The organism is Pseudomonas sp. PDM31 (genome assembly GCF_019218965.1).
Taxonomy (GTDB): domain Bacteria; phylum Pseudomonadota; class Gammaproteobacteria; order Pseudomonadales; family Pseudomonadaceae; genus Aquipseudomonas.
The window spans coordinates 230,687-346,029 of record NZ_JAHUWS010000006.1; the positions used below are offsets into that span (position 1 = coordinate 230,687).

Here is a 115,343-nt window from a genome sequence, read left to right on the forward strand (position 1 = left end):
GCTTTTTTGAAGTTTATTTTTCAGAATGACCAATAACACTTGGCGGACCGCCACCACCCGTTTACAGTCGGAAGTCAACCTGCAACGAATCCCCTCCAAAATTCACCCCAAGCCCAATGTTTCCGGGCTTTTGGCGTTTTCAGCGAAAACCGTCCTGACAGTCTTCCCAGCCGATCCCCATGGGTGCCGTTTGCGTGAGCAGCCAGGGTAGCGCCGCTTTCACCGCATCCTGCTTCACATTGAAATTGATCACGCCGTGGCGCCACAGCAGCATCAGGGTCAGCACCCGTTGCGCACTCTGGTTGCCCTTGAGCTTGCCGGCTCCGTCCTGGGCGTCGATGTCCCATAGCGCCACTTGCACACCCTGGGACTTGAAGAAAGGTTCGGCATCGGAGCGGCGTTGTCCATCGGGCGGGCGAAACAACGGCACGAAGTTCTCCGGCAATTTGCTTTTCACCAGTTCGACACTGCGTCGCACCGAATCCTGCCAGTCCTGCCAGTGGCTGTGGGAGCGATACTCCCAGCCCTGTACGCCAACGCACTGGGTCGAGTAAACCGATTGCAGGCTGCTTACAGAGTACTCGGTCAGTCGACTCTGGATATCCTTGCCGAGGACAAAGAAGGTGCCGCTCAGGTTCGACTTGCGCAGGTAGTCGGTGGCCCATTCGGTGTTGTCCGGTCTGACGTTGGCGGCACTGTCGAAGGTCAGCAGAAACAGCCGGTCATGCATCTGTTCGCCGTTACGCTCATAGTCGCCAAAATGATCGACTTCGCTGCTGGTTTGCGGAAACAGCGCAGCCTTGCGCAACTGTTCGTCCAGGTACTGGCTATGGAACAGCCGACTCGGTTCGGCCCATTTCATGTAATAGCTGTCATTGCCGACCTGAAACTTGCCGGCCTGCTCGCGCAAGGTGGCAATGTCCTCGACCAGAAAACAGAAGGACGCGTCCTGGTCGCAACTCTGCTGGGCGAAGTTGTAGTTGCTCAGCAGGCGTTGCCACATGCGCTGACGCACGCGATTGACCGACTCCATGTTGACCGTGCGCAGGCCCAGGCGCAGGGCCAGGGCGGGCTCGTCAAGGGATTCACTGGCCAGCAGACCACGGGCGAACATGAGGATTTCGGCGCGTGAAGCGACGTCGAACAGCGTCGGGTTGCTGATTTGTTCAGGCCAGCTGTTGCGATCAAGGGTCGCCACATCACCCGGTGACGCCATGGCCCCGAAGCTCAGGAGCCAGGCTGAGAATAGAAAAGCGATACGCAATGGGATGTCTCCATAACAAAACCCGCGCGGCACTATAGCTGATCCGCTACCAACTCCCGCAGCAACACCGAACCACTGTGGAAGCGGGCTTGCTCGCGAAAGCGGTGTATCAGTCGACGTTTTTGTTGAAGGTCATAGCGCTTTCGCGAGCAAGCCCGCTCCCACGGGTTTGTGGTGAACCGGTCATCACCTATAGACTTGATAGCTGGAGTCGTCACCGACAACCCCCTAGAATCGCCGCCACGATTAAAGGAGACGACTTCATGCTGATGGTGATTTCCCCCGCCAAGACCCTCGACTACGAAACACCGCCGGCGACCCAGCGCTTCACGCAGCCGCAATACCTCGACCATTCCCAAGAGCTGATCGAACAATTGCGCGAGCTGACCCCGGCGCAGATCAGCGAGCTGATGCACGTCTCCGACAAGATCGGCGGGCTCAATGCCGCGCGCTTCGGCAGCTGGACCCCAGCCTTCACCCCGGAAAACGCCAAACAGGCACTGCTGGCCTTCAAGGGCGATGTGTACACCGGCATGAATGCGCAAACCCTCAGCGAAGCCGATTTCGACTACGCCCAAAAACACCTGCGCATGCTCTCGGGCCTCTACGGCCTGCTGCGTCCGCTGGACCTGATGCAACCCTATCGCCTGGAAATGGGCACCAAGCTGGCCAATGCCCGGGGCAAGGATCTGTATGCCTTCTGGGGCACGCGGATCAGTGAATGGTTGAACGAAGCCTTGACCGACCAGGGTGATGACGTGCTGCTCAACCTGGCTTCCAACGAGTACTTCTCAGCGGTCAAACGCAGCGCCCTGAACGCACGCATCATCAATACCGAGTTCAAGGACCTGAAAAACGGCCAGTACAAAATCATCAGCTTCTACGCGAAAAAAGCCCGCGGCCTGATGAGTCGCTTCGTCATTGAAGAGCGCATCAACGACCCGGCCGCACTGACGCAGTTCGATGTGCAAGGCTATCGCTACAGCGCCGAACAGTCCAAACCGGACAATCTGGTGTTTTTGCGCGACCACGCACCGCAGTGATGCAAAGCATCGGCGCATGGGAATGAACCCTCATGCGCCACCCATTGATCGTCCGACAATCCCCCGCCTGATCGCCATTCTATTGGCGTCAAAAAATCATCACCGATTTTCCTTAAATTAGTTTCACTCGACTTCAATCATTTTTTTCCGTAGTGGCACTGACATTTTTTAACAGTAGTGGCAAAAAACTATCCGCCGCAATTCTCCGCCTATATATAAAGGGCCAAACGCCCAGTGCTATCAATTTGAGAGCAGTGCCATCTTCATCAATATTTCAAGAAATTTCAGATTCACCGATGGATGGGCTGGAACTTCGTCCTGATGCGCAGTTCATACCACCGGTAACGATTATCGCCGAGGCTGTACGAGATAACTTACGAAGAGAAGTGATTGAGCCAGCAAAGTTGCGGCGCAAACTAACGCTGACTAATCCCTGATTTGGTCAACACAGGAAAGACTGGAGATATGCATTAATGCCTATCCCCTAAAAGGCCAAGGCCGCGCCCCTATAACGTGCTCGCCTGAGCACCCAACCGCTTGATTCACGGGCTTTAGGCCTGACATCGAGCGTGCAGTACCTTTGCGCCTGGAACTTCTTCCAAGAAGTCTGGCTGCATAACAGGGCAAATCATAATAACAAGGCCTGGTTACGCACATCTTGAGTGCATCGATTTAGACACTCGGAACTTTGTATGCCTGCACACGGCATTGCGACGCCTGCAAGTCGCACTTGCGAGTGCACTATTACCGCTGAACACCATTAACTCCGGCCATTTAATGGCCTGATAAAGACAGGCTTGATAATAGAGAGGTAAATGCGATGCGCATCAGCATATTTGGTTTGGGTTACGTTGGCGCGGTATGTGCCGGCTGCCTGTCTGCACGGGGCCATGACGTCGTTGGCGTCGATGTTGCCAAAGACAAGATCGACATGATCAATGCCGGTAAATCGCCGATTGTTGAACCCGGCCTGGGCGAACTTCTGGCGCAAGGTATCCAGAACGGTCGTCTGCGCGGCACCACCAACTTCGCCGAGGCGATTCGCGACACCGACCTGTCGATGATCTGCGTCGGTACGCCGAGCAAGAAGAACGGCGACCTGGAACTGAACTACATCGAGGCCGTGTGCCGCGAAATCGGTTTTGTCCTGCGTGACAAGACCACCCGCCACACCATCGTGGTTCGCAGCACCGTGCTGCCGGGCACTGTGGCCAACGTGGTGATCCCGATTCTCGAAGACTGCTCCGGGAAGAAGGCCGGTGTTGATTTCGGTGTTGCCGTGAACCCTGAGTTCCTGCGCGAAAGCACTGCCATCGCCGACTACGACCAGCCGCCAATGACCGTCATCGGCGAGTTCGACAAGGCGTCGGGCGACGTCCTGCAATCGCTGTACGAAGAACTCGACGCGCCGATCATCCGCAAGGACATCGCCGTTGCCGAGATGATCAAGTACACCTGCAACGTCTGGCACGCCACCAAGGTGACCTTCGCCAACGAGATCGGCAACATCGCCAAGGCGGTCGGCGTCGACGGTCGCGAAGTGATGGACGTGGTCTGCCAGGACAAGACCCTCAACCTGTCCCAGTACTACATGCGCCCGGGTTTCGCGTTCGGCGGCTCGTGCCTGCCAAAAGACGTGCGCGCCCTGACCTACCGCGCCGGTTCCCTGGATGTCGAAGCGCCGCTGCTCAACTCGCTGATGCGCAGTAATGAGTCCCAGGTGCAGAACGCCTTCGACATCGTTGAAAGCCACGACAAACGCAAAGTTGCCTTGCTGGGCCTGAGCTTCAAGGCCGGCACAGACGACCTGCGCGAAAGCCCGCTGGTTGACCTGGCGGAACTGCTGATCGGCAAGGGCTACGACCTGAGCATCTACGACAGCAACGTCGAATACGCCCGTGTCCACGGCGCGAACAAGGATTACATCGAGTCGAAGATTCCCCATGTCTCGTCCTTGCTCAACGCCGACTTTGACGCCGTGATCAACAACTCCGACGTGATCATCCTAGGTAACCGTGACGAGAAATTCCGCGCCCTGGTGAAGGACGTACCGCACGGCAAGCAGGTGATCGACCTGGTCGGCTTCATGTCCAAGGCCACCAGCGTCAGCGGTCGCACCGAAGGCATTTGCTGGTAACCGGCGGGTTGTAAGCGCTTCGCGCTGATCGCCGGCAAGCCGTAGCGGGCGCCGGCTCCTACAGGATCACCGCAAACCTGCAGGAGCTGGCTTGCCAGCGATGGCTTACCTGAGATCGCCATCGCCGGCAAGCCGGTCCCTGCTGGGGGCGCGAGACTTGCAACTGACTTTAGGATTCCGATTATGCACAGGCTAAAACACGGCCTACTCCAGGCCGCCGGTTGGCTGTTTTATTTGAGTTTACTGATGGGCATCGCCATGGCGTTGCCTGTGTCCACGTTCGACTCCGAGTCGAAGGACTTTATTTTCCTGATTGGTATCGTCGGCATCTGGCGCTACTCGATGGGTGCCACGCACTTCCTGCGCGGCATGCTGTTCCTCTACGTGGTCTACCCGCACCTGCGACGCAAAGTACGCAAGCTGGGCAAAGCGGCTGACCCATCCCATGTGTTTTTGATGGTCACCAGTTTCCGCATCGACGCCCTGACCACCGCACAGGTCTACTGCTCGGTGATCCGCGAAGCCATCGACTGCGGCCTGCCGACCACCGTGGTTTGCTCGATCGTGGAAATGTCCGATGAACTGCTGGTCAAGAGCCTGTGGAAGCGGATGAACCCGCCACCGCACGTAAAGCTCGACTTCGTGCGCATCCCCGGCACCGGCAAGCGCGACGGCCTGGCCTTCGGTTTCCGCGCCATCTCCCGTCACCTGCCGGATGACCGCGCCGTGGTCGCCGTGATCGATGGCGACACCGTGCTCGGCGAAGGCGTGGTGCGCAAGACCGTGCCGTGGTTCCAGCTGTTCGGCAACGTCGGCGGCCTGACCACCAACGAATTCTGCGAAGTGCGTGGCGGCTACATCATGAGCGAATGGCACAAGCTGCGTTTTGCCCAGCGTCACATCAACATGTGCTCGATGGCCCTGTCCAAGCGCGTGCTGACCATGACCGGACGCATGTCGGTGTTCCGTGCCACCGTGGTGACCAACCCGGAATTCATCGCCGACGTGGAAAGCGACTCGCTGCAACACTGGCGCCTGGGTCGTTTCAAGTTCCTGACCGGCGACGACAAGTCGAGCTGGTTCAGCCTCATGCGCCTGGGCTACGACACCTTCTACGTGCCTGACGCTGCGATCAACACCGTCGAACATCCGCCGGAAAAGAGCTTCATCAAGGCCAGCCGCAAGCTGATGTTCCGCTGGTACGGCAACAACCTGCGGCAGAACTCCCGGGCCCTCGGCCTTGGGGTCAAACGCCTCGGTGCGTTCACCTCGGTGGTGCTGTTCGATCAGCGCGTGTCGATGTGGACCTCCCTGCTGGGCCTGACCGTGGCACTGATCGCCAGCTTCAAGTACGGCACCGCGTTCATCCTCGTGTACCTGCTGTGGATCGGCATCACTCGCCTGATCCTGACCCTGTTGCTGTCCTGCTCCGGTCACCGGATCGGCCCGGCCTACCCGGCGATTCTCTATTACAACCAGATCGTCGGCGCGCTGGTGAAGATCTACGTGTTCTTCCGCCTCGACCAACAGTCCTGGACCCGCCAGCCCACTGCCCTGACCCGTGATCTCGCCAGCTTTCAACGTTGGTTCAACACCTGGTCGTCTCGGACCATGACCTTCTCCGCCGGCAGCATTTTTGTCGCCGTGCTGCTGATGATGGTCTGACCGCACCCTTTTTGAATTAACCAGGAAATCGCCCTTATGAATACCGCCGTCAACGCCAACGTAGTGCATGAATCCGAAGCCCAGCGCCAGCACGCCCGCGTGAAAATCCCGGCCAAGCTGCGTTTCTTCGGCCCTGACCGGACTCCGGTCGAAGCCCGGGTGATCGACCTGTCCGCCGGTGGCCTGGCGTTCAATGCCGGTCAGCTGCCATTGAAGATCGGCGACAAGTACAAGGCCCGTCTGCAATTCGTCATCGACAACCTCGGCCTGGCCATGGACGTGGAGTTGCAGGTGCGCTCCTACGATCGCGAAACAGGTCGTACCGGATGCCAGTTCCAGAACCTGGAACCGCAGGACATCTCGACCCTGCGCCACCTGATCACTTCGCACCTGGCCGGCGACATCGTCACCATCGGCGAAGTGCTGGCGACCCTGCAGCGCGACAACTTCACCAAGGCGCGCAAGATCAAGGACGGCGGCCACGGCATGACCGCCTTCGGACGCATGAAAGCCGTGACGTTCAGCCTGGGGATTTTCGTGGTGGGCCTGGCCGCGTTCGGCTTCATCTTCAAGTCGGTGTACGGCATGTACTTCGTCAGCCACGCTCAGGCTGGTCTGGTCAGCGTGCCGGGCGTGAACATCACCATGCCGCGCGACGGCACCGTGCAGAGCCTGGTGAAAGCCGACGGCGTGGCCGCCAAGGGCGCACCGCTGGCGACCTTCAGCACCAGCATGCTCGACGTGCTCAAGGGTCATCTGGAAGACGATCAACTGGCCCCTGCCAAGGTTGAAGAACTGTTCGGCAAGCAAATGACCGGCACCTTGACCTCGCCGTGCGACTGCACCGTGGCCCAGCAAATGGTCGCCGACGGTCAGTACGCCAGCAAGGGTGACGTGATCTTCCAGTTGGTGCCACGCAACAGCGAAGCCAACGTTGAAGCACGCTTCTCGTACCGCCAGTTCGGTGACGTGCGCCCGGGCACCGCCGTGCGTTTCCAGATCGCCGGCGAAGACCAGACCCGCACCGGCAAGATCGTCAGCAGCACCAGCCTGAAAAGCGCCGACCTGTCCTCCGACATCCGCGTCCTGATCCAACCGGACGACGCCCTGGACAGCACCCTCGCCGGCCGCCCGGTGGAAGTGAGCAGCGACCGTGGCCCGAACCTGAACTGGCTGATCGACAAAGCCATGGCTGCTGGTCTGTAACCGGAGGAGATGCACGTGACGACGCCAGATCTTGTGAACACACCACATCCCCTGTGGGAGCGGGCTTGCTCGCGAATGCGGTTCAACATTCAAAATCAATGCCGGCTGACACACAGCTTTCGCGAGCAAGCCCGCTCCCACATGGGTTCACTGTGTGCAGTTGCATTGGCGGTGAGCCTCGCCGGTTGCGCCGGCCTGCCCGACCAGCGCCTGGCCAATGAAGCCCTCAAGCGTGGCGATACCGCGCTGGCGGCGCAGAACTATCAGCAACTGGCAGACCTGGGTTACAGCGAAGCCCAGGTTGGTCTGGCCGACATTCAGGTCGACAGCCGCGACCCGGCGCAAATGAAACAGGCCGAGGCGACTTACCGCGCAGCGGCCAGCGTTTCACCGCGGGCCCAGGCGCGTCTGGGTCGTCTGCTGGTGGCCAAGCCCGGCTCCACCGAAGCCGAACAGCACGAAGCCGAGACCTTGTTGAAAAAAGCCTCGGCCGCTGGCGAAGGCAACACCCTGATCCCGTTGGCGATGCTGTACCTGCAATACCCGCACAGTTTCCCCAACGTGAATGCCCAGCAGCAGATCAGCCAATGGCGCGCTGAAGGCAAGCCGGAAGCGGGCCTGGCGCAGGTGCTGCTGTATCGCACCCAGGGCACTTACGACCAGCATCTGGATGACGTGGAAAAAATCTGCAAGGCTGCCCTCAACACCACCGACATCTGCTACGTCGAACTGGCCACGGTCTACCAGAAAAAAGCCCAGCCTGAACAACAGGCCGAGCTGATCAAGCAGATGCAGGCCGGTCACGCCCTCGGCAAAGTTTCCGCTCAGCGTGTGGATAGCGTCGCCCGCGTCCTCGCCGATTCGACCTTGGGTACGCCTGACGAAAAAACCGCAAAGTCGCTGCTCGAACCCATCGCTCCTGGCTACCCGGCATCCTGGGTCACCCTCGCACAACTGCTCTACGACTTCCCTGAACTGGGCGATGTCGACCAGATGATGAAGTACCTCGACAACGGCCGCGCCGCCGATCAGCCGCGCGCGGAGCTGTTGCTGGGCAAGCTCTACTACGAAGGCAAAATGGTCCCGGCCGATGCCAAGGTCGCCGAAGAACACTTCCAGAAAGCCGTCGGCCGCGAAGTCGCCGCCGATTATTACCTCGGCCAGATCTACCGCCGTGGCTACCTGGGCAAAGTCTATCCGCAGAAGGCACTGGATCACCTGCTGACCGCTGCGCGCAACGGCCAGAACAGCGCCGACTTCGCCATCGCCCAACTGTTTTCCCAAGGCAAAGGCACCAAGCCTGACCCACTCAATGCGTACGTCTTCAGCCAATTGGCCAAGGCGCAGAACACCCCGCAAGCCACCGAGCTTGCACAAACACTCGAAGCCCAACTGCCGCCTGCGCAGCTCGCCGAGGCCCAACGCCTGTTGAAACAAGAACAGAGCGTTCGTGGTGCCTTGAGCCAGAACACGCTGCAACTGCACGCCCTGCAAGAAGAAGACGGCGAGGAATCCCTATGAAATTGAATCCATTCATGAAGGCCGGTATCGGCCTCACCTTCGCGCTGATCTGGTCTTGCCCGACACTCGCTGCGATGACGGAAGAAACCAAGAATTTCGGCCTGGACGTGAAGATCACCGGCCAGTCCGAAGACGACCGTGACCTCGGCACCCAGAGTGGCGGCGACGTCAACGGCGTCGGCCTCGACCTGCGCCCGTGGGTCTATGGCGAAAGCGGTGCGTGGAGTGGCTATGCGATGGGTCAGGCGGTGACGTCCACCGACATCATCGAGACCGACACCCTGCAGCAAGCCGGCAGCGACGGCACACAGAACACCGAAAACGATGACCGCAAGACCAAGAAGAACTACCTGGCGATGCGTGAGTTCTGGGTTGGCTACAGCGGCTTCACGCCTTACCCTGGCGAGATCCTGAAGTTCGGTCGTCAGCGCCTGCACAACGACGACGGTCAATGGCGCGACACCAACATCGAAGCCCTGAACTGGACCTTCGACACCACCCTGCTGCGCGCCAACGCTGGTATCGCCGAACGTTTCAGCGAGTACCGCACCGACCTGAAAGAGCTGGCACCCGAAGACAAGGATCGCCTGCACGTCTACGCCGATGCCGAGTACCAATGGACCCCGGGTCACTGGGCCGGCATTCGCGGTCATCACACCCACGATGACGGCAAACTCGACTATGCCGAACCCGGCGTTCCCGCCGATTCGCTGGACAAAAAACAGAACGGTGACATCAGCTGGCTGGGCCTGCAGGCCAACAGCGACGCCTATAACTGGCGCAACACCAACACGGTCAACTACTGGGGCAGCATCACCGGCATGAGCGGTGATCGCGATACGGTCAACCCGCTGAACGCCGATGGCACGGCTCCCGCGCAAGCCAAGCGTAGCGGCGATGTCGATGGCTGGGCCACCGATATCGGCGTGCGCCTGCGCCTCGATCCGCAATGGCAAGTCGGTGCCGCCTATGCCCGCGCCAGCGAGGATTACGAGCAAAATGGCCTGGAAAGCAACCGTTCGAACTACACCGGTACCCGCTCGCGGGTGCACCGTTTCGGCGAAGCCTTCCGTGGCGAAATGAGCAACATGCAGAGCGCCACGCTGTTCGGTTCGTGGATGCTCAACGACGAATACGACGCCAGCCTGATCTATCACAAATTCTGGCGCGTCGACGGCAACAAGCCGGTCGGCAGCAATGGCATCGACGCCGTGCAGAACAACACCGACGACGTCACTGGCGCCGTACTGTCCAGCACCTCCCTGCCGCTGGCCGATGGCGAAAAAGACCTCGGTCAGGAAATGGACCTGGTGGTGACCAAGTACTTCAAGCAAGGCCTGTTGCCAGCGTCGCTGAGCCAGTCGATCGATGAGCCAGCGGCCCTGGTGCGCTTGCGCGGCGGCGTGTTCAAGCCCGGCGATGCCTACGGCAAGGATGTCGACTCGTACATGCACCGCGCGTTCATCGACGTGATCTGGCGCTTCTGATGCACATTGCGAAGGGAGTCCCCCAGATGAATCATCAAGCCAGAAAAGGCTCGATCAGCCTGTTGGCCGGCGCGATGCTGCTGGCCAGCGCGACTGCCTTCGCCAATGTGGAGCCGGCAGCTCCTCAACCAGGCAAGCAGGCGACCGTGGCCAAGGAGCTGCAACAGGCCAAGACCTACACCGTCAGCAGCGCACCTATCGCACCGCTGGAACTGGCCACGCCAAAACTGCCGGATGTGTCCGGCTACACCGCCGAAGCTGTCGCAGCAAAAGTGGTGCGCAGCAAGGCCGGCAAGATCAGCGTGCGCCGGATGATGCAGGAAGACGCCCTGAAGGACTTCATCGGCGGCGACAACAAGATGGCCGAGTGGGTGGTGCGCCAGCACGGCATTCCGCAGGCGATCTTCATCGACGACGGCTACATGAACCTCAAGGACTTGGCGAAGAAGCTGCCCAAGCAGTACTTCAGCGAAACTTCGCCGGGGGTGTTCCTGGCCAAGTTGCCGATCGTGGTCGGCCAACACGGCATACTCGAAATCGACCAGCAGACCCAGGAGTTGCGCCTGTCCCAGGAGGCCGGTTCGTTCCTGGTCAACGACGGCCAGTTGTTCGTGCGCGATACCAAAATCACTGGCTGGAGCGAGAAGGCAAACGGCCCGGCGGCCTTCAAGTCGGCCAAGGAATTCCGTCCTTTCCTGCTGTCCTGGGGCGGTACCGAGACCTACATCGCCAACAGCAAGATCGCCAGTTTCGGTTACGCCAACAGTAAGTCCTATGGCGTGAGTATTTCCCAATACACACCGAACATGGCCAAGGTACTCAAGCGTCCCGAGCCGACCGGCTGGATCGTCGGTTCCGAGTTCTCGGACATGTGGTACGGCTTCTACTGCTATGAAACCCGCGACTTCGTAGTCAAGGGCAACACCTACAAAGACAACATCGTCTACGGCATCGACCCACACGACCGTTCCCACGGTCTGATCATTGCCGACAACACGGTGTTTGGTACCAAGAAGAAGCACGGGATCATTATTTCCCGTGAGGTCAACGACAGCTTCATCTTCAACAACCGCAGCTACGACAACAAGTTGTCGGGCCTGGTGATCGACCGTAACAGCGTCAACAACCTGATCGCTCACAACGAGATCTACCAGAACCACACCGACGGCATCACCCTCTACGAGAGTGCCGACAACCTGCTGTGGGGCAACAAGGTCGTCAGCAACCGCCGCCACGGCATCCGCATTCGTAACAGCGTGAACATTCGTCTGTACGAAAACGTCGCCATGGCCAACGGCCTGACCGGGGTCTACGGCCACATCAAGGACCTGAGCAACACCGACCGTGACATCAAGCTCGACCCGTTTGACGCCCAGGTGTCGCTGATCGTGGTCGGCGGTGAACTGGCAGCCAATGGCAGCGGCCCGCTGTCCATCGACTCGCCGTTGAGCGTCGAGCTGTATCGCGTGTCCATGCTCGCCCCGACCAAATCCAGCGGCATCAGCTTCTCGGGAATTCTCGGTGAGCGCCAGGATGAAATTCTCGACCTGCTGGTGCGCCAGCAGAAAGCCGTGCTGATCGACCCTGTCGAACGCCAGACCGAAATGCAGGACTGAGGATAATTTTATGCACCCACACCTGATCAAATTTCTCAGCCTGTCGGCCCTGACCGCCGGCATTCTCGCAGCCAGCGGCGGCGCCCGCGCCGATGATATCCAGGCACCGAAGTTCAGCGCCGAACCCTGCTGCAGTCTGTGCCCAGCGGCCCACGACGCGAAGAACTACACCACGCGTTATCAGCAGAACTTCACCACACTGGTGCAGGCCCAGGGTGACTGGTTGTTCCGTACGCAAGAAGACTTGCGCACCGAATTCGACACCACCCCCGCCGGCTACAAGCGCATGAAGCAACTGCACGATGCGTTCAAGAGCAAAGGCGTGGAACTGGTGGTCGTTTACCAGCCGACCCGTGGCCTGGTGAACCGCAACAAGTTGAACCCGGCGGAAAAAGCCAGCTTCGATTTCGACAAGGCACTGAAGAACTACAAGACCATGCTCGGCCGTTTTGCGCAGATGGGTTACGTGGTGCCGGACTTGTCGCCGCTGACCAACGAGTCGCTGCCCGACACCCTGCCCGCCCACGATTTCTACTTCCGTGGCGATCAGCACTGGACGCCGTACGGCGCCCAGCGCACAGCGAAAATCGTCGCTGAGAAGGTCAAGCAGATCCCGGCTTTCGCCGACATTCCCAAGCGTGAATTCGAGACCCACAAGTCGGGTCGCATGGGCAAGACCGGAACATTGCACAACATGGCCGGTCAACTCTGTGGCACCAGCTACGCGATCCAGTACATGGATCAATTCACCACCGAGCCCAAAGGCGAAGCGGGCGATGGCGACCTGTTCGGCGATTCCGGCAACCCGGAAATTACCCTGGTCGGCACCAGCCACAGCGGCAAGAACTACAACTTCGCCGGTTTCCTCGAAGAGGCCATCGGCGCCGACATCCTCAACGTGGCATTCCCTGGCGGTGGCCTGGAAGGTTCGATGCTGCAGTACCTGGGCAGCGAAGAGTTCCAGAAAAACCCGCCGAAGATTCTCATCTGGGAATTCTCGCCCCTGTATCGCCTCGACCAGGAAACCATCTACCGCCAGATGATGGCGCTGCTGGACAACGGTTGCGAAGGCAAGGATGCGCAGATGTCCGGCAGCACCACCCTGAAGCCGGGCAAGAATGAACTGATGGTCAACAGCAAAAACCTGAACCTGCAAAACGGCAACCACCAGGTCGACATCCGCTTCGCCGACACCTCGGTGAAAACCCTGCAAGCCACCCTCTGGTACATGAACGGACGCCACGAGGACATCAAGATCGACAAACCGGAAACCTCCGACACCGACGGGCGTTTCGCCTTCGAGTTGCGCACGGATGAAGACTGGGCCTCGCAGAACCTGCTGGCCGTCGAAATCCAGGGGCCTGAAAACGCCACCACGCCACAGAAAGTCGAAGCGAAAATCTGCAAACGCAACGTATTCCCGGGCGCGGAGCAACGTACCGCTTCGGCCGGGCAATGAGGTCTGCCATGCGAAATCCGAAACTTGCAAATCTGTTGGCTCCGACGTTACTGAGCCTGGCGATGTTTGCCGGCGCTACGCAAGCTGCTGCGCCACTGCGTCCGCCACAGGGCTATTTTGCGCCGATCGAGAAAGTCAAAACCGGCGACAAGAGCGAAGGCTGCGATGCAGTGCCGACGCCGTACACCGGCTCGCTGCAGTTTCGCAGCAAGTACGAAGGCTCGGACAAGGCCCGTTCGACCCTGAACGTGCAGTCGGAAAAAGCTTTCCGCGACAGTACTGCGGACATCACCAAAATGGAGCGCGGCACCAGCAAGCGGGTGATGCAGTTCATGCGTGACGGTCGCCCGGAACAACTGGAGTGCACCCTGACCTGGTTGACCGCTTGGGCCAAGGCGGATGCATTGATGTCCAAGGACTTCAACCACACCGGCAAGTCGATGCGCAAATGGGCGTTGGGCAGCATGGCGTCGTCCTACATCCGCCTGAAGTTTTCCGACTCCCATCCGCTGGCCAACCATCAGCAAGAGTCGCAGCTGATCGAAGCGTGGTTCAGCAAGATGGCCGATCAGGTGGTCAGCGACTGGGACAATCTGCCGCTGGAAAAAACCAACAACCACTCGTACTGGGCCGCCTGGTCGGTGATGGCAACTTCCGTCGCCACCAACCGCCGCGACCTGTTCGACTGGGCCGTGAAGGAATACAAGGTCGGCGCCAATCAGGTCGATGCCGAAGGCTACCTGCCGAACGAACTCAAGCGTCAGCAACGAGCGCTGGCCTACCACAACTACGCCCTGCCGCCGCTGGCGATGATCGCCAGTTTCGCCCAGGTCAATGGTGTGGACTTGCGCCAGGAAAACAATGGCGCCTTGAAACGCCTGGGTGATCGCGTACTCGCCGGGGTAGAAGACCCGGATGAGTTCGAGGAAAAGAACGGCAAGAAACAGGACATGACCGACCTGAAAGTCGACTCGAAATTTGCCTGGCTCGAACCGTTCTGCACCCTCTACACATGCGCGCCGGAGGTGCTGGAGAAGAAGCATGACATGCAGCCGTTCAAGACCTTCCGCCTGGGCGGGGATTTGACCAGGGTCTACGACCCGGCGAATGAAAAGGGGAAGGGCTCGTGAAAGGCGAAAGGCAAGAGCCCCTCACCCTAACCCTCCCGAAACGTCGGACCGCCCACAGGGAGAGGGGACTGACCGAGGGGGATGTGCAAGCTCCGCCGACCTGAAAGATCGAGGCGATCTCAGGTTCTGAAAACGACCGGGATCAGACGCCTCCTTGAGGAAAGGCTGCCCGTTTTAGCTGAGGCAATTTACCGCGACACGAAATACCGAGCCGGTCTCAATTTTTGCAGCAACCGGGATCAGGCTCCCTCTCCCTCCGGGAGAGGGCGGGGGGTGAGGGTAAGGTCTGAAGGCCACCCACAACCTTCAAGGAAACACCGTTTCACCCCTCCACTACCACGGGGGGTTTGGGGGGGCTATGGCCCTTGACTGTTGGTTAAACATGGAGAGATCGGGATGGTATTTTCATCCAACGTGTTCCTGTTCCTGTTCTTGCCGATCTTTCTCGGCTTGTACTACCTGAGCGGGCAACGCTATCGCAATCTGCTACTGCTGATCGCCAGCTACGTGTTCTACGCCTGGTGGCGTGTGGACTTCCTCGCACTGTTCGCGGCGGTCACACTGTGGAACTACTGGATCGGCCTGAAAGTCGGCGCCGCCGGGGTCAGGACCAAACCGGCGCAGCGCTGGCTGCTGCTCGGCGTGGCCGTCGACCTGTGCATCCTCGGCTACTTCAAGTACGCCAACTTCGGCGTCGACAGCATCAACGCCATGATGACCTCGGTGGGCCTGGAGCCCTTCATTCTGACCCACGTGCTGTTGCCGATCGGTATCTCGTTCTACATCTTCGAGTCGATCAGCTACATCATCGATGTCTACCGTGGCGACACCCCCGCGACCCGCAACCTGATCGACTTCGCGGCCTTCGTGGCGATCTTCCCACACCTGATCGCCGGTCCCGTGCTGCGTTTCCGCGACCTCGCCGACCAGTTCAACAACCGCACCCACACCCTCGACAAATTCTCCGAGGGCTGCACGCGGTTCATGCAGGGTTTCATCAAGAAAGTCTTCATCGCCGACACCCTCGCGGTGGTGGCCGACCACTGCTTCGCCCTGCAAAACCCGACCACGGGTGATGCCTGGCTCGGCGCCCTCGCCTACACCGCGCAGTTGTATTTCGACTTCTCCGGATACAGCGACATGGCCATCGGCCTGGGCCTGATGATGGGTTTCCGCTTCATGGAAAACTTCAAGCAGCCGTACATCAGCCAGTCGATCACCGAGTTCTGGCGCCGCTGGCACATCAGCCTGTCGACCTGGTTGCGTGACTATCTGTACATCACGTTGGGCGGCAACCGCAAAGGCACGCTGATGACCTATCGCAACCTGTTCCTGACCATGCTGCTCGGTGGTCTGTGGCACGGCGCGAACATCACCTACATCGTCTGGGGTGCATGGCACGGCATGTGGCTGGCGATTGAAAAGGCCCTGGGCCTGAACACTTCGCCGCGCAGCATCAACCCGATCCGTTGGGCACTGACCTTCCTGCTGGTGGTGATGGGCTGGGTGATCTTCCGCGCGGAAAACCTGCACGTTGCCGGCCGCATGTACGGCGCAATGTTCAGCTTTGGTGACTGGTCACTGTCGGAACTCAACCAGGCCAGCCTCACCGGCCTGCAGATCGCAACATTGGTTGTGGCCTACGTGACCCTGGCGTTCTTCGGTCTGCGCGACTTCTACAGCAACCAGCCACCGGTGAAGACCAAAACCGCCGTGAACGTCGACAGCGACGGCCCGGCCGCCACCGAACCTGGCCTGATCAAGGCAGCACCTGGGGATAACCCGGCGAGCATCCACCAGCCTGGCTACACCGTCGGCGTCGAAGCCCAGGTGCAACCAGCCTACTGGACCGCCGACTGGTCGCGCTACGTGATGCGTGCGCTGGTGCTGCTGCTGTTCATCGCCTCGATTCTCAAACTCTCGGCGCAAAGCTTCTCGCCGTTCCTTTACTTCCAGTTCTGAGGGATCTGACCATGACCCGCTCATTACGCATCTTCTACATCGCCCTGTTCCTGGTGACCCTGCTGGTCCTGGGCCTGTGGTCGGTTCGCAGCTTCTTCGGCTTCAGCACCAACGCCGACGCGACGGTGCTCAACGGTCGCTGGACCAAGGCCGTGGAGACGCACTACGACGAAGAGTTTCCGATCAAGCGCCTGGGCACCAATCTCTGGGCGGCGCTGGACTTCAAACTGTTCAACGAAGGTCGTCCGGGCGTAGTGCTCGGTCGCGACCAGTGGTTGTACAGCGATGAAGAATTCAACCCGATCGTCAACGAAGAGCTGAACCTGCAAGGCAACTACGCGCTGGTCGAAGGCGTGCGCCAGACCCTCAAGGCCAAAGGCGTGCAACTGGTGATGGCGGTGGTGCCGGCCAAGGTACGCCTGTACCCGGAACACCTCGGTGAGGTGAAACCGGCCAGCATCCACGCCAATCTGTACCAGGACTTCCATCAGCGCCTGGCGGCCGAGCGGATTCCGGCTCCGGACCTGCTGGGCCCATTGCAGGCCGCCAAGAAAAACGGCCAGCAAGTGTTCCTGCGCACCGACACCCACTGGACCCCGGAAGGCGCCGAAGTCGCCGCCAACCGCCTGGCCAGAGTCATCGCCGACCAGTACCCGCTGAGCGGCGAACCGCAAAGCTTCGTCACCGAGCCGGCCGAGCAAGTCACCCACAAGGGCGACCTGCGTCTGTTCCTGCCGCTGGACCCGCTGTTCGAAAACCTGATGCCGGCGCAAGAGCCACTGCGCAAGCGCAACACCGTCGCCGCCGGCGACCCGCCTGCCGGTGATGACGCGCTGTTCGCCAACACCGAAGTGCCGGTGGCCCTGATCGGTACCAGCTACAGCGCCAACCCGAACTGGAACTTCGTCGGTGCGCTCAAGCAAGCGCTGCACAGCGACGTGGTCAGTTACGCCGAAGACGGCCACGGCCCGATTCTGCCGATGCTCAGCTACCTGAAAAGCGATGCCTTCAAGAACAGCCCGCCACAGGTGCTGATCTGGGAGTTTCCTGAACGATATCTGCCTGTGAACAACGAAATCGGCGACGCCGACCCGCAGTGGGTCGCAGAGCTTAAACAAGCCGGCGCGCGCCAGCAAAACGTCGCAATCAACACTAAATCCGAGACGCCCGACCGGGCGCAAAACTGAAAGAGAGGTACACCATGACTTTCACTACAACTCCTCGTCGTCTCGCAAAACGCATTGCTCTGGTCGCTGGCCTCAGCGTGCTGTCAGTCCAGGCTTTCGCCGCTGGTGACTCGGCGCTGTACGGCCCGACCGCACCGAAAGGCTCGACCTTCGTGCGCATCTACAACGCCAGCAACGCCGAAGTCAGCGCCACTGTCGGCAGCACCAACCTGAGCGACGTCGCGCCACTGTCCAGCAGCGACTTCAGCTTCATGCCGGGCGGCGACTACAGCGCCAAGGTCGGTAGCCAGAGCCTGCCGGTGAAACTGGCCGGCGACCACTATTACACCCTGGTCAACAACGCTAGCGGCGCACCGCAATTGATCGAAGAGCCGCCGTTCAAGAACAAGCAGAAGTCCCTGGTACGCGTGCAAAACCTGAGTGACAAGGCGCTGACCCTGAAAACCGCCGATGGCAAGACCGACGTGGTGCCGAACGTTGCGCCCAAGGGTCGCGGCGAACGTGAAATCAACCCGGTGAAAGTCAGCCTGGCGCTCTATGACGGCGCCACCAAAGTCGGCGACGTGAAACCCGTCGCCCTGGAACGTGGTGAAGCCGCCGTGCTGTACGTCACCGGCAACGGCAGCAGCCTGTCGCCGGTCTGGGTAAAACGCCCGGTATCGACGCGCTAACAAATTTCCCGGTTTGACCCCGATCTCCTTGTGGGAGCGGGCTTGCTCGCGAATACGGATTCACATTCAACGATGATGTTGACTGACCCACCGCTTTCGCGAGCAAGCCCGCTCCCACCTGGACCGAGGTGTCAGTCCGGACACGAAACAAGAACAAGAGTGAAACGACACAGCGTTCGTAGCTCTAACCAATCGATTTTATGGAGTAAACAATATGATTCCGGTGATCTTGTCAGGTGGTAGTGGCTCACGTCTTTGGCCGCTTTCCCGTAAGCAGTTCCCTAAACAGTTCCTCGCCCTGACCGGCGAACACACCCTGTTCCAGCAGACTCTGGAGCGCTTGGTGTTCGAAGGCATGGATAGCCCCATCGTGGTCTGCAACAAGGACCACCGTTTCATCGTCAGCGAGCAGTTGGCCGCGCGCAAACTGGAAACCCAGCGCATCCTGATGGAACCGTTCGGTCGCAACACCGCGCCGGCCGTGGCCTTGACTGCGATGATGCTGGTCAGCGAAGGACGTGACGAGTTGATGCTGGTGCTGCCAGCCGACCACGTGCTGGAAGACCAGAAAGCCCTGCAGCGCGCCCTGGCACTGGCCACCGTCGCTGCGGAAAACGGCGAAATGGTGTTGTTCGGCGTACCGGCCACCAAACCGGAAACCGGCTACGGCTACATCAAGTCGACCAACGATTCGCTGCTGCCGGAAGGCGTCAGCCGCGTCTCGCACTTCGTCGAAAAGCCCGACGTGAAACGCGCTACCGAGTTCGTCCAGTCCGGCGGTTACTTCTGGAACAGCGGCATGTTCCTGTTCCGCGCCAGCCGCTTCCTCGAAGAGCTGAAAAAGCACGATCCGGACATCTACGACACCTGCCTGCTGACCCTGGAACGCAGCCCGCAGGACGCCGACAGCATCACCCTCGACGAAGCCACCTTCGCGTGCTGCCCGGACAACTCCATCGACTACTCGGTCATGGAAAAAACCCAACGCGCCTGCGTCGTACCGCTGACCGCGGGCTGGAGCGATGTCGGTTGCTGGTCGTCGCTGTGGGAGGTGAATGCCAAAGACGCCAACGGCAACGTCACCAAGGGCGACGTGGTGATCCAGGACAGCAAGAACTGCATGATCCATGGCAACGGCAAGCTGGTGTCGGTGATCGGCCTGGAAAACATCGTGGTCGTCGAAACCAAGGACGCCATGATGATCGCCCACAAGGACAAGGTCCAAGGCGTCAAACAGATGGTCAACACCCTCAATGAACGGGGCCGCAGCGAAACCCAGAACCACTGCGAAGTCTATCGTCCGTGGGGTTCGTATGACTCGGTGGACATGGGCGGGCGCTTCCAGGTCAAGCACATCTCGGTCAAGCCGGGCGCGTGCCTGTCCCTGCAGATGCACCACCATCGCGCCGAGCACTGGATCGTGGTCAGCGGCACGGCTGAAGTGACCTGCGATGAAAACGTGTTCCTGCTGACCGAGAACCAGTCGACTTACATCCCGATTGCTTCGGTGCACCGTTTGCGCAATCCGGGGAAGATCCCGCTGGAGATCATTGAAGTGCAGTCGGGCAGCTATCTGGGTGAGGACGATATCGAGCGGTTTGAAGATATCTACGGGCGCTCGACGCCAATCGAGCGTGGGGTTTCGGTGAAGACCATCGCGCAGTAACACCCGGCAAAACAAGAAGCCCTCGTTCAGCCCACTGCGTCCCCTATCCGCAGTGGGCTGGGCGGGGGCTTTTTTACGGACTCATGAATGGACCGCAGTCCCCGTGTTCGAAGGGACACGTGGGGCCGGGCAGTTGACACGCTGTACCTGCCGAACGATGCAGACTGTGCTTTCTGTCAGGACCTCCACATATTCAATATCACCTTGCGTCCCGGGACGCCCCCAATATTTAACCGCCAGTTGTTCATTGAAATTAACGAAGGAACACTGATATTGCAGATCATGGGGCAGGAACAAACCAAAGTCACCACGGTGAATTTTCGCCGCATCATCAACAAGGAATACCTCGTAGATGATGCCGTCTGGAATTAAATATTCGCCATATTTTTGAGCCACCTGTAAATCTTCAAACAGAAAATTTGCATCAAGACGGGAGGGTTTAGCTGCAAAGCACTGCATCCGGAAGCTTTCGAAGATCAGTTCCCTGGAAAGTTTGGCGAGGTTACCTTCATCGCCACGAGGGCCAGTAGAACAGGATTCCCTGAGCCAGATTCCAAGCCCGCCGGGCTGAACTATCTTTCCCGCATTCAGACTCAAGCGACTTACATGATAATATGTTGTCATACATTAAATACCTATTACCGCAAGGCGCATCATGTATTGCCCTAGCTGCGCAGGAATGTAATCAACTTCGCTATGGCTCTCTAGAATATAAGCCTCGACACTGGCAACAAGCCCTGTATCAGACGCCTGTTTGTTGTAATAAAGCATTCCTTCAGTTGGACTGAAGGCTACATCATAGAACTGGCCATCCAATAGATTCTTGACATCACCTGCTCCCCAGCCTCTGGAAGTAGCGTTGATCGGATATATCCTGGAAAAATCAGCTCCCGCAATCAAAGCAGCAGCCCCGAGGCGCCGGCCGTCTTCGTACTCATAAGCAACGTTGTAATCAGGATCCTGAATCTCCCATGAGCCCGTGGTCGGATTCATCACCTCAAGATAAACATGCCCCATCAAGGCACCGGAGTACTTGGAAAATACGTAGATCGTTCTAGAGCGGATGCCTAGATCTCCAAGTATCGCTTGCATCGCCTCTGCGCGATTGCCACAAAGTAACTGAGGTCGCGTAGCCGTCGTGTCACCACTGGCGGTACGGTACAAACTTTCCAATACGTACGCATTGTCATTGCCATAAGTTTGGTACCATAGTCCGTCGCCATGGTCTGAATTCGCATAAACAAATTCTCTAGCTGCATCAATAATTGGCAGTTCGCGTGAGGCCGCATAAGCGTTGATTAGGGCAGACACCGAATCTGCTTTAACTACTGTTGAAAACAAAAAACAAAAAACACAAACCAAAGAACTGAATAACTTCATGATAAATCACAATTAATTTTTTTATATTTTTCAGAAGGCAAAGTCTGAAGTAGACGTCAGGGCTCACCACGTGAAGTCGTTTGAGCCAATCCTGCGCCGGGATCGAGACTGATAAAAATCAAAAATTGTCATTCATCCGCTCAAAACTCTCATAGTCAATCTCCTCCGCGCTTGGGTAGGATGACCATTCCCTGCCCGAGGTTTTTTTGTGATGTTCATCGGTGTCCTGCTGGTCATTACCTGGTTGGTCCTGTTGCTGCGCTATCCAGCCAAGGCCCTGCCGGTTTCGCTTGCGGCTGTGGTGGGTCTGGGGCTGGTGGCCACCTGGGTGATCTGGCTGGACAACCGTGAAGGCAAGCAATTGGCCCGCCTGGAGTTGCGCATCGCCTACGCGCCGGATCAATGTCCGGCGGATCGCCCCCTGCAACTGAAAATGAACAACGGCAACGACGTACCGCTGACCGAACTGCGTTGGCGCGTTGCTGCCTACGCACCGGGTGATACGGTCAACCTCGCCGACAATCAATACAGCGCACCACGCTATCGTGGTCCCGGTGAACTGCAGGCCGGGGCGAGTTGGGAAGACTGTTTACCAATACCGCCACTGCGGCCCGGCTACCGCCCGCAAACCCTGGAGTTTCGCGCCGAGCGTTTGCAAGGTAGTTTCTCCGACTGATCGCCTCTTCTTTTCGCTGCACAAGGACCGCGCCATGCCCGTTGCGTTGATTACCGGATGTTCCAGCGGCATCGGCCGCGCCCTGGCCGATGTGTTCAAGACTGCTGGCTATGAGGTCTGGGCCACTGCGCGCAGGACTGAAGATGTTGTAACTCTGGTTGGCGCAGGATTTACCGCAGTGCAGTTGGACGTCAACGACGGCCCGGCACTTGAAGCATTGCGAGAACGAATCAACCAGCTACACGGTGGCCTTGATGTGCTGATCAACAACGCTGGCTACGGCGCCATGGGCCCATTGCTGGACGGCGGCGTGCAGGCCATGCAGCGCCAGTTCGAAACCAATGTGTTCGCTATCGTCGGCGTGACTCGCGCACTGTTCCCGGTGCTGCGCCGGGCCAAAGGGCTGGTGGTGAATATCGGCAGCGTGTCGGGCATTCTGGTCACGCCGTTCGCCGGTGCCTACTGCGCGTCGAAAGCCGCTGTGCATGCCTTGAGCGATGCCTTGCGCATGGAGCTGGCGCCGTTCGGTATCCGCGTGATGGAAGTCCAGCCCGGTGCCATCGCCTCCAGTTTTGCCAGCAATGCCGGACATGAAGCCGAGCAACTGATCAGCGAACAATCGCCCTGGTTCCCGTTGCGCGAAGGCATTCGTGCGCGGGCCCGGGCTTCGCAGGACAACCCGACTCCGGCCAGTGAGTTTGCGGCTGGCCTGTTAAAGGCGGTACAGCAGAGCAAGCCGCCTCGGCTGGTGCGCCTGGGCAATGGTAGCCGGGCGTTGCCGCTACTGGCCGCGCTGGTGCCCAAGGGCTTGCTGGAATGGGGATTGATGAAGCGGTTCGGCTTGCGCGGGCAGCTCTGAGACCGGGTCGACACCTTCGCGGGCAAGCCCGCTCCCACAGTGATTGATGTCGTACACAAGTTTTGTGTTCAACATCAATCACTGTGGGAGCCTGCTCGCGATGACACCAGAACAGACACCATCAGAATTTCAGGAAACAAAATGACCGACTACACCCAATACTTCGACGAAGTGATCCAGGCTCACGTAGCCATCGAACAATGGCTGGCCGAGGAGCGTGATGCGTCGGAACTCGAACAACTGCTGGCACGCTTCTCACCACAATTTTCCATGGTATCGCCATTGGGCAGGGTGCTGGATTTCGACGCGCTGAACGAATTGTTCACCCAGGCTGGCGGAAAGAAGCTGGGCTTTCGCATCGAGCTCAGCGAGTTTTGCGGTATTGCCTTGCACGAAGGCGGAGCGACCCTGAGTTATCGCGAGCAGCAAACCGACGCGACCGGTCAGCATTCGGATCGCCGCTCGACCGTGGTGTTCGAGAAACAGGCGGATGGCAAGGTGGTCTGGCGGCACTTGCACGAGACGTTTTGCCAAGGCTGACGCAAACGCTGTGGCTTGGCGGGGTTTCTGTGGCAAGCCCCCTCGCCACAGGCAAACCGCTTGGCCACAGGCAGGCCCCCTGGTCACTGTGTCATTTGCCTTCGGGGTCAGTCACCGGCCGCAGACTTGACCACCACCGTACAAGTAATCCCCGCCGCCAGCAGCACCCCCTGCGGCACTTCATCAATGTGTATCCGTACCGGCACCCGCTGTGCCAGGCGCACCCAGTTGAACGTCGGGTTAACGTCGGCGATCAACTCGCGACTTTCCGGGTTATCGCGATCGTAGATGCCGCGTGAGATGCTTTCCACATGGCCCTTGAGCACTTCGCCGCTCATCAGTTGCATGTCGGCTTTATCACCCACACGCACATGGGGCAGTTTGGTTTCTTCGAAGAAGCCATAGACCCAGAACGAATTCATGTCGACCACAGCCATCTTCGCTTCGCCGATGCGCGCGTAGTCACCGCGATGCACGTTGAGGTTGGTCACGTAGCCATCCACCGCGGCACGCACTTCGGTGCGTTTGAGGTTGAGTTCGGCGGCTTCCAGCTGCGCCTGGGCCTGCTGGTAATCGGCCTGGGCCGCGTCCGCGAGGTTGCCGGCGTCGTCGCGGTTTTCCCGGGAGATTACCAGGTTGTCCATATCGGCACGGCGATGGGCGTTGACCTTGCGCATCTCCCAGGTTGCCTTGCGTGAGGCAACCAGCGACTTGGCCTGTTTCACCGCCAGCCGATAGTGCTCGGGGTCGATCTGCATCAGCAGATCGCCCTTCTTCACCAGTTGGTTGTCGCGCACCGGCACGTCCACCACTTCGCCGGTGACGTCGGCGGCGACGTTGATGATATCGGCGCGCACACGGCCGTCGCGGGTCCACGGCGTGTTCATGTAGTGCTCCCACAGGGTGCGGCCGATCCACAGCGCAAGGGCCAGCACCAGCAGGGTCGCGAGCAGGCTGAAAAACTTTTTCATCGGGGCATTCTCAGTGATAGAGAGTCAACGGTAAACAGTCAGCGCCATGGCGCCGAACAGACAGGTGAACAGGCTCAGGCGCAGCAACGCCGGGTGCCAGAAAAAACGGTACAGATCGAATCCGGACAGGAACCGGTCCAGCGCCCAGGCAAGCGCTGCCGCGATGAAGAACATCAGGGTCATGGTCGGCATGTACACGCCGTGGAAGGCGATTTCACGAGGCATGTGCAAGTCCTTGGGGCTTGGCAGTGGCGATGGCGTTGGCGTTGGCGTTGGAGAAGCCGGCGAGCGGCGATTGCGGGTCGAGCAACGAGGTGCGGATGAAGTGCAGATAGCTCTTCACCCGCCGCAACGCCGAGGTATCGAAGTGCGGGGCGAAGGGTTCATCGGTGGCCTGCACGCGACTGATTGCGTGGTCGACGGCAACCAGTGCGCGTTCAAGGTTGCTGCTGTTGGGTTGCAGAAACAGCCGCACCAGCGCACGGCCCATGACACGGATCGCCTGGCGCCATGGCTGGGTTTCGGTATACGCCGGATGCACCGGCAGGATCGCCTGCTCTTTGCGTAATTCGATGATCGCGTGGCCGACCTCCAGCACCACGAACATCCAGCGCAACAAGTCGCGCTGGACTTGCGGCTGCCCCGCCGCGAGGCCGTAGGCCTGATGCAGGAGATCGCGGGTGCGGCTTTCGAATCTCGACGCCAGGCCCTTGAGTTTGCCGCTGATGGCATACACCACCTGGCCGCGCAGATCCTGTTCCAGCCGTCGCCACAACCAGCGGCTGTTGGGCGGCAGAATGATTGCCCCCGCCGCCGCGCACACCAGCATGCCCAAGACCATGGCAATGTAGTCGTTGATGAAGGTGTAGGGGTTGTAGACGGTCAGGTTGTCCGGAACCGAACCGGTGCTGAAGAAGATCAGCAACCCAAGGCCGACGCCGGCATATTGCGGCCGCGAGGTGAGGAACGAGCCGAGTACGATCACCGGTGCGAGCATTACGCAGAGCAATGGAAAACCGTCGATCCATGGGTAGATGAAAAACATCTGGAAAAAGCCGATCAGCGCTCCCAGAAACGTCCCGCAGGCCATCTGGAATGCCATGCGTTTCGGGTTCGGCGTGGCGGCGGAAAGGCCCACTGTGGCAGCAGCAATCAGGGTCATGGTGGCCCCGCTTGGCCAGGCGGTAGCCACCCAATAGCTGCCCAGCACTAACAGGATGAACGCGGCGCGAATCCCCGACGCCGCAGCGGCCAGCCAGTTGGTTTGCGGGGTGAACGGTTCGTCCCAATGCTCGCGCTCGTGACTGTGCTCGGCCAGCGATGCGTGGGTCTGTGCATAACTGTGCAGGTCGTCGACGAAGCGATAGAGCAATTCATAGGCCGTGTGGAAATCCAGCAACTCGGCGTCACTCGGCCCGCTCTCCTGAAAGAGCGTGCGCAGGCTGCGGACCTGGGCCGGCAAGCTCTCCTTATAGGTCGTCAACGCCGTGACCAGACGGGCTGCATCGGCCGTGGTCAGGGAGCGGCCGCTAAAGCCGTCGAGCACCTCGGCAAGTTCGTGCAGGCCGGGTTTGATCGCTGCCACGACATGGTCGACGTCATTGCTGCGCAGGCGTTCGAGCAACTGGTGCAGGGCGTTGAAGCGCGTGGTGATGCCCATGAATTCGCTGTTCAACCGACTGAGCCGGCCGTTACGTCGGCGCATGTGCGGGTCTTCGAATACGGTGACACTGCGCAGCCCTTCCAGCCCCACCGCTTGCGCGATAAAGCGCACGTTGCCGGCCTCGAAAGCCTCGCGCTGACTGCGCCCGCGCAAGCCGTCGGTGACGAACAGGGCAAACACGCCGAAGCGTTGGTACAAGGCGTTGCGCATCGCCGCACTGGCGGTCTGCGGCAGGATCGCCGCGCTGACCAGTGTCGAGCAAAGTATGCCCAGGGAGATCTCCAATACCCGCCAGACCGCCGCCATGAATGCGCCATCCGGGTGCGCCAGGGCGGGCAAACCAACCATCGCCGCGGTGTAGCCGGCGAGCACGAAACCATAGGCGCGAAAGTTGCGACAACGGGCGGCACCGGCTGAACAGATACCGACCCAGATCGCCAGCGCGCCAAGAAACAGTTCGGTGTTCTGCGCGAACAAGGCAATCAGCGCCACCATCACCGCCGACCCGGCCAGGGTGCCGAGAAAACGATAGAAGCTCTTGGCGAACACTTGCCCGCTTTGTGGCTGCATGACGATGAACACGGTGATCATCGCCGTGCGCGGCTGCGGCAACTCCAGGCGCATGGCCAGCCACAGGGTCAGGAACGCGGCGAACAGCACTTTGAAGATGTAGACCCAGGTCACGCCATCGCTGCGTGCCCAGTCGAAGAAGCCCCGGCGCCATTCCAGGGAATACAGCCAGCGCAAAGGTGCGGGCAAGGGAGTCATCAAATTCTGCTCAAAGGTCAAAAATCTTGCGGCGAGAACTCGGTCCTTTTGGGAGCGGGCTTGCTCGCGAAAGCGGGGTGTCAGATAACATAACCGTCAACTGACACACCCTCTTCGCGAGCAAGCCCGCTCCCACAGGTTTTGCGTTCAATTCACGACGCTCTTAAGTAGAGCCGGGGTTTTCGGTGCTTGGGTCTGGCTGTCGTTCGGTACATCGTTGCCTGCTCCCAAGCCACCGCCGAGCGCCGTCACCAGTTCGGCATGGGCACTCAACCGCGCAGCCTGAACCTGCTGCTGGACTTGTTGCTGCTTGAACAGCAGGGTCTGGGCGTTGAGCACGTTGAGGTAATCGGTGAGCCCGCGCTGCCAGGCGATCAACGCGATGTCACAGGTCTTCTGCGCAGCGGCCACCGATTCGGCGGCGAAGGCTTGCTGCTTGTCCATGGATTCGCGGCGGATCAACTGGTCGGAGATATTCTTCAGCGCATTGACCAGGGTCTGGTTGTATCGCGCTACGGCAATGTCATATCCGGCCGAGGCTTCCCCCAGTTCGGCGCGCAACCGCCCGCCGTCGAAGATCGGCAGGGAGATCGCCGGGCCGACGCTGTAGTTGAGTTTCTTGCCGGTGAGGAACTCCAGCGCCCCGCCGCCGGTGGCCATGTAGCCGAGACTGCCGACCAGATCGACGTTGGGATAAAAACCGGCATGGGCGACTTCAATGCCCCGCGCTTGCGCCGCCACTTGCCAACGGCTGGCGACCACGTCCGGACGCTGGCCGAGCAGTTGCGCCGGCAGCGACGACGGCAGTTTCAATGGCGCATCCAGCGACAGCATCGGGCGCTGCAACTGCGCGGCCTGCCCCGGGCCGAAACCTGCCAGGGCGGCGAGCTGATTGCGGCTCAGGGCGATTTCCTCGTCCAGGGCATCAAGCTGGCGATGACTTTCCGGCAGCGGCGTGCGGGCCTGGCTGACTTCGAAATGCGTGCCGATGCCGCCGCTCAGGCGCTGCTGCGCCAGCTCAAGGATTTGCTGTTGCTGCTGCTGTGTTGCCTGGACGATGTCCCGCTGCGCGTAATGCAATGACAGTTCGATGTACACTCGTACGATATTGTTCTGCAGTTCGAGCCGGGCCTGGCGTGCTTCGGCGACCGTCATATGCGCCATGTCCACGGCACGCTCGCTGGCATTGCTTTCGCGGCCCCAGAGATCCAGGGCATAGCTCAAGCCCAGGGCGGCGTTGTTGTCCCAGGTGGTGGAATTGGCCAACTCGCCCGGCCCGTAGAACTGATCGGTGGGCCAGTTGTGGCGCTTGAGGGTGGACTCGCCATTGATCTGCAGCGACTCGGCAGCCTCGGCGATACCGGCCATTGCCCTGGCCTGACGTACCCGCGCGGCGGCCATGGCCAGGGTCGGACTGCCCTGCACGGCGAGCTCGATCCAGTGGCTCAGTTGCGGATCGCCATAGGCCTGCCACCATTGTGCGGTGGGCCAATGCGCATCCTGGGCGGCGCTCTGGATGGCTTCGTCGGTGGCCAGTGAACTGGCCTCCAGCGCCTTGCCTTGTGGGGCAATACCTCCGGTTCCGATGCAGCCGCTGATTGCCAGGGTTAAAGCCAAAACAATGAGCGGTTCAAGCGCTCTGCTGATGCGACGCGGCACTGCTGCGATTTCCTGAAGATAGAGGGGAGCCATGAGATTTTCTGGAAACCGGAGATCCGCCTTTGTGGGAGCGGGCTTGCTCGCGAAGGCGGTCTGTCAGTCAACATCCGTGTTGAATATGATGCCCTCTTCGCGAGCAAGCCCGCTCCCACAGGTTATGCGGCGGTCGAGCCCCAGTTGCCAAGTTGCGCAATTCTATTGGGCGGCCTGAATGGCGATAAGCTGGGATTCCTGTGAATCTTTGTTACCGTTAGCGAGATAATCCCTTTGTAGGGGGTCACCCCCTCTGAAACTTCGTGTCACAATTTGCCATCGCATCCGAGAGCTCCCCATGGACACTTTGCAAAACATGCGCGCCTTCAGTTACGTGGCCGAGGCCGGTAGCTTTACCGCTGCCGCCGTGCAACTGGACACCACCACGGCTAACGTCTCGCGCGCGGTCTCCAACCTGGAAGCCCACCTGCAAACCCGCCTGCTCAACCGCACCACCCGGCGCATCGCTTTGACCGAAGCCGGCAAGCGCTACTTGCTGCGCTGCGAGCAGATCCTGGCCTATGTCGAAGAGGCCGAAGCCGAGGCCAGCGACGCCCACGCCCGCCCCGCCGGTCAGTTGAAGGTGCACACCATGACCGGCATCGGCCAGCACTTCGTGATCGACGCCATAGCCCGCTACCGCAAGACCCACCCGGACGTGACCTTCGACCTGACCCTGGCCAACCGCGTCCCGGACCTGCTCGACGAGGGCTACGACGTGTCCATCGTCCTTGCCAGCGAACTGCCGGACTCGGGCTTCGTGTCCCAGCGCCTGGGTATCACCTACAGTATCGTTTGCGCCTCACCGGCTTACGTCAAAGCCAATGGCTGCGCACACAAACCCAGTGACCTGCTCAACCATGCCTGCCTGCGTCTGGTAAGCCCGGTCCTCCCCCTGGAAAAATGGGCCTTCGACGGCCCTGACGGCCAGGAAATGGTCACCATCAACAGCTCGCCGTTCCTGGTGAACTCCGCCGATGCAATGAAAACCGCGATCACCAGCGGCATGGGCGTCGGTGTTTTGCCGTTGTATGCAGCGATCGACGGCTTGCGCAATGGCACGCTGGTGCGGGTCATGCCCAACTATCGTTCGCAGGAACTGAATCTGTATGCGATCTACCCGTCGCGGCAGTACCTGGATGCGAAGATCAAGACCTGGGTCGAGTACCTGCGTGGGTCTTTGCCGGAGTTGTTGGCGGCGCATCAGGCGGAGCTGGCGGCGTATGAATTGAGCGGGAGCATGGCCGGCGTCCGGGTAGCCAATTAAGGATGACCGCGCCCCTGTAGGAGCCGGCTTGTTGGCGATCTGCCTTAAGGCCTGCATCGCTTCTGAGACAGCCAAGGCAAACGAAACTGACAGCGCCGTCAGTTAGCAGTCACCCTGCTGACCGCCAGACAGGTTTATAAAGGAGGTATAAACCTGCCATCACTCCCCCGGCGCCCCACTCGCATGCGAATCCAGAAAACCCCCGCCCAGCTCGTCGCCCTTCTGATCGTCCTGGCAGCGCTGGGCCTGTGGTACGCCAGCAAGCCCGCCAAAACCAAACTCGCCACAACCAGCGCCATCCCCGTGCGCGTGATCAGCGTCGCCGAAAAAGACGTACCGCGCTATGTCAGTGGCATCGGCTCGGTGCTGTCCCTGCACAGCGTGGTGGTCCGTCCGCAAATCGATGGCATCCTCACCAAAGTACTGGTCAAGGAAGGTCAGCTGGTGAAAAAAGGCGATCTGTTGGCGACCATCGATGACCGTTCAATTCGCGCCAGCCTCGACCTCGCACGGGCGCAATTGGGTGAAAGCCAGGCACAACTGCAAGTCGCCCTGGTCAACCTCAAGCGCTACAAACTGCTGAGTGTCGACGACGGCGTTTCCAAGCAGACCTACGACCAGCAGCAAGCGCTGGTCAACCAGCTCAAAGCCACCGCCCAAGGCAACCAGGCCTCGATCGATTCCGCCGAGGTGCAACTGTCCTACACGCAGATTCGCTCACCGGTCAGCGGTCGCGTCGGTATTCGCACAGTGGACGAAGGCAACTTCCTGCGCATGAGCGACGCCCAAGGTCTGTTCACCGTGACCCAGATCGACCCGATTGCCGTGGAGTTTTCCCTGCCGCAACAGATGCTGCCGACCCTGCAGGGTCTGATCAACGATCCTAAACACGCTCGGGTGAAGGCTTACATCGGTGCCGACACCGACGGCGAAACCGGCAACCTGCTCGGCGAAGGCCACCTGACCCTGATCGACAATCAGATCAACGCCAACACCGGCACCATCCGCGCCAAGGCCGAGTTCGATAACGCCGCGCAGAAACTCTGGCCGGGCCTGCTGGTGACGGTAAAGATTCAGACAGCGCTGGATAAGGATGCCCTGGTGGTGCCACCCAACGTCGTACAACGGGGTCTGGATCAACACTTCGTGTACCGGCTCAAGGGCGACAAAGTCGAAACCGTTCCCGTGCAGATGGTCTATCAGGACAGCCGGCTAAACATCATCAAGGGCGTGCAGGCCGGTGACAGCCTGGTCAGCGACGGGCAGTCGCGGCTCAAACCCGGTTCAGTCGTCCAGGTGCTGACGGATCCGCCGCAGGTGGTGCAATCGGAGTCGACTCCATGAAGGGCTCCATCTCGGCCTGGTGCATCGATCACCCGGTGGCGACTATCCTGCTGACCTTTGCCTTGGTGCTGCTGGGCGCGATTGCCTTCCCTCGCTTGCCGATCGCACCGCTGCCGGAAGCGGAGTTCCCGACCATTCAGGTGGCGGCGCAATTGCCCGGTGCCAGCCCGGAAACCATGGCTTCGTCGGTGGCCACGCCCCTGGAAGTGCAGTTCAGCGCTATCCCCGGCGTTACCCAGATGACATCGAGCAGCGCGCTGGGCTCGACCAACCTGACCCTGCAATTCACCCTCGATAAAAGCATCGACACCGCCGCCCAGGAAGTTCAGGCGGCCATCAACACCGCCGCCGGCAAGCTGCCCAAGGACATGCCGAACCTGCCGACCTGGCGCAAGGTCAATCCGGCCGACAGCCCGGTGCTGATCCTCAGTGTCAACTCCAACCTGATGCCCGGCCCGGAACTCAGCGACCTCACCGAAACCCTGCTGTCCCGGCAGATAAGCCAGATCGACGGAGTGGGCCAGGTCTCGATTACCGGTCAGCAACGCCCGGCGATCCGCGTCCAGGTGTCCGCCGACAAACTGGCTGCCATTGGCCTGACCCTGGCGGACGTGCGCCTGGCGATCCAGCAAACCAGCCTTAATCTGGCCAAGGGTGCGCTGCACGGCGAATCGAGCATTTCAACGCTGTCCACCAATGATCAGTTATTCCACCCCGAGGAATACAGCGAGCTGATCGTTTCCTACAAGGATGGCGCCCCGGTTCACCTCAGGGATGTCGCCAAAGTCGTCAACGGTTCGGAAGACGCCTACGTCCAGGCCTGGGCGGGCTCGCTACCGGGGGTCAACCTGGTGATTTTCCGCCAACCCGGTGCCAACATTGTCGAGACCGTGGACCGCATCCAGGCGGCGCTGCCAGGCCTGGAAGCCATGCTGCCGGCTTCGGTGCAGGTCAAGGTACTGATCGACCGTACCCAGACCATCCGTGCCTCCCTGCATGAAGTGGAAATTACCCTGCTGATCGCGGTCATGCTGGTGGTGGCGGTCATGGCGCTGTTCCTGCGCCAGCTATCGGCGACCCTGATCGTCTCGGCGGTGCTCGGTGTGTCGCTGATCGCCACCTTTGCCCTGATGTATGTCATGGGCTTCAGCCTGAACAACCTGACCCTGGTCGCGATCGTGGTGGCCGTTGGGTTTGTGGTCGACGATGCGATAGTGGTGGTGGAGAACATTCACCGCCATCTCGAGGCCGGTGACGGTATGCGCGAAGCGGCGATCAAGGGTGCTGGCGAGATCGGCTTTACCGTAGTCTCGATCAGTTTCTCGCTGGTGGCGGCGTTCATTCCGCTGCTATTCATGGGAGGCGTGGTCGGGCGACTGTTCAAGGAGTTCGCCCTGACCGCCACGTCGACCATCATGATCTCGGTGGTGGTGTCCCTGACCCTGGCGCCAACCCTGGCTGCGCTGTTCATGCGCGCTCCGGTTCATCACGCCCATAGCAAGCCGGGCTTCGGTGAGCGTCTGCTGGCGTGGTACGAAAAGGGCCTGCACCGCGCCCTCGCCCATCAGAAATTCATGATCGGCGTCTTCGGCCTGTCGCTCGCCCTGGCCATCGGCGGATACATTTTCATCCCCAAAGGTTTCTTCCCGATTCAGGACACCGGCTTCGTCCTCGGTACCACTGAAGCGGCAGCAGATATTTCCTACGGCGACATGGTGAAAAAGCACCTGGCTATGGCCGAAATCGTCGCCGCAGACCCGGCTGTTCAGGCGTTTTCCCACTCGGTCGGCGTTTCCGGCAGCAACCAGACCATCGCCAACGGCCGCTTCTGGATCGCCCTGAAAAAACGCGGCGACCGCGACGTTTCCGCCAGCGAATTCATCGACCGGATTCGCCCGCAACTGATGAAAGTCCCTGGCATCGTGCTGTATCTGCGTGCCGGACAAGACATCAACCTCAGCTCCGGCCCAAGCCGTGCCCAATACCAATACGTGCTCAAGAGCAACGACGGCGCGACCCTCAGCACCTGGACCCAGCGCCTGACCGAAAAACTGCGCGGCAACCCGGCCTTCCGCGATATTTCCAACGACCTGCAACTGGGCGGCAGCATCACTCATATCAGCATCGACCGGAGCGCGGCGGCACGCTTCGGCCTGACCGCCAGCGATGTCGACGAAGCGCTGTACGATGCCTTCGGTCAGCGGCAGATCAATGAATTCCAGACCCAGATCAACCAGTACAACGTGATCCTGGAACTGGACACCAAACAACGCGGCAAGGCCGAAAGCCTCAACTATTTCTACCTGCGCTCGCCCCTGAGCGGAGAAATGGTGCCGCTGTCGGCCCTGGCCAAATTCGATGCGCCGACCAGCGGCCCGCTGTCCATCGCCCATGACGGCATGTTCCCCGCCGCCAACCTGTCGTTCAACCTGGCGCCCGGTGTGGCCCTGGGCGACGCGGTGATCATGCTCAACCAGGCCAAAGCCGACATCGGTATGCCCGCCGCCATCAGCGGTAACTTCCAGGGCGCGGCCCAGGCCTTCCAGAGTTCGCTGGCCAGCCAGCCGTGGCTGATTCTCGCGGCACTGGTGGCGGTGTACATCATTCTCGGCGTGCTCTACGAGAGCTTCGTGCATCCGCTGACGATCATCTCGACCTTGCCCTCGGCGGGCCTGGGTGCGGTGATCATGCTGTGGATATGTGGCCAGGATTTTTCGATCATGGCCCTGATTGGCCTGGTGCTGCTGATCGGCATCGTCAAGAAGAACGGCATCCTGATGATCGACTTCGCCCTCGAAGCACAACGCAATGGCGGCCTGTCGCCGGAAGAAGCGATCTTCAAGGCCTGTATCACAAGGTTCCGGCCGATCATCATGACCACCCTCGCCGCCCTGCTCGGCGCCCTGCCACTGATGCTCGGCTACGGCACTGGCGCCGAGTTGCGCCAACCCCTGGGGATCGCGGTGGTCGGCGGCCTGCTGGTGAGCCAGGCACTGACGCTGTTCACCACGCCGGTCATATACTTATGGCTTGAGCGGCTGTTCCATCGGCACTCTCTCCCACCGGCGGCCGCACCCCAGCCGTCGCTGGCGACCACAGACTGAGGCGGGTCATGCGCGTTCTGATTATCGAAGACGAGGAAAAAACCGCGGATTATCTGCACCGCGGCCTGACGGAACAGGGTTACACCGTGGACCTGGCCCGGGATGGGGTCGAGGGGCTGCACCTGGCGCTGGAAAGCGACTACGCGGTGATCGTCCTAGACGTGATGCTGCCGGGCCTCGACGGCTTCGGCGTGCTGCGTGCCCTGCGGGCGCGCAAGCAAACCCCGGTGATCATGCTCACCGCCCGCGAGCGCGTTGAAGACCGCATCAAGGGCCTGCGCGATGGTGCCGACGACTACCTGGGCAAACCCTTTTCCTTCCTTGAACTGGTGGCCCGCCTGCAGGCGCTGACCCGGCGCAGCGGCGGCCATGAACCGGTGCAAGTGAGCATCGCCGACCTGTGGATAGATTTGATCAGCCGCAAGGCCACCCGTGCCGGCACACGTCTGGAGCTGACCGCCAAGGAGTTCTCGCTGCTCAGCGTGCTGGCCCGTCGCCAGGGGGAAATCCTCTCGAAAACCGCCATTGCCGAAATGGTCTGGGACATCAATTTCGACAGTGACGCCAACGTCGTCGAAGTCGCGATCAAACGCTTGCGGGCCAAGCTCGACGGGCCGTTCGAGGAGAAACTGCTACACACCATTCGCGGCATGGGTTATGTGCTGGAGAGCCGTGGTGTCCAGTAACAGCATTGCCTTGCGCCTGAGCGGAATGTTCACGCTGGTGGCGCTGCTGGTGTTCCTGTTGATCGGCTGGGCCTTGTACCAGCAGGTCGATAAAGGCCTGGGCCTGCTGCCCGAAGCAGAGCTGGACGCGCGTTACAGCGTGCTCGAATCCACGGTGGGCCGTTATGGAACGCCGGAGCATTGGGTAAAGATCAACAACAAGCTCAAGCTATTGGGTGAAGAAGACAAGCGCATCAGTTTCTGGATCACCAGCGGCGATCCCCAGTATGAGTACGGCAACCCGACAGCGCAGATCCGCGCCTTCGCCGAAGGGCCGCTGGGCATGCGCGACATGCAGTTGCCGAACCGTCCCTATCCGCTGAAAGTGCTGGTCAGCCAATTCCCCGCCAAAGATCAGCGCCCGCCGCTGCGCTTCATGATCGCCATCGACACCGAAACCTTTTTGGAAACCCAGCACCATCTGCTGATTGCCTTGATCAGCCTGGCGATTGTCGGCGTGCTGCTGGCTTCGGCACTGGGTTACTGGGTGGCGCGGATCGGGCTCAAGCCGTTGATCAAATTGTCTCAGGAAGCCCAGCGCCTGGCCCCTCCCCTGCGTGCCGGACGCTTGCGCCTGTCGCCGCTGCCGCCGGAGCTCAATCAGTTCGTCAGCTCGTTCAACTCGACGCTGGAACGGGTCGAACAGGCCTACTCGCGCCTTGAGTCGTTCAATGCCGATGTCGCCCACGAACTGCGCTCACCACTGACCAACCTGATCGGCCAGACTCAGGTCGCGCTGACCCGTGGCCGTTCCGCGGAGCATTACTTCGAAGTGCTGCAATCGAACCTGGAAGAACTTGAACGCCTGCGCTCGATCATCAATGACATGCTGTTCCTCGCCAGCGCCGATCAGGGCAGCAAGGCGACCAAACTGACCTCTACATCCCTGGCCGATGAAGTGGCCACCACCCTGGAGTACCTGGATTTCATCCTCGAAGATGCCCAGGTTCAGGTACAGGTGAGTGGCGATGCGCAGGTACGGATCGAAATCGCCCACCTGCGTCGCGCCTTGATCAATCTGTTGAACAACGCGGTGCAACACACCGCCCCCGGGCAGGTGATCCAGGTGCGGATCGCGATTGAAGAGCACCAGGTCAGCATTGGCGTGGCCAACCCCGGCTCGCCGATCGCCGGCGAACATCTGCCACGACTGTTCGAGCGCTTTTACCGGGTCGATGCTTCACGCAGCAACAGCGGTCACAACCATGGACTGGGACTGGCGATCGTCAAGGCGATTGCTTTGATGCATGGCGGGGATGTGTTTGTGCACAGTGACCATGGGATGAATACGTTCGGCATTCATCTTCCCGTTTAACCCTTTCCTTTGTGTGCGAGCCCAAGCTCACTATTGCCCCTGCTGCAACAGTCCTTTCATGAATCCGCTCTTTTTCCCTGCGCCCGACATCCTTATCTTTGCCCGGACCAAACAGCACCTGCCAGGCAGGAAGGTTTTAAAGATGTCCAACAGTATGGGTATTGCCAGCGCTTTCGTTTTGTCCTCTCTGTTCCTGTCGCCATTGGCGATGGCGGAAGAATCGCAGACTTTCGTGGCGCACAACGCCTCGCGAGCGGCAGCGTTCGAAGAGCACCAGATTGAAATGACGGCCAAGGCACCCGACGCCACCCGGGCGCCGCAAGCATCCAGCCTCCAGGCCCAGCCTATGGGCGAAAAAGACAGCTGATTAAACCTGTCCACTCCAGTTTCCCCCGACACTTTTCATCGGCTCTTCCCGTTGCAAAAGTTGTCTCCAAGCCGCTGCCATCAGCGGCTTTTTTTGTTGTGGAGCTTTCCGATCAGAAATATCAGGACATAAAAAAAGGCCACCCGAAGGCAGCCTTTAAAAACTAGAGAGGTTTTTTACTTACACGGCCGCAACCGGACGCATGTAAGAGATCGGTGCAGTGCTGGCGTCTTCAAAGGTCACGACTTCCCAGGCATCTGTCTGCTCAATCAACTTGCGCAGCAGCTGGTTGTTCAGTGCGTGGCCGGACTTGAAGCCCTTGAACTCACCAATCAGGCTATTGCCCAGCAGGTAGAGGTCACCAATTGCATCAAGGATCTTGTGCTTCACGAATTCGTCTTCATAGCGAAGGCCGTCTTCGTTCAGTACACCATCCGCGTCGACCACAATAGCGTTTTCCACGCTGCCGCCGAGTGCGAGGTTGTGCTTGCGCAGGTACTCGATATCACTCATGAAACCAAAGGTACGGGCGCGGCTGACTTCTTTTACGAACGAAGTGCTGGAAAAATCCACGCTTGCACTTTGTGTGCGGTCACGGAAAACCGGGTGATCGAAATCGATCTCGAAGCTCACCTTGAAACCTTCGAAAGGGACGAAAGTGGCGCGCTTGTCGCCGTCTTCCACTGTCACTTCCCGCAGGATGCGGATGAACTTCTTGGCGGCGTCCTGTTCTTCCAGGCCGGCCGACTGAATCAGAAATACGAAGGGTCCAGCGCTACCATCCATGATCGGGACTTCGGACGCGGAGAGCTCGACGTAGGCGTTATCGATGCCCAGGCCAGCCATGGCCGAGAGCAAGTGCTCCACCGTATCCACCTTCACGTCACCGTTGACCAGCGTCGTCGACATGGTTGTCTCGCCGACGTTAGCCGCTCGAGCCGGGATCTCGACCACCGGATCGAGGTCCGCACGGCGAAAGACGATGCCGGTGTCGATCGGCGCAGGCTTGAGGGTCAGGTATACCTTCTCCCCGGAGTGCAGACCTACACCGGTGGCACGGATAATATTTTTCAGTGTGCGTTGTTTAATCATGGCTTGGGCCGCTTCAGCGCAAATTGCGAACTGGTATCAACAAAGGCTGGCGATGATATCAGACCGCGCCTTTGCTGAACACCAATCACCTTCATAGCCCTGATACATTTCATCAATCGGCCTGGCGACGCAGGAATGCCGGGATGTCCAGATAATCCAGATCATCTTGCGGATTCATCTTCGCGGCAGCCGCAGCACCGGCCTGAGCCTGGTTGCGCATGACGGTCGGACGGTCCAGATCACGGTAGTTCACCGCTGGAGCTTCCTGACGAACAGGGGCCTGTTGTTGTGGCTGTGCAGCCATCGATGTATGGACGGTGTTGTCGATGACCTTCACAGGCTTCTCGATTTTAGCGCCCAGACCGGTTGCTACAACAGTCACGTGCAGCTCGTCGCGCATGTCCGGATCGATAACGGTACCGACCTTGACCATCGCGTGCTCGGAAGCAAACGCCTCGATAATGCTACCCACGTCGGAGTACTCACCCAGGGACAGGTCTGGACCTGCGGTGATGTTCACCAGGATGCCGCGTGCACCTTGCAGGTTCACGTCTTCGAGCAACGGGTTGCGGATGGCCGCTTCAGTGGCTTCACGTGCACGGTTCGGACCGCTGGCGCAGCCAGTGCCCATCATCGCCATGCCCATTTCGCTCATCACGGTACGTACGTCGGCAAAGTCGACGTTGATCATGCCCGGACGCTTGATGATGTCGGAGATACCGCGAACGGCACCGGCCAGTACATCGTCAGCCTTGGCGAAAGCCGACAGCAGGCTGGCGTCTTTACCGAGGATGGTCAGCAGCTTCTCGTTGGGGATTGTGATCAACGAGTCGACGCTTTCGGACAGCAGGCGGATGCCTTCGTCAGCCAGCTGCATGCGCTTGCGGCCTTCGAACGGGAACGGACGGGTCACCACCGCAACGGTGAGGATCCCCATTTCCTTGGCCACTTCAGCGATGATCGGCGCAGCACCGGTACCGGTACCACCGCCCATGCCAGTGGTGATGAACACCATGTTGGTGCCCTGCAGGACTTCGGCAATGCGCTCACGGTCTTCGAGAGCGGCCTGACGACCTACTTCAGGGTTGGCACCAGCGCCCAGACCTTTGGTCACGCCGGTACCCAGTTGCAGGATGGTCCGCGCGCTGATGCTCTTGAGCGCCTGGGCATCAGTGTTGGCGCAGATGAACTCAACGCCTTCAATGTTGCTTTTGACCATATGATTCACGGCGTTACCGCCGCCACCGCCAACACCGATGACTTTAATGACCGGGCTTGCGGGGATGTTGTCTACGAGTTCGAACATTTTCCCTCTCCTTTACGTTCTCTAGTTTTTTCGCCTACTGCTTTTTGCTGCTTTTACTGCTTGTCGCTTGAAACTGTATTAAAAATTGCCTTGAACCCATTTCTTCAGCCGGTCGAGCAACGGAGCCTGCGGCTCTTCGTTGCTGTAGCTGTCGCGACTGCCGATGCCCGAGAACGAGATGCCGTCGGACTGCTTCTGCAGGCCGTACATCAACAGGCCGACACCGGTGGAGTAGATCGGGTTGCGCACCACGTCATCCAGGCCCTTGACGCCATGGGGCACGCCCAGGCGGACCGGCATGTGGAAGATTTCCTCGGCCAGCTCGGTGGCGCCTTCCATCTTCGCGGTACCGCCGGTCAGCACGATGCCGGCCGGGATCAGGTCTTCGTAGCCACTGCGACGCAGCTCGGCCTGGATCAGCGTGAACAACTCGTCGTAACGCGGCTCGACCACTTCGGCCAAGGCCTGGCGGGACAGCTCGCGCGGTGGACGGTCGCCAACGCTTGGCACCTTGATGGTTTCGCCGGCGCCAGCCAGTTTGGCCAGGGCGCAGGCATAGCGAATCTTGATTTCTTCGGCGTACTGGGTCGGCGTGCGCAGCGCCATGGCGATGTCGTTGGTCACCTGGTCGCCGGCAATCGGGATCACTGCGGTGTGACGGATCGCGCCTTCGGTGAAGATCGCGATGTCAGTAGTGCCACCACCGATGTCCACCAGGCAAACACCGAGCTCTTTCTCGTCATCGGTCAGGACCGAATACGCGGAAGCAAGCTGTTCGAGAATGATGTCGTCGATTTCCAGACCGCAGCGGCGCACGCACTTTTCAATGTTCTGGGCGGCGTTGACGGCGCAGGTAACCACGTGAACCTTGGCTTCCAGACGCACGCCGGACATGCCCAAGGGCTCACGGACGCCTTCCTGGTTGTCGATCACGTAATCCTGCGGCAGGGTGTGCAGCACACGCTGGTCGGCCGGAATCGCCACGGCCTGGGCAGCGTCGAGTACACGCTCAAGGTCAGCCGAGCTGACTTCGCGATCACGAATTGCCACGATGCCGTGGGAATTCAGGCTGCGGATGTGATTGCCGGCGACGCCGACAAATGCCGAGTGAATGCGGCAACCGGCCATCAGCTGCGCCTCTTCGATGGCGCGCTGGATCGATTGCACGGTGGACTCGATGTTAACCACCACGCCTTTTTTCAGGCCACGGGACGGATGGGTGCCGATCCCGACGATTTCCAGCGTGCCGTCGTCCGCAACTTCGCCTACCAGCGCCACCACCTTGGATGTGCCGATATCGAGACCGACGATCATTTTGCCGCTTTGCACGTTTGCCATGGGTCCTGCCTCTTCTTAATTCTTCGCGACAGCGGGTTGGGCTGCCGTGGGCGCTACAGGTTCCCGCCAGCCAACAGCAAGGCCGTTGGCATAGCGCAGATCGATGCGCGCAATGTTCGTAATCTGTTCTTTAAGCGTCTTGTCGTAGATGGCAATGAAGCGGCGCATCTTTTCCACCAGCTTGCCGCGTCCCAGCAGCAGTTCGATCCCCGGGCCGGCACTGCCGGGGCCGGTGGTCAGGAACCAGCTGCCGCGTTCACGCAACTCCAGGCGTGCAATCGAGAAACCCAGTGGCCTGAGCATCTGGCTCAGCACCTGATACTGCTGCATCACTTGCTGTTGAGCCCGCTGTGGACCGAACAACTGCGGCAAGTGTTCATAATTGGCCAACTCGCGCGGGGTGAACGCCTGTCCCTGGTTGTTCAACAGCGACTCGTCACCCCAACGGGCTACCGGCAGCTGTTCTTCCAGGCGGATCACCACTTGATCCGGCCACACCCGCCGCACTTCGGCGTGGGCAATCCATGGCATCTGTTCCAGCTCGGTGCGCATGCTTGCCAGGTCGATGGTGAAGAAGCTCGACGCCACGAACGGGGCGATCCGCTGCTGTACCGCTTGCTGGCTGATGTAACTCAGGTCGCCTTGCACGTTAATCTTCGTGATCGGCCGATCGGCATACGGCAGCAACCGTTGCGCGCCTTCGTAAGTACCGAACCCCAGCGCCACCAGCAGCACCGGCCAGAACAACGCTTTGAGAAAACCGAAATTGGCTTTGGGCAGGCGCGCGGACATCGGCTCTTTGGCCACCATTCGGCTGGCACCCCGCGGTACCGGCTTGCGGCCGGTCGGTGCGGTAGGCTGATGACGTAGCTGTGCGCCTTGCATGGTCTTAACCTCGCGGCTCTTGCTTGCCGAAGCTCTCGGCCAGAATGGCCAGAACCAGTTGCTGGAAATCCAGACCGGCGGCACGGGCCGCCATCGGCACCAGGCTGTGATCGGTCATGCCCGGTGCGGTGTTGACTTCCAGGAACCAGAACTGCCCGTCGGCGTCCTGCATCACGTCTGCCCTGCCCCAACCGGCGATACCCAGCGCCTCGCAGGCTTTCGCCGTGAGGTCCATGAGTTCCTTTTCCTTGGCGCTGTCCAGCCCGCACGGAATGCGGTACTGGGTATCGTTGGCGATGTACTTGGCGTCGTAATCGTAGAAAGTGTGCGGCGTACCCAGGGCAATCGGTGGCAACACCTGGTCACGCAGGGTGGCGATGGTGAACTCCGGACCATGGATCCATTGCTCGACCAACACTTGCGAATCGTAGGTACTGGCCGCTTTCCAGGCGTCGATCAATTCCGACGTGGAAGTCACTTTGGCCATACCGATACTTGAACCTTCATGGGCCGGTTTGACGATCAAAGGGAAGCCCAGTTCCGTCGCTGCCGAAATACAATCGGCCTCGCTGCTCAGTACCGAGTGACGTGGCGTTGGAATGCCCAGGCTGTGCCAGACCTGCTTGGTACGCAGTTTGTCCATGGCCAAGGCGGAAGCGAGGATGCCGCTGCCGGTGTACGGAATGCCCAGGCATTCGAGCAGGCCTTGCATGCTGCCATCTTCACCGCCACGACCGTGGAGGATGATGAAGGCGCGGTCGATCTTTTCGTTCAGCAGACGCTGCAGCAGGTCATCGCCGACATCGAGGCCGAACGCATCCACGCCGGCGCTTTGCAGCGCCGAGAGCACAGCGTTACCCGACTTCAGCGACACTTCACGTTCGGCGCTCTTGCCGCCGAACAGCACGGCTACACGGCCGAAATCTTTCGGCGCGATGGTGGAGAACAGGTTGGTGTAGGCAGCAGTCATTTCAACTTCCCCTCGACCGACGCCGCCACGGCGCCGGCGAACAACTCACTTTTCAACAATTTCGGTGCAAGACCGCCGATATCACCCGCGCCCTGGCACAGCAGGATGTCGCCGGCACGCAGCAACGGCTTGACCAGCGGTGCAAGGTCGACCCCACGCTCGATATAGATCGGATCAAGCTGGCCGCGCTGACGGATGCTGTTACACAGCTTGCGGCTGTCGGCCCCCGGGATCGGCTCTTCGCCGGCCGGATAGACTTCCATCAGCAGCAACACATTGGCGTCGGCCAGTACATTGACGAAATCGTCGTACAGGTCACGAGTGCGGCTGTAACGATGCGGCTGGTAAACCATCACCAGACGGCGCTCCGGCCAGCCACCGCGTACGGCCTTGATCACTGCCGCGACTTCGGTCGGGTGGTGGCCGTAGTCGTCGACCAGCATCACGTTGCCGCCCTCGACCGGCAGTTCGCCATAGACCTGGAAGCGTCGACCGACACCCTGGAATCCCGACAGCCCCTGAACAATGGCTTCATCGCTGACGCCTTCGTCAGTGGCGATGCAGATGGTGGCCAGGGCATTGAGTACGTTGTGGTTGCCCGGCATGTTCACCGAGACATCCAGCGGCTCGCGCTCAGGGCGCAGGACGGTAAAGAATGTCTGCATGCCTTGCTGGCGAACGTTGATGGCGCGTACGTCGCAGTCTTCGCCGAAGCCATAGGTGACCGCCGGGCGTTTGACCTGCGGCAGGATCTCGCGAACCACCGGATCATCCAGGCACACCACGGCCAGACCATAGAACGGCAGGTTGTGGAGGAACTCGACGAAGGTTTTCTTCAGTTTGTTGAAGTCACCGTCGTAGGTCGCCATGTGATCGGCGTCGATGTTGGTGACCACGGCCACCAGCGGCTGCAAGTGCAGGAAACTGGCGTCGCTTTCGTCGGCTTCGGCGATCAGGTAACGGCTGGTACCGAGCTGGGCATTGGTGCCCGCAGCGTTCAGGCGGCCACCGATGACGAAGGTCGGGTCCAGGCCGCCGGCGGCGAACACCGAAGCGATCAGGCTGGTGGTGGTGGTTTTGCCGTGGGTACCGGCGACGGCGATGCCGTGGCGATAGCGCATCAGCTCAGCCAGCATTTCGGCGCGCGGCACCACCGGGATGCGGCGTTCCAGCGCGGTAGCGACTTCCGGGTTGGACGTGTTCACGGCACTCGACACCACCAGCACGTCGGCGGTGGCGGCATTCTCGGCACGGTGGCCGATGAAAATCTGCGCGCCGAAGGATTCCAGGCGTTCGGTGACCGGCGAAGCCTTCAGGTCGGAACCGGACACTTCATAGCCCAGGTTCAACAGCACTTCGGCAATCCCGCACATGCCCACGCCGCCGATACCGACGAAGTGGATGCGACGGATACGGCGCATTTCCGGTTGTGGCATGGCTTTCTGATTCTCAACCATGGACCACCTCCAGACAGGTATCGACCACGTTACGGGTGGCATCGGGTTTGGCCAGGCGGCGTGCCGCAGTGGCCATATCGTTGAGACGTTGTGGTTGCATCAGGACCTCTGTCAGGCGAGCGGCAAGATCCGCTGCGCCAGTCGTTCTTTGTGGCATCAGGAAGGCAGCGCCTTCACGGGCCAAATAATCGGCATTGCGGGTCTGGTGATCGTCGATCGCATGGGGCAAGGGCACCAGCATCGAGGGCAGACCGGCGGCAGCCAGTTCGCTGATGGTCAGCGCGCCTGCGCGGCACACCACCAGGTCGGCCCAGCCATAGGCTTGGGCCATGTCTTTGATGAAAGGCTGCACCTGCGCCTCGACGCCAGCCGCGCGATAGCGCTCTGCAGTCACTTCATCGTGGTTTTTGCCGGCCTGATGGAACACTTCCGGGCGCAGGTCGACGGCGACTTGCGACAGGGCTTCAGGCAGCAACTTGTTCAACGGCTCTGCGCCCAGACTTCCGCCCAGGATCAGTAAACGCGCCTTGCGACCGGCCAAGGCTGGTCGCGGTGTTTCGAGGAACAGCTCGGTGCGCACCGGGTTACCGGTGGTCCGACGGCTGTTCGACAGGGTAAAGGTGTCGGGGAACGCTTCACAGACTCGGGCGGCCAACGGCACCAGCAACCGATTGGCGGTACCGGCGACGGCGTTCTGCTCGTGAACAATCACCGGCACGCCGGCCAGTTTGGCGGCAACACCACCAGGACCGGTCACATAACCACCAAAGCCGACCACGCACACCGGCCGTAGCCGACGAATGATCGCCCGCGCCTGCCAGATCGACTTGAGCAACATGAACGGTGCCTTGAGCAGGGACAGCTTGCCCTTGCCACGCAGGCCGCTGGCGTTGATCCGGTGCAGTTCGATACCGGCCGCCGGGACCAGATCGTTCTCGATTCCACGTGGTGTGCCTAGCCAGTGCACGGTGTAGCCGCGCGCCTGAAATTCCCGGGCGCAAGCCAGCGCCGGGAATACGTGACCACCGGTGCCGCCGGCCATGATCATGACGTTAGCGCCCATGGTTCGGCTCCTCGGCGAAGTCACTCTCATGGAACTCCATCTCTTCGCTGCCCAGATGAGTCCGACTCTCCCATTCGATGCGCAGCAACAAGCCGAGACAGGCACAGCAGACCACCAGCGAACTACCGCCATAGCTCAGGAACGGCAGTGTCAGGCCTTTGGTCGGCAGCAAGCCGACGTTCACTCCGATGTTGATCAGGAACTGGCCAATCCACAGGAACGACAAACCGTAGGCGACATAGGCGGCGAAGAACTGCTTGGCCTTCTCGGCCCACAAGCCGATGTACATGCCGCGAATGCAGACGAAAACGAACAGCGCGACCGTGCACAAAGAACCCACGGCCCCCAGTTCTTCGGCCAGGACCGAGAACACGAAGTCAGTGTGGGCTTCGGGCAGGTAAAACTGTTTCTGCACGCTGTTGCCCAGGCCAACGCCCAGCCATTCGCCGCGACCAAAAGCGATCAATGCTTGCGACAGCTGATAGCCGGCACCGAACTGGTCGGCCCACGGGTCGGCAAAGTTGGTCAGGCGCGCCATTCGATACGGTTGCATCTGGATCAACAACACCACCGCGCCTACTGCCAGCACAACCATCAGGGAAAAACGGAACAGCCCGACCCCGCCGAGGAACAGCATCGCCGCCGCCGCCCCCATCATCACCACGGTGGCACCGAAGTCCGGCTCCATCAGCAACAGCCCTGCCATCGGCAGCAAGACGATGAACGGCTTGAAGAAGCCCATCCAGCTTTCCCGCACTTCTTTCTGGCGACGCACCAGATAGCCAGCGAGGTAGATCACCACGAACACCTTGGCGATCTCGGAAGGCTGAACGTTGAAGAAACTGAAGCCGATCCAGCGCATCGAACCGTTCACTTCACGACCGATTCCCGGGATGATCACCATCACCAGCAAGCCGAATGCCCCCAGCAACATCATCCAGCCCAGGCGCTGCCAGGTGGCGATAGGGATCATCATGGTGACGATGCAGGCGCCAAGACCGAGCACGACATAAATAAGGTGGCGAATCATGTAGTAGAGCGCGCTGCCGGACTGCACCGCCGCCACTTCGGTCGATGCCGAGGCGATCATGATCAGCCCCAGGCCGAGCAAGGTCAGGCAGCCGGCGAGCATCGGGAAGTCGAGGTCGATGCCCCGCCCGGTGATGAGCGGCGACGGATAGGGCTTGATGATGCTCAGCAGGCTCATGCCAGATCCTCCACGGCGCGGACGAACTGGTGACCACGGTCTTCGTAGTTCTTGAACATGTCGAAACTGGCGCAGGCCGGTGACAGCAGCACCACATCACCCGGTTGCGCGGCAGCGCGGCATTGCTCCACGGCGTCGACCAGCGAAGCGGTGCAGATCAGCGGTACGGCGTCGCCAATGGCTCCACCGATCTTGTCGGAGTCGCGGCCCATCAGGATCACGGCGCGGCAGTTGGCCGCCACCGGATCACGCAGGTCATTGAACTCAGCGCCCTTGCCGTCGCCACCGGCGATCAGCACGATCTTGCCGTCGATGTCCGCGCCCAGGCCTTCGATGGCTGCAAGAGCGGCACCGACGTTGGTCGCTTTGGAGTCGTTGTAATAGCCAACGCCATCCAGATCACGCACCCACTGGCAGCGATGTTCGAGGCCGGCGAAGTTGCGCAGGGCCGCGAGCATGGCGTCGAACGGCAAGCCGACTGCGTGCCCGAGCGCCAACGCTGCCAGGGCGTTGGACTGGTTGTGCGCGCCACGAATTTTCAGATCGCGCACCGGCATCAGGTTCTGGAATTCGAAGGCCAGGTACTTTTCGCCACCTTCTTCGCGCAGGCCAAAGGCCTTGAAATCCGGTTTACCCAGGCCGAAGGTCCAGCACGGCTGGCCCTCGCCTATCAATGGGCGACTGAGCGCATCCTGACGGTTGACCACAAACTGCTTCGCACCACGGAAAATCCGGTGCTTGGCCAGGTGATAGGCCGGCAGGCCGCTGTAGCGGTCCATGTGGTCTTCGCTGATGTTGAGTACGGTCGCCACTTCGGCGTTGAGTTGATCGGTGGTTTCCAGCTGGAAACTCGACAACTCCATCACGTACAGCTCGACGTCATCATCCAGCAGGTCCAACGCCGGTGTGCCGAGGTTGCCGCCGACGGCGACGCGTTTGCCGGCCGCAGCCGCCATTTCGCCGACCAGGGTGGTCACGGTGCTTTTCGCGTTGGAGCCGCTGATGGCCACGATCGGCGCCTTCGCGTTACGCGCGAACAGCTCGATGTCGCCGGACAGTTTCACGCCACGGGCAGCAGCAGCCTGCAGGGCCGGGGTCGCCAGCGCCAGGCCGGGGCTGACGTAGAGCTCGTCGGCGCGGCACAGGAATTCGACATCCAGCTCGCCACAACGCACTTCCACGTGCGGATAGTCACGCTTGAGCGTGGCCAGTTCCGGTGGATTTTCCCGCGTATCGGCCACAGCAAACGCCACGCCCCGGTTCGCCAGGAAGCGAACCAGGGACATGCCGCTCTTGCCGAGGCCGACAACGATGCGGAAGTGGTCAGAAGCGATCAGAGACACGAGTTTCTACCTCAGCTTCAGGGTGGCAAGGCCGACCAGTACGAGAATCACGGTAATGATCCAGAAACGGACGATCACGCGCGGCTCGGGCCAGCCCTTGAGTTCAAAGTGGTGGTGAATCGGCGCCATGCGGAATACACGGCGACCGGTCAGCTTAAAGGAGGCAACCTGAATGACGACTGACAGGGTTTCCATCACGAACACGCCGCCCATGATGAACAGGACGATTTCCTGACGGACGATCACTGCGATGGTGCCCAGGGCTGCGCCGAGCGCCAGTGCGCCGACGTCACCCATGAAAACCTGTGCCGGATAGGTGTTGAACCAGAGGAAACCCAGGCCGGCACCGATCAGCGCGCCACAGAACACGATCAGCTCACCCGCGCCCGGTACGTAAGGAATCAGCAGGTATTCGGCGAACTTCACGTTACCCGACAGGTAGCAGAAGATCCCCAGGCCACCGCCAACCATCACGGTCGGCATGATTGCCAGGCCATCGAGGCCGTCGGTCAGGTTGACTGCGTTGCTCGAACCGACGATCACGAAATAAGTCAGGACGATGAAGCCTGCGCCCAGAGGAATGCTGTAGTCCTTGAGCATCGGCAGGATCAGGGTGGTTTCCACCGGCGTGGCAGCAGTCATATAAAGGAAGATCGCCGCACCCAGGCCAAACACCGACTGCCAGAAATACTTCCAGCGACTCGGCAGGCCACGGGAGTTTTTCTCGATCACTTTGCGATAGTCGTCAACCCAGCCGATGGCGCCGAACAGCAAGGTCACCAGCAGCACGACCCAGACGTAACGGTTGGTCAGGTCGGCCCAGAGCAAGGTGCTGACACCGATGGACGACAGAATCAGCGCGCCGCCCATGGTCGGCGTACCCGACTTGGACAGGTGCGACTGCGGGCCATCGTTGCGAACCGATTGACCAATCTGACGGTTCTGCAGAGTGCGGATCATCCACGGGCCATAGCACAGCGACAAAACCAGCGCGGTCAGCACACCGAGAATCCCGCGCAGGGTCAGGTACTGGAAGACCGCGAAGCCTTTGTAGAACTGTTGCAGATACTCCGCTAGCAGCAGCAGCATTAATGTTTCTCCGGACTGGACCCGCACAAAGCGGCAACGATGTTTTCCATCGCAGCGCTGCGCGAACCCTTGATCAAAATGGTGGTGTTTGTGTCTTGTTCGGCGCCCAGGGCCTTGATCAACTCGGCCTGGGTGCTGAAGTGAAAGGCTTGTGGACCGAAAGCGTTCACGGCGTGAGCCATCATTGGCCCAACGGCATAGAGCGCATCAACCTTGCCACGGGCGTATTCGCCCACGTCACGGTGGCCCTGCTCCGCCCAGTCGCCCAACTCGCCGATATCTCCGAGCACCAGAACGGTGCGGCCGGAAAAGCCGGCCAGTATATCAACGGCTGCGCACATGGAGGTGGGGTTTGCGTTGTAAGTATCATCGATGACGCGCATGCCATTGCTGGCCAGTTGCGCAACGGTACGCCCCTTGACCGGCTGCACCGCACCAAGACCGGCGGCAATGCCGGACAGCGACACGCCCAGGGCGTGCGCGGCAGCGGCGGCGGCCATGGCATTGGCGACGTTATGGGTACCGAGCAGGTTCAGTTGAACGCGCTCCACGCCTTCAGGGCTGTGCAGATTGAAGGCCGGGCAACCCCGGACGTCATGGTCCAGGTCGCTGGCGTAGAAATCGGCGCTGAGGTTGCTCAGCGCAAACGTCAGCACTTTGCGACCGGCGGCACGGGTCTTCCAGATGCCGAACGCCTTGTCATCGAGATTGAGAACGGCAACGCCATCAGCGCCCAGCCCTTCGATAATCTCGCCTTTGGCCTCGACGATCTTGTCCGGCCCGCCGAACTCACCCACGTGGGCGGTCCCGGCATTGTTGAGGATCGCCACATGCGGCTTGGTCATGCCGACGGTGTAGGCAATTTCACCCAGGCGTGAAGCACCGAGTTCGATCACGGCGGCGGTGTGTTCCGGCGCCAGTTCGAGCAGGGTCAACGGCACGCCGAGGTCGTTGTTCAGGTTGCCGCGGGTCGCCAGCACTGGGCCACGGGTACGCAGGATGCTCGCGAGCATCTCCTTGACCGTGGTCTTGCCGCTGGAACCGGTGACGGCCGCAACTGGCTGGGTGTAGGCCGCGCGATTCAGCGCGCCCAACTGGCCCAAGGCCTGGCGGGTATCGCTCACCAGCAATTGCGGCAGCGCACTGTTCGCGACTTCACGCTCGACCAGCGCCGCCACGGCGCCTTTGGCTGCGACTTCATTCAGATAGTCATGGCCGTCGAAACGCGGACCACTCAAGGCAATAAACAGCTGACCGGGCTGGATCGCGCGGCTGTCGATGCTGACGCCGTCGAAAACGGCATCGGCGGACAGCAGACGAGCATTCAGCGCCCCGGTCAGTTCGCTCAGCTTCAAGGCCTTAAGCATGGGCCACCTCCCACGCGGTCAAGGCATGATCGGCCTCGACCAGATCGGAGAAGGCATGGCGCTCACCGTTGATTTCCTGATAGTCCTCATGACCTTTACCGGCCAGGACAATCACGTCATCCGCCGAAGCGCCGGCGATAAGCTGGGCAATGGCCTGGCCGCGTCCAGCAACGAAGGTCACTTTATCCGCAGCGGTGAAACCGGCGCGGATGTCGTCGAAAATCACTGCAGGGTCTTCAGTGCGCGGATTGTCATCGGTAACCAGCACGCCATCGGCCAGACGCTCGACCACCTCAGCCATCAATGGGCGCTTGCCGCGATCGCGATCACCGCCGCAGCCGAACAGGCACAGCAAACGGCCCTTGGCGTGGGGACGCAGGGCCAGCAATACTTTTTCCAGCGCATCCGGGGTGTGGGCGTAGTCGACCACCACCAAAGGTTGCGAACCGCCACCCAGACGCTGCATGCGACCGGCCGGGCCTTCGAGTTTCGGCAGCACCTTGAGGATTTCGTCCAGCGCGTAATCCAGGCCCAGCAAGGCACCGACAGCCGCCAGTACGTTGCTCAGGTTGAAGCGACCGAGCAAGGTACTGCGCAGGTGGTGTTCGCCTTGCGGCGTAACCAGTGTGGCGCGCACACCTTCATCGTCGAACTGCGCTTCACGGCAATACAGGTAGGCGCCGGAGTCTTCCAGGCTGTAGGTAATCAGACGCGACTCGCGCTTGTCGGCGGCCAACTGCCGACCGAAATCATCATCGAGGTTGACCACCCGGCATTTCAGATCATTCCAGGCAAACAGCTTGGCCTTGGCTTCGCCGTAGGCCTGCATGGTGCCGTGGTAGTCCAGATGGTCACGGGACAGGTTGGTCATCACCGCCACATCGAACGCCAATGCCGTCACACGGCCCTGGTCCAGACCATGGGAAGAAACCTCCATCGCCACAGCCTTGGCACCGGCCTTTTTCAGATCACCCAACGTCGCCTGCACGGCAATCGGGTTCGGCGTGGTATGCAGGCCGCTTTCCAGCGCACCGTAGAAACCGCAGCCGAGGGTACCAACCAGACCACAATGCTGGCCGAGCAGGTCAAGTGCCTGGGCCACCAGTTGGGTCACGCTGGTTTTACCGTTGGTGCCGGTCACGCCGACCATATTCAGATGATGACTTGGCTCGCCATAAAAACGCCCGGCGATGTCCGACAGTTGCGCGGCCAGGCCTTTGACCGGGATCAGCGGTATATCAGTGATCGGTAATACCGTGGCGCCTTCAACTTCATAGGCCACGGCTGCGGCACCACGCTGCAAGGCGTCGTCAATGTGCGCGCGCCCATCGAATTTGCCCCCCGGTACGGCGAGGAACAGATCACCCGCACGCACCTTGCGGCTGTCGAGCGCGAGCTCGCGAATGAGCAGATCGTGGCCGGCATGAGGGAATATCTTGTTCAGGCTCAGAGACATCAGCCGCGCCCTCCATTGGCTTTCAGCGGAACGACCGGTGTTGCGTTCGCTTGTTGAGTAGGTGGCAGGTTGTCCGGGGTAACGTTCATCAGGCGCAAGGTGCCCGACATCACCCGACTGAACACCGGCGCGGATACCAGGCCGCCGTAGTAACCGGCCTTGCTCGGCTCATCGATCACGACCACGATGGCGTAACGCGGATCGCTCATCGGGCCGAAACCGGCAAATAGCGAGCGGTAGGAATTCACGGCGTAGCCTTTGGTGCCGACCGAGGTCTTGCGCGCAGTACCCGACTTGCCGCCCACGTGATACGCCGGCACCTGCGCGCGGAACACACCGCGCGGGGCTTCGATCACTTGTTGCAGCATGGTTTGCATGGTTTTCGCGACCGCTTCAGGCAGTACCTGGGTGGTTTGCGGCGCCTTGTCGGTCTTGATCAGGGTCAGTGGCGCGAGGCGACCGTTGTTGGCCAGGGCCGAGAAGGCGTGGACCAACTGGATGGCAGTCACGGAAACACCGTAGCCATATGACAACGTCGCGGTCTCGGCCTTGCGCCATTCGCGGTAGTTCGGCAGGTTGCCGACACGCTCACCCGGGAAACCGAGGCCGGTGTCCTGGCCGAGGCCGATTTTCTGTGCGAGACGGTAAATCGTCTCGCCACCGATATCGAACGCGATCTTGCTCATGCCGACGTTACTGGAGTTGATCAGGATGCCCGTCAGGTCGAGCACCGGGCCTTCGGTCTTGGATACGTCCTTGATGGTGTACTTGCCAATCTGCAAGGAGCCCGGATACACCTCGACAGTGTCGGTCGGTTTCCAGCGACCGCTTTCAATCGCGGCGCTCATGGAGATCGCCTTCATGGTCGAACCCGGTTCGAATACGTCGATCATTGCGCGGTTACGCATCATCGCCGGTTGCAGGTTGCGACGGTTGTTCGGGTTGAAGGTCGGCTGGTTGACCATGGCGAGAATCTCGCCGGTCTTGACGTCCATGATCACCAGGCTGCCGGCCTTGGCACCGTTCTCGATGATCGCGTTGCGCAGTTCGCGGTTGGCCAGGTATTGCAGGCGCAGGTCAATGGACAACGCCAAGGGCTTGCCGGCCTTGGCGTTTTTGGTGACCTGGACATCCTTGATCAGCCGGCCACGCCGGTCCTTGATCACCTGACGCTTGCCGGGGACGCCGGCCAGCCATTCGTCATAGGCCAGTTCGATACCTTCGCGCCCGTGATCGTCGATATCGGTAAAACCGACCATATGGGCGGTGACCTCACCGGCCGGGTAAAAACGCCGGAATTCTTCAATGCCGTAGACACCTGGCACTTTCAGATCGAGCACGGCCTGCCCCTGCTCAGGCGTCAGCCCACGCACCAGATAGATGAATTCCTTGTTCGCCTGGGCTTCGAGGCGCTCGGTCAGGGCTTTCGGGTCTTGGCCCAGCGCAGCGGCCAGCGCCGGCCACTTGCCTTTCTCCAGCTGCATTTCCTTGGCATTGGCCCACAGCGTGGTGACCGGGGTACTGACGGCCAGGGGCTCACCGTTGCGGTCGGTGATCAGACCACGGTGCGCCGGAATCGGAATATGACGAAGGCTGCGCGCATCGCCCTGGCCCTTGAGGAAGTCACGGTCGACCACCTGCAGGTCGATGATGCGCCAGGCAATCGCCACCACCATGATGCCGAGCAAGCCCAACACCACGCGGAACCGCCAGGGAAAGAGTGCCCCTTCGAGTTTCATCATGGCGCCACCATCTGCACTTCGGCGGCGCCCGGAATGCGCATTTTCAGTTGTTCGGTGGCCAACACTTCAATACGGCTGTGGGCCGTCCAGGTGCTCTGTTCAAGAATCAGCCGGCCCCACTCGGCCTGCGCCTTGTCCCGTACGCTCAATTCGCCGTACAGCGTATTGAGCAGTTGGCGATTCCAGTGTGCGCTGTAAGACACGCCGATCGCCGACACGAGCACGCCGACAAACAACAGCAGCATGAAAAAGCTTCCGCCGGGCAGTGGCTTGGCGAAAAGCTTGCTCACCGCAGTTTCTCCGCCACACGCATGACAGCGCTACGGGAACGTGGGTTGGCTTTGAGTTCGGCGTCGGAGGCCGTCTGCGCTTTGCCATGGACTTTGACTTTCGGTTCGAAAGCTACATGCCGAACCGGCAGGTTGCGCGGCAGGTTGTCGGCTTCGCCTTTCACCAGCTTGCGCATGAACAGTTTGACGATGCGGTCTTCCAGCGAATGGAAGCTGATGACGACCAGGCGGCCACCGACTTCCAGGCATTCCAGCGCGGCTTCGAGGCCGGCTTCCAGATCGCCCAGCTCGTTGTTGACGTGAATGCGCAACCCCTGGAATGCGCGGGTTGCCGGGTTCTTGCCCTTTTCCCACGCCGGGTTGGCAACCTTCAAAACTTCGGCGAGATCGGCCGTTCGCTCGAACGGCTTGATGTCGCGACGCTCGGCCACGGCACGGGCCATGCGACCGGAGAACCGCTCTTCGCCGTATTCCTTGAACACCCGGGCGATTTCTTCCACCGGTGCGGTGTTGACGAATTCGGCGGCGCTGATCCCGCGGGACGGGTCCATGCGCATGTCCAGCGGGCCATCGTTGAGGAAACTGAAACCGCGCTCCGGGTCGTCGAGCTGCGGCGAAGACACACCCAGGTCAAGCAGGACACCGCTGACCTTGCCGTTCATGCCGCGCTCGGCGACTTCCGCACCGAGTTCGGCAAAGCTGCGCTGCACAACGACAAAGCGGCCGTCTTCGGCCGCTAGCGTCTGCCCGGTGGCAATCGCTTGTGGATCCTTGTCGAATCCGAGCAACCGACCATCGGGGCCAAGCTGACTCAGGATCAGCCGGCTGTGTCCGCCACGTCCGAACGTGCCGTCCAGATAGCAGCCATCAGGGCGTACAGCGAGAGCCTCGACGGCTTCGTCAAGCAGTACGGTGATGTGGTTAAAGCCGCTATCAATAGTCACAGGATCAAATCACGCAGTTCATCAGGCATCGCGCCCGGTTGTTGAATGGCAGCCAGGTCATCGGCAGAAACCGCATCCCAGGCATCCTCGTCCCATAACTGGAACTTGTTCAGTTGCCCCACCAACATCACGCGCTTATCCAACTTGGCATATTCACGAAGACGCGGTGGAACCAGAAAACGACCGCTGCCATCGAGTTCGAGGTCGACGGCATTACCGATCAATAAACGTTGCAGGCGGCGGTTCTCTTCGCGAAGCGAAGGCAGTGCGCGCAGTTTGGTTTCAATGATTTCCCACTCATCGAGCGGGTAAACGCACAGACATTGATCAACGGCATCAATGGTGACGATCAGCTGACCGGAACTACGCGAAACGAGCTCGTCACGGTACCGGCTCGGCATGGCGAGACGGCCCTTTGCATCGAGACTGATAGCGTTGGCTCCGCGAAACACGTCAGCGTTTCTCCAAATTCTAGCGTTTTGAGTTCAAAAAACCCACTTCATGCCACTTTCCGCCACTTGCGCACACTATAGGAATGCGCCCACCACACCGTCAAGGCGCGCGGTAAAGGAAAACCCTTACAGAACTGAGATTTAGGAGCATAAAAGGAGGGGTAACGAGAATCTGGCGGATGAAACCGCCCGATAACTTGAATCAGCACAGGGGGCTGCGTTCGGAAGTTAAAGTAATTTATTAAGAGTAAGATTTTTTCGGTATTACGAAAGTGCTCTGCCGACGATTCTGAAACGGGGGGGAAACGGAGTCGCCTGGAGGTTTTACCTGCACAAGCTAATCGGTATCACGAACCCTCCTGCCTATGATTCTGAAAAGAGGGAGAAACGAGCTACCGCGAGTGTCGCCGATGCTGACTAAAGTGCCATCACCACACCCTGCCTAATGATTTAAGCAGAGGAAAGAAAAAAGGTGGAGAGTCGATCTGTAAGCCGGGTTCTGTCTTGAACAGTCATTCGTCTACGATGGCCATCACTGGACATCTTTAGCAACCTACCCGGTCCCAGCGCGGGCCACGCCTTGGGACCCTATTTGGTCTTGCTCCAAGTGGGGTTTACCTAGCCACGAACTGTTGCCAGACGTGCGGTGCGCTCTTACCGCACCTTTTCACCCTTACCGGCGCCGAAGCGCTTAGGCGGTTATTTTCTGTGGCACTTTCCGTAGGCTCACGCCTCCCAGGCATTACCTGGCACTTCGCCCTATGGAGCCCGGACTTTCCTCCCCCCCCTAATTTTCATAGAGGGCAGCGACTGTCCGATCGACTCTCCGCCGCGAAGGTTAACGGCACAGAGGCCGAAGAACAAGCGCTAAACGCCCTTGAGCACGCCTGCACGTCGGGTTTTACTCAGCCTTCTGCTTATCGAGGGCAATCTGATACAGGACATTCTTGCGCTCGCCGGTTATTTGCGCCGCCAAAGCCGCCGCACGCTTGAGGGGCATTTCTTCGAGCAACAGGTTGAGGACGCGCATCGCCTCACTGCTGACGGCATCTTCCGATTCCGGGGCAGACCAGCCCGCCACCAGCACCACACACTCGCCGCGCTGCTGATTGCTGTCGGACTCCACGAACTCACGCAGCTCAGCCAGCGGCAAGCCCTTGAGTGTTTCAAAGGTTTTAGTCAATTCCCGCGCCAGCAATGCCTGCCGCTGCGGACCAAAAACCAGCTCCATGTCCTGCAGGCATTCCAGGATGCGGTGCGGGGCCTCATAAAAAATCAGCGTGCGCGGCTCTTCCTTTACCAGCTCCAGACGCGCCCTGCGCCCCACCGCCTTGGCCGGCAGGAAGCCTTCGAAAATGAATCGGTCAGACGGCAAACCCGCTGCCGACAAAGCCGCGATCAATGCGCAGGCACCAGGAACCGGCACCACATTGATGCCCGCAGCCCGCGCCTGACGCACCAGGTGATAACCCGGATCGGAAATCAGTGGTGTGCCGGCATCGGAAATCAATGCCACATTGTCGCCAGCGAGCAGACGGGTAATAAAACGACTACCTTCATCGCGTTCGTTGTGCTCGTGGCAGGCCGCCAGCGGGGTGGAAATACCGAAATGCTGCATCAGTCGCTGGGAATGACGGGTATCTTCTGCGGCGATCAACGCCACTTCGCGCAGGATTTTCAGCGCACGCGCACTGATGTCATCCAGGTTGCCGATGGGCGTCGCCACCACATAAAGCGAGCCAGCAGCGGAATTCAAAGCACCTGGAGCAGTCAAAACGCATACCTCATGTTCGGTAAAAAGCCACATTGTACCGCGTAGCGACGCTTGCAATGCGTGCCGCTATCCGCTGTTTTAACGACGTTTTGTGCACTTGCGCAATATTTGCTTGAGCTAAATTGATCGATTCACGCCAGTAACATCGCGCCCCGGCCAGTGCTTGGGTACAATTCCACGCTAATTTGATCGAGTATCAGGAACGCTTACATGATCACTTGCCTGCGGCTGTTATCTGCCCTCTGCCTCGCTGCCTTGCTGGCGGCTTGCGCCAGCTCGCCCTCCTCCAGCCTTGGCGAACTTCCACGGACCCCGGATGCGTCTATCGAGCAACTGCTTGCCAAAGCCGCTCAGAGCAAATCGCCGGAAGATGCGGCCCTGCTGCGCCTGAGCGCGGCAGACCTGGCTTACCGCCAGGGTAATGCGGGCCAATCCGCGCAAATCCTGCAACAAGTGCCGGTCGAACAACTCAAGCCAGGCCCGCAGGTCTTCGCCAGCACCCTGGCGGCCGAACTGGCCATGACCCGCAACCAGCCCAAGGCAGCACTGACCGCCTTGAGCCACCCGAGCCTGCAGCGTCTTGGCGAACTGCCCGAGGACCAACAGGTTCGCACCGGCACCGTTCGCGCCCGCGCCCTTGAAGCCGATGGCCAAACCCTGGCCGCGGCCCGTGAACGCATCTTTATCGCGCCGATGCTCAGCGGTGAAGCGGCCAGCAAAAACCACGAAGCCATCTGGACCTTGATCGCCTCGCTGCCGACCGATCAATTGCAGCCCACCACCACCGACGACCTCGGCGGCTGGATGGCCTTGGCACTGGCGGTGAAAAGCGCCGGAACCCTGGAACAACAGCAAGCCGCCATTGATAACTGGCGTGCACAGAACCCGAAACACCCGGCCGCCATTCAGCTGCCACTGCCATTGACCAAACTCAAGGAGCTGGCCAGCCAGCCCCTGAGCAAGATCGCCTTGCTCCTGCCGCAGGACGGTCAGTTGGCCAATGTCGGCAAAGCGCTGCGTGACGGCTTCATGGCTGCTCACTACCAGGCGCAACAAGCCGGGCAGAATCCGCCAGCCATCGAGTTCTACGACAGCTCGCGCCTGACCTCCATGGATGAGTTCTATCGCAAGGCCCAGGCCGATGGCGTGCAACTGGTCGTCGGGCCGCTGGAAAAGCCGCTGGTCAAACAGCTCAGCACTCGCCCGCAACTGCCGATCACCACGCTGGCGCTGAACTACAGCGAAGGCGAGCAAGGCCCGGCACAGCTATTCCAGTTTGGCCTGGCGGCTGAAGACGAAGCTCGCGAAGTGTCTCGCCGCGCCCGTGCCGATGGCTTGCATCGCGCTGCCATCATGGTGCCGAAAGGCGAATGGGGCGACCGCGTCCTGAAGGCGTTCAGCCAGGACTGGCAAGCCAACGGTGGCACCATCGTCGCCACCGAACGCGTCGACCAGCCAGTGCAGCTGGCCCAGCAGATTGCCGACATGTTCCAGCTGCGCCAGAGCGAAGGCCGCGCCAAGAGCCTGCAAAGTACCGTTGGCTCCCAGGTTGCCGCCCAGCCGTCGCGCCGCCAGGACATTGAATTCATCTTCCTGGCCGCCACTCCGCAACAGGCGCAGCAGATCAAACCGACCCTTAACTTCCAATACGCTGGCGACGTTCCGGTCTACGCCACCTCCCACGTATTCAGCGCCAGTGGTGACGTGAACCAGTACAACGACATGAATGGCATTCGCTTTTGCGAAACGCCTTGGTTGCTGGACGCCAATGACCCACTGCGTCGCCAGGTCGCAGCCCAATGGCCACAAGCCGCCGGCAGCCTGGGCCGCCTGTACGCCATGGGCGTCGACGCCTATCGCCTGGCGCCGCGACTGGGGCAACTCAAGGCCCTGCCAGACAGCCGCATCGAAGGTCAGTCGGGTAGTCTGGGCATGACCCAGAGCCAGCGCGTGGTGCGTCAACTGCCGTGGGCCGAGTTCGTCAATGGCCAGGTTCAACGCCTGCCCGACACTCCTCGCTGATGCCCGACAGGTCACGCCAGCAAAGCGGTAAAGATGCCGAGCGCCACGCGCTCGAGCATCTGCAACAACAAGGTCTGCGCCTGGTGGCGCAGAACTGGCTGTGTAAACGCGGCGAGCTTGATCTGGTCATGCTAGATGGCGATACAGTAGTATTCGTTGAGGTCCGTTACAGAAAAAACACTCAATGGGGTGGCGCGCTCGATAGCATCGATGGGCGCAAACGGCAGAAACTGATTTTTGCCGCGCAGTATTTTCTTCAGCGCGAATCGCGTTGGGCCAATTCCCCTTGCCGCTTCGACGTGGTCGCCATCGATAGCAACCTCGATCAGCTGAACTGGCTGCAGAATGCCTTCGACGGCTGAACGCTTGCAGACCGAACCGAACGCCACCACCCAACACTTTTGCTCTTTGCTTTGCGGGCTGCACATTCATGTGCCAGGTAGCCGCGCTAATTAAGGTCACACAGATGGACATGCAATCCCGAATTCGCCAGCTTTTCCAGGCCAGTATCGACACCAAGCAACAGGCGATGGAAGTACTTGCACCGCACATCGAGCAAGCCAGCCAGGTCATGGTCAACGCCCTGCTCAACGAAGGCAAAATGCTTTCCTGCGGCAACGGCGGCTCCGCCGGCGACGCCCAGCATTTTTCTTCCGAGCTGCTCAATCGCTTTGAGCGCGAGCGCCCGAGCCTGCCTGCCATTGCCCTGACCACCGACAGTTCGACGATCACCTCGATCGCCAACGATTACAGTTACAACGAAATCTTCTCCAAGCAGATTCGCGCACTCGGCCAGCCGGGCGATGTATTGCTGGCCATTTCCACCAGCGGTAACTCGGCCAACATAATTCAAGCGATCCAGGCCGCACATGATCGCGAAATGATTGTCGTAGCAATGACCGGTCGTGACGGCGGCGGCATGGCGTCCCTGTTGCTGCCCGAAGACGTCGAGATTCGCGTACCGGCCAACGTCACCGCACGTATCCAGGAAGTCCACCTGCTGGCGATCCACTGTCTTTGTGATTTGATCGACAGCCAATTGTTCGGGAGTGAAGAATGACCCCTAATCGCCTTGGCCTACTGGCCCTGACCCTGTGCCTAGGCATCAGCGGCTGCACCTCGGTGGTGAATGCCAGCCGCGAAGCACCGATTGATGATGACCGTGGCACTCGTACACTCGGCAGCAAGATCGACGACTCCCTGATCGACACCAAGGTCGGCGTGAACATTGCCAAGGCCGACCCTGGCCTGGACAAGGACTCGCACATTGTCGTCTCCAGCTTCAACGGGGTGGTGCTGCTCGCCGGGCAAACGCCGCGCGCAGACCTCAAGGCCAAGGCCGAACAAGCCGCCGCCGCCGTCCAGCGCGTGAAGAAGGTCCATAACGAGCTGCAAGTCATTGCCCCCTCTTCGTTGCTGGCACGCCAGAACGACGCTTGGCTGACCACCAAGATCAAGGCGCAGATGCTCGCCGATGCGAACATTCCCGGCTCGCGCATCAAAGTCATCACTGAAAACGGCATCGTCTACATGCTGGGCCTGCTGACCAAACAGGAAGCCGCACAGGCGACCAACCTGGTACAGGGCGTTTCCGGCGTGCAGAAGATTGTGAAGCTGTTTGAGTACATCGACTGACTGCGCATCACAAAAAAGGGACGCTCGATGCGTCCCTTTTTTGTTCCGTAAATTTATGGGAACACCGAGCCAGGATAAATTACTTGGAGTCGGTCCAGGAAAAGCGGCAGTCGCGGGTAGAAGCCGGGGCATTCTTCACAGATCTGAAAAACTATAGGGCTGAAGCTCCGCAATTTGAGACAGCAGGATCAGATGCTCCACCGCCTTAACCTTCTCTAAGTGTTCGAGAGTGTCCGGGCCGCCGAACATCAGCGCGGGAACAAAGCCGTACATTTCATCGTGACGCAGGGTGCCGAGCTTTTTCTTTGCGGGTTTGAATAGGTCGCCATAATCGTTGGCGTCTGCTTCGATGGACAACAGGAAGCACTGAAGCCCCTTATCCATTTGGTCTCCTGTGTATATAGACGTGTGTGTGGCATAACGGGAAAGGTGGCTTGTTATATCGAGAGAGGCTCCCGTTTTTTCGCCCCAGAGGTACAAATCACCAAAGGCGCTACGGGCAATCAAGTGGTAGGTGTCAAACGCTTCAAACTCCGTCCCTTCAATCCAGGATGCCACTACCCCTTCGTATTCCTGAGGATTCACTATCCAAAAAATCCCGTCACCGTAACCACACCAGCCGTGTTCGGCCCAGTATTCCAACAACTGATTGGGTAGTTTACCTCGGTAGCGTTCGATGCTAGACGCCGGCACTTCCTGCCTGTCAGTAGGCTCACCAATTTTCTCTATAAATCTAGCAAATATTCGGTCCATGCAATTTTCTCTTATTAACTAGCACTTATGTAATTTGACGTTGAGAAAAGTTGACCCTCGTACCGACTTGGGGATGCTTTCAGCAGAGCTTTTCAAATTTTCAATCTTATTTCTCCATTGCGGGCCGATGCTCGAATTCACTTGTCTATCACCGAAGTCCGCAATGATATCCTTACCTCCAGCGCTCAGATCGGGATTATGCAGCCCAGCAAGGTTTGACATCGTCTCCTTAGCTTTTTTGACGGCGGCTGTTTCAGCATCGAGTAAATCCATAACCTGCGAAAGCTCTTCAGTAAACCGTCTTTGCAAGGTATTTTGTAAATTGTTACGTGCCTGCCTCGCAGCCGCCCGACTACGCTTCACCGGGCTAGCAATATTCTCCAGATACTCATCAACCGTCAGCCGATTCAGCCCGTCCTCCTGCCCTTTCAACTGCCGCTCGAATTCTCCCACTTTAGACGCCGGCAGCTTGTCCGCTTTGAAGCATTCGACTTTATGAAGCGGCATTGCGTTCGGCTTGTCATGGTGCGCATCCTTGTGCTTTCCAGATGGACGATTGGCTGGTAGCACAGGCTCCTGTGGGCCGAGTGCACCTCTGCGGGGTGCTGCGGTCTGCAGGTCCGGGCGCTTTATCAGTGCCTCTTCATGCTTGAGCATCCATTCACCCAGGCGTGCCCCTTTGGGGCTTGCCCGCATTTCCTGAGCCAGTATGTTTGCATTGCCTCGACCACGGGTGATGTGAGCGACGATGGCGCCCAGCAGCAGGACCACAACCTCCACATGTCCCTGCGCGATCTCGTGAGTGGCCCTGCCTATGGCAAAAGAATCGTCTGGTCTGAACGGATCTAATCCACTCTCACCACACGGCCCTTTCCATGCGGTGGCGATGCCTCGCAGGTAATACTCGCCAATACGCGGCAAGCCCTCGACGAAAAAAACAGCGATGGATGTCAGGCCTAGCACCCCCAATATCCAGGTACTGACCTGTAACCCCATGGCGGCGCCAGCGGTACCCATGGGAATGGCACCCACCCCCCCTATAAGTGCGCCCGCTCCTGCCCCTATTGCTCCACCGGTTAACACACCGCCGGCGACGATCATTGCCATCTGAGAGACGACATCCATCAACTCGCGGAGGATGCCGCAGATGTCGAGGCTGGAGAAGCGCTGTCTCAACAGGCGGCCCGCTTCCCACTCGGCGTGGATGAACGCAGTCCTGACGCTATTGACACGACGGATGTTGAGTGAGACGGAAGGCGCGCGCTCGTTGAAATGTGTGCGAAAGTGCGCACCTCCCTGGTAACCCATTGCGTGGGTTATACGGCTTTCAATATCGTGCCATGTGGGCACGATTTGCCATAAAAACATTTCGGTTTCCTCCCTGACAATTCGCTTGCTCACGAACTGCTAAATCCCAGCGTCCGTTGCTGAAACGTTAACGAGGTATGGGAGGTACCGATGTAGGAAAACTCGTCCGCTCAAGCAGGAAACGTCCTTTATTTCGCGATGTTGCAAGAGCACCAGGCATAGAGCGGCATTCGTCAGTAATAAAAAAGGCGATCCATCCGGATCGCCTTTTTTATTACTTCACAACCTTCAAGCTGGGCCTTCCGCTTGGACGCGGCGGCTCACTGTCCGGTGGCGGGATATCATCATCGGGCTCGATCTCTTCCTCGTCATCTACAGACGATTCCAGATCAAACACCATGCCCTGGCCATTCTCCCGGGCGTAAATGCCAAGGATCGATGCGATAGGCACGTACAGGGTGTGCGGCACGCCACCAAAGCGCCCCTCGAAGCTGACCGCCTCGTTATCCATGTGCAAATGACGCACGGCCTGTGGCGACACGTTCAGGACAATCTGCCCGTCACTGGCAAAACCCTGGGGCACCTGCACCGACGGATACTCGGAATTGACCAGCATGTGCGGGGTGCAATCGTTATCTACAATCCACTCATAGAGCGCGCGGACCAGATAAGGACGACTGGAGTTCATAACGGCTCCTTAAGCCTTAGCGCATATCGCGTTCGACACCAGACAGACTCGCCTGGAAAGCCTCACGCGCAAACGAGCGCTCCATGTAATCAAGCAGCGGCTTGGCAGGCCGCGGCAGTTCAATACCCAAAATCGGCAAGCGCCAGAGTATGGGTAATAGGCAGCAATCCACCAGACTTTGTTCCTCACTGAGGAAAAACGGCTTGTCGGCGAACAATGGCGACACGCCAGTCAGGCTTTCGCGCAGCTCTTTACGAGCCACGGCACGGGCCGCTTCCTTGGTCCGCGAATCCAGGATCAGATCCACCAGACCACACCAGTCACGCTGGATTCGATGAATCAGCAGACGGCTGTTGGCACGCGCCACGGGATAAACCGGCAGTAGCGGCGGGTGCGGGTAACGCTCATCCAGATATTCCATCACCACGGTCGACTCCCACAACGCCAGGTCACGATCGACCAGGGTGGGCAAGCTGCCGTAAGGGTTCACTTCAATCAGTTTAGGTGGCTGGCGTCCAGCTTCCACGTAAATGATCTCGGCGCTGACACCCTTCTCTGCCAGTACGATGCGCACTCGGTGGGAATAGTGGTCGGCGGGGTCGGAGTAACAGGCCAACCGATTGGTCACGCCCATGGCGATCCTCCTCGCTTGTAGAAATTATCGGATACGGAAAAACGAGCGCGCCCAGAGGGCGCCTCTCGCAACGGCTGGATCACCAGGCTCGCTACACTTTCAGAGGCGCCCTTGGGCGCGCGCGATTAACAGCAATAGCTTGAAGCTTTATCAGTGCACGTCTTTCCAGTATTCACGCTTGAGCAAGTAGGCAAATACGAAGAAGAACGCCAGGTACAGCAAAACGTATGTACCGATGCGCTGATGTTGCAGCTTAACCGGGTTAGCCGAGTAAGCCAGGAAGGTTACCAGATTCTTGACCTTCTCATCGAACTGCTCTTCGGTCAGAGCACCGCTTTTCGGCACGATGGTCAGTTGATCGCACGCTTCATGAGTCAGCGGCGTGCCCGTCAACGGATCATATTGCTTCTTGCCGTCTTCGACGATCTGAACCTGTTTGCAACCGACTACCTGACGACCTTGCAGGCCGACCAGGACGTTAGGCATACCCACGTTCGGGAAGACCTTGTTGTTCACACCCCAAGGGCGCGACGGATCTTCGTAGAACGACTTCAGGTAGCCGTAGAGCCAGTCGGTACCGCGAACCCGGGCAACCAGGGTCAGATCCGGAGGCGCCGCGCCAAACCAGGCCTTGGCGTCCGCCGGCTGCATGCCGATGTTCATGTGATCGCCGATCTTGGCGTCAGTGAAAACCAGCTTCTCCAGCATCAACTCGTGGGGAATGCCCAGGTCATCGGCAACACGCTCATACCGCTGGAACTTGGCACTGTGACAACCCATGCAGTAGTTGGCGAACGTACGTGCACCATCCTGCATGGCCGCTTTATCGGAAACGTCGATGTCGACTTTTTCCAGCTCCGGGCCACCGTGTTCAGCTGCGAAAGCGAACACTGGCAACACAGCAAGCATCAAAACAGCAAATAGTTTTTTCATCAGCCAGTCACCCTTTCCGGAACCGGTTTGGTCTTCTCGAGCCTGGTGTAGAACGGCATCAGAATGAAGTAGGCGAAGTACAGGAAGGTACATACCTGCGACAGCAACGTACGGCCCGGGGTCGGAGCGAGCACGCCCAGTACACCCAGGATCACGAACGAAATGCAGAACACCCAGAGCCAGATCTTGCTCATCCAGCCTTTGTAGCGCATGGATTTTACCGGGCTACGGTCAAGCCATGGCAGGACGAACAGCACGGCAATCGCGGCACCCATGGCGATAACGCCCAGGAGCTTGTCCGGAACAGCCCGCAGAATCGCGTAGAACGGAGTGAAGTACCAGACCGGAGCGATGTGCTCTGGGGTCTTGAAGGCGTTCGCCACTTCAAAGTTCGGCTTCTCGAGGAAGTAACCGCCCATTTCAGGGAAGAAGAACACGATCGAGCAGAAGATGAACAGGAACACCACCACGCCGACGATATCTTTCACGGTGTAGTACGGGTGGAAGGCAATGCCGTCCAACGGTACGCCGTTTTCGTCTTTGTATTTCTTGATGTCCACACCGTCCGGATTGTTCGAACCGACTTCGTGCAGTGCCAGAACGTGCAGCACTACCAGGCCAAGAATGACGATAGGCAAAGCCACGACGTGCAAGGCGAAGAAGCGGTTGAGGGTAATCCCGGAAATCAGGTAGTCACCACGGATCCACTGGGTCAGGTCGTCGCCGATGACCGGAATCGCACCGAACAGCGAAATGATTACCTGGGCGCCCCAGTAAGACATCTGACCCCACGGCAACAGGTAACCCATGAAGGCTTCAGCCATCAATGCCAGGTAGATCAGCATGCCGAAGACCCACACCAGCTCACGCGGCTTCTGGTACGAACCGTAGAGCAAGCCACGGAACATGTGCAGATAGACCACGATGAAGAACGCCGAAGCGCCAGTGGAGTGCAGCAGACGCAGGATCGAGCCGTACTCGACGTCGCGCATGATGTATTCGACGGAAGCAAAGGCTTCTTCCGCCGAAGGGGTATAGCTCATGGTCAGCCAGACACCGGTAACGATCTGGTTGACCAGAACGAGCAGCGCCAGGGAGCCAAAGAAGTAGAAGAAGTTGAAGTTCTTCGGAGCGTAATATTTGCTGAGATGGTCTTCCCACATTTTTGTGGCGGGAAAGCGCGCATCAACCCAATCCATGAATTTGCTCATCACGCTTTCTCCGTATCGACGCCAACGACAATGATGTCATCGGTCTCATAGGAATGCGGGGGAACTGGCAGGTTCAAAGGCGCAGGTTGCGACTTGTAGACGCGACCAGCCAGATCGTAGTGGGAACCGTGGCAAGGGCAGAAATATCCGCCTACCCAGTCCTTGCCCAGATCGGCAGGTGCCACTTCGGGACGGAATGTCGGCGAGCAACCCAGGTGCGTGCAGATACCGATCAGCAGCAGAACCTCAGGTTTGATCGAACGGGTTTCCGGATCAACGTAAGTCGGTTGTGTCGAGTTCTTGGAGGTCGGGTCAGAAAGCTGGCCCTCGATCTTTTTCAGATTCCCCAGGATTTCCTGTGTACGGCGGACGATGAACACCGGCTGACCGCGCCACTCAGCAATCATCTGCTGGCCTGGCTCGATTTTGCTGACATTCACTTTCACCGGTGCACCTGCGGCTTTCGCCTTGGCACTGGGAAACCATGACCCCACGAACGGGACCGCAGCCCCCACCGCTCCTGCAGCACCCACCACGGATGTGGCTGCTACCAAGAAGCGACGCCGGCCTGCATTCACGCCGTCATTGCTCATTCAGTCCTCTCCCATCAGCTTTGTGGCCTGTTAAATCAGGCATCTACTAAGTAAATCTATGTACTTATAAAAATTTTGCCGAATGGTAATGAAAAGCCCCAATTCTGACAAGGTAATTACCGGAGCCCATCACCCCCAAGCCTTGTAGTATAGGGCGTCTGCGGATGTGGCAAGTTGTCACAGCGCAAATCTTCAATAAATCGCACGCATAAAAAAACGCCCAGCTCCGTGAGGATACTGGGCGTTCTTTTTTGAACGTGGAAGCGAATTAACGCTTCGAGTACTGCGGACGCTTACGCGCTTTACGCAGACCGACTTTCTTACGTTCAACTTCACGAGCATCGCGGGTTACGAAGCCGGCTTTACGCAGGGCGCTGCGCAGAGTCTCGTCGTAGTCCATCAGAGCGCGAGTGATGCCGTGGCGGATTGCGCCAGCTTGACCACTTACACCACCGCCGATCACGGTGACGTAGATGTCGAACTTCTCGACAGTCTCAGTCAATTCCAGCGGCTGACGAACTACCATGCGGGCAGTTTCGCGGCCGAAGAAATTATCCAGCGAACGGTTGTTGATGGAGATGTTACCAGTACCCGGACGCAGGAAAACGCGTGCGGTTGCGGTCTTGCGACGGCCAGTGCCGTAATTTTGAGTCGCCGACATAATGTACTATTCCGTTAAAACTTCAGTTCTTGGGGCTGCTGAGCAGTATGTGGGTGTGCAGCGCCCGCATAGACTTTCAGCTTACGGTACATGTCGCGACCCAGTGGGTTTTTAGGCAGCATGCCTTTAACCGCGGTCTCGATCACGCGCTCAGGGGCCTTGGCGATCAGCTTTTCAAAGTTGATCGACTTGATACCGCCCGGGAAACCAGAGTGGGAGTAGTACATTTTGTCAGTGGTTTTAGCACCGGTAACACGGATCTGCTCAGCGTTGATTACGACGATGTAGTCGCCGGTGTCAACGTGAGGAGTGTACTCAGGCTTGTGCTTGCCACGCAGACGGCTCGCGATTTCGGTGGCCAGACGACCCAGGGTCTGACCAGCAGCGTCGACGACAAACCAGTCGCGCTTTACTGTTTCCGGTTTAGCAGTAAAAGTTTTCATTCTTTATAGCCTCAGGGGCCGCCCTGTAAATTAGACGGCGGATCTTACTGAATAGTGCGTACTTTGACAAGTCAAAGGCAGCCGGATACAGACGCTTTCGGGGGCTCGGGTCGGCGCGTCCGTTCAACGGCAAGATTCTTCGGCGGCGGCGCATCACTTCCACTGCAGAAAGAGGTGCGCAATTATGCAGATTGCGAAAAATAATTCAACCTGCTTTTATGATTGTTTTGCCCAAGGAGCACCCGATGGACTATCGCCAGCTAGGCCGAACCAATCTGAACGTGAGCGCCCTCTGCCTCGGCACCATGACCTGGGGCGAGCAAAACAGCGAGGCAGACGCCTTCGCCCAGATTGACCGGGCCAAGAGCGCCGGGATCAACTTCATCGACACCGCCGAAATGTATCCGGTGCCGCCCAAGGCCGAAACCTACGCCACTACCGAGCGCTACATCGGCAATTACTTCAAAAACCGCGGTGACCGCGCCGACTGGATCCTGGCCAGCAAGATCGCCGGCCCCGGCAATACCATCGACTACATCCGCGACAAGAACCTGCGGCACAATCGCCAGCACATCACCGCAGCCGTCGACGCCAGCCTCGAGCGCCTGCAAACCGACTACATCGACCTGTACCAACTGCACTGGCCGGAGCGCAGCACCAACTTTTTCGGACAGCTGGGATACAAGCACCAGACCGAAGCCAACCTGACGCCCCTGGAAGACACCCTCGAAGCCCTGGACGAACAGGTGCGAGCCGGCAAGATTCGCCATATCGGCCTGTCCAACGAAACACCGTGGGGCACCATGCGTTTCCTCGCCCTGGCCGAAGCCCGTGGCTGGCCGCGTGCCGTGTCGATCCAGAACCCGTACAACCTGCTCAACCGCAGCTTCGAAGTCGGCCTGGCGGAAATCGCCATCCGCGAGCAATGCGGCCTGCTTGCCTACTCACCGCTGGCGTTCGGCTTCCTGTCGGGCAAGTACGAAGGTGGCGCTCGGCCGCCAAAAGGTCGCCTGAGCCTCTACAGCCGCTTCAGCCGCTATTTCAACCCGCAATCGGAAGCGGCGTGCAGCCGGTATGTGGCGCTGGCTCGTGAGCACGGCCTGGACCCGGCGCAGATGGCATTGGCGTTCGTCACGCAGCAGCCGTTCGTGACCAGCAACATCATTGGTGCGACCACGCTTGAGCAACTGGACAGCAACATCGCCAGTTTCGAACTGAAACTGTCGGAAGAAGTGCTGGAAGGGATCGAGGCGATTCACAAGGATCATCCGAATCCGGCTCCTTGACTGATTCATAGACCCTATCGCGGGCAAGCCCGCTCCCACAGGTTCTGTGTCGTTCACATATTTCTTGAACACCGCCCGACCTTGTGGGAGCGGGCTTGCCCGCGATGGCGCCCGCCAATTCACCGCAGATCAAAGAGAGCGCGCAATGATCTCCTTCATGATCTCGTTAGTACCCGCATAAATCCGCTGCACCCGTGCATCCGCCCACGCCCGGGCGATCGGGTATTCCCACATGAACCCGTAGCCGCCGTGCAATTGCACGCACTCGTCGAGCACCTTGCATTGCAGGTCGGTGCCCCAGTACTTGGCCATTGCCGCCGTCGGCACATCCAGCTTGCCTTGCAGATGCAGCTCCAGGCAGCGGTCGACAAAGACGCGACCGATCTGAATCTCGGTCGCCATCTCCGCCAGCTTGAATCGGGTGTTCTGAAAGTCCGCGATCGACTTGCCGAATGCCTTGCGCTCACGGGTGTAATCCAGCGTCCATTGCAAACCGGCCTCGGCTGAAGCCAGCCCGCCAATCGCCACGGTAAGGCGCTCCTGGGGCAGCTCCTGCATCAGGTAGGCAAAGCCCATCCCCGCCTGGCCCAGCAGGTTTTCCTTGGGTACACGAACATCCTGGAAGAACAGCTCCGAAGTGTCCTGCGCTTTCATGCCGACCTTCTCCAGGCGCTTGCCCTTGTCGAAGCCTGGCGTATCGGCCTCGACCAGAAACAGGCTGGTGCCCTTCGCGCCGGCCTTCGGATCGGTCTTGGCGACGACAATTACCAGATCTGCCAGGTAACCGTTGGTGATGAAGGTTTTCGAGCCGTTAATCACGTACTCATCGCCATCGAGCACCGCCGTGGTCTTCACCCCTTGCAGGTCGGAACCGGCACCCGGCTCGGTCATGGCAATGGCTGAGACCATCTCGCCGGACACCAGCTTTGGCAGGTATTTGTGTTTCAGCGTTTCACTGCCGTAATGCAGGATGTAGGGCGCAACGATGTCGGAGTGCAGGGAAAAACCAATGCCGGTAAGGCCCAGACGCCCTACTTCCTCGATCACTACTGCGCTATAGAGAAAGTCCGCCCCAAGACCGCCGTACTCCTCCGGCAGGTGCGAACAAAGCATCCCCGCCTCCCCCGCCTTGTTCCACAGTTTGCGATCGATGTAGCCCTGTTTTTCCCATTGCCCATGGAACGGCACTGCTTCTTTTTCAAGGAAGGTTCGCACGCTGTCACGGAAAAGTTCGTGCTCGGAGCTGAACAAGGTTCTGGGAATCATGCGGCACCTTTCTTTTATTTTTTAGAAGGAATAAGCCTTCAGAGACTAAGCCCCGCTACCGATACAGGACACTGGACACATCCGACAAAAAATAAGACGATCCAGCCGTCTGGTGACCACTTTCCCCTATAAGAATAAAGTTGAATTATGTCTAACCAAGCCTCCACGCCCTTGCGGCGCGTCAGCATCCTGGCCTTTGACCGGGTTTTCGCCTCTACCCTCATGCAGGCCAAGGATTTCTTCCACCTCGCCAGCCTGCGCTACGGCAAACAGCTGGGCCTGGGCCTGACACCGGCGTTCGAAACCCGGCTGGTCAGCCCCGACGGCAACGCGGTGAATACCTTCAGTGATGTGAAGATCCCGGTAGATGGCGGGCTGGAAAATACCGACATCATCATCATTCCCGCCTTCTGGGACGACTTCGACTCCCTCAGCAAACGTTATCCACAGGTCCTGCCCTGGCTGCGCCAGCAACATGCCCGCGGCGCCGTGCTCTGCGGCGAAGCCACCGGCGTGTTCTGGCTGGCCGAAGCAGGGTTGCTCAATGGCAAGGAAGCAACCACCTACTGGCGCTTCTTCAATGCGTTCGCCGAGCGCTTCCCGCAGGTCCAGCTCAATCAGGACAAGCACCTGACCGACGCCGACAACCTCTATTGCGCCGGCGGCACCACCTCGGCGAGCGACCTGTACGTTTACCTGATCGAGCGTTTTTGCGGCGCCAACGTCTCCCAGGCCGTAGCCCGGGACATTCTCTACGAAGTCCAGCGCAGCTACTCGCCGGGACGCATCGGCTTCGGCGGGCAGAAGCTGCATCAGGATGTGATCATCCTGCAGATCCAGCACTGGCTCGAAGAGCACTACGCCGACAAATTCCGCTTCGAGGACGTCGCTCGCGAACACGGCATGAGCATCCGCAATTTCATGCGCCGCTTCCAGACCGCCACCGGCGACAAGCCCCTGCACTACCTGCAACGCCTGCGCATCGAAACCGCCAAGGGCCTGCTCTCCGGCAGCCGCAAGAGCATCAAGACCATCAGCTACGAAGTCGGCTACGACGATGCCAGCTTCTTTGCGCGACTGTTCCGCCAACACACCGAGCTGTCGCCGAACCAGTATCGGCAGCAGTTTCTGCAGGCCGCCTGAACCTCATTTCGTTCACATAACCCCCGAGCTGCCGCAGGCTGCGATCTTTTGATTTTGTCTTTAAAAAGCAAGATCAAAAGATCGCAGCCTGCGGCAGCTTCACAACGACCAGGCACGACGTGCATTGACCCTGTTTGGGACCCGGACTACAACCTAAACGGAAGTGGCCGACATACGTAGAACTCCTGATTGACCTCTTATATCCACGCATTTCAACAGCGTGAATAACAATAAAAAGAGGTCATCAACAATGCGTGAGCCAACAAGCCCTGTTCGTGTAGCAGTCGTGCAATTCGACCCACAGGTGGGCGTGGAAAATCGTGAGGGCAATCTGCATCGCAGCCTGCAATTGGCGATGGAAGCGGTAAAGGACGGGGCGAATCTTGTTGTCCTGCCTGAACTCTCGAACACCGGCTATTTCTTCAAAAATCGACAGGACGCATTTGACCACTCGGAGTCGGTCCCCGGCGGCGCGAGCGTAAAAACCTGGATCGACTTCGCGCGCCAGCACAAGGTCTACGTTGTCGCCGGTCTGGCTGAGCGCGACGGCATGCGGCTGTTCAACACTGGCGTTCTTGTCGGCCCTGACGGCTTCATCGGCAAGTATCGCAAGGCACATTTATGGAACCAGGAAAAACTGTGGTTCACACCGGGAGATCTGGGCTTTCCGGTTTTCGATACGCCGATTGGACGCATCGGCTTACTGATCTGCTGGGATATCTGGTTCCCGGAAGTGCCGCGAATTCTGAGCCAACAAGGCGCTGACATCATTTGCAGCCTGAACAACTGGGTCTGGACGCCACCGCCGCTTTTTGATGAGGCGGGCAAGTGCATGGCGTCTTATCTGACCATGACAGCGGCACATGTAAACAACGTGTTCATTGCCGCAGCCAGCCGAATAGGCGAAGAGCGCGGGGCTCGATATCTCGGCTGCTCGCTGATTGCCGGCACCAATGGCTGGCCGATTGGTGCAGTTGCCTCGGCGGACAAACAAGAAATCCTGTTGGCCGATATCGATCTCACCAGCTCCCGCAGCGCCCCGATCTGGAACGACCTGAACGATCTGCATCGCGATCGTCGAACCGATCTGTACGACCAGATGCTCGGCTACACCCAACATCCATCTCTGCCGCGTTAATGGGGGTGCAAGGATGGAAAGCACTTCCCGAAATAGCCACATTGCGCGCAAGTCGCCCCTCGATGCGGCGATCCTTGTGCTGATACTTGGCGCGATTGTGCTGATTATCTGGCTTTCATTCACCTACCGTTCTGCCTGGGCAGCGCATTGGCCAAGCTACGGCGACATGCTGTCCGGCCTTCCCGAACCGAGCGCCTGGTTGCGCTGGGTATTGGGGGACATCAGCGAGGTTGCATTCTACAAACACGAGTTCGCCTCGATCGGGTTGCTGGCCGGCGCCTATCTGGCTTACTGGGCGAATCGAACGGGGAAAGCCTGGCAAGGTTTTGCCATTTCCTACGGCAGCGGACTCTGGCCGTGGTTGATCACCAGTTCGTTGCTCGGACTGCTGCTGAGCAACCTGCTGTGGGGGTGGACGGTTACCGCCACCACCTGGCAACCCACGTTCGCAGCCTTTGTTTCGTTACCGGCAGCGATGGTGCTGATGTTTGGCGGTGGCTGGAAAGTCACGATCAACGGCGCGCTCATGGGCGCGGTGATGGTCACCCCGATGTGCTTGTTGATCGTCAACTACGTCTGCAATCCACTCGGATTGCCAGCGGTGACCGGCAACGTACTGGGAATGGCTGTCGCCAGTGTCTTTGCCTTTCTGCTCTGTCGATATCTCCCAAGCCTGATGAAGTCGCAAGCATCCACGAAGCCTTGCGCCCCGCCTCCACCACCCACCAAAGCACCGGACTACGGTGTTATCTGGAGCCTGCGGCGAGTCCTGGCCGACTTTTCGGAAGCGCCGTTCTTTGGCAATGAACTGGCAAGCCTCGGCCTGCTATTGGGGGCAATGCTGGCTTACACCCTGAACCCGTTGAGCCCGGTTTACGGTTCTGGTCTGTTGCCACAGCTGATCGGCGCACAGGCATTGACCTCGGCAATAGGCGTGGTGATCTGGCGTCGGCAATGGATGTTGCACGGCTGGTACCCCACCTACGTTCCACTGGTCTCAGTGGTGCCGGCGGCGATTCTGGCCTATGGCGGCAGTTGGCAGGTCATTGTCATGAGTGCGCTGCTGGGCGCCCTGATTGCGCCACCATTGGCTTATGCGATTGCCAGAAGGTTACCTGCCGATATGCATGGTTACATCGGTAACGTCCTGTCCATGGCCATCAGCACCTTGTTGATCGTTCCATTCATCGGACTCTTGATAGCCAACTGACGGAAGCTGCCTTGCGGCTGTATCGCGGACTTCGGTCCGGGTACAGCCACTTTCCATAACGAGCAAGCGAGGTATTACATGGATCTGCCTAAACTGGCCATCGCGGCCCTGGGTGGCACTGTGAGCATGCAGGCCAGAAACGCCGGTGAGGGAATAGTCCCGGCAGTCACCGGCGAAACACTGTTGGAGTCGGTACCGAAATTGGCGACGCTGGCACGGGTAAGCGTTGAAACCTTGGGCTTGGTGCCAAGCGCCTCACTGGATTTCGAGTTCCTGCTGGGTGTCCTTTCCTGGGCGAACGTTCAAATCCAACAAGGTGCGATCGGTGTCGTCATTACCCAAGGCACAGACACCCTCGAAGAAACGGCCACTTTTTTCGATTATTTGTGGGCCCACGATCAGCCGCTAGTCCTGACCGGCGCCATGCGCTCCGCTGCCAATGCGGGGGCCGATGGGCCGGCAAACCTTCTGGACGCTTGCCGGGTCGCCCTGGCGGCGAACAGCCGGCAACGAGGCGTTCAGGTGGTCATGAACGGGCAGATTCACTGCGCGAGCGCCGTCCGCAAAACCGATTCGTTAGCGTTGCAGGCTTTCTCCTCTCCCATCGTGGGGCCTGTTGGCATGCTCGTGGAAAACACCATCCACTATTTGCGCCCGCCAGCCCAGCGCAAGGTTTTACCGCTGCCACAGCAGACAACACAGAAAATCGCCCTGTTGGAAGCGTCGCTTTCTGCAGACAGCCTCATGCTGGAAAGCATTCTCGAGCTCGGCTACGACGGACTCGTTATCGCGGGATTTGGTGCAGGGCATGTTCCCGAGAACTGGGCCGAGGTGATCGAAACTATCGCCGGAAAAATCCCGGTCATTATTGCAACCCGGACCGGATCCGGCTCTACCGCACGGTCCACTTATGGCTTTATCGGTGGCGAGATGGACCTGATCCGCAAAGGCGCATCGATGGCAGGACTTCTGTGCCCGCGCAAAGCCAGGGTTCTATTGTGGCTGTTAGTCGGTTGTCAGCGACAGGATGCGCTGGCGAGTTATCTCTCAAAAGACTGACACTTCCACTGTGGGAGCGGGCTTGCTCGCGAATGCGGTGTGCCAGATAAATTGATATCGACTGACACGACGCTTTCGCGAGCAAGCCCGCTCCCACAGTATTGTGGTGACCCTGGTGGATTGCTTTCAGCACAAAAAAGGGCCTGCATTTGCAGGCCCTTTTTTTGTTTGTGAATCGCTTAAGGCTTGTGCGCCCGCGCCAGGAATTCGTGGGACTGCATTTCCAGCAGGCGGCTGAGGGTACGCTGGAATTCGAAGTTCAGGCGACCGCCGGTATAGAGGTCTTTGAGTTCAACTTCGGCGGATATGATCAGCTTGACGTTACGGTCGTAGAACTCGTCGACCATGTTGATGAAGCGTCGGGCGATGTCGTCAGTGGTGACGCTCATTTGCTCGACATCGCTGAGCAGCACGGCGTGGAAGATCTTGCCCAGTTCGATGTAGTCGTTCTGGCTGCGCGGACCGTCGCACAATTCGCGGAAGTTGAACCAGGCCACGTCATCGCAGGTGCGCAGGGCACGGATTTCGCGGTTTTCGATCATCAGCACGTCGTTTTCGACCGCCGCCGTGCATTCCGGCGTCAGCGCACGGAAGCTCTTGCGCAGGCTTTCGTTGGCGGTTTCGTCGAGTGGATAGTGGAACAGCTCGGCCTGTTCGAGGTGACGCAGGCGATAGTCGACGCCGCTGTCGACGTTGACGATCTCGGTGTTCTGTTTGATCAACGCAATGGCCGGCAGGAAACGCGCGCGTTGCAGGCCGTCCTTGTACAGGCCGTCCGGCACGATGTTCGAGGTCGCGACCAGGGTTACGCCGTTCTTGAACAGCTCTTCCATCAGGGTGCCGAGGATCATGGCGTCGGTGATGTCGGAAACGAAGAACTCATCGAAGCAGATGACCCGGGCTTCGGTGGCGAAACGTTTGGCGATGATGGTCAGCGGGTTTTTCTCGCCGCCCAGGGTCTTCATCTCTTCGTGCACGCGCTTCATGAAGCGGTGGAAGTGAGTACGAGACTTTTCCTTGAATGGCAGCGCTTCGAAGAAGGTGTCCACCAGGTAAGTCTTGCCGCGACCGACGCCGCCCCAGAAGTACAGGCCCTTGACCGGGGTCTGATCCTTCTTGCCAAACAGCTTGCCCAGCAGGCCCGGTTTGTTTTGCTCGGCGGCGACCAGGTCGTCGTACAGGCGCTGCAAATGACGCACGGCAGTTTCCTGCGCGGCATCATGGAAGAATTCCGGGCGTTTCAGATCAGCTTGATATCGTTCTAGGGGCGTCATAATTCGTTAGCAAGGCAACAAAAACGGGCCGTCACTGTAGCGATGGCCCCGGGGAATGGCAATCGGCCCTTGATCGGGCCGAGCCGTTGATTAGTCCTGAACCGGCGTAAGAGCAATCCGCAACGCTTCGATTGCAGCGTCGCGCGCCGCGCTATCCGCGAAGGCGGGACTGTCAGCCACGCACTGGCCTTCCAGCCAGACGCTGAAGCTCAGCGCTTCACTGCGCACGTCCAGTGGCTGGCCTGCTTGCAGTTGCTTGGTTACCTGACCGGCGGTCTTGCCGTCGGCAAAATTGCACGACAACAGCAGCTGTTCGCCATCGGCAGCCAGCAGACGGAAACGGAAACTGCCGTCGTCCTCGCGGAAGCTGACAAAACGCGCGGCTTTCGCAGCTTTTTTCTTGGTGGTCGCTGCAACTTGGGTCTGGGCCACGAAAGAACGCAGGCCAACCGCTTCACGCAGCTCGTTGAGGAACGGCGTAGCAACCGCACGGGCCTTTTTCGCGCCGTGCTGCAGGATGTCTTCCAGGTCAGCCGGGCGCTCGATCAGTTGGTTATAGCGCTCGCGGGACTCGCCCAGTTCGTTGTCCAGCAACTGGAACAGGCGATTCTTCGCCTCGCCCCAACCCAGGCCCTGCAACAGTTCACTGCGGAACTCGTCGGCCTGGCCAGGAGTGGCGAACGCCTGGAACAGGGTGAACAGATGCGAGTTGTCCGGATCCTTGGCTTCGCCCGGCGCGCGGGAGTCAGTGACGATCCGCGAAATCGCGTCCTTCATTTCCTTGGCGCTGCTGAACAACGGAATGGTGTTGTCGTAGCTCTTCGACATCTTGCGGCCGTCGAGGCCTGGCAGCGTGGCAACGCTTTCTTCGATCAGCGCTTCAGGCATGGTGAAGAATTCTTTGCCCTGGCCAAAAAGGTGGTTGAAGCGCTGGCCAATGTCCCGCGCCATTTCCACGTGCTGGATCTGGTCGCGACCGACCGGCACCTTGTGCGCGTTGAACATCAGAATGTCCGCCGCCATCAGCACCGGGTAGCTGTACAGGCCCATGGTGATGCCGGCATCCGGGTCTTCGCCGGTCTCGACGTTCTTGTCCACCGAGGCCTTGTAGGCGTGGGCACGGTTGAGCAGGCCCTTGGCGGCGACGCAAGTCAGCAGCCAGGTCAGCTCGGGGATTTCCGGAATGTCGGACTGGCGATAGAAGGTCACGCGCTCCACATCCAGGCCACCGGCCAGCCAGGTCGCGGCGATTTCCAGACGCGAGCGCTGGATGCGCAGCGGGTCATCGCATTTGATCAGGGCGTGATAGTCGGCCAGGAAGTAGAACGAATCGGCATTGCTGTCACGGCTGGCGACGATCGCCGGGCGGATGGCGCCGGCGTAGTTGCCCAGGTGCGGCGTGCCGGTGGTGGTGATGCCGGTGAGGATACGGGTACGAGTCGTCATGGGTAATCGCTTGTCAGACTGCAATCAATTCGAGAGACGCGGCAGGATCAGATCCTTGAGATCGGTCAGCTTGCCATGAAAAAAGTGTCCGCATTCTGCCACTTTCAGCAGCTCATGGGGGCGTTCGAGCTTGTCGGACCATTGATAAACGACTTGCGGATCGATGACTTCGTCGGTTTCCGGCTGGATCAGGGTCAGTTCGCCGTTCTGCGGCAGTTGATCCTGATCACCCAGGCGCATGACCGCCGGTGCGACCATGAACAAGTGCTTGAGTAGCTCGCCCTGCGCTTCCAGCCGCCCGCCGAGACTTGCTGCAACAAATCCGCCGAAGGAAAAACCGAACAGGGTCAATGGCAAGTCCGGATGTCTGGCCCGGAACCACTCGGCTACCGCCTGGGCATCGTCGACTTCACCGGTGCCCATGTCGTGGGAACCTTCGCTGGCGCCGACGCCACGGTAGTTGAAACGCAGGGTAATCAAACCGGCATCGCGCGCCGTGCGCTGCAGGGTCGAGACCACTTTGTTGAGCATGGTGCCGCCCTGCACCGGGTTCGGATGGCAGATCAGCGCCAGGCCACGCGGCTGCTCGTTATCCAGGTAAAGGGCTTCCAATTGGCCGACCGGCCCGTCAATCACTACAGGTGTTTCGCGCATAAGCAAGGAAGGAACTCCGTGACCTCGAATCGGGTCGACTCGTCTAGCAAATTGTCTGTGCCAATCTATTGCGAGTGAATCGCGGTATACAGCGCAGGTTCGAGCCGTTAACGTAAAGCAAAGCCGTTTATAGAGGAAGGACTCGTGGAACACTCGCTCTTAGTTTGGTTGTTACCGACTCTTGCCCTGGTTGTGGGTGTCGCCATTGGGTTTCTGATCGCTCGCCTTGCGCCGAATGCCGTGCCTAGCAGCACACAACGCCAGCTGGACGATATTCAGGAACGTTTCGACAGTTATCAGAATGAGGTGGTCACCCACTTCAACAGCACCGCAACACTGGTTAAAAAGCTGACCCAGAGCTATCAGGAAGTGCAGGACCATCTCGCCGAGGGCGCCAACCGCCTGGCCCTGGACGAGCAGACCCGTCAACGCCTGCTGGCCTCGCTGCACGCCGATGCGACGCAAGCACCACGCGAGCGCCTGACGCCACCGCGCAATCAGGAACCGCCACGCGACTACGCACCGAAAGCCCCGAATGCGCCGGGCATGCTCGATGAGCATTATGGCCTGAAGAAGTAACCAGGTTCGCGCGACACAAAAAGCCCCCGGATGAGTGATTGTCCGGGGGCTTTTTAGTTTTTGATCCGGTATTTCTGCTGCCCACACTGGCCTCTTCGCGGGCAAGTCGAATCGTCGCACCGCCGCTCCCACAAGGTTTGTGTACGACAGAGTTCCCTGTGGGAGCGGACTTGCCCGCGAAGAGGCCAGACAGGCAACACAAAAAAGCCCGCCTGATCTGATATGGATCGGGCGGGCTCTGTTTACGCCTGGGGTTCAATCAGACATCAACGGTACTGCTGAAATCCAGCCTTACTGCTGGGCACCATACTGCTGGCCCGGGATCGCCTTGAGGTTGACCTCGACACGGCGGTTCTGCGCCCGGCCATTGGTATCGCCGTTGCTGGCAACCGGATTATCCGGACCGGCGCCACGGGCACTCAGGTTGGCACCGCTGACGCCTTGCGAAGTCAGGTAGGTGGCCACGCTCTGGGCGCGACGCTGGGACAGGTCCATGTTGTGCTGGCGGCTGCCGGTGCTGTCGGTGTAGCCGACGATCTCGATCTGGTTCTGGTTGAACTCTTTCAAGGAGCCCGCCAGGTTGTTCAGCGGCTGATAGAAGCTTGGGGCGATGTTCGCCGAATCGGTGGCGAAAGTGATGTTGCCGGGCATGATCAGCTTGATCTGGTCGCCCTGACGCTGCACTTCAACACCGGTATTGGCCATGCTGGCGCGCAGTTTCTTTTCTTGCTGGTCGGCGTAATAACCGTAGCCGGCAGCAGAAGCACCGACCACCGCAGCACCGATCAACGCGCCTTTACCACGGTTATCGTGGTTGATGGCGGCACCCGCCACAGCGCCGGCCAGTGCGCCGAGACCACCGTACTTGGCGGTCTTGCTCATGCCCTGGGAGCCGCCATCAGCCTGCCCCTGCTCATTGTAAGGGTTAGGCGAGGCGCAGCCAGACAGCAAGGCCACAGCGGTAGCGACAATAATCAAACGACGCTTGGTGAACATGAAAAGCTCCTACTTTGCATTCTATGGTGCAATGGACCATCGGCCTTTGCGGGCGTTTGATCATTAGATGCGATAAAAATTCCGTGAGTTACAAATCAAGCCCGTACAAAAGGGTTCTCGCGCATTTCGTCGCCCAGGCGAGTATCCGGACCATGCCCCGTCACCACCGTCGCTTCTTCGTCGAGGGTGTAAATCCGCTGCTTGATCGAGCGCACGATAGTCGCCTGATCGCCGCCCCACAGGTCGGTGCGCCCTACTCCGCGACGGAACAAGGTGTCGCCGGCAATCAGCAGTTTAGCGTCTGAAAACCAGAAGCTCATGGAACCCGGCGTGTGACCCGGCGTATGCAGCGCCACTCCGCAACCGCAGGCCAGTTCTTCATCATCGGCCAGCCAGCGGTCCGGGGATGGCACCGGGGTGTAGGGAACGCCGAACATCTGGCACTGCATTTCCAGGTTATCCCAGAGAAACTGATCTTCTTTATGCAGATGCAGGGTCGCACCGGTTTTCTCTTTAAGCTGACCGGAAGCCAGGAAGTGATCCAGGTGTGCATGAGTGTGGATGATGCTGACCACCTTCAGGCCCAGGGCATCGAGCCGCGCGAGGATCAGTTCATGATTGCCGCCCGGGTCGACAACAATCGCCTTTTTCGTCACCGGATCGCCGATGATCGTGCAGTTGCACTGCAAAGGGCCGACGGGGAAGGTTTCGCGTATTAGCGCGGGCTTTGCAGGTTCCATGGGGGGTCCTGAAGAAAATGGATGTCCTATTCTGGCACAGCTGCCGGGGATCGCCGAGACTCCCGCCTTTTGCACCAGCGGTGCTCGACTAAAGAATCAGCCTACACCAATAAAGGAAGCGTCTGATTTATCTCCTTTCATCGCTTCGCCTAGCGTGTTCGTCCCTGCCTATACACCAAGGATAACCCTGCCATGAGGCGTTATCACATCACCGTCGGAGCCACTACCACGGTCGACGGCACCGTGAAAACCGGTTACCCGCACCGCGACATCAACGGCCAGCTCATGGCCCGTGAGGGCGATGACGTCTATTGCCCGGAGTGCGACAGCACCGGCACCATCGTCTGCGACGGCCCGCGCCTGTCGGAATATATGGACGATCGCCGGGCCGCCCTGGAAGGCGACCTGTGCCACTGCAAATGCGACCCGTCACCCCGGTTGATTGCCGTCCAGACCCTGGTATGCCAGGAGATCGAGACGCCCAAGGTCGCCCCGCCTCCGCGCACCGCCGCACCACCCGCTACGCCGACTGCACCGCACCCGCCCGCCGCCGAAGCGCGTCCTGCCAATTTCACCCCAACGCCGAGCAGACCGGTGTCGTCCTACAGCGAACTGCCCGGGCACGCCTGCGAGAACCTCTGGCGTGGTTATCAACAACGGGTAGAAAACGTCGTGGCCCCGGGCGGCAAGCTGATTACCGACCCCAAGGCGCGCAACAAGGCGATCAATGCCGCCTACGCCCAGCTTTGGCGACACGATCAACGTTTCCAGTGGGCGGGCCTTGCGGCCTTTGCTTCGAAACAGGTTGGCTGTGGGTTGCTGCATGCGGCGGAATCGGTCGACAGGATTCAGGCTGAACACGAAGCGGGACAGAACCTGATGAAGAGTGCTAACAAACGATTCAGGTTGTTCGGCCTTGGCGAGCCTGAGCGACAAGCGAGGCTGCAGGACTACCAGCAAGCACAACGAGACTACCAACAAGCCCGCCGCGACAATCCGGTGCCGGGATTGGATCTTCGGCGCGACGCTGAATCATTGTCACTCGTGCAGCAGCAACTCCAGCATGTGTATGAGATGTTGGCTATGGGGAATACCACGCTGTTTCTGGATGTGTTTCCGTTGCATGTTTTTTATGCCGAACGTGGGTTGGAAGCGCTTGAACGCTGCTTGCCTTTAAGAGAAAACATTTACGGGAGCGATCAGCATCCGATGATATGGCCAATAGAGTCGGAGACACTAAAATTTGGTACTGACCATGAGGAGATCCGACGCGCGTTTCAGGCCATTGACAATGGTGACATTGCAAAGAGTGTCGATCATTTGGCCCGACACGAACAGGTAAACATCCTGCAACCGGCCATGTATGAAAATACGGAGTTCAAGTGGTTACTATGTAGCAACCATTTCTCCTACGTAACCAATTTGCCCGCCGGTGCCGCTCAAGCCGTCGAATTGACCCTGGCCAGCCAATGTCGCCCTATCGATGACGGACGCACCATTGGTTTTAGCAAGAGCCCCTTCGCTGATTTATCCGATGTCAATGTGCGTATGCATTTCGTACTCAAGGCTGCAACACAATTTGACCAGCTGTTGCAAAGCGATCGACGCCCTCTGATCGAACAGTCAATTCGGGACATCGCTACGGGTGGGGGCGTCAGATGAGTTGGATGCAGAGGATTGGGGGGCGACGCGGTTCGTTGGTACTGGTAGTCGCTACCATCGCTGCATGGATGACAATTGAGCTGCAATCGGAAAAGGAAATTGCGCTGGTGATAGGCGAACCTTGGGAAGACATGCGCCAGCGTTCCAGTGCAAGCATTGATCCGGCCATACCTGGCCGCGCATGGTTTGGCATGCCCGGCTCAGATGCTCGCTTACGATTCATTGACCCCCAATATGGCTTTGTTACACCACAGGCCCGTTTTTTTACGGTGATGTTCGATGACGAAATGATCGACGGTGTTCGCATGTCCCCGCAAATCGAACCCCTGTTGCTCGACGACACCCTAAAGGTCGTGCTGGACCTGCAAGAGCAATGGCACAAAGGCGGCTGGACGCCGAACAGGGCCAAGGACTTCCCGTCGTTCGCTGACACACCCGCATGGCGATCTCGATTACGTGACGTAAACAAAGGAGGTAAGGCTTATTGGTTGGCGGGGGACAAGTACCAAATACTATTAGTGGTCAACCGTTTCAGATACAGCAAACGCCCGATGGAGGAGCGCTACCTCATCACTTTGGGAATTCACAAATCACGGGGCGTACGATGAGCACCGGCGAGCGCCAAGTCATGCTATATGGCATCAGACGTCTTGCCGTCATCGGCACTCCTTCGCCAGACATCCCGTACCGGGCTATACCAAAACCCCCAGCTCCTTCGCTCGCGCCACCGCCTGCGTACGCCGCTCCACCCCAAGCTTGCTGTTGATATGGCTGGCGTGGGTCTTGACCGTATGCAATGAGATAAATAGCTGATCGCTGATTTCCTGATTCGAGCAACCTTGGGCGATCAGGCGCAGGACCGCCAGTTCACGCATGCTGAGCTGTTCTGCCGTCGCACTGGCTTCCACTGCGGGGCGAACGACCATAATCGGCAACTTTTCCATCAGGCTCTGTGAAACAGGTGTCGGCGGGCAGAGTTGCAACTGAGCCCGCAGCCAGTCCGAATGCTCGGCCAGCAATCTTTCAAAGGGTTGCAGCACACCTCCGCCTGCGACGTCCAGTGCCTGAGCCAGGGCCTTGCGTGCCTCGGGCTCGCGCCCGCTGCCCAGCAGTAACGCAACTTTCTGAGTCAGCGCCATGGTACTGAGCATTTGCCGACCGGTTTTCTGGCCATGCTCGAGCAGCGCATTCAAACGCCCTTCGGCCAGCATCGGTTGACCCTGAATAACCTCCAGCAAGGCTTGTTGCAATTCGATATGCAGAGGCAACTGCGGGTGGAATTCCGGGGGCGACGCCGCGTGCTCGCCGGTGTAGGTCTGCCCCAATCGTGACAGCCAGGCTTCGGCCAGATCGGTGCGTCCCTGGGCAAGCCAGAGTTCGCATTTGACCAGGGTGATCATCGCCAGATAGTAAATCGGCGGGACATCCCAGATATGCATCAGTCGTTCGGCTTCGGCCAGTTCGGCAAAGGCCTTGGCAAATTCGCCGCTGCTGCCTTCAACCCTGGCGATGACACAGTGACCTATCAGTACGCTGATATCGCGGCAGGCCCGCGCCTCGTTCAGACCGGCCTGTAAACGCACTCGGGCTGCTTGTGGCTGCAGTCGCTGCGCCAACAGGAAGCCTTCATACAGTGTCAGTCGTGCGCGAACGGCATAGAGACGTTGCGGGGAAAGTCCCTGAAGTCGCTGTAAACCCTGGCGGACTTCCTGCAGCGCCCGAAAGACTTCCCCCCGCGCCTGCAGGACACGGGCGCGGTCGTAGTGGGCCAGCGCTTCGAACAGTGGATTGCCGACCCGTTGCGCCAATTCCAGCGAATCCCGATTCAGGCCCCGCGCACGCCACAAGTCGCCGTCGGCAATGGCCAGGTTGGACAAGGTCGAGAGGCACATCAGGCGTTGTCCGTAGCGCTTGCACGGCAGGCTTTCCAGCGCTTCGCCGCAATAACGCAGCGTGAGTTCACGATTGCCGCGCCCGCGGGCGATGATTCCACTCAACGCCAGCCACTGCGCCAACATGGACCTTTGCGCGGTCGCCGACGGTGCAGGCAGGAAGCGACTCAAATGACTGGCCAGTTCTTCGGCGGCGTCCAGCTGGCATGCCATGCCCAAGGCCCAGCTGTAGAGCACGATCAGGCGCGGCGTGCTGATCAGCAGGCTGTCGGGCAAGTCCATTTTCCAGCGCAACAACATGCCGACATTCTGCTCGGCCAGCAGTTGTTCTTCAGAGAGGTTTTGTACCAGATTCGCCGCGACATCCAGATGGCCGGCACGCAGGGCCTGCTCTACCGCTTCGTCGAGCAGGCCCTGAGCGTTGAACCAGCGACAGGCACGCAAGTGCAGGCTGGCCGCCGGGACCATCGACTGGGAGGCTGGCCGTGTGCGCAACAAGTCGGAAAACAGATGGTGATAGCGATACCAGTGACCATGCTCATCCAGGGGCACCAGGAACACCTGATGGGCCAGCAGGAATCGCAGGATCTCGGCACTGTCATGGGCGTCGCGAACGGCGTCGCACAGTTCGCTGCAAAAACGCTCCTGAAGTGCGGTGTCATAGAGAAATGACTGGACCTCGGCAGGCAGGCAATCAATCACCTCTTCTAGCAGATAGTCGCGGATCAGCCCTTCCCCGCCATGCAACGATTGGGGCAACGCACCATCGGTGCCGGCTTCGGAGGCCGCCAGCAGCCAGAAGCGCAAGCCTGCAACCCAGCCTTCGCTGCGCTGGATCAGGTTTTCCAGCGCCTCCCCGCGCAAGGAAGTGCTGTGGCGATCGAGCAGGCTCAAGGCTTCATCGTGGGTCAGGCGCAAATCCTGCTCATGCAACTCCAGCAGTTGCCGCGACAGTCGCAACCGCGCCAGATGCCAGTCGGGGCGCTGCCGACTGGTGACCATCACCAGCAAGCCATCGGGAAGATGGTTGAGGAAAAACTGCAGGCAACGATCCAGAACCGGCCCCTGGGCCAGATGATAATCGTCGAGCACCAGCAGCAATGGCGTCGCAATGGACAGATGTTCGGACAGTTCGTCGAGCAGCCCGTCCAGCCATTCTTCGAAGGCAAACGGCTGATGGCGCTGGCGCATTTTCAGCAGCCCGAGAGACTGCCTGCCCAGGTCCGGAAAGTAATCCTGGAGGCCTTCGAGCAGGCGTTCGAGAAAACGCCCCGGGTCATTGTCTCGCGGGCTCAGGCCCAGCCAAAGGCTTTGCCAGTGAGCCGGCAATGCCTGACAGAACTCCACCGCCAAAGAACTTTTGCCGAATCCTGCAGGCGCACTGACCAGCAACAACCGGCCACCCAGCCCGGCGCTCAGGCGCTCGCACAGGCGCGGACGCAGCACATGGCCGTCGGGCAATGGCGGGCGAAAAAAACGCCCGTCCAGTGTCGCGACAGCAACGGTTGCAGAACCTGGGGGTATAGCCAAATCAGTCATAGCCGGCTCTTGTTTGAAATGCGGTGGCGGCGTTGCAGATGTCCGCAGACTAGCCGTAATCGGCGAGGGAATGAAGGTAATTGCTACAAATGGCTACAAAAAGTCTTGCGCGTCGTGATCGAAAAGATCGCAGCCTCGTTTCACTCGACAGCTCCTACACAGTGCCTACAGGTAAAACGAGGATCTTTTTCAACGTCAAAAAAAAACGCCCCGAACCAGTCGGGGCGTTTTTCAGAGGGTGCGGCCTCTACTCATGTCACCTTAGCGCACACCATCCTGGCGCAGGGCGGCAGGGGTGAAGTCGCTGGTGGTTGCCTGGAAGCCGAAGTCATACGCCGACTTCTCTTCGTTCTTCATGCCCAAGGCCAGGTAGCGACCCGATTGCAGGTCGTACAGGGTTTCGAGGGCATACCACGGCACTTGCTTGTCGTAGTAGTTCTCGGCATGTGCCTCGGCTACGCGCCACAGTTGGCCACGGCCGTCATAGTGGTCGATCACCGCGGCTTGCCAGGTGTCTTCGTCGATGTAGAAGTCACGCTTGGCGTAGATGTGGCGCTGACCTTCCTTCAAGGTGGCGACCACATGCCACACCCGGCGCAGCTCGTAACGCGCCAGATCCTGGTTGATGTGACCGGCCTTGATGATGTCGGTGTACTTGAGGGTCGGATCGTCGAGCTTGTAGCTGTCGGAGGCGATGTACATCTCTTTCTTGCCTTCGAGTTTCCAGTCGTAACGATCCGGCGCACCGTTGTACATGTCCAGGTTATCGGAAGTACGCAGACCGTCGGCTGCGGTACCCGGTCCGTCATAGGACACTTGCGGGGCGCGACGCACACGACGCTGACCGGCGTTGTAGACCCACGCCGAACGCGGTTCCTTAACCTGGTCGAGGGTTTCGTGCACCAGCAGCACACCACCGGCCAGACGCGCCGGCGCGGTCACTTTCTGTTTGAAGTAGAACAGGATATTGCCCGGGTTTTTCGGGTCGTAATCCTTCATCTTGTCGCGGAACACAAACTGGTCCTGGAAATACACCAGGCTGAACGAGCCGTTCGGCTGCGGCGTGGCTTGGGTTACCAGGCGGGTCACGCTGCCACCGCGATAGCGGGTGATGTGGTTCCAGATGACTTCAACGCCGGTCTTCGGAATAGGGAACGGCACCGCGGTTTCGAAGTTTTCCAAGCCATTGCCGCCCGACACCAGGTTGGTGTTGGTGGCGTTGCGCTTGATGGCGGCGAATACGTCATCGGGCACGGTAGCGCCACGATGGGACGGATAGACCGGCATCTTGAAGGTTTCCGGGTAGCGCTTGAACATCGCGTACTGGCCCGGGGCGAGCTTGGCCTTGTACTGGTCGACGTTCTGCGCCGTGATGGTGAACAACGGCTTTTCGCTGGCGTATGGATTGGACAGGAAACCTTTGCTGTCGACCGTACCGGCGTTCTTTGCCATGGGTTTCCAGGCAGGGATCGAACTGTCGGCGTTACCCGCCATTTCGGCACCCATCGGGGTCAGGCTCTTGCCCAGTTTGTCCGCTTCGGCTGCCGGCACGGCCGCCATGACGCTGGTCGCCAGCAGCGAAAGCCCCAGAACACCGGCGTGGAACAGACTCTTTGTTATTTTCATATGTGTGTTCGTCCTGAAAATGCAGTGCTTAGAAGTTCACGCCGAGGCTGAGCGCAACGAAGTCGCGGTCATCCACAGTGGTGTACTTGCCGTCAAAGAAGTTGGTGTAGGCCAGGCTCGCGGTGTAGGTGTTCTGGTATTCGGCGTCGACACCCAGGCTTACCGCTTTACGGCCTTCCTCGAAGTTGCCGCCAGGGCCAGGGGAGTAACCTTCCACGTCATGGGACCAGGCCACGTTAGGCTTGAGGTTCACACCGGCGAACACGTCGTTGTATTCCCAGATGGCGCGACCGCGGTAGCCCCAGGATGTCGAGGTGGTGAAGCCTTCATTGTCGCAGTTGCGGCTGCGGTTGTTGGTCGGCGTACCCGGGCCGGCCCCGTTAATGGTGCTGCTGTTCAGCGCCACGCAGGTATCGAGCGCGCCAGTGGCTGGCAACTCGCCCGGACCGTAGACCGGATCGCGGCCATAACGCACGTCGGAGGTGCTTTCCAGGCCGCCGACGTAGGTCACGCCCACTTCGCCTACCAAGGTCAAACGGCTCGCGCCCATCACCTGATCAAAGAAGTGCGTCAGGGTGGTCTGGAACTGGGTGATTTCCTTGCGACGGTAGCCGTGCAGGTCCTGACCCGGCACACCGGTAAGCAGCGATGCGTTGGTCAACGGGTTGTTCGGGTTGTTATTGCCGATAGGACGGACACCGGCGAAAAGAATGTCGGTGGAGTTGAGCTGCACCGGTGCGTTCGGACGGTAGCTGACCTCACCACTCCACGCCGTACCGGTAGGCAGGGTGGTAGAGAAGCTCAGGCCATAGAGGCGGATGTCTTCAGGATATTCGATGAAGTATTGCGAATTACCTGCCACCAACAGTGGCGCCAGCGCGGCGAACGGACCTGGCAGGCCTGCTGCGGTGTTGTAGACCGACTGCGGCGCACCGGTGGCGCTGAAGATTGGCGCACGGCTGTGGTAGTTCATGAAGTAGGCACCGAACTCGGTGTCCAGCGGGTCGAACATGTACTTCAAGGACGCGCCCCACTGGCCGCCATCACGGGCATCGCGGTCCGCGCCACGGCGTACCAGAACACCCTCATTGTTGACGTCAACGCCGTTGGCGGCCAAAGGTCCGAGGGCAATGGCCGGAATCTGCGAACGCTTGTTCAGCACCCGCAGGTTGTTATTGCAGCCGTCAGCAACGATGTCTGGCTGTGAGAAGAACGTGCCGCAGTTGTCGACGACGGTCTGGTCCCATTCAATTTGGTAGAAGGCTTCGCCCGAGAGGTTTTCGGTCAGGCTCTGGGACACATAGAACATGTTGACCGGAATCAGGCCTTCCTTGATCTCGGCACCCGGACGGCGGAACGCGGACACGTCGATCGGGTTGATCGAGTTGATGCCACCGCCGATGAAGGTACTTTCACCCCAGCTCACCACCTGCTTGCCCAGACGCACGGAACCCGGCTGATCGGCAATGGCGTAGTTGTGGTAGACGAAGGCGTCGAGGATCTGGCCGCCGGCGGACTTGGCGCCTTCCTTGCGGTTGTCGTCGCTGATGTCCTTGAACGGACGGCTTTCGTCTTTCAACTCAAAGTCGTACCAGTATTTGCCACGGACGAAAACACCGGTATCGCCATATTTCAATTCAAGGTCATGGATACCCTTGAAGATCTTGGAGAAGGTTTCGCCGCTTTTGAAGTTCAGGTGACCGTCATCGGAGGTCTGGGACAGGCCTTGGCCGCCGTTGTTGACGCCAATGAGGTTCTTGTTGGCACTTTCGGTAGACCAGCTGGCACCGATCGACAGAGCCGAATCGAACTGACCTTCGATTTCACCAACGTTGAAACTGACGCCGAATGCTGGCCCGGCGAGCGTAGAGGCAAGACTGACGGCCAAAGGCAATTTCGCCCGGCGCCAGAACTGGTTTACTGATGTCATCGACGCTACTCCATGTGCATTTTATTTTTATGGCAGTGAGCACTTTTAAAAACGCCTTGGGATAACCGGGAGCCATGGCATCCCAAAGTCATTCCAAAGTTGCATCGCCCCTGTTCGTGCGGTTGCTCCGTTTCTAAAAATCCATGCACGGACTATAGCCAGCAGGTTGTAGTGCTTGATCCCTCTAAAGTGTGATTTGCAGCTGCCAGCCACTCTGGAACAGTCCTTTCGCCAGTCCGACACACGTCGGCTCGGCAAGGATGGCTGAAATTACGGATTTGACAAGCCAAGCGCTTGCTTGGTGGGGCTGGCGTGTCCTTTCGGACACGCCAGAAGAGACTTAAAGCGTCGAAAGGAAGGTGCTATTGGTGGCTTGCCATTCAGTGATGTCGGCCCGAATCCGCTTCTTGTCGAGTTTGCCGACACTGGTCTTGGGAATTTCAGTAACAAGGGCAATCTGGCTCGGAATCGCCCACTTGCTCAGGTGCCCCAGTTCGACAAATGGCTTGAGGTGTTCCTTGAGTTCCCGGGCCCCGATTTCGTGCCCTTCGCGCAGCACCAGCAAGGCAAACGGACGCTCGCCCCACTGTGGATCGGCGATGCCCACCACTGCTACTTCGCGTACCGCCACATGGCGACTGATCAGGTCTTCCAGATCCAGAGAGGAGATCCACTCGCCACCGGTCTTGATGACGTCCTTGATCCGGTCGCGAATGTCGATCACCCCCATGCTGTCCAGGGTCGCTACGTCACCGGTGTGCAGCCAGCCCCCGGCCCACAGCTCCGCGCCCTTTTGCGGCTCGTTGAAATAGCCTTCGGTCAGCCACGGCGCGCGCAGCACCAGTTCGCCCTGGGTTTCACCATCGGCTGGCAGGAAGTTGCCGTTGGCGTCAACGATGGCGGCTTCCACCAATGGCCCTGGCACACCGGCCTTGATCCGGTAGGTGGTGCGCTCGTCTTCGCTGCCGGCCATCAGTTCGTCGTTCAGGTGCGCGCACGACACCAGCGGCCCGGTTTCCGACATGCCGTAGGCGGCGGTCAACTGAATACCTTTGGCCTTGGCCGCTTCGTACAGCGAGCGATTCAACGCGCTGCCGCCGATGACGATTTTCCAGCCGCCGAAGTCGACGTCTTGCGCCGCCTTGGCATTGAGGACCATCTGCAAAATGGTCGGTACGCAGTGGGAAAAGGTCACCTTCTCTTTGCGCCACAGCTCTACCAGGTATTGCGGGTCATACCGGCCGGGATAAACCTGCTTGAGCCCGAGCATGGTCGCCACATACGGCAGCCCCCAGGCATGGACATGGAACATCGGGGTGATCGGCATGTAGACGTCGTTGGTGCCCAGCAGACGCACGCTGTCGATCGCGCCCATGATGGTCGACACGCCGATGGTGTGCAGCACCAGTTGCCGATGGGTGAAGTACACACCCTTGGGATTACCCGTGGTGCCGGTGGTGTAGAAGGTGGTTGCGACCGAGTTTTCGTCGAAATCCTCGAAGTCGTATTTTGGGCTCGCGGCCGCCAGCAACTCTTCGTATTCGCCAATGAGGTTCGGCAGCTCGGCAGTCTTTTCCGGCAGATCGGTCAGCAGAAGGGTTTTCTCGACCGTGGTCAGATGCCCGGCGATGCCCTGGTACAGCCCGGTGAACTCGCTGTTGACCAGCACAAAGCGGTCCTCGGCGTGGTTCATGGTGTAGAGGATCTGCTCCGGCGACAGGCGCACGTTGATGGTGTGGATCACCGCGCCGATCATCGGGATGGCGAACATGCACTCCAGGTAACGATGGCTGTCCCAATCCATTACCGCCACGGTATCGCCGGGTTTGACTCCCGCCGCCGTGAGCACATTGGCCAACCGGGCGACCCGCTCGATCAGGGTCGGGTAGCTGTAGCGCAACTTGTCGCGGTAAACGATCTCGCGGGTTTTCTCGTAACGTGCGCCAGACATCAGCAGCCGCTTGATCAGCAGTGGATATTGGTAAGCGCCTTCGGCTGGGGGAATAACGCGAGTCTGCAACATAATAATCCCTTTTCCTGACTGCACGGTCGTGGCTGAAAGCTAGCACTGTAGTGCTCCTGATCGTCAGCCAAATCAGCCAAAGGAATGATTTGCAGAACCTCGCAAATGATAGCGTTGCGCCATCAAGTGTCGCGTATTGTTCACCCACTTGAGCTGGCTCATCAGGCGGCGTGTCTGTCGACGCAGTCACGGCTGTGCCGGCCTCGTCGCGAGCAAGCTTGCTCCTACAGATCTGCGCGCGCACAACTTCCTTGCGCGCGCGACCTCAATTTCTGTGGGAGCTGGCTTGCCAGCAATGGCGGTGGCTGCGCATTGGATCAATGCATTTCGGTAAACGCCAGCTTCACGCCGATTGCGATCAGCACCGCACCCATGGTCCGGTCGAACCAGTGGCCCATGCGGGCGAAACCGGCGCGCACGCGCTGCTGGCTGAACAGCATCGCCACCAGGCAGAACCAGGCTGCCGTCGCCACCGCCAGGTAAACCCCGTAACCGGCCTGCACAGACAGCGGCGTGTGGGGGTTGATCACCACGGTAAACAGCGAGAGGAAAAACAGCGTGGCTTTCGGATTCAGACCATTGGTGACAAACCCTGAAGTGAAGGCCCCACGCGCGGTGCGCTCGCCGGCTTCCTTGTGCAGATCGTCCGCCACTGGCTTGGCCGGCCGTGCACGCAGCGCCTTGAAGCCGATGTACAGCAGATAAGCGGCGGCGGCCCATTTCAAGGCGTTGAACAGCATGATGGACTGGGACACGATCAGGCCGATGCCCAGCAGTGAATAACCGACATGCAGGAAAATCGCCGTGCCCACACCCAGCGCCGTCCATGTGCCGGCGCGGCGACCGTGGGTCACGCTTTCACGCACCACCACGGCGAAGTCAGGGCCCGGGCTGGCCACTGCCAACAAGTGAATCAGGGCAACGGTCAAGAACTCTGTCCAGTACATTGAAGCTCCTTAAGGCCAAGCGTAACTATTTATTTCATCTGGTAGGCTCGGCAGATTACGCCTTCAGTTCATTGCACAAAAGGTACAGTTGATGACGAACACTCACCGCGCCGTTTTCCTTGACCATCCTTCCCTGGACCTCTGCGACCTCGATCTGAACCCCCTACGCGCTTGTTTCAGTGAGTTGCAGTTGTTCGCTCAGACGTCACCGGAGCAAGTGATCGATCGCCTCAAGGGCGCTACGGTGGCCATCAGCAATAAAATCCTCATCGATGCGGCGGCCATGGCGGCCAGCCCCGAGCTTGAGTTGATTCTCATTACTGCCACCGGCACCAACAACGTCGACCTCGCGGCCGCCCGCGCCCATGGTATTACCGTGTGCAATTGCCAGGGGTATGGCACGCCATCGGTGGCCCAGCACACGATCATGCTACTGCTCAACCTGGCCACGCGCCTGGCCGACTACCAGAAAGCCGTCGGCGCAGGTCGCTGGCAGCAGGCCAAACAGTTCTGCCTGCTGGACTATCCGATCGTCGAGCTGGAAGGTAAAACCCTGGGTTTGCTTGGCCATGGCGAATTGGGCGGCGCCGTCGCACGGCTGGCCGAAGCCTTCGGCATGCGCGTGTTGCTCGGGCAGATTCCCGGGCGCCCTGCCCGGCCGGATCGCTTGCCGCTGGACGAACTGCTGCCACAGATCGACGCCCTGACCCTGCACTGCCCGCTCAACGAACACACCCGTCACTTCATTGGGGCCGGCGAACTGGCCGCAATGAAGCCCGGCGCATTCGTGGTCAACACGGCCCGCGGTGGCCTGATCGACGAGCAGGCACTGGCCGACGCCTTGCGCAGTGGCCACCTGGGTGGCGCTGCCACTGACGTCTTGAGCGTGGAGCCGCCGAGCAACGGCAATCCGTTGCTGGCCCATGACATCCCGCGCCTGATCGTCACCCCGCACAACGCCTGGGGAAGCCGTGAAGCACGGCAAAGAATCGTTGGCCAATTGACCGAAAACGCCTTGGGATACTTCAGCGGTAAGGCGCTGCGGGTCGTCAGTTGATAAACTGCGGCACTTTTTTTCACAGGAGCAGTTATGGATCCGCGCAGTGAAGTACTGCTTCGTCAGGCCGAATTATTCCAGGGCTCGGTGCTTTTGGCCGGTTTGCCCGCCGATGATTTGCTGGGCCGCTTGCCCGACGCCCATGGCTGGTGCTGGCATGCCGGCGATCAGGCCGCGCTGGATGCACGCTTTGCCGAGCGCAGCCATTTTGGCGTGAACGCGCCTGAGCGTGTATTCGAGAGTGCCGTGGTGTTTCTGCCCAAGTCCAAGGACCTGACCGACTACATCCTCAACGCACTCGCGTCGCGGCTGGCCGGTCGCGAGCTGTACCTGGTCGGCGAGAAAAAAAGCGGCATCGAAGGCGCAGCCAAACAGCTCAACCCGTTCGGCAAGCCACGCAAGCTCGACAGCGCGCGGCACTGCCAGCTCTGGCTGGTCACCGTAGCCAATGCGCCACAAGCCAAACCGCTGGAAAGCCTGGCGCAAACCTATGAGTTGCCGCTGGCCGAAGGCCCGCTGAAAGTCATCAGCTTGCCCGGCGTATTCAGCCACGGCCGCCTGGATCGCGGCAGCGCGCTGTTGCTCGAACACCTGGACAAACTGCCAAGCGGCCACTTGCTGGACTTCGGTTGCGGTGCAGGGGTTCTGGGTGCGGCGGTGAAACGCCGTTACCCGCACAATCAGGTGACGTTGCTGGACGTTGATGCCTTTGCCGCCGCCAGCAGCCGCTTGACCCTGGCTGCCAACGGTCTGGAAGCCGAGGTCATTACCGGTGACGGCATCGATGCCGCACCCATGGGTCTGAGCGCGATTCTGAGTAACCCGCCGTTCCATGTCGGGGTCCATACCGATTATTTCGCCACAGAGAACTTGCTGCGAAAAGCGGCTAAACATCTGAAAAACGGTGGCGAACTACGACTGGTGGCGAATAGCTTCCTGAAGTATCAGCCACTGATCGAGGAGCATCTCGGCGTCTGCGCGATCAAGGCCGAGGGACAGGGTTTTCGAATCTACCGGGCCAAACGCGGTTAATACTTCCTCGAAAAAGAAGGCTTGCCGAATGGATTTTGCATAGGCAGAATCCGCTCCGTCCTAGGGGAGTAGTCTCCCACGAGCGCCATGCTCGTCCGGCATACGTCAACATACTTGGTCCTCAGACCATGGCGTATGCGACCCCAGCGTCCGCATCAGACGGATCGCAGGGTTTGACAAGACCTATGACACGAACACCTTACCCGGGGCGGGAAGGCTGTACGTGTCATAGCCGTGTCGACCCGCCCCTTAGGAAAACCCCTGATGCTGGATTCACTACTCGTACCTACTGCTGTCGTTGCCTTGGCCGAAATCGGCGACAAGACGCAACTGCTCGCGCTCATCCTCGCAGCACGTTTCCGCAAGCCCTGGCCGATCATCGCCGGCATCGTCGCCGCCACCCTTGCCAACCATGCGGCTGCCGGTGCGGTAGGTGCCTGGGTCGGCGGCTTCTTCTCGGATACCTGGCTGCACTGGATTCTCGCAATCAGCTTTGCCGCAACCGCACTGTGGACCCTGGTGCCGGACAAGATGGATGACGACGAAGCCAGTACCGCTCGCAAGTTCGGCCCCTTCCTGACCACCCTGATCGCATTCTTCCTCGCCGAGATCGGCGACAAGACCCAGATCGCGACCGTGATGCTCGCCGCGCAATACCCGGAACTGTGGCTGGTGATCATCGGCACCACGCTGGGCATGCTGATCGCCAACGTACCGGTGGTTCTGGCGGGTAACTTTGCCGCGGATAAATTGCCGCTGACGCTGATCCGTCGCCTGGCGGCTTCGGCGTTCTTCATCCTGGCGATCGTTGCGGTGTACAAAGCGATGCAGAGTAGCGGCTGGGTTTGATGCTGTGAGTCAGTAACACCGAGTTATCGTTCATCGCCAGCAGGCTGGCTGCCACAATGGATTGGCATCGCGCACCTGTTTTTGGGAGCTAGCCGGCTAGCGATGAGGCGTTACTGATGACAAATAAGTATCAGGATTTCCTGGACTGCTCATACAGCGGCATAACCTTCGGAATCGCCGCCTGCAACGAAGCAATACGGCTCGCAGAAGCCGGGTGAGTGCTCATGAACTCTGGTGGCGAACCTTCGGAGGCCTTGCTCATCTTGTTCCACAGGGTGATCGCGGCATTCGGGTTGTACCCGGCACGGGCGGCCAGTTCGAGGCCGATCAGGTCCGCCTCGTTTTCATTGGCGCGGCTGTTGGGCAGGGTCATGCCGTAGTTGGCCACGGTATCAGCAAGCGCCAGGGTATCCTGACCCAAGCCGAGCAAGGCACCGGCGCCCTGCTTGGCCATTTCGATGCCGTAAGCCTTGGACATGGCTTCACGGCCATGCTCACGCAGCGCGTGGGCGATCTCATGACCTATGATCGCGGCGATTTCATCGTCGGTCAGCTTCAGGCTGTCGATCAGTCCGCTGTAAAAGAAGATCTTGCCGCCAGGCCCGCAGCTGGCGTTGAGTTGGTCACTCTTGATCAAGTTGACTTCCCATTTCCACTGGGCTGCATCCGGACGGAAGTTCGGCGCCTGGGCAATCAGCCGGTCGGCAATCGCCTGAACGCGCCGGGCATCGTTGCTGGTCTTGTCGAGCACGCCTTTGCTGGACGCTTCGCCGACGCTCTTCTGATAGGACTGGGCGTACATCTGGTCGACCTCTTGCGAGGACAACATGCTGAACATGTACTGCTTGCGCTCGACGCCCACCGCACCACCGCTGGTGGTATTGACCGACTGGCATCCAGCGAGCAGCAGAGTTGTGCTCAGCGCACACAAAGCCAATGTCTTGTTCATCAAAAAACTCCCTGAAAACATGCCGCGTATCCTAGGCGTGGAGATGTATTGACGCCAGATACAATAGAATTAAGACGCGCAATTGGGCTAAAGCTCTCATTGCCCGGAGAAAAAATTCACATTTGTTGAGTTGAGCGTGGGAACACCCTGAAGGAATTGCCTCATGCTGCGATCTTTTCGGCGGCCCCACCTAGCCCGGAGTCAGACACTCCGGCCCATTGAGCTTGGGATCATTCACCATGTTTGCCAGCACCCGCTCGCGCAATGCCGCAGGTTCACTGGCGAGCAATGCCTGCAAGGCATGCAGCGGTGTCTCGGGGTCAAGCCACGCAGCCTGCCCTGCCTCATCGAGAATCAACGGCCGCCGCTGGCTTGCTGCCGGCTGGGTAATCACCGCCGTGCTCAGCCAGACTTGTTCCTGTACCGGATACGCTTCCCAGATCGCCGCAAAGAACAACGACGAACCCTCCCCCGGTGTCAGCCAGTACGGACGCTTGCGCGTGGTGCCGCGCCATTCGTAGAAACCGTTGGCCGGCAGCAGGCAGCGGCGCTCGCGCAACGCCTGGCGAAACATCGGCTGCTCGGCCACGGTTTCCGCGCGAGCATGGGCCGGCGTGCGGGACAGGTCGGTCAGCCAGGGCGGTGTCAGCCCCCAACGCGCGCGCGCCAACTCACGCTGACCGTCGAGACCGGCACGCAGCATCAATACAGAATCATTGGGGGAAATGTTCCACTGCGCCTTCTGGTCGGCGGGAAAGCCTGGCAGGGCCGCGAAGGCGGGGGTCCAGCGAAACAGGGCATAACGTCCACACATGGGGCAGCACGACTCTTGATCAAACGAACGCCAGCCTAACAGACCAGCGTGCCGAGAAAGCTCTCCGGTTCATCCCCGGACAGCGGCAGCGCGGCATTGTACGCGGTGATCAGCTCGCGGGCGTATTGCGCCTGGTCGTTATCGACCGCCAGTCCCAGCAGGCCGAAGATCGGTAACTCACCACTGCCCCCCACCAGATCGCGGCCCACCAGATGCGCCTCGATACCTTCGCTGGCGAGCATGCCTTGCAGCAACTCGCCTTCCATCAGGTTTTCCGGTTCGTAGATTCGCTGCATAAAGGAGTCTCACTCATTTTCACTGTGAACTTCGAGCATCCATTCCTGACCATCGGTTTGCAGCGTGAACCGGATCGGCCGACAACAGACCGGGCAGTCTTCAATGTAGTTCTGATCGCCCCCGGACAAATCCAGGACGGCCTCAGCGGGCTCACCACAATACGGACATTCATAGCGCTCGGTTTCCAGCATCGCGGTCTCCCAGGTGACTTGTGCGTATAATCGCCGGTCTATTTGCAGGGCTATTTTTGTCTGGCTACTTTTTCAGACCGTACCCTGCCGGTTTTCGATCAAAACCTTTACTTACCCTAGCCGTTTCTAACAAGAGAGCATGATGGGCGAATTCGATGCCATCCGACCTTACGACGACAGCGAAGTCCCAGCGGTGCTGGACCGGCTGCTCGGCGACAAGGCGTTTCTAGATATCCTCACCCACTTCCGCTTCCCGCGTTTCGCTGGCGCTTTAGGCTGGGCGCTCAAACCTCTTATAGCTCATCGGTTGCGCCGTGAGTTCGCCGGTGTGCATTCGGTCGCCACGCTGCAGGACAAAGTCGAGGTTTACGTCGACCACACCATCGAGCGGGCCACCGACGGCGTCACTTATACCGGCGTGGAGCAGTTCAAGTCCGGCAGCGCGTACCTGTTCATCGCCAACCACCGCGACATCGTGATGGACCCGGCCTTCGTCAACTATGCCGTGTACCACGCCGGCCTGCCGACGCCGCGCATCGCGATTGGCGACAACCTGCTGCAAAAGCCCTTCGTCAGCGACCTGATGCGCCTGAACAAGAGTTTCATCGTGCACCGTTCGATTACCGGACGTCGCGAGAAGATGGCCGCCTATCAACTGTTGTCGGCGTACATCAACCATTCGATCCGCAACGACTGCGCCTCGATCTGGATCGCCCAGGCCGAAGGCCGTGCCAAGGACGGCGACGACCGTACCGAGTCGGCGATCCTCAAGATGTTCCACATGAGCCGCAAGGATGAGCCGTTCGGTGAGGTCATCCGTTCGCTGAACCTCACGCCTGTATCGATCAGCTACGAATACGACCCGTGCGACCAGGCCAAGGCCCGCGAGCTGTACATCCGCGCCACCACCGGCAGCTACACAAAAGTGCCGGGCGAGGACGACGTGAGCATCGCCAAGGGCATCACCGGCTACAAGGGCCGGGTGCATGTGAACTTCGCAGCGCCAATCACCGAGCTGTTCGAAGACACCAAGCAACTTGCGGTCGAGATGGACAAGCAGATTCTGGGGGGCTATCGCCTGTTCCCGGTGCACTACCTGGCGTATGCACAATGGCAAGACGCGGATCCGCAACTGCAGGTGCCCAAAGCCGCCGAAGTGTTCGGCGCCGATGAACTGGCCAAGGCCCAGGAAGAATGGCAGCAACGCCTGGATGCCTGCCCCGCCGAGCATCGGCCATTCCTGGTGCTGCAATATGCGACGCCGGTGCGCAATCAGTATCGGGTGAAGGCGCGATTGCCGCTGTAATCGCGGATACGACAACGGCGCCTGATGGCGCCGTTTTTTTTCAATACAAGATCACAAGTCAGACCTGCGTGCTGATCCACGACACCAGCAACGCCAGCCCCATGCAGGCAAACCCGAAGCAGTAGAAAAACCGGTTCATGCGCAAGGTCGCCCAATCCAGTTTCGGCTCTTCACTGGCGCGACTCTGGCGCTGCGTCTGCAGACTGGCCATCGCGCGCAGTTCGCGACGACGGGTGGCGTGCAGCAACCAGCCGCCCGGGAAGGCGAAGAGCAAGGCCAGCAGATTGATCAATTTGGCGGGATGGGCAGTTAACAGCGTCATCAAATGCAGCGACATCACAAACCTCAAGCAAAACCGGTGTGGCAGACGCGGAGCTGCGACTGCGGCGCGGATTCTACCGAAAGCTTTCGACCATGCCCTGGCTTTCCGACAAAAAACGAAACAATTGAGCTTTTGCTGTCCTGAGTCACGACGCTGTCATCTGCATCAACCACCATGCACGCCTCTAAATCGACATGGAATGCGACATGCTGCACGCCGAGAATCAGGACCGCCTTTACCTCATCGCTCACAACGACGAGCAACAAACCCTTGTTGGCAGCCTCGCCTTCAACGTGCAGGATCGCCATTGGCTGGTGTACTGCGCCCTGGGTGGGCATCAGCATGCGGACTTGCCGGAAGCGGATTTGCTGACGGGCGTGAGCGTGCTGGATTTTTATTCCGAAGCCGCCTGATTGCTCCCTGTAGCTGGCACCCGCAATACCAACAGGCATGAAAAAGCCCGGGGCCATCACTGGCACCGGGCTTTTTTACATCCAGCGAACCGTTATTCGCCGAGAACCTGACCCACGGTCGGGTCCTTGAACAGACGGGTCAATGCATCGCTCAACACATCGCTGACCAGCTTGGTATTGGTTTCCTGATTGGGCGCCATACCGAAGCGCTGGTCCAGGGAAGCGCCGTAGCGACCGCTGTAACGGCGATTGGCGTTCTGCACATCAGAGCGGAAGGTGGCGCCGATGGTCGCTTCGGTCACATACATGCCTTCTTTGGGCGACTGATATTTGAGTTCTGCCAGGGTCACGGTCAGCTGCGGTGCGTTCATGGCGTTGGTCGTCGGGGTGAAACCCAGCAGACGCACGGCAGCTTCGGCCTGAGCCTGCAGTTTCGGCAGGATCTGCGCGCCCTGCACGGTGATCGCGCTGGTTTCCGGATAGAGGCCGCCACGGGTGCCCAGGGTTGCCGACGGACGCCCGTCGACCACACGCACCACGACAGGCTGGCCATGACCGACCGGCGCCAGCTGAGTGGTCAGTTTTGGTTCCGGGTTCAGTTGTTGCGGGCTGTGGGCGCAGCCGACCAGGGTCAAACTGGTCACAGTGATCAAACCGAACAACAGGCGTTGCAACATGCTCTTCTCTCCAGAATCAGGCATAAAACAGGCCGGCAGTATAGCGGTGCGCCACTGCGGGGAACCAGCGCCGCACAGTGATTACTGAAATTTCTGACAGACCTTTCGGGCAGCGGTTCCTGTCACACAGTTGTCACTGTCCATACACTTGCACGTAACGGCTAGAAGGCAGTCTTCTGGACAATCGCCAAAGGTACTTTCCCATGCGCTATCTGATGTCGCTGTTCGCGCCACGCCCGCTGCATCGCTGCTTCGCCCTGCTCGACCACAATGGCCACTGCCAGGCGTTCAGACAGTGCAGCCTGCAACCCATGGGCGATGGCTGGGTCGAAATCGAAGAAGTGCGCCTGAACTGGCTGAATCAGCCCCTGCCTGCAAGCGCGCGCGTCGCTCAACAACAGCAGCAACCACGACTACGTGCCCGGCAACTGCTGGCCACCTGACCAAACGGCTAATAAAAGTCATTAAACACGACCATTTCCCTGCGTTTCTTAGATACAATCTCCCCCCGATTATAAGGACGTCTCCTGATCGGGCCTCGCAGCATCGTCAATACGCTTGTATTGACACCCCGCACCGCCCACAGAGAGCCGCCCACACAGATCGAGTGAAGCGGGTGCGCTTGCTGTTTCCCTGAGCAAAACCTCCTCTTTTCGCGAATCTGCAGAGCTGCCATTACGCTCGGTCACTGAGCTGTTTGCCCGTTTTTGCCTGCCATGAATCCCGTGGCGGCAAACCATCCGGGCCCGGTGCCAGGCTGGGGCAGCCCTTTTTTGAGGTTCACGTCTTCAAAAGAGCGTGAAAAAAACGGGTTTTCACAACTTCACAAGAGTGTGGCGAGCAAATGAATAGTTTTGCGTCTGAACATGCACCATTAGCGTCTACATCAGCCCAACGACACAGGACCGAGTATTCCTCGAACACCGGAGCCTGAAGCCTGTCCGCTACGGATTTTGGTTGCACAAACGGATGTATCGACCATAAGTCGAATTGCCTCCCGCGCGCTGAAATGAGTTCATATGGCTCATAGGCCCGGCAGGTAGCGTCCGTCGAAGTTGCGAAAAATTGCGAAGATTCGGACATGGCGATCCTGCCATGAGTTTGAGGGGCATCACTGACTCGCCCCGGAACGCCTGGCAGCCATGCCGTCAATTTGGTGCTGCAGATTTTGGAGACGCGTTAAATGGCGCATAACGAAGCAGTCGACGTAGTACTGGTTGGGGCCGGCATCATGAGTGCCACCCTTGCAGTACTGCTCAAAGAGCTCGACCCCGCGATCAAGCTGGAAGTTGTCGAGCTGATGGATTCCGGTGCCGCGGAGAGTTCCAACCCGTGGAACAACGCCGGTACCGGTCACGCCGGGCTGTGTGAGCTGAACTACACGCCCCAGGCGGCTGATGGCACCGTCGACATCAAGAAAGCCGTACACATCAACACCCAGTTCGAGGTGTCGAAGCAGTTTTGGTCGTACCTGACCAAAAAAGGCACGTTCGGCTCGTGCAAAACGTTCATCAGCCCGGTGCCACACCTGAGTTTCGTACAGGGCGACAGCGGCGTGTCCTTCCTCAAGGAACGCTTCAAGGTGCTGAGCAAGCATCACGCCTTCGCCGACATGGAATACACCGAAGACAAGGCAACGATGGCGCAGTGGATGCCACTGATGATGCCGGGGCGTAATGCAGGCGAAACCCTTGCCGCCACCCGCGTGATCAATGGTACCGACGTGAACTTCGGCGCCCTGACCAACCAGTTGCTCAAGCACCTGACCAGTGCACCCGATGCCCAGGTCAAGTACTGCAAGCGCGTGACCAGCCTCAAGCGCAGCAACGGCGGCTGGACCGTGAGCATCAAGGACGTCAACAGCGGCAATACCCGTGAAGTCGACGCCAAATTCGTCTTCCTCGGCGCTGGCGGCGCGGCATTGCCGCTGTTGCAGGCCTCGGGCATCGAAGAAAGCAAAGGCTTCGGCGGCTTCCCGATCAGCGGCCAGTGGCTGCGCTGCGACAACCCGGAAGTGGTCAAGCACCACCAGGCCAAGGTCTACAGCCAGGCCGCCGTGGGTTCGCCACCGATGTCCGTGCCACACCTGGACACCCGTGTGGTCGATGGCAAAACGTCCCTGCTGTTCGGACCTTATGCCGGCTTCACCACCAAGTTCCTCAAGCACGGTTCGTTCATGGACCTGCCGCTGTCGGTTCGCGCCGGCAACATCGGCCCGATGCTGGCCGTGGCGAAAAACAACATGGACCTGACCAAGTACCTGGTCAGCGAAGTGATGCAGTCGATGGAGCAGCGCCTGGAATCCCTGCGTCGCTTCTACCCTGAAGCGAAAGCCGAAGACTGGCGCCTGGAAGTGGCCGGCCAACGGGTGCAGATCATCAAGAAAGACCCGAAGAAAGGCGGCATCCTGCAGTTCGGTACCGAACTGGTCGCGGCCAAGGACGGCTCCCTTGCCGCCCTGCTCGGCGCTTCGCCAGGCGCATCGGTGACGGTTTCGATCATGCTCGAGCTGATCGAAAAATGCTTCCCGAACAAAGCCAAAAGCGAATGGGCTGGCAAACTGGCGGAAATCTTCCCCGCCCGTGAAAAGGTTCTGGAAAGTGACGCGGCGCTGTATCGCAAGATCAACGCGCAGAACAACGTTGCCCTGGAACTGGTTGAAGCCAGCAGCGAGACCGAAAGCTACGCTTGATACGGCCGCATAAAAAAAACGCCCCATCGGGGCGTTTTTTTTGCCGGTCCTCTGTGAGCAGGTTTTAGGCGCGAGCCTTCTCGATCAGCTCGATGTACTCCGGCGCGTTGCGCTGATCCTTGATCAGGGCAATGAAGTCGTTGCCGTGCTCGTCTTTGCCGTTGACGTCAAAACCGGCCTCGACGAAGAACGTCAGGAACCGCTCGAAATCGTCGATACGCAGGCCACGATAAGCCTTGATCAGCTTGTGCAGGGACGGAGAAGTCGCGTCGACCGGTTCGAAATCGAGGAACAACTTGATCTGCTCATCGCCGATCTCATCACCAATCACTTGTTTCTTATCTTTACGCATTGCCGACTCCAGCTCGCAGACATTACACGGGGCGGGCAGTTTACCCCCGTGCAGGCTCGGGGCTCAACGCGGACGAATGCTGCCAGTGTGCAGATCGGCCCAGACATGGCCGTTGGCGTAACTGAGAAACTGGCAGTACACCGTGTCATTGCGCAGCAAATCGATCACCACGCGGTACTGAGCCAGCGGGTAGTACAGCGTCAGGGTCTTGCTCTGCTCGTCGTAGACCGGCTTTTTCAGGCTCTTGCTCTCGCCATCGAAATTGACCAGCACCTGATTGATCGTCGCGCCTTTATTCAGGGACTTGCCCTTGAGGCGAATCAACAGCGGCGAGGTGATCGGAATCGGCTGTTGACTGGATTGGCGCTGAGCGCCGACCACCACTGAATAATCGGTGACCTGCAGCAATTGCTGCTGCTCGGGCTCGGCAGCGCGCAAAGTGAGGTCGTCAGGCGGCAGGAACTGGCTGTGCATCGGCGCCGGGGCGGCGGCCAGAGGCAGACTGAGTGTCAACAACAGGGCGGCGCAGCAGCGGATCAAAACACTCATGGCAGGCTCCGGAGGGCGGGGCCGGGCACTCTAGCATGGGTATGGAAAAAACAACTGTGAACACCGCCCCCCTGTAGGAGCGAGCAGGCTCGCGATGGTCGTCAACGATAACGCTGGCAGCCTGACACCCCGCGGCGTTCTCTAACCCATCGCGAGCAGGCTCGCTCCTACAAGAGGGGGGGGTCAGTCGAACTGCGCGCGCATCCAGGCGTGATACTCGGCAACGCCAGGCTCGCCCTCACGAGGAGCCCAGTGAGCCAGCTCGCCCTCGCCAACAGGACGGTAAGGGCCAGCCTTGCATTCGAACATCAGGCTATCGGCTTCCAGCACCACCAGGCCGTGGAATACGCCGGTTGGCAGATCCACGCCCACACAGTCGCCACCGGCCTGCAGAACTGTCTTGCTCAGCACGGCACCGGTTTCGTCGAAAATCAGCACACCGAGGCGGCCTTTGAGGACCAGCAAGGTTTCGGCCTTGTTCTCTCCCAGATGGCGATGAGGCGGGATGTACGTGGATGGCTGCAACGCCACCGCCATACGATGGCAAGCCTCTTCCATCTGATGGAAGTTGTGGTGCTGTCGCCCACGAGGGTTAGCCGCAGCTTTTTCGGCCAACTGCGTAAACAGTGTTTGATCAAGAAAGCTCGGCGTCGCCATCGATTACATTCCTTTAACGGCAAAGATCCCGTTGGCGTTACGCCAGTAGCCTTTGTAGTCCATGCCGTAACCGAAGATGTAACGGTCAATGCACGGCAGGCCGACGAAATCGGCTTTCAGGTCCGGACGGGCCTTGCGGTCGTGGTCCTTGTCGATCAACACCGCGGTGTGCACGGCACGGGCACCGGCATGTTTGCAGAAGTCGATGATCGCGCCCAGGGTGTGACCTTCGTCGAGGATGTCGTCAATGATCAGCACGTCGCGGTCGATGAACGAAACTTCCGGCTTGGCTTTCCAGAACAGGTCGCCGCCGCTGGTTTCGTTGCGATAGCGGGTGGCGTGCAGGTACGACGCCTCCAGCGGGAAGTGCAGGTAGGTCAGCAATTTCCCGGAGAAAATCAGCCCGCCGTTCATCACGCAGAACACCACCGGGTTGCTGTCGGCCAACTGGTCGTTGATTTGTGCACCGACGCGGGCGATGGCCGCTTCGACTTCAGACTCGGTGTACAGGCAGTCAGCCTCTCGCATGACTTGACGGATATGCTCGAGATCAGCGGACATGGGGCTCTCCAGGGGATTAAGGGGGGGACGGTTCAGGAAAAGCGGGCAAAGGTACGCATCAAGCCCGGCCAGATCAAGCGTTTATGGACTAACGTACTTTATGTCTATAGGACATCACCCTCGGATAGATTAATCTAGGCCGGTTTTTTTGCCCGCCGCCGGAGCCTTTCCCATGCCCATCCTCGAGATCCGCCATCCGCTGATCCGTCATAAACTTGGCCTGATGCGCCGCGCAGACATCAGCACGAAGAATTTCCGTGAGCTCGCTCAGGAAGTCGGTGCCCTGCTGACCTATGAAGCCACCAAAGACCTGCCGCTGGAAACCTACGATATCGAAGGCTGGTGCGGCACTGTGTCGGTCGAGAAAATCGCCGGCAAGAAGATTACTGTAGTACCGATTCTGCGGGCCGGCATTGGCATGCTCGAAGGCGTGCTCAGCCTGATCCCGGGCGCCAAGGTCAGCGCCGTGGGTGTGGCCCGCAACGAAGAAACCCTGCAGGCGCACACTTACCTGGAAAAACTGGTTCCGGAAATCGACGAACGCCTGGCAATGATCATCGACCCGATGCTCGCCACCGGCAGCTCCATGGTTGCCACCATCGACCTGCTGAAGAAGGCCGGTTGCCGCGAGATCCGCGCCATGGTGCTGGTTGCCGCTCCGGAAGGCATCGCCGCAGTAGAAAAGGCTCACCCGGACGTGATCATCTATACCGCCTCCATTGATCAAAAACTGAACGAACACGGATACATCATCCCGGGCCTGGGCGATGCCGGTGACAAGATCTTCGGCACCAAGCAGAAGGACGCTTGACCATGCAGCAAGAGTTCAACGATCCGCTCTGGCGCACGGTGCTGTCCGGCGCGCAGATGCTGTTCGTGGCGTTCGGCGCCCTGGTATTGATGCCGCTGATTACCGGCCTTGACCCGAACGTTGCGCTGTTCACAGCCGGCCTGGGGACAATCCTGTTCCAGATCGTCACCGGGCGTCAGGTGCCAGTGTTCCTGGCATCGAGCTTTGCCTTCATTACCCCGATCATTCTCGCCAAGGGCCAGTTCGGCCTGGCCGCGACCATGGGCGGCGTGATGGCGGCAGGTTTCGTCTATACCTTCCTCGGCCTTGCCGTGAAGATCAAAGGAACCGGCTTCATCGACCGTTTGCTGCCTCCGGTGGTCATCGGTCCGGTGATTATTTCCATTGGCCTGGCCATGGCACCGATTGCCGCCAACATGGCGATGGGCAAGGCCGGTGATGGCAGCGAACTGATTCATTACCAGACGGCGATGCTGATCTCGATGCCGGCGCTGCTGACAACCCTGATCGTCGCGGTGTTCGGTAAAGGCATTTTCCGCCTGGTGCCGATCATTTCCGGCGTATTGGTCGGTTTTGCCATGGCGTTCTACTTCGGCGTGGTCGATACGGCGAAAATTGCTGCCGCCCCCTGGTTCGCCATCCCCGCCTTCACTGCTCCCGAATTCAACTGGCAGGCAATTCTGTTCATCGTCCCGGTCGCCCTGGCGCCGGCAATTGAACACATTGGCGGTGTGATTGCGGTGGGTAGCGTGACCGGTCGCGATTACCTGAAGAAGCCCGGCCTGCACCGCACCTTGCTCGGCGACGGCATTGCCACCACGGCAGCCGGTCTGTTTGGCGGCCCACCCAACACCACGTACGCCGAAGTGACTGGCGCGGTGATGCTGACCAAGAACTACAACCCGAAAATCATGACCTGGGCGGCGATCTTTGCCATCAGCCTGGCGTTCATCGGCAAGTTCGGCGCACTGCTGCAAAGCATCCCGGTGCCGGTGATGGGCGGGATACTCTGCCTGTTGTTCGGTTCGATCGCGGCGGTAGGGATGAACACACTGATCCGTCACAAGATCGACCTGGGCGAAGCGCGCAATCTGGTGATCGTCTCGGTGACCCTGGTATTCGGAATTGGCGGCGTGCTGATCGGCACCGGCACCGGCCCCGACGACTTCGGCCTCAAAGGCATTGCGCTGTGCGCGGTGGTGGCGATTGGCTTGAACCTGTTGCTGCCGGGCAATGACGGCTGGAAGCATAAGAAGGCGGATGAGCCGTTGCTCTAATAGTTCACTCGATCCCTGTGGCGAGGGGGCTTGTCGGACCGCCGCACCGCCCCGTTGGGTCGCGAAGCGGCCCTAAATCCGGCAAACGCGTTGCACCAGACACAATGCGTTTGCCGGGTTTACGACTGCTTCGCAGCCGAACGGGGCGGTGCGGCGGTGCGGCGGTCCGACAAGCCCCCTCGCCACAGTTTGTGTTCCTACAGTGACAACGGCGCTCTTTCGCACAAGGTGCTCAACGCCCGCGCCCACTGCGGGTCATCGTTGAGACACGGCACCAGCACCAACTCCTCCCCTCCTGCTTCGCGGAATTGTTCCAACCCGCGATCACCGATCTCTTCCAGCGTCTCGATGCAATCGGCGACGAATGCCGGGCACATCACCAACAACTTTTTCACACCATTTTTGGCCAGTTCATCGAGGCGCGCTTCGGTATAAGGCTCAATCCATTTCGCCCGCCCCAGCCGCGACTGGAACGACACCGACCACTTGCCGTCCGGCAATCCCATGCGCTTGGCAAACTCTGCCGCAGTACGCAGGCACTGGCCGCGATAACAGGTGGCGACCACTTCCGCTGGCGCACCGGCGCAGCAGTCGCCGCCGCCCTCGAAGCAGTGTCCTGGATTGAGCTTCTTCAGATGCCGCTCCGGCAAACCGTGAAAGCTCAACAGCAAGTGATCGAAATCCTGCTGCAGATGTGGCCTGGCTGTCGCCACCAATGCATCGAGATACTCCGGCTGATCGTAAAAAGGCTGGAGAACCGAGAGCTGCACATTGAGTTTATTCTCCCGCAGCACACGCTTGGCTTCTTCGATCACAGTGGTAGTGGTGCTGTCGGCGAACTGTGGATAAAGCGGCGCCAGGGTGATTCGTTTGTGCCCCGCTTCGGCCATGCGCACCAGCGTAGACTCGATCGACGGCTCGCCGTAGCGCATGGCCAACTCGACCGGGCCATGATGCCATTGAGCGGTCATGGCCTGTTGCAGGCGACGGCTGAGCACCACCAGCGGTGAGCCCTCCTCCCACCAGATCGAGGCGTAGGCATGAGCCGACTGTTCCGGACGCTTGATCAGGATCAGCGATACCAGCAAACGCCGCACCGGCCAGGGCAGGTCGATCACGTACGGGTCCATCAGAAATTGATTGAGGTAGCTGCGTACATCCGCCACCGAGGTGGAGGCAGGTGAACCCAGATTGACCAGAAGCAATGCGTGATCGGTCATGCAACATCCTATTTCAAAGGCGGCTGGACAGATCGTCCAACGCCGCGCGCAAATCCGTGAACTGAAAGATGAAACCGTCTTGCAACAAACGCATCGGGGTCGCCCGCTGGCCGCCCAGCAACAACAAGGACAACTCGCCCAGGCCTACCTTCAACACGAAGGACGGCATCGGCATGAACGCCGGACGATGCAGCACACTGCCTAGCGTGTTGGCGAACTCGCGGTTGCGCACCGGTGCAGGCGCGCACGCATTATATGGACCGCTGGCCTGATTGCGGTGCAGAAGAAAATCAATCAGTGCGATTTGATCCTTGATGTGAATCCACGGCATCCATTGCCGGCCGCTGCCAATCGGCCCTCCCAAGCCCAGTTTGAACGGCATTGTAAGCCGCGACAAAAAGCCGCCCTCTGCCGACAACACCAACCCGGTACGGATGAGGATTACGCGGATGCCCAAGGCTTCCGCGCGCTGGGCGGTCTCCTCCCAGGCGATGCACAGCTGACTGGCGAAATCATCGATGACTGGCGGTGACTCTTCGGTCAACTCGCGCTCACCGCCATCGCCGTACCAACCGATTGCGGAACCGGAGATCAGCACCTGTGGCTTGTGCTCTCGAGTCTCAAGCCAGGCCAGCAGGGTTTCGGTCAGCGTGATACGGCTGCTCCACAACACGGCTTTGCGTTTGTGCGTCCAGAGCCGGTCGGCAATCGGCGCACCCGCCAGATTGATAACGGCATCTACCGGTTCCTGCCCGACGTCCTCCAACCGGGCAATTCCCTGCACTTGAGCACCGCATGTTTTCGCGACTGTTTCAGGCTTGCGACTCCAGACGGTCAGACGATGTCCCTGGCTCAACCACAGCCGGCAGAGCTCACGTCCTATCAGACCAGTACCGCCGGTCAGCAATATGTGCATGACTTGTTCCTCGCGTGGCGTTTTACCCTGTCCGTTAGTCTATTTTTATAAGCAGGGATCTTTGGTATCGAGCAGGCGCTATGGTTAACAATAGGCCAAGCTGTCAGAACGAGAACGCTAAAAGTTATACCAAAAAACAATATTGTACAGGTTCAAAGCCCGGCGTAGTCTGTACAGAAAGGTAAACGAGGCCCCTATGACTGTACCTATCGCAATCATTGGCACCGGCATTGCCGGACTCTCCGCCGCCCAGGCCCTGACGGACTTCGGGCACAGGGTTCAACTTTTCGATAAAAGCCGCGGCAGTGGCGGGCGCATGTCGAGCAAACGCAGCGATGCGGGTGCGCTGGACATGGGCACCCAGTATTTCACTGCCCGCGATCGCCGCTTCGTAACAGAAGTTCAGCGCTGGCAAGTCAACGGCTGGGTAGCCGAATGGACACCGCAGCTGTACACCTACCATGGCGGCCAGCTCAATCTGTCGCCGGACGAGCAGACACGCTGGGTTGGCACACCGCGCATGAGCGCGATCACCCGCGCCCTGCTCGGCGACCTGGAGGTGCATTTCGCCTGCCGGATCACCGAGGTCTACCGCGGCGAAGAACACTGGCACCTGCAGGACGCCGAAGGCTTCACCCACGGGCCGTTCAGTCATGTCGTGGTCGCTACGCCAGCCCCTCAGGCCACGGCGCTGCTGGCCTCCGCGCCGAAACTCGCCGGAGCCGCCGCCGGGGTCAAGATGGACCCGACCTGGGCCATCGCCCTCGCCTTTGATACGCCGCTGGAAACGCCCATGGAAGGCTGCTTCGTCCAGGACAGTCCACTCGACTGGCTGGCCCGCAACCGCAGCAAACCGGGACGCGACAACAGCCTCGATACCTGGGTGCTGCACGCCAACAGTGCCTGGAGCCGCCAGCACATCGACCTGTCTAAAGAGGCAGTGATCGAACAATTGCATGGTGCGTTCGCCGAATTGCTGCACGACTCCATGCCCGCGCCTACCTTCAGCCTCGCCCATCGCTGGCTCTACGCCCGCCCCGCCAGCAGTCACGAATGGGGCACTTTGGCCGACGCCGACCTGGGCCTGTATGCCTGTGGCGACTGGTGCCTGTCCGGGAGAGTCGAAGGTGCCTGGCTCAGCGGCCAGGAAGCCGCCCGCCGGTTGCATGAGCATCTGCAATGATCCGTTGCCGCAGGTGTATGGGTGTGTATGCGAATACGGATGGTCGTGTAGGAGCTACCGAAGGCTGCTCCTACAGGGGGCGTTGATCAATCCAAAAAACTTGTACATATAGTTTGACTTGTACAGCTTCGAATCTAAGATGTAACAATGTTGTACAGATCCTCGTGGCTGTACAGGTTTGGATTCGAGGTACGCCGATGCTCCCCACTCCCGCGAGACCGAAAATCGCCATCAGCGCCTGTCTGATGGGGTTCGATGTGCGCTATAACGGCGGACACAAGGAATCCCGGCTGTGCACCCGCACCCTCACTGACTGCTTCGACTTCATCCCGGTTTGCCCGGAAGTCGCCATTGGCCTGGGCATTCCACGCCAGCCGATCAGGCTGGTAGGACGCGCGGAGCAACCCGAAGCCAGAGGCTCGGTCGATCAGTCTCTCGACGTGACCCAACCGCTGGCCGCCTATGGCCGGAAAATGGCTGCGGAACTCAATGACATCTGCGGCTACATCTTCATGCAGAAATCTCCTTCCTGCGGGCTGCATCGGGTCAAGGTCTACCACACCAATGGCACTTCGCAGGGCGATGACGGCCAGGGGATTTACGCTCGGGCCTTCTGCAGCCTGCACCCCGACTTGCCTGTGGAAGAGGACGGCCGGCTCAACGATCCGGTGCTGCGGGAGAACTTCATCACCCGAGTGTTCGCCTACAGCGCTTGGCAGCAACTGCTGGGGCGAGGCCTGACCCGGCGCGCACTCACAGACTTTCATTCGCACTACAAGTACCTGCTGATGGCCCACAACCCGGTGCAATACAAAGTGCTGGGTAATCTGCTGGGCAGCATGGGCGACACCGATCCGCAACAAATCGGCCCACGATACTTCAGCGAGTTGATGGCTGCTTTGAAAATATGCGCCACTCGCCGCACCCACACTAATGTCCTGCAACACATCAGCGGGTACCTGAAACGGGCGATCAGCGCCGAGGACAAACAAGAAGTGCAGTACGTCATCAGTCAATACCGCCTGGGCATCGTGCCGCTGGTGGTGCCGATGACGCTGCTCAAGCATTACTTTCGCCAACACCCGGACCCGTACATTGCACAGCAGGTTTACCTGCAACCGTATCCGGAATATCTCAGCCTGCGAAATGCCATTTAATGAAAAACACTGTCGATACCAGCGCCAGCGAAGACCTTGGCGATGACTTCAAAAAATCCCTGGACGATGGCTGGTTGCCGATTCGCGAGGTGGCACGCCAAACCGGAGTCAATGCCGTGACCTTGCGCGCCTGGGAACGGCGGTACGGTCTGATCGTCCCGCAACGCACGCCCAAAGGACATCGCCTGTTCTGCGCCGAACATGTAGAACGCATCCACAACATTCTTACCTGGCTCAATCGCGGCGTGGCGGTCAGCCAGGTCAAACAGCTGCTCGACACGCCGCTGGCGTTCAGCGAGTCCGTTGACAACGATTGGCACATATTGCTGCAAACACTGGTGCAAGCGGTCGCCCGACTCGACGAGCGCGTCGTTGATGACACGGTCAATCAGTCGATGGCGCTGTATCCGCCGCGAACGCTGTGCGAGCAACTGCTGATGCCATTGCTGGCGGTTCTGGAACAGCGCTGGCAGGGCCAGTTCGGTGCGCAGATGGAGCGGGTATTTTTTTATTCCTGGCTGCGTAGCAAATTCGGTGCGCGCATCTACCATAACAATCGTCAGTTGCGCACCGCCCCCTTGTTGTTGATCAACCATTCGGACCTGCCACTGGAGCCTCATTTGTGGCTTGCCGCCTGGTTGATCAGCAGTGCCGATTGCCCGGTGGAAGTTTTCGACTGGCCGCTGCCTGCCGGTGAACTAACGCTGGCCGTCGAACATCTACAACCCCGTGGCGTCCTGCTGTATTCCAGCAAGGCCATGAACCTGGCACAGCTGCCGCGACTGTTGAAAGGCGTGGGCTGCACAAAAATGATTGCCGGACCAACGGTATGCATCCACCACGCCGAGTTGTCCGCAAGCACCACAGGTATCGCTGATTTGTACCTGGCCGAAGATCCGTTATCGGCACATCGGGCGCTGATTCAGTGTGGGCTCATCTGATGAATCGAGCGGACTGCAAAATGCAATTGATCTGGCTGCGCAGCGACTTGCGCGTACATGACAACACCGCCCTCTCGGCCGCGGCTGCTCGCGGCCCCGTTGTCGCGGTGTATCTATTGAGCCCGGAGCAATGGCTGGAGCATGACGACGCGCCCTGCAAAGTGGACTTCTGGCTGCGTAACCTGCGCGCGTTGAGCCATGCGCTGGCCGCGTTGAACATTCCCCTGCTGATACGCAAGGCCACACGCTGGGATGACGCGCCGAACGTTCTGTTGGAGCTGTGCCGGCAGTTGCAGATCGATACGCTGCACCTCAACGAAGAATACGGCGTCAATGAAAGCCGGCGGGATGCTGCCGTAGACAGGGCGTTGACCAACGAAGGCGTTACGGTTCGCGCGTACCTCGACCAGTTGCTGTTCAAGCCAGGCAGCGTGCTGACCAAGACCGGTACTTACTTCCAGGTTTTCAGCCAGTTCCGCAAGGTGTGTTACGACCGCCTGCACCATTCGCTGCCCGGCTTGGTGCGTGCGCCGCTGGCGCAACCGTCGATGAATATTGTCAGCGACCTGATCCCCGAACATATCGAAGGCTTTGCGCCCCCCAGTGACAGTTTGCGCAACCTATGGCCGGCCGGCGAGGCTGAAGCACAACGACGCCTCGACAGCTTTACCGATGCCAGGATCGAGCACTACCAGAGCGACCGGGACTTCCCGGCGAAACCCGGCACCAGTCAACTCTCGGCCTACCTCGCCGCCGGTGTGATCTCGCCACGCCAATGCCTGCACGCCGCCCTGCAAAGCAATCACGGCGAGTTCGAGAGCGGCAAACCCGGTGCCATTACCTGGATCAACGAATTGCTCTGGCGCGAGTTCTACAAACACATCCTGGTGGGCTACCCACGGGTTTCCCGGCACCGCGCGTTCCGCCCGGAAACCGAAGCCCTGGCCTGGCGCGACGCCCCCGCGGACCTCGCGGCCTGGCAGTCGGGACGCACCGGGTTGCCGATCATTGATGCCGCCATGCGCCAACTGCACGAAACCGGCTGGATGCACAACCGCCTGCGCATGGTGGTGGCAATGTTCCTGAGCAAGAATCTGCTGATCGACTGGCGCGAAGGCGAGCGCTTTTTCATGCGTCACCTGATCGATGGTGACCTGGCCGCGAACAACGGCGGCTGGCAGTGGAGCTCATCCACCGGCACCGATTGCGCGCCCTACTTCCGGATTTTCAATCCGCTGAGCCAGTCGGAAAAATTCGACCCGAATGGCGTGTTCATCAGGCACTGGCTTGCGCAGCTGACTGAACTGGACCGAAAGGATGTGCACAACCCTGCTGCGCGTGGCTTGTTTGGTGTCGCGGACTACCCGCCACCGATCGTCAATCTGAGCACGTCCCGCGAGCGTGCCCTGAGCGCCTTCAGGAATCTGCCATCACGACAAGACTGCGCCGATCCGGTCGGCAGTGACTATGAGTAGTTGCCTTCAACGGTTCGCCAAGTTGGCAAAAAAACGACTGCGCCAGGCGGCCCTCCCTGCCGCCTGGCAGAAAAGGAGATCTGAATGAGTCGAACACCCGCACGACGATACTGGCTGACCGGAGCGAGCAGCGGTGTTGGCGCCGCACTGGCCGCAGAAATTCTCAAAACCGGCGCGCAACTGGCTGTCAGCTCCCGCTCGAAAGCGCCACTGAATGCGTTGGCGCAACGTTTTCCAGGACAAGTGCTGGTGGTGGCCGGGGACCTGACCAACAGTCAGACCGTACGCGAAATCGGCGAGAAGATCGCAGAGCAATGGGGCTCACTGGACACACTCATCCTCAATGCGGGTACCTGCGAGTACGTGGACGCCAGGCAGTTCGACGCATCGATCGTCGAGCATCTGATACGTACCAACCTGCTGGCCAGCAGTTTTTGTGCCGAAGCAGCCCTGCCCCTGTTGCGGGCCGGCACCACACCGCATCTGGTGGGCATGGCCAGTTCGGTCACCTACCTGCCCTTGCCCGGAGCGGAAGCTCATGGCGCCTCAAAGGCCGGCTTGCCCTACCTGTTCGACTCCCTGCGCATTGAGCTGGCCCCGGAAGGCATCGACGTTACGGTGATAAACCCTGGCACTGTCGAAACGCCGCTGGCCGCCAGCCGCGACTTTTCCATGCCGTTGAGCTGGACGGTGGACAAAGCCGCGCGATACCTCTTCGAAAAACTCAACGAGCGCCCGGCGGAAATTGCCTTCCCCGCAGCGTTCATGGCTACCCTCTGGCCACTTTCCAACTTGCCTGCACGGGTAAAACTGGCGATCGGCAATCGCATCGTGCGCAGTAATCCGCCGATCATGGACCGGCCATAAACCATCCCGACGACCTTTCACCCCGTGACGCAGCCATGAGGTCGCTGCGATGCGTGAACGCCCGGACGGGCGTCCGTCAGTGCTTTTACACAGCAGCCGATGACTGACTTACACTGCGCGCCATGAATACCATCCCCCACACGCAAATCGCGGACCCGGCAATCACCTGCTCGACCTGTGCAGCCTGCTGCTGTCAGCTCGAAGTCATGCTGATCACCGACACGGGTGTGCCTGAACGCTTCATCGATACCGATGACTGGGGCGGGGAAGTCATGCTGCGCCTGGATGACGGCTGGTGCGCAGCCCTGGATCGCAACACGATGATGTGCACCATCTACGAAAAGCGCCCGCTGATCTGCCGGGAGTTCGAGATGGGGGCGCCGGAATGCATCGAGGAGCGCCAGGGGATTTCTACGGCGTATCGCTAAACGAGAATGTGGGAGCGGGCTTGCTCCCAACGGCATTGCGACGAAAGCGGTGTGTCAGTCACATCAGTGTTGAATGTTAATCCGCTTTCGCGAGCAAGCCCGCTCCCACATTTAATCGAGTCTCGTCTTACAGCGGCATGGTGTAGTGCAACGCGTAACTTTCTATACCATCGTTTGGACTTGTGATCCCGGCGTTGGAATAGTGAGTTGCACGAACACCCACTTCATGACCACCGGCAAAGCGCAGCCCGACACCGAAACGGTCTTCGAACTGAAAGGCACTGCCCAGATCGTTGCCTTCGACTTCGGTACTGGAGAACAACGCCACACCGACGCCGAATTCGACATAGGGTTTGACGCTGTCACCGGCAAATTCGTAAACCAGCACCGGGGAGAGCGACAGGCTGTGGTTGCTCGAGGTCTCCTCACCATCCCAGTAGGTGTAGGCGCCGCTCCAGTAGCCGGTCAAACGACCGACATCACTCTGTAACCAGCTCTGGTCCCAATCCGATTGCATGCCCAGGCGGTAAGTCATGGTTGATTCGCCGGTCTGGCCAACCGAGAACTCAACACCTGTCGCCTGCGCGGTAAAACTTTGC

The 115,343-nt window shown here is 59.5% G+C and carries 106 protein-coding genes, 1 other RNA gene and 1 riboswitch (1 of these 108 cut by a window edge); of the genes, 49 read left to right on the plus strand and 58 right to left on the minus strand.

Annotation, left to right across the window (positions count from 1 at the left end; translation table 11 throughout):
• Window positions 1–139 precede the first annotated feature (139 nt).
• Window positions 140–1,264 (minus strand): polysaccharide deacetylase family protein, encoded by a 1,125-nt coding sequence (locus KW839_RS14220; protein WP_218424678.1) that lies wholly within the window; start codon window positions 1,262–1,264, stop codon window positions 140–142.
• Window positions 1,265–1,527: 263 nt separating this feature from the next.
• Here KW839_RS14220 and yaaA point away from each other — a divergent pair, with 263 nt between their 5' ends.
• The 13 genes from yaaA (at window position 1,528) to KW839_RS14285 (ending at window position 20,014) form a co-directional block, all read left to right on the plus strand.
• Complete coding sequence (gene yaaA / locus KW839_RS14225; RefSeq protein WP_218424679.1) at window positions 1,528–2,307, plus strand: peroxide stress protein YaaA; 780 nt, start codon at window positions 1,528–1,530, stop codon at window positions 2,305–2,307.
• Window positions 2,308–3,127: 820 nt separating this feature from the next.
• Entirely contained in the window at window positions 3,128–4,444 is a 1,317-nt protein-coding gene (locus KW839_RS14230; protein WP_060539510.1) for a nucleotide sugar dehydrogenase, read from the plus strand.
• 183 nt (window positions 4,445–4,627) lie between these two features.
• Window positions 4,628–6,109: a mannuronan synthase gene (gene alg8, locus KW839_RS14235; protein ID WP_060539509.1), complete on the plus strand. Its 1,482-nt coding sequence runs from the start codon at window positions 4,628–4,630 to the stop codon at window positions 6,107–6,109.
• Between the two features lie 36 nt (window positions 6,110–6,145).
• The gene (locus KW839_RS14240) at window positions 6,146–7,315 is read left to right on the plus strand and encodes an alginate biosynthesis protein Alg44 (protein ID WP_060539508.1); all 1,170 of its coding nucleotides are present in this window, start codon (window positions 6,146–6,148) and stop codon (window positions 7,313–7,315) included.
• Between the two features lie 15 nt (window positions 7,316–7,330).
• Window positions 7,331–8,836, plus strand: a complete 1,506-nt coding sequence (algK, locus tag KW839_RS14245) for an alginate biosynthesis TPR repeat lipoprotein AlgK (protein WP_218424680.1) — start codon at window positions 7,331–7,333, stop codon at window positions 8,834–8,836.
• Window positions 8,833–10,323, plus strand: coding sequence for an alginate export family protein (locus KW839_RS14250; protein WP_218424681.1), 1,491 nt, complete (start codon window positions 8,833–8,835; stop codon window positions 10,321–10,323). Before algK ends, KW839_RS14250 begins: the two co-directional genes overlap by 4 nt.
• 26 nt (window positions 10,324–10,349) lie before the next feature.
• Complete coding sequence (algG, locus tag KW839_RS14255) at window positions 10,350–11,939, plus strand: mannuronan 5-epimerase AlgG (RefSeq protein ID WP_060539506.1); 1,590 nt, start codon at window positions 10,350–10,352, stop codon at window positions 11,937–11,939.
• A gap of 10 nt (window positions 11,940–11,949) precedes the next feature.
• Window positions 11,950–13,398 carry an alginate O-acetyltransferase gene (locus KW839_RS14260; protein ID WP_218424682.1) on the plus strand — a complete coding sequence of 483 codons (1,449 nt, stop codon included), beginning with the start codon at window positions 11,950–11,952 and terminating at the stop codon, window positions 13,396–13,398.
• Window positions 13,399–13,406: 8 nt separating this feature from the next.
• On the plus strand, window positions 13,407–14,528 hold the full coding sequence (locus KW839_RS14265) for a mannuronate-specific alginate lyase (RefSeq protein WP_218424683.1): 1,122 nt from the start codon (window positions 13,407–13,409) through the stop codon (window positions 14,526–14,528).
• 396 nt (window positions 14,529–14,924) lie between these two features.
• Window positions 14,925–16,490 (plus strand): MBOAT family protein, encoded by a 1,566-nt coding sequence (locus tag KW839_RS14270; RefSeq protein ID WP_060539503.1) that lies wholly within the window; start codon window positions 14,925–14,927, stop codon window positions 16,488–16,490.
• A gap of 11 nt (window positions 16,491–16,501) precedes the next feature.
• Window positions 16,502–17,677, plus strand: coding sequence for an alginate O-acetyltransferase (locus tag KW839_RS14275; protein WP_218424684.1), 1,176 nt, complete (start codon window positions 16,502–16,504; stop codon window positions 17,675–17,677).
• Window positions 17,678–17,691: 14 nt separating this feature from the next.
• Entirely contained in the window at window positions 17,692–18,348 is a 657-nt protein-coding gene (locus tag KW839_RS14280) for an alginate O-acetyltransferase AlgF (protein ID WP_060539501.1), read from the plus strand.
• 214 nt (window positions 18,349–18,562) lie between these two features.
• Complete coding sequence (locus tag KW839_RS14285; RefSeq protein ID WP_218424685.1) at window positions 18,563–20,014, plus strand: mannose-1-phosphate guanylyltransferase/mannose-6-phosphate isomerase; 1,452 nt, start codon at window positions 18,563–18,565, stop codon at window positions 20,012–20,014.
• Window positions 20,015–20,095: 81 nt separating this feature from the next.
• Here the strand turns inward: KW839_RS14285 and KW839_RS14290 are convergent, their stop codons facing one another.
• Window positions 20,096–20,638 (minus strand): hypothetical protein, encoded by a 543-nt coding sequence (locus KW839_RS14290; protein WP_218424686.1) that lies wholly within the window; start codon window positions 20,636–20,638, stop codon window positions 20,096–20,098.
• A 3-nt stretch (window positions 20,639–20,641) separates the two neighbouring features.
• Window positions 20,642–21,394 carry a hypothetical protein gene (locus KW839_RS14295; protein WP_218424687.1) on the minus strand — a complete coding sequence of 251 codons (753 nt, stop codon included), beginning with the start codon at window positions 21,392–21,394 and terminating at the stop codon, window positions 20,642–20,644.
• Between the two features lie 211 nt (window positions 21,395–21,605).
• On the opposite strand from KW839_RS14295, the gene KW839_RS14300 reads away from it, so the two are divergent.
• The 3 genes from KW839_RS14300 (at window position 21,606) to KW839_RS14310 (ending at window position 23,469) form a co-directional block, all read left to right on the plus strand.
• Window positions 21,606–22,070: a multidrug transporter gene (locus KW839_RS14300; protein ID WP_218424688.1), complete on the plus strand. Its 465-nt coding sequence runs from the start codon at window positions 21,606–21,608 to the stop codon at window positions 22,068–22,070.
• Window positions 22,071–22,104: 34 nt separating this feature from the next.
• On the plus strand, window positions 22,105–22,929 hold the full coding sequence (locus KW839_RS14305) for an SDR family oxidoreductase (RefSeq protein WP_218424689.1): 825 nt from the start codon (window positions 22,105–22,107) through the stop codon (window positions 22,927–22,929).
• Between the two features lie 141 nt (window positions 22,930–23,070).
• Entirely contained in the window at window positions 23,071–23,469 is a 399-nt protein-coding gene (locus KW839_RS14310; protein ID WP_060539497.1) for a DUF4440 domain-containing protein, read from the plus strand.
• 107 nt (window positions 23,470–23,576) lie between these two features.
• Here the strand turns inward: KW839_RS14310 and KW839_RS14315 are convergent, their stop codons facing one another.
• The 4 genes from KW839_RS14315 to KW839_RS14330 all read right to left on the minus strand — a co-directional run bounded on the left by KW839_RS14315 (window position 23,577) and on the right by KW839_RS14330 (window position 28,530).
• The gene (locus KW839_RS14315; RefSeq protein ID WP_218424690.1) at window positions 23,577–24,440 is read right to left on the minus strand and encodes an HlyD family secretion protein; all 864 of its coding nucleotides are present in this window, start codon (window positions 24,438–24,440) and stop codon (window positions 23,577–23,579) included.
• Window positions 24,441–24,464: 24 nt separating this feature from the next.
• A complete protein-coding gene (locus tag KW839_RS14320) occupies window positions 24,465–24,665 on the minus strand; it encodes a DUF1656 domain-containing protein (RefSeq protein ID WP_015096751.1) in 201 nt (66 codons plus the stop codon).
• Complete coding sequence (locus KW839_RS14325; protein ID WP_218424691.1) at window positions 24,655–26,871, minus strand: FUSC family protein; 2,217 nt, start codon at window positions 26,869–26,871, stop codon at window positions 24,655–24,657. Before KW839_RS14325 ends, KW839_RS14320 begins: the two co-directional genes overlap by 11 nt.
• Window positions 26,872–27,018: 147 nt before the next feature.
• Window positions 27,019–28,530: an efflux transporter outer membrane subunit gene (locus KW839_RS14330; RefSeq protein WP_218424729.1), complete on the minus strand. Its 1,512-nt coding sequence runs from the start codon at window positions 28,528–28,530 to the stop codon at window positions 27,019–27,021.
• A gap of 331 nt (window positions 28,531–28,861) precedes the next feature.
• On the opposite strand from KW839_RS14330, the gene KW839_RS14335 reads away from it, so the two are divergent.
• The 6 genes from KW839_RS14335 (at window position 28,862) to KW839_RS14360 (ending at window position 36,685) form a co-directional block, all read left to right on the plus strand.
• Complete coding sequence (locus KW839_RS14335; RefSeq protein ID WP_060539494.1) at window positions 28,862–29,830, plus strand: LysR family transcriptional regulator; 969 nt, start codon at window positions 28,862–28,864, stop codon at window positions 29,828–29,830.
• A 183-nt stretch (window positions 29,831–30,013) separates the two neighbouring features.
• The gene (locus tag KW839_RS14340) at window positions 30,014–31,174 is read left to right on the plus strand and encodes an efflux RND transporter periplasmic adaptor subunit (RefSeq protein WP_218424692.1); all 1,161 of its coding nucleotides are present in this window, start codon (window positions 30,014–30,016) and stop codon (window positions 31,172–31,174) included.
• Window positions 31,171–34,278, plus strand: a complete 3,108-nt coding sequence (locus KW839_RS14345; protein ID WP_218424693.1) for a multidrug efflux RND transporter permease subunit — start codon at window positions 31,171–31,173, stop codon at window positions 34,276–34,278. Before KW839_RS14340 ends, KW839_RS14345 begins: the two co-directional genes overlap by 4 nt.
• A gap of 8 nt (window positions 34,279–34,286) precedes the next feature.
• A complete protein-coding gene (locus KW839_RS14350) occupies window positions 34,287–34,964 on the plus strand; it encodes a heavy metal response regulator transcription factor (RefSeq protein ID WP_060539491.1) in 678 nt (225 codons plus the stop codon).
• A complete protein-coding gene (locus tag KW839_RS14355; RefSeq protein ID WP_060539490.1) occupies window positions 34,954–36,318 on the plus strand; it encodes a heavy metal sensor histidine kinase in 1,365 nt (454 codons plus the stop codon). Before KW839_RS14350 ends, KW839_RS14355 begins: the two co-directional genes overlap by 11 nt.
• Window positions 36,319–36,460: 142 nt before the next feature.
• On the plus strand, window positions 36,461–36,685 hold the full coding sequence (locus KW839_RS14360) for a hypothetical protein (protein ID WP_060539489.1): 225 nt from the start codon (window positions 36,461–36,463) through the stop codon (window positions 36,683–36,685).
• Window positions 36,686–36,865: 180 nt separating this feature from the next.
• Here KW839_RS14360 and lpxC read toward each other — a convergent pair whose 3' ends face one another.
• The 18 genes from lpxC to rsmI all read right to left on the minus strand — a co-directional run bounded on the left by lpxC (window position 36,866) and on the right by rsmI (window position 56,493).
• Complete coding sequence (gene lpxC, locus KW839_RS14365) at window positions 36,866–37,777, minus strand: UDP-3-O-acyl-N-acetylglucosamine deacetylase (RefSeq protein WP_027619572.1); 912 nt, start codon at window positions 37,775–37,777, stop codon at window positions 36,866–36,868.
• Between the two features lie 112 nt (window positions 37,778–37,889).
• Window positions 37,890–39,083 (minus strand): cell division protein FtsZ, encoded by a 1,194-nt coding sequence (gene ftsZ / locus KW839_RS14370; protein ID WP_060539488.1) that lies wholly within the window; start codon window positions 39,081–39,083, stop codon window positions 37,890–37,892.
• A 78-nt stretch (window positions 39,084–39,161) separates the two neighbouring features.
• Complete coding sequence (gene ftsA, locus KW839_RS14375; protein ID WP_007972611.1) at window positions 39,162–40,421, minus strand: cell division protein FtsA; 1,260 nt, start codon at window positions 40,419–40,421, stop codon at window positions 39,162–39,164.
• A gap of 15 nt (window positions 40,422–40,436) precedes the next feature.
• Window positions 40,437–41,306: a cell division protein FtsQ/DivIB gene (locus KW839_RS14380; RefSeq protein ID WP_060539487.1), complete on the minus strand. Its 870-nt coding sequence runs from the start codon at window positions 41,304–41,306 to the stop codon at window positions 40,437–40,439.
• 4 nt (window positions 41,307–41,310) lie between these two features.
• Window positions 41,311–42,276: a D-alanine--D-alanine ligase gene (locus KW839_RS14385; protein ID WP_060539486.1), complete on the minus strand. Its 966-nt coding sequence runs from the start codon at window positions 42,274–42,276 to the stop codon at window positions 41,311–41,313.
• Entirely contained in the window at window positions 42,273–43,733 is a 1,461-nt protein-coding gene (gene murC, locus KW839_RS14390; protein WP_060539485.1) for a UDP-N-acetylmuramate--L-alanine ligase, read from the minus strand. The genes KW839_RS14385 and murC overlap by 4 nt, the downstream gene beginning before the upstream one ends.
• Window positions 43,726–44,796, minus strand: coding sequence for an undecaprenyldiphospho-muramoylpentapeptide beta-N-acetylglucosaminyltransferase (gene murG, locus KW839_RS14395; RefSeq protein ID WP_060539484.1), 1,071 nt, complete (start codon window positions 44,794–44,796; stop codon window positions 43,726–43,728). The genes murC and murG overlap by 8 nt, the downstream gene beginning before the upstream one ends.
• The gene (ftsW, locus tag KW839_RS14400; protein ID WP_177336935.1) at window positions 44,786–45,997 is read right to left on the minus strand and encodes a putative lipid II flippase FtsW; all 1,212 of its coding nucleotides are present in this window, start codon (window positions 45,995–45,997) and stop codon (window positions 44,786–44,788) included. Before ftsW ends, murG begins: the two co-directional genes overlap by 11 nt.
• A gap of 2 nt (window positions 45,998–45,999) precedes the next feature.
• Entirely contained in the window at window positions 46,000–47,346 is a 1,347-nt protein-coding gene (gene murD / locus KW839_RS14405; RefSeq protein ID WP_218424694.1) for a UDP-N-acetylmuramoyl-L-alanine--D-glutamate ligase, read from the minus strand.
• Between the two features lie 6 nt (window positions 47,347–47,352).
• Window positions 47,353–48,435 (minus strand): phospho-N-acetylmuramoyl-pentapeptide-transferase, encoded by a 1,083-nt coding sequence (mraY, locus tag KW839_RS14410; protein ID WP_008005012.1) that lies wholly within the window; start codon window positions 48,433–48,435, stop codon window positions 47,353–47,355.
• Entirely contained in the window at window positions 48,435–49,802 is a 1,368-nt protein-coding gene (gene murF / locus KW839_RS14415; protein ID WP_060539481.1) for a UDP-N-acetylmuramoyl-tripeptide--D-alanyl-D-alanine ligase, read from the minus strand. The genes mraY and murF overlap by 1 nt, the downstream gene beginning before the upstream one ends.
• The gene (locus KW839_RS14420) at window positions 49,795–51,258 is read right to left on the minus strand and encodes a UDP-N-acetylmuramoyl-L-alanyl-D-glutamate--2,6-diaminopimelate ligase (RefSeq protein WP_218424695.1); all 1,464 of its coding nucleotides are present in this window, start codon (window positions 51,256–51,258) and stop codon (window positions 49,795–49,797) included. The genes murF and KW839_RS14420 overlap by 8 nt, the downstream gene beginning before the upstream one ends.
• Window positions 51,258–52,997, minus strand: coding sequence for a penicillin-binding protein 2 (locus KW839_RS14425; RefSeq protein WP_218424730.1), 1,740 nt, complete (start codon window positions 52,995–52,997; stop codon window positions 51,258–51,260). The genes KW839_RS14420 and KW839_RS14425 overlap by 1 nt, the downstream gene beginning before the upstream one ends.
• Window positions 52,997–53,290, minus strand: coding sequence for a cell division protein FtsL (ftsL, locus tag KW839_RS14430; RefSeq protein WP_032834661.1), 294 nt, complete (start codon window positions 53,288–53,290; stop codon window positions 52,997–52,999). Before ftsL ends, KW839_RS14425 begins: the two co-directional genes overlap by 1 nt.
• Window positions 53,287–54,234 carry a 16S rRNA (cytosine(1402)-N(4))-methyltransferase RsmH gene (rsmH, locus tag KW839_RS14435; protein ID WP_060539478.1) on the minus strand — a complete coding sequence of 316 codons (948 nt, stop codon included), beginning with the start codon at window positions 54,232–54,234 and terminating at the stop codon, window positions 53,287–53,289. The genes ftsL and rsmH overlap by 4 nt, the downstream gene beginning before the upstream one ends.
• Window positions 54,231–54,686 (minus strand): division/cell wall cluster transcriptional repressor MraZ, encoded by a 456-nt coding sequence (gene mraZ, locus KW839_RS14440; protein ID WP_060539477.1) that lies wholly within the window; start codon window positions 54,684–54,686, stop codon window positions 54,231–54,233. Before mraZ ends, rsmH begins: the two co-directional genes overlap by 4 nt.
• Window positions 54,687–55,158: 472 nt before the next feature.
• Window positions 55,159–55,512, minus strand: an RNA gene (gene rnpB, locus KW839_RS14445) — RNase P RNA component class A.
• 75 nt (window positions 55,513–55,587) lie between these two features.
• Complete coding sequence (rsmI, locus tag KW839_RS14450) at window positions 55,588–56,493, minus strand: 16S rRNA (cytidine(1402)-2'-O)-methyltransferase (protein WP_177336929.1); 906 nt, start codon at window positions 56,491–56,493, stop codon at window positions 55,588–55,590.
• A 177-nt stretch (window positions 56,494–56,670) separates the two neighbouring features.
• Here rsmI and KW839_RS14455 point away from each other — a divergent pair, with 177 nt between their 5' ends.
• The 4 genes from KW839_RS14455 to KW839_RS14470 all read left to right on the plus strand — a co-directional run bounded on the left by KW839_RS14455 (window position 56,671) and on the right by KW839_RS14470 (window position 60,117).
• On the plus strand, window positions 56,671–58,482 hold the full coding sequence (locus tag KW839_RS14455; protein WP_218424696.1) for a penicillin-binding protein activator: 1,812 nt from the start codon (window positions 56,671–56,673) through the stop codon (window positions 58,480–58,482).
• Window positions 58,482–58,844: a YraN family protein gene (locus tag KW839_RS14460; RefSeq protein ID WP_060539474.1), complete on the plus strand. Its 363-nt coding sequence runs from the start codon at window positions 58,482–58,484 to the stop codon at window positions 58,842–58,844. Before KW839_RS14455 ends, KW839_RS14460 begins: the two co-directional genes overlap by 1 nt.
• 104 nt (window positions 58,845–58,948) lie before the next feature.
• Window positions 58,949–59,542, plus strand: coding sequence for a phosphoheptose isomerase (locus tag KW839_RS14465; protein WP_028624534.1), 594 nt, complete (start codon window positions 58,949–58,951; stop codon window positions 59,540–59,542).
• A complete protein-coding gene (locus tag KW839_RS14470; RefSeq protein WP_060539473.1) occupies window positions 59,539–60,117 on the plus strand; it encodes a BON domain-containing protein in 579 nt (192 codons plus the stop codon). Before KW839_RS14465 ends, KW839_RS14470 begins: the two co-directional genes overlap by 4 nt.
• Window positions 60,118–60,252: 135 nt before the next feature.
• Here the strand turns inward: KW839_RS14470 and KW839_RS14475 are convergent, their stop codons facing one another.
• From KW839_RS14475 to rplM, 9 genes are all read right to left on the minus strand, one after another.
• Entirely contained in the window at window positions 60,253–60,870 is a 618-nt protein-coding gene (locus tag KW839_RS14475) for a GAD-like domain-containing protein (protein ID WP_218424697.1), read from the minus strand.
• A gap of 18 nt (window positions 60,871–60,888) precedes the next feature.
• Entirely contained in the window at window positions 60,889–62,238 is a 1,350-nt protein-coding gene (locus tag KW839_RS14480) for a DUF6861 domain-containing protein (RefSeq protein ID WP_218424698.1), read from the minus strand.
• A 214-nt stretch (window positions 62,239–62,452) separates the two neighbouring features.
• Window positions 62,453–62,866, minus strand: a complete 414-nt coding sequence (locus KW839_RS14485) for a ClpXP protease specificity-enhancing factor (protein ID WP_060539472.1) — start codon at window positions 62,864–62,866, stop codon at window positions 62,453–62,455.
• A 16-nt stretch (window positions 62,867–62,882) separates the two neighbouring features.
• Complete coding sequence (locus KW839_RS14490) at window positions 62,883–63,500, minus strand: glutathione S-transferase N-terminal domain-containing protein (protein ID WP_060539471.1); 618 nt, start codon at window positions 63,498–63,500, stop codon at window positions 62,883–62,885.
• A gap of 150 nt (window positions 63,501–63,650) precedes the next feature.
• Window positions 63,651–64,433, minus strand: coding sequence for a cytochrome c1 (locus KW839_RS14495; RefSeq protein ID WP_218424699.1), 783 nt, complete (start codon window positions 64,431–64,433; stop codon window positions 63,651–63,653).
• Entirely contained in the window at window positions 64,433–65,644 is a 1,212-nt protein-coding gene (locus tag KW839_RS14500; protein ID WP_027619548.1) for a cytochrome bc complex cytochrome b subunit, read from the minus strand. Before KW839_RS14500 ends, KW839_RS14495 begins: the two co-directional genes overlap by 1 nt.
• A complete protein-coding gene (gene petA, locus KW839_RS14505) occupies window positions 65,644–66,237 on the minus strand; it encodes a ubiquinol-cytochrome c reductase iron-sulfur subunit (RefSeq protein WP_034149537.1) in 594 nt (197 codons plus the stop codon). The genes KW839_RS14500 and petA overlap by 1 nt, the downstream gene beginning before the upstream one ends.
• 268 nt (window positions 66,238–66,505) lie before the next feature.
• Complete coding sequence (gene rpsI / locus KW839_RS14510; RefSeq protein ID WP_003228056.1) at window positions 66,506–66,898, minus strand: 30S ribosomal protein S9; 393 nt, start codon at window positions 66,896–66,898, stop codon at window positions 66,506–66,508.
• Window positions 66,899–66,912: 14 nt separating this feature from the next.
• Window positions 66,913–67,341, minus strand: a complete 429-nt coding sequence (gene rplM, locus KW839_RS14515; protein WP_007917032.1) for a 50S ribosomal protein L13 — start codon at window positions 67,339–67,341, stop codon at window positions 66,913–66,915.
• A 245-nt stretch (window positions 67,342–67,586) separates the two neighbouring features.
• On the opposite strand from rplM, the gene KW839_RS14520 reads away from it, so the two are divergent.
• Window positions 67,587–68,627: an NADP(H)-dependent aldo-keto reductase gene (locus tag KW839_RS14520; RefSeq protein WP_218424700.1), complete on the plus strand. Its 1,041-nt coding sequence runs from the start codon at window positions 67,587–67,589 to the stop codon at window positions 68,625–68,627.
• Window positions 68,628–68,756: 129 nt separating this feature from the next.
• On the opposite strand, the gene KW839_RS14525 is transcribed toward KW839_RS14520, so the two are convergent.
• The gene (locus KW839_RS14525; protein ID WP_060539467.1) at window positions 68,757–69,893 is read right to left on the minus strand and encodes an acyl-CoA dehydrogenase family protein; all 1,137 of its coding nucleotides are present in this window, start codon (window positions 69,891–69,893) and stop codon (window positions 68,757–68,759) included.
• A gap of 222 nt (window positions 69,894–70,115) precedes the next feature.
• Between KW839_RS14525 and KW839_RS14530 the strand changes: the two genes are divergently transcribed.
• The 4 genes from KW839_RS14530 to KW839_RS14545 all read left to right on the plus strand — a co-directional run bounded on the left by KW839_RS14530 (window position 70,116) and on the right by KW839_RS14545 (window position 74,443).
• Window positions 70,116–71,036, plus strand: coding sequence for a GlxA family transcriptional regulator (locus KW839_RS14530; RefSeq protein ID WP_218424731.1), 921 nt, complete (start codon window positions 70,116–70,118; stop codon window positions 71,034–71,036).
• 250 nt (window positions 71,037–71,286) lie between these two features.
• Window positions 71,287–72,174: a nitrilase family protein gene (locus KW839_RS14535; protein WP_218424701.1), complete on the plus strand. Its 888-nt coding sequence runs from the start codon at window positions 71,287–71,289 to the stop codon at window positions 72,172–72,174.
• A gap of 13 nt (window positions 72,175–72,187) precedes the next feature.
• A complete protein-coding gene (locus KW839_RS14540) occupies window positions 72,188–73,384 on the plus strand; it encodes a hypothetical protein (protein WP_218424702.1) in 1,197 nt (398 codons plus the stop codon).
• A gap of 78 nt (window positions 73,385–73,462) precedes the next feature.
• Window positions 73,463–74,443 (plus strand): asparaginase, encoded by a 981-nt coding sequence (locus KW839_RS14545; protein ID WP_218424703.1) that lies wholly within the window; start codon window positions 73,463–73,465, stop codon window positions 74,441–74,443.
• A 179-nt stretch (window positions 74,444–74,622) separates the two neighbouring features.
• Here KW839_RS14545 and zapE read toward each other — a convergent pair whose 3' ends face one another.
• From zapE to KW839_RS14560, 3 genes are all read right to left on the minus strand, one after another.
• A complete protein-coding gene (zapE, locus tag KW839_RS14550) occupies window positions 74,623–75,717 on the minus strand; it encodes a cell division protein ZapE (RefSeq protein ID WP_218424704.1) in 1,095 nt (364 codons plus the stop codon).
• 90 nt (window positions 75,718–75,807) lie between these two features.
• Window positions 75,808–77,163 (minus strand): tryptophan--tRNA ligase, encoded by a 1,356-nt coding sequence (locus KW839_RS14555; RefSeq protein ID WP_218424705.1) that lies wholly within the window; start codon window positions 77,161–77,163, stop codon window positions 75,808–75,810.
• A 24-nt stretch (window positions 77,164–77,187) separates the two neighbouring features.
• Window positions 77,188–77,817, minus strand: a complete 630-nt coding sequence (locus tag KW839_RS14560; RefSeq protein ID WP_218424732.1) for an alpha/beta hydrolase — start codon at window positions 77,815–77,817, stop codon at window positions 77,188–77,190.
• Between the two features lie 144 nt (window positions 77,818–77,961).
• Here KW839_RS14560 and KW839_RS14565 point away from each other — a divergent pair, with 144 nt between their 5' ends.
• Window positions 77,962–78,396 carry a YhcB family protein gene (locus KW839_RS14565; RefSeq protein WP_060539460.1) on the plus strand — a complete coding sequence of 145 codons (435 nt, stop codon included), beginning with the start codon at window positions 77,962–77,964 and terminating at the stop codon, window positions 78,394–78,396.
• Between the two features lie 291 nt (window positions 78,397–78,687).
• Here the strand turns inward: KW839_RS14565 and KW839_RS14570 are convergent, their stop codons facing one another.
• Both KW839_RS14570 and KW839_RS14575 read right to left on the minus strand, forming a co-directional pair.
• Entirely contained in the window at window positions 78,688–79,392 is a 705-nt protein-coding gene (locus KW839_RS14570; protein ID WP_060539459.1) for an OmpA family protein, read from the minus strand.
• Between the two features lie 95 nt (window positions 79,393–79,487).
• Window positions 79,488–80,132, minus strand: coding sequence for an MBL fold metallo-hydrolase (locus tag KW839_RS14575; protein ID WP_218424706.1), 645 nt, complete (start codon window positions 80,130–80,132; stop codon window positions 79,488–79,490).
• Between the two features lie 192 nt (window positions 80,133–80,324).
• Here KW839_RS14575 and KW839_RS14580 point away from each other — a divergent pair, with 192 nt between their 5' ends.
• Together KW839_RS14580 and KW839_RS14585 are read left to right on the plus strand one after the other, a co-directional pair.
• Complete coding sequence (locus KW839_RS14580; RefSeq protein WP_218424707.1) at window positions 80,325–81,794, plus strand: PAAR domain-containing protein; 1,470 nt, start codon at window positions 80,325–80,327, stop codon at window positions 81,792–81,794.
• Window positions 81,791–82,402: a hypothetical protein gene (locus tag KW839_RS14585; protein WP_218424708.1), complete on the plus strand. Its 612-nt coding sequence runs from the start codon at window positions 81,791–81,793 to the stop codon at window positions 82,400–82,402. The genes KW839_RS14580 and KW839_RS14585 overlap by 4 nt, the downstream gene beginning before the upstream one ends.
• A gap of 84 nt (window positions 82,403–82,486) precedes the next feature.
• On the opposite strand, the gene KW839_RS14590 is transcribed toward KW839_RS14585, so the two are convergent.
• From KW839_RS14590 to KW839_RS14610, 5 genes are all read right to left on the minus strand, one after another.
• The gene (locus KW839_RS14590) at window positions 82,487–85,225 is read right to left on the minus strand and encodes a LuxR C-terminal-related transcriptional regulator (RefSeq protein ID WP_218424709.1); all 2,739 of its coding nucleotides are present in this window, start codon (window positions 85,223–85,225) and stop codon (window positions 82,487–82,489) included.
• Window positions 85,226–85,486: 261 nt separating this feature from the next.
• A complete protein-coding gene (locus tag KW839_RS14595) occupies window positions 85,487–86,851 on the minus strand; it encodes a DUF1329 domain-containing protein (RefSeq protein WP_060539456.1) in 1,365 nt (454 codons plus the stop codon).
• 28 nt (window positions 86,852–86,879) lie between these two features.
• Entirely contained in the window at window positions 86,880–88,781 is a 1,902-nt protein-coding gene (locus KW839_RS14600) for a DUF1302 domain-containing protein (protein ID WP_060539455.1), read from the minus strand.
• A 340-nt stretch (window positions 88,782–89,121) separates the two neighbouring features.
• Window positions 89,122–90,804 (minus strand): fatty acid--CoA ligase, encoded by a 1,683-nt coding sequence (locus KW839_RS14605; protein WP_060539454.1) that lies wholly within the window; start codon window positions 90,802–90,804, stop codon window positions 89,122–89,124.
• 317 nt (window positions 90,805–91,121) lie between these two features.
• Complete coding sequence (locus tag KW839_RS14610) at window positions 91,122–91,751, minus strand: LysE family translocator (protein WP_060539453.1); 630 nt, start codon at window positions 91,749–91,751, stop codon at window positions 91,122–91,124.
• Between the two features lie 91 nt (window positions 91,752–91,842).
• Here KW839_RS14610 and KW839_RS14615 point away from each other — a divergent pair, with 91 nt between their 5' ends.
• The 3 genes from KW839_RS14615 (at window position 91,843) to KW839_RS14625 (ending at window position 94,689) form a co-directional block, all read left to right on the plus strand.
• Window positions 91,843–92,808 carry a 2-hydroxyacid dehydrogenase gene (locus tag KW839_RS14615; RefSeq protein WP_218424710.1) on the plus strand — a complete coding sequence of 322 codons (966 nt, stop codon included), beginning with the start codon at window positions 91,843–91,845 and terminating at the stop codon, window positions 92,806–92,808.
• Window positions 92,809–92,841: 33 nt separating this feature from the next.
• Window positions 92,842–93,840, plus strand: coding sequence for a class I SAM-dependent methyltransferase (locus tag KW839_RS14620; RefSeq protein WP_060539451.1), 999 nt, complete (start codon window positions 92,842–92,844; stop codon window positions 93,838–93,840).
• A 51-nt stretch (window positions 93,841–93,891) separates the two neighbouring features.
• Window positions 93,892–94,028, plus strand: a riboswitch (yybP-ykoY riboswitch).
• Window positions 94,029–94,104: 76 nt separating this feature from the next.
• Window positions 94,105–94,689 (plus strand): TMEM165/GDT1 family protein, encoded by a 585-nt coding sequence (locus tag KW839_RS14625; protein WP_060539450.1) that lies wholly within the window; start codon window positions 94,105–94,107, stop codon window positions 94,687–94,689.
• Window positions 94,690–94,819: 130 nt separating this feature from the next.
• Here KW839_RS14625 and KW839_RS14630 read toward each other — a convergent pair whose 3' ends face one another.
• From KW839_RS14630 to KW839_RS14645, 4 genes are all read right to left on the minus strand, one after another.
• The gene (locus KW839_RS14630) at window positions 94,820–95,638 is read right to left on the minus strand and encodes a M48 family metallopeptidase (RefSeq protein ID WP_218424711.1); all 819 of its coding nucleotides are present in this window, start codon (window positions 95,636–95,638) and stop codon (window positions 94,820–94,822) included.
• A 190-nt stretch (window positions 95,639–95,828) separates the two neighbouring features.
• Window positions 95,829–96,452, minus strand: a complete 624-nt coding sequence (locus KW839_RS14635; RefSeq protein WP_218424712.1) for an SOS response-associated peptidase — start codon at window positions 96,450–96,452, stop codon at window positions 95,829–95,831.
• Window positions 96,453–96,487: 35 nt separating this feature from the next.
• On the minus strand, window positions 96,488–96,748 hold the full coding sequence (locus KW839_RS14640) for a putative signal transducing protein (RefSeq protein ID WP_060539447.1): 261 nt from the start codon (window positions 96,746–96,748) through the stop codon (window positions 96,488–96,490).
• Between the two features lie 9 nt (window positions 96,749–96,757).
• The gene (locus KW839_RS14645; protein ID WP_060539446.1) at window positions 96,758–96,940 is read right to left on the minus strand and encodes a CPXCG motif-containing cysteine-rich protein; all 183 of its coding nucleotides are present in this window, start codon (window positions 96,938–96,940) and stop codon (window positions 96,758–96,760) included.
• 139 nt (window positions 96,941–97,079) lie between these two features.
• On the opposite strand from KW839_RS14645, the gene KW839_RS14650 reads away from it, so the two are divergent.
• Complete coding sequence (locus KW839_RS14650; RefSeq protein WP_060539445.1) at window positions 97,080–98,246, plus strand: 1-acyl-sn-glycerol-3-phosphate acyltransferase; 1,167 nt, start codon at window positions 97,080–97,082, stop codon at window positions 98,244–98,246.
• A 58-nt stretch (window positions 98,247–98,304) separates the two neighbouring features.
• Here KW839_RS14650 and KW839_RS14655 read toward each other — a convergent pair whose 3' ends face one another.
• Complete coding sequence (locus KW839_RS14655; protein WP_218424713.1) at window positions 98,305–98,583, minus strand: hypothetical protein; 279 nt, start codon at window positions 98,581–98,583, stop codon at window positions 98,305–98,307.
• Between the two features lie 191 nt (window positions 98,584–98,774).
• Between KW839_RS14655 and KW839_RS14660 the strand changes: the two genes are divergently transcribed.
• Window positions 98,775–98,981 carry a hypothetical protein gene (locus tag KW839_RS14660; RefSeq protein ID WP_060539443.1) on the plus strand — a complete coding sequence of 69 codons (207 nt, stop codon included), beginning with the start codon at window positions 98,775–98,777 and terminating at the stop codon, window positions 98,979–98,981.
• 92 nt (window positions 98,982–99,073) lie between these two features.
• Here the strand turns inward: KW839_RS14660 and KW839_RS14665 are convergent, their stop codons facing one another.
• Window positions 99,074–99,658, minus strand: a complete 585-nt coding sequence (locus KW839_RS14665; protein ID WP_060539442.1) for a YajG family lipoprotein — start codon at window positions 99,656–99,658, stop codon at window positions 99,074–99,076.
• Between the two features lie 203 nt (window positions 99,659–99,861).
• Here KW839_RS14665 and KW839_RS14670 point away from each other — a divergent pair, with 203 nt between their 5' ends.
• Complete coding sequence (locus KW839_RS14670; protein WP_060539441.1) at window positions 99,862–100,101, plus strand: hypothetical protein; 240 nt, start codon at window positions 99,862–99,864, stop codon at window positions 100,099–100,101.
• Between the two features lie 740 nt (window positions 100,102–100,841).
• Complete coding sequence (mqo, locus tag KW839_RS14675) at window positions 100,842–102,350, plus strand: malate dehydrogenase (quinone) (RefSeq protein WP_060539440.1); 1,509 nt, start codon at window positions 100,842–100,844, stop codon at window positions 102,348–102,350.
• A gap of 64 nt (window positions 102,351–102,414) precedes the next feature.
• On the opposite strand, the gene KW839_RS14680 is transcribed toward mqo, so the two are convergent.
• The 4 genes from KW839_RS14680 to KW839_RS14695 all read right to left on the minus strand — a co-directional run bounded on the left by KW839_RS14680 (window position 102,415) and on the right by KW839_RS14695 (window position 104,469).
• The gene (locus tag KW839_RS14680; protein ID WP_060539439.1) at window positions 102,415–102,702 is read right to left on the minus strand and encodes a PA4642 family protein; all 288 of its coding nucleotides are present in this window, start codon (window positions 102,700–102,702) and stop codon (window positions 102,415–102,417) included.
• A 63-nt stretch (window positions 102,703–102,765) separates the two neighbouring features.
• On the minus strand, window positions 102,766–103,251 hold the full coding sequence (locus KW839_RS14685) for a hypothetical protein (protein ID WP_060539438.1): 486 nt from the start codon (window positions 103,249–103,251) through the stop codon (window positions 102,766–102,768).
• Window positions 103,252–103,434: 183 nt separating this feature from the next.
• Window positions 103,435–103,908: a WbuC family cupin fold metalloprotein gene (locus KW839_RS14690; protein ID WP_060539437.1), complete on the minus strand. Its 474-nt coding sequence runs from the start codon at window positions 103,906–103,908 to the stop codon at window positions 103,435–103,437.
• 3 nt (window positions 103,909–103,911) lie between these two features.
• A complete protein-coding gene (locus KW839_RS14695; RefSeq protein WP_060539436.1) occupies window positions 103,912–104,469 on the minus strand; it encodes a hypoxanthine-guanine phosphoribosyltransferase in 558 nt (185 codons plus the stop codon).
• A gap of 172 nt (window positions 104,470–104,641) precedes the next feature.
• Between KW839_RS14695 and upp the strand changes: the two genes are divergently transcribed.
• Together upp and KW839_RS14705 are read left to right on the plus strand one after the other, a co-directional pair.
• Complete coding sequence (gene upp / locus KW839_RS14700; RefSeq protein WP_060539435.1) at window positions 104,642–105,280, plus strand: uracil phosphoribosyltransferase; 639 nt, start codon at window positions 104,642–104,644, stop codon at window positions 105,278–105,280.
• 2 nt (window positions 105,281–105,282) lie between these two features.
• The gene (locus KW839_RS14705; protein ID WP_060539434.1) at window positions 105,283–106,557 is read left to right on the plus strand and encodes a uracil-xanthine permease family protein; all 1,275 of its coding nucleotides are present in this window, start codon (window positions 105,283–105,285) and stop codon (window positions 106,555–106,557) included.
• Between the two features lie 197 nt (window positions 106,558–106,754).
• Here the strand turns inward: KW839_RS14705 and hemH are convergent, their stop codons facing one another.
• Window positions 106,755–107,777: a ferrochelatase gene (hemH, locus tag KW839_RS14710; RefSeq protein WP_218424714.1), complete on the minus strand. Its 1,023-nt coding sequence runs from the start codon at window positions 107,775–107,777 to the stop codon at window positions 106,755–106,757.
• A gap of 13 nt (window positions 107,778–107,790) precedes the next feature.
• Window positions 107,791–108,693 (minus strand): TIGR01777 family oxidoreductase, encoded by a 903-nt coding sequence (locus KW839_RS14715; protein ID WP_218424715.1) that lies wholly within the window; start codon window positions 108,691–108,693, stop codon window positions 107,791–107,793.
• Window positions 108,694–108,889: 196 nt separating this feature from the next.
• On the opposite strand from KW839_RS14715, the gene KW839_RS14720 reads away from it, so the two are divergent.
• The 6 genes from KW839_RS14720 (at window position 108,890) to KW839_RS14745 (ending at window position 114,744) form a co-directional block, all read left to right on the plus strand.
• Window positions 108,890–109,876, plus strand: a complete 987-nt coding sequence (locus KW839_RS14720; RefSeq protein WP_060539431.1) for an NAD(P)/FAD-dependent oxidoreductase — start codon at window positions 108,890–108,892, stop codon at window positions 109,874–109,876.
• A 197-nt stretch (window positions 109,877–110,073) separates the two neighbouring features.
• The gene (locus KW839_RS14725; protein ID WP_218424716.1) at window positions 110,074–111,033 is read left to right on the plus strand and encodes a DUF523 and DUF1722 domain-containing protein; all 960 of its coding nucleotides are present in this window, start codon (window positions 110,074–110,076) and stop codon (window positions 111,031–111,033) included.
• Window positions 111,033–111,974, plus strand: coding sequence for a MerR family transcriptional regulator (locus KW839_RS14730; protein ID WP_218424717.1), 942 nt, complete (start codon window positions 111,033–111,035; stop codon window positions 111,972–111,974). The genes KW839_RS14725 and KW839_RS14730 overlap by 1 nt, the downstream gene beginning before the upstream one ends.
• 20 nt (window positions 111,975–111,994) lie before the next feature.
• Window positions 111,995–113,449, plus strand: coding sequence for a deoxyribodipyrimidine photo-lyase (gene phrB / locus KW839_RS14735; protein WP_218424718.1), 1,455 nt, complete (start codon window positions 111,995–111,997; stop codon window positions 113,447–113,449).
• An 84-nt stretch (window positions 113,450–113,533) separates the two neighbouring features.
• Window positions 113,534–114,316 (plus strand): SDR family oxidoreductase, encoded by a 783-nt coding sequence (locus tag KW839_RS14740; protein WP_060539427.1) that lies wholly within the window; start codon window positions 113,534–113,536, stop codon window positions 114,314–114,316.
• Between the two features lie 122 nt (window positions 114,317–114,438).
• Window positions 114,439–114,744, plus strand: a complete 306-nt coding sequence (locus KW839_RS14745) for a YkgJ family cysteine cluster protein (RefSeq protein WP_060539426.1) — start codon at window positions 114,439–114,441, stop codon at window positions 114,742–114,744.
• A gap of 127 nt (window positions 114,745–114,871) precedes the next feature.
• Here KW839_RS14745 and KW839_RS14750 read toward each other — a convergent pair whose 3' ends face one another.
• Window positions 114,872–115,343, minus strand: partial view of an acyloxyacyl hydrolase gene (locus KW839_RS14750; RefSeq protein ID WP_060539425.1) — the 3' portion only. It continues 47 nt past the right edge of the window; only the last 472 of its 519 coding nucleotides appear in the window; the start codon falls outside the window, past its right edge; its stop codon occupies window positions 114,872–114,874.

Coding starts and splice junctions, on each gene's coding strand:
- yaaA (WP_218424679.1), top strand. CDS start 1,528: ATGCTGATGGTGATTTCCCCCGCCAAGACCCTCGACTACGAAACACCG.
- KW839_RS14230 (WP_060539510.1), top strand. CDS start 3,128: ATGCGCATCAGCATATTTGGTTTGGGTTACGTTGGCGCGGTATGTGCC.
- alg8 (WP_060539509.1), top strand. CDS start 4,628: ATGCACAGGCTAAAACACGGCCTACTCCAGGCCGCCGGTTGGCTGTTT.
- KW839_RS14240 (WP_060539508.1), top strand. CDS start 6,146: ATGAATACCGCCGTCAACGCCAACGTAGTGCATGAATCCGAAGCCCAG.
- KW839_RS14250 (WP_218424681.1), top strand. CDS start 8,833: ATGAAATTGAATCCATTCATGAAGGCCGGTATCGGCCTCACCTTCGCG.
- algG (WP_060539506.1), top strand. CDS start 10,350: ATGAATCATCAAGCCAGAAAAGGCTCGATCAGCCTGTTGGCCGGCGCG.
- KW839_RS14260 (WP_218424682.1), top strand. CDS start 11,950: ATGCACCCACACCTGATCAAATTTCTCAGCCTGTCGGCCCTGACCGCC.
- KW839_RS14265 (WP_218424683.1), top strand. CDS start 13,407: ATGCGAAATCCGAAACTTGCAAATCTGTTGGCTCCGACGTTACTGAGC.
- KW839_RS14270 (WP_060539503.1), top strand. CDS start 14,925: ATGGTATTTTCATCCAACGTGTTCCTGTTCCTGTTCTTGCCGATCTTT.
- KW839_RS14275 (WP_218424684.1), top strand. CDS start 16,502: ATGACCCGCTCATTACGCATCTTCTACATCGCCCTGTTCCTGGTGACC.
- KW839_RS14280 (WP_060539501.1), top strand. CDS start 17,692: ATGACTTTCACTACAACTCCTCGTCGTCTCGCAAAACGCATTGCTCTG.
- KW839_RS14285 (WP_218424685.1), top strand. CDS start 18,563: ATGATTCCGGTGATCTTGTCAGGTGGTAGTGGCTCACGTCTTTGGCCG.
- KW839_RS14290 (WP_218424686.1), bottom strand. CDS start 20,638: ATGACAACATATTATCATGTAAGTCGCTTGAGTCTGAATGCGGGAAAG.
- KW839_RS14295 (WP_218424687.1), bottom strand. CDS start 21,394: ATGAAGTTATTCAGTTCTTTGGTTTGTGTTTTTTGTTTTTTGTTTTCA.
- KW839_RS14300 (WP_218424688.1), top strand. CDS start 21,606: ATGTTCATCGGTGTCCTGCTGGTCATTACCTGGTTGGTCCTGTTGCTG.
- KW839_RS14305 (WP_218424689.1), top strand. CDS start 22,105: ATGCCCGTTGCGTTGATTACCGGATGTTCCAGCGGCATCGGCCGCGCC.
- KW839_RS14310 (WP_060539497.1), top strand. CDS start 23,071: ATGACCGACTACACCCAATACTTCGACGAAGTGATCCAGGCTCACGTA.
- KW839_RS14315 (WP_218424690.1), bottom strand. CDS start 24,440: ATGAAAAAGTTTTTCAGCCTGCTCGCGACCCTGCTGGTGCTGGCCCTT.
- KW839_RS14320 (WP_015096751.1), bottom strand. CDS start 24,665: ATGCCTCGTGAAATCGCCTTCCACGGCGTGTACATGCCGACCATGACC.
- KW839_RS14325 (WP_218424691.1), bottom strand. CDS start 26,871: ATGACTCCCTTGCCCGCACCTTTGCGCTGGCTGTATTCCCTGGAATGG.
- KW839_RS14335 (WP_060539494.1), top strand. CDS start 28,862: ATGGACACTTTGCAAAACATGCGCGCCTTCAGTTACGTGGCCGAGGCC.
- KW839_RS14340 (WP_218424692.1), top strand. CDS start 30,014: ATGCGAATCCAGAAAACCCCCGCCCAGCTCGTCGCCCTTCTGATCGTC.
- KW839_RS14345 (WP_218424693.1), top strand. CDS start 31,171: ATGAAGGGCTCCATCTCGGCCTGGTGCATCGATCACCCGGTGGCGACT.
- KW839_RS14350 (WP_060539491.1), top strand. CDS start 34,287: ATGCGCGTTCTGATTATCGAAGACGAGGAAAAAACCGCGGATTATCTG.
- KW839_RS14360 (WP_060539489.1), top strand. CDS start 36,461: ATGTCCAACAGTATGGGTATTGCCAGCGCTTTCGTTTTGTCCTCTCTG.
- lpxC (WP_027619572.1), bottom strand. CDS start 37,777: ATGATTAAACAACGCACACTGAAAAATATTATCCGTGCCACCGGTGTA.
- ftsZ (WP_060539488.1), bottom strand. CDS start 39,083: ATGTTCGAACTCGTAGACAACATCCCCGCAAGCCCGGTCATTAAAGTC.
- ftsA (WP_007972611.1), bottom strand. CDS start 40,421: ATGGCAAACGTGCAAAGCGGCAAAATGATCGTCGGTCTCGATATCGGC.
- KW839_RS14380 (WP_060539487.1), bottom strand. CDS start 41,306: ATGCAAGGCGCACAGCTACGTCATCAGCCTACCGCACCGACCGGCCGC.
- KW839_RS14385 (WP_060539486.1), bottom strand. CDS start 42,276: ATGACTGCTGCCTACACCAACCTGTTCTCCACCATCGCGCCGAAAGAT.
- murC (WP_060539485.1), bottom strand. CDS start 43,733: ATGGTTGAGAATCAGAAAGCCATGCCACAACCGGAAATGCGCCGTATC.
- murG (WP_060539484.1), bottom strand. CDS start 44,796: ATGGGCGCTAACGTCATGATCATGGCCGGCGGCACCGGTGGTCACGTA.
- mraY (WP_008005012.1), bottom strand. CDS start 48,435: ATGCTGCTGCTGCTAGCGGAGTATCTGCAACAGTTCTACAAAGGCTTC.
- murF (WP_060539481.1), bottom strand. CDS start 49,802: ATGCTTAAGGCCTTGAAGCTGAGCGAACTGACCGGGGCGCTGAATGCT.
- KW839_RS14420 (WP_218424695.1), bottom strand. CDS start 51,258: ATGTCTCTGAGCCTGAACAAGATATTCCCTCATGCCGGCCACGATCTG.
- KW839_RS14425 (WP_218424730.1), bottom strand. CDS start 52,997: ATGAAACTCGAAGGGGCACTCTTTCCCTGGCGGTTCCGCGTGGTGTTG.
- rsmI (WP_177336929.1), bottom strand. CDS start 56,493: ATGTGGCTTTTTACCGAACATGAGGTATGCGTTTTGACTGCTCCAGGT.
- KW839_RS14455 (WP_218424696.1), top strand. CDS start 56,671: ATGATCACTTGCCTGCGGCTGTTATCTGCCCTCTGCCTCGCTGCCTTG.
- KW839_RS14460 (WP_060539474.1), top strand. CDS start 58,482: ATGCCCGACAGGTCACGCCAGCAAAGCGGTAAAGATGCCGAGCGCCAC.
- KW839_RS14465 (WP_028624534.1), top strand. CDS start 58,949: ATGGACATGCAATCCCGAATTCGCCAGCTTTTCCAGGCCAGTATCGAC.
- KW839_RS14470 (WP_060539473.1), top strand. CDS start 59,539: ATGACCCCTAATCGCCTTGGCCTACTGGCCCTGACCCTGTGCCTAGGC.
- KW839_RS14475 (WP_218424697.1), bottom strand. CDS start 60,870: ATGGACCGAATATTTGCTAGATTTATAGAGAAAATTGGTGAGCCTACT.
- KW839_RS14480 (WP_218424698.1), bottom strand. CDS start 62,238: ATGTTTTTATGGCAAATCGTGCCCACATGGCACGATATTGAAAGCCGT.
- KW839_RS14485 (WP_060539472.1), bottom strand. CDS start 62,866: ATGAACTCCAGTCGTCCTTATCTGGTCCGCGCGCTCTATGAGTGGATT.
- KW839_RS14490 (WP_060539471.1), bottom strand. CDS start 63,500: ATGGGCGTGACCAATCGGTTGGCCTGTTACTCCGACCCCGCCGACCAC.
- KW839_RS14495 (WP_218424699.1), bottom strand. CDS start 64,433: ATGAAAAAACTATTTGCTGTTTTGATGCTTGCTGTGTTGCCAGTGTTC.
- KW839_RS14500 (WP_027619548.1), bottom strand. CDS start 65,644: ATGAGCAAATTCATGGATTGGGTTGATGCGCGCTTTCCCGCCACAAAA.
- petA (WP_034149537.1), bottom strand. CDS start 66,237: ATGAGCAATGACGGCGTGAATGCAGGCCGGCGTCGCTTCTTGGTAGCA.
- rpsI (WP_003228056.1), bottom strand. CDS start 66,898: ATGTCGGCGACTCAAAATTACGGCACTGGCCGTCGCAAGACCGCAACC.
- rplM (WP_007917032.1), bottom strand. CDS start 67,341: ATGAAAACTTTTACTGCTAAACCGGAAACAGTAAAGCGCGACTGGTTT.
- KW839_RS14520 (WP_218424700.1), top strand. CDS start 67,587: ATGGACTATCGCCAGCTAGGCCGAACCAATCTGAACGTGAGCGCCCTC.
- KW839_RS14525 (WP_060539467.1), bottom strand. CDS start 69,893: ATGATTCCCAGAACCTTGTTCAGCTCCGAGCACGAACTTTTCCGTGAC.
- KW839_RS14530 (WP_218424731.1), top strand. CDS start 70,116: ATGCAGGCCAAGGATTTCTTCCACCTCGCCAGCCTGCGCTACGGCAAA.
- KW839_RS14535 (WP_218424701.1), top strand. CDS start 71,287: ATGCGTGAGCCAACAAGCCCTGTTCGTGTAGCAGTCGTGCAATTCGAC.
- KW839_RS14540 (WP_218424702.1), top strand. CDS start 72,188: ATGGAAAGCACTTCCCGAAATAGCCACATTGCGCGCAAGTCGCCCCTC.
- KW839_RS14545 (WP_218424703.1), top strand. CDS start 73,463: ATGGATCTGCCTAAACTGGCCATCGCGGCCCTGGGTGGCACTGTGAGC.
- zapE (WP_218424704.1), bottom strand. CDS start 75,717: ATGACGCCCCTAGAACGATATCAAGCTGATCTGAAACGCCCGGAATTC.
- KW839_RS14555 (WP_218424705.1), bottom strand. CDS start 77,163: ATGACGACTCGTACCCGTATCCTCACCGGCATCACCACCACCGGCACG.
- KW839_RS14560 (WP_218424732.1), bottom strand. CDS start 77,817: ATGCGCGAAACACCTGTAGTGATTGACGGGCCGGTCGGCCAATTGGAA.
- KW839_RS14570 (WP_060539459.1), bottom strand. CDS start 79,392: ATGTTCACCAAGCGTCGTTTGATTATTGTCGCTACCGCTGTGGCCTTG.
- KW839_RS14575 (WP_218424706.1), bottom strand. CDS start 80,132: ATGGAACCTGCAAAGCCCGCGCTAATACGCGAAACCTTCCCCGTCGGC.
- KW839_RS14580 (WP_218424707.1), top strand. CDS start 80,325: ATGAGGCGTTATCACATCACCGTCGGAGCCACTACCACGGTCGACGGC.
- KW839_RS14585 (WP_218424708.1), top strand. CDS start 81,791: ATGAGTTGGATGCAGAGGATTGGGGGGCGACGCGGTTCGTTGGTACTG.
- KW839_RS14590 (WP_218424709.1), bottom strand. CDS start 85,225: ATGACTGATTTGGCTATACCCCCAGGTTCTGCAACCGTTGCTGTCGCG.
- KW839_RS14595 (WP_060539456.1), bottom strand. CDS start 86,851: ATGAAAATAACAAAGAGTCTGTTCCACGCCGGTGTTCTGGGGCTTTCG.
- KW839_RS14600 (WP_060539455.1), bottom strand. CDS start 88,781: ATGACATCAGTAAACCAGTTCTGGCGCCGGGCGAAATTGCCTTTGGCC.
- KW839_RS14605 (WP_060539454.1), bottom strand. CDS start 90,804: ATGTTGCAGACTCGCGTTATTCCCCCAGCCGAAGGCGCTTACCAATAT.
- KW839_RS14610 (WP_060539453.1), bottom strand. CDS start 91,751: ATGTACTGGACAGAGTTCTTGACCGTTGCCCTGATTCACTTGTTGGCA.
- KW839_RS14615 (WP_218424710.1), top strand. CDS start 91,843: ATGACGAACACTCACCGCGCCGTTTTCCTTGACCATCCTTCCCTGGAC.
- KW839_RS14620 (WP_060539451.1), top strand. CDS start 92,842: ATGGATCCGCGCAGTGAAGTACTGCTTCGTCAGGCCGAATTATTCCAG.
- KW839_RS14625 (WP_060539450.1), top strand. CDS start 94,105: ATGCTGGATTCACTACTCGTACCTACTGCTGTCGTTGCCTTGGCCGAA.
- KW839_RS14630 (WP_218424711.1), bottom strand. CDS start 95,638: ATGAACAAGACATTGGCTTTGTGTGCGCTGAGCACAACTCTGCTGCTC.
- KW839_RS14635 (WP_218424712.1), bottom strand. CDS start 96,452: ATGTGTGGACGTTATGCCCTGTTTCGCTGGACCCCCGCCTTCGCGGCC.
- KW839_RS14640 (WP_060539447.1), bottom strand. CDS start 96,748: ATGCAGCGAATCTACGAACCGGAAAACCTGATGGAAGGCGAGTTGCTG.
- KW839_RS14645 (WP_060539446.1), bottom strand. CDS start 96,940: ATGCTGGAAACCGAGCGCTATGAATGTCCGTATTGTGGTGAGCCCGCT.
- KW839_RS14650 (WP_060539445.1), top strand. CDS start 97,080: ATGATGGGCGAATTCGATGCCATCCGACCTTACGACGACAGCGAAGTC.
- KW839_RS14655 (WP_218424713.1), bottom strand. CDS start 98,583: ATGTCGCTGCATTTGATGACGCTGTTAACTGCCCATCCCGCCAAATTG.
- KW839_RS14660 (WP_060539443.1), top strand. CDS start 98,775: ATGCTGCACGCCGAGAATCAGGACCGCCTTTACCTCATCGCTCACAAC.
- KW839_RS14665 (WP_060539442.1), bottom strand. CDS start 99,658: ATGTTGCAACGCCTGTTGTTCGGTTTGATCACTGTGACCAGTTTGACC.
- KW839_RS14670 (WP_060539441.1), top strand. CDS start 99,862: ATGCGCTATCTGATGTCGCTGTTCGCGCCACGCCCGCTGCATCGCTGC.
- mqo (WP_060539440.1), top strand. CDS start 100,842: ATGGCGCATAACGAAGCAGTCGACGTAGTACTGGTTGGGGCCGGCATC.
- KW839_RS14680 (WP_060539439.1), bottom strand. CDS start 102,702: ATGCGTAAAGATAAGAAACAAGTGATTGGTGATGAGATCGGCGATGAG.
- KW839_RS14685 (WP_060539438.1), bottom strand. CDS start 103,251: ATGAGTGTTTTGATCCGCTGCTGCGCCGCCCTGTTGTTGACACTCAGT.
- KW839_RS14690 (WP_060539437.1), bottom strand. CDS start 103,908: ATGGCGACGCCGAGCTTTCTTGATCAAACACTGTTTACGCAGTTGGCC.
- KW839_RS14695 (WP_060539436.1), bottom strand. CDS start 104,469: ATGTCCGCTGATCTCGAGCATATCCGTCAAGTCATGCGAGAGGCTGAC.
- upp (WP_060539435.1), top strand. CDS start 104,642: ATGCCCATCCTCGAGATCCGCCATCCGCTGATCCGTCATAAACTTGGC.
- KW839_RS14705 (WP_060539434.1), top strand. CDS start 105,283: ATGCAGCAAGAGTTCAACGATCCGCTCTGGCGCACGGTGCTGTCCGGC.
- hemH (WP_218424714.1), bottom strand. CDS start 107,777: ATGACCGATCACGCATTGCTTCTGGTCAATCTGGGTTCACCTGCCTCC.
- KW839_RS14715 (WP_218424715.1), bottom strand. CDS start 108,693: ATGCACATATTGCTGACCGGCGGTACTGGTCTGATAGGACGTGAGCTC.
- KW839_RS14720 (WP_060539431.1), top strand. CDS start 108,890: ATGACTGTACCTATCGCAATCATTGGCACCGGCATTGCCGGACTCTCC.
- KW839_RS14725 (WP_218424716.1), top strand. CDS start 110,074: ATGCTCCCCACTCCCGCGAGACCGAAAATCGCCATCAGCGCCTGTCTG.
- KW839_RS14730 (WP_218424717.1), top strand. CDS start 111,033: ATGAAAAACACTGTCGATACCAGCGCCAGCGAAGACCTTGGCGATGAC.
- phrB (WP_218424718.1), top strand. CDS start 111,995: ATGCAATTGATCTGGCTGCGCAGCGACTTGCGCGTACATGACAACACC.
- KW839_RS14740 (WP_060539427.1), top strand. CDS start 113,534: ATGAGTCGAACACCCGCACGACGATACTGGCTGACCGGAGCGAGCAGC.
- KW839_RS14745 (WP_060539426.1), top strand. CDS start 114,439: ATGAATACCATCCCCCACACGCAAATCGCGGACCCGGCAATCACCTGC.